Annotated in this window: 105 protein-coding genes and 1 pseudogene (2 of these 106 only partly in view); 72 read left to right on the forward strand and 34 right to left on the reverse strand. The window is 73.7% G+C overall.

The window, feature by feature from the left end; genetic code table 11:
• The 5 genes from ACZ6S5_RS06445 to ACZ6S5_RS06465 all read left to right on the forward strand — a co-directional run.
• Positions 1–602 carry the 3' portion of a lysophospholipid acyltransferase family protein gene (locus ACZ6S5_RS06445; RefSeq protein ID WP_465998675.1) on the forward strand. The gene continues 124 nt to the left of window position 1, outside the view, so the window shows 602 of its 726 coding nt (coding positions 125–726); its start codon lies beyond the left edge, outside the window; the stop codon is at positions 600–602.
• A complete protein-coding gene (locus ACZ6S5_RS06450) occupies positions 599–1,606 on the forward strand; it encodes an NAD(P)H-dependent glycerol-3-phosphate dehydrogenase (RefSeq protein ID WP_465998375.1) in 1,008 nt (335 codons plus the stop codon). The genes ACZ6S5_RS06445 and ACZ6S5_RS06450 overlap by 4 nt, the downstream gene beginning before the upstream one ends.
• 7 nt (positions 1,607–1,613) lie before the next feature.
• Positions 1,614–2,729 (forward strand): cystathionine gamma-lyase, encoded by a 1,116-nt coding sequence (locus ACZ6S5_RS06455; RefSeq protein ID WP_465998377.1) that lies wholly within the window; start codon positions 1,614–1,616, stop codon positions 2,727–2,729.
• Positions 2,730–2,924: 195 nt separating this feature from the next.
• On the forward strand, positions 2,925–3,710 hold the full coding sequence (locus tag ACZ6S5_RS06460) for a putative protein N(5)-glutamine methyltransferase (RefSeq protein ID WP_465998379.1): 786 nt from the start codon (positions 2,925–2,927) through the stop codon (positions 3,708–3,710).
• A 79-nt stretch (positions 3,711–3,789) separates the two neighbouring features.
• Positions 3,790–4,842: an ROK family protein gene (locus tag ACZ6S5_RS06465; protein ID WP_465998381.1), complete on the forward strand. Its 1,053-nt coding sequence runs from the start codon at positions 3,790–3,792 to the stop codon at positions 4,840–4,842.
• Between the two features lie 37 nt (positions 4,843–4,879).
• Here ACZ6S5_RS06465 and ACZ6S5_RS06470 read toward each other — a convergent pair whose 3' ends face one another.
• Positions 4,880–6,124 carry an ATP-binding protein gene (locus ACZ6S5_RS06470; RefSeq protein WP_465998383.1) on the reverse strand — a complete coding sequence of 415 codons (1,245 nt, stop codon included), beginning with the start codon at positions 6,122–6,124 and terminating at the stop codon, positions 4,880–4,882.
• Between the two features lie 37 nt (positions 6,125–6,161).
• Positions 6,162–7,349: a tetratricopeptide repeat protein gene (locus tag ACZ6S5_RS06475; RefSeq protein WP_465998385.1), complete on the reverse strand. Its 1,188-nt coding sequence runs from the start codon at positions 7,347–7,349 to the stop codon at positions 6,162–6,164.
• Between the two features lie 188 nt (positions 7,350–7,537).
• Between ACZ6S5_RS06475 and ACZ6S5_RS06480 the strand changes: the two genes are divergently transcribed.
• The gene (locus ACZ6S5_RS06480; protein ID WP_465998387.1) at positions 7,538–8,632 is read left to right on the forward strand and encodes a D-alanine--D-alanine ligase family protein; all 1,095 of its coding nucleotides are present in this window, start codon (positions 7,538–7,540) and stop codon (positions 8,630–8,632) included.
• Between the two features lie 121 nt (positions 8,633–8,753).
• Here the strand turns inward: ACZ6S5_RS06480 and ACZ6S5_RS06485 are convergent, their stop codons facing one another.
• Positions 8,754–9,422 (reverse strand): DUF3515 family protein, encoded by a 669-nt coding sequence (locus tag ACZ6S5_RS06485; RefSeq protein ID WP_465998389.1) that lies wholly within the window; start codon positions 9,420–9,422, stop codon positions 8,754–8,756.
• The gene (locus tag ACZ6S5_RS06490; protein WP_073832485.1) at positions 9,423–9,656 is read right to left on the reverse strand and encodes an Lrp/AsnC ligand binding domain-containing protein; all 234 of its coding nucleotides are present in this window, start codon (positions 9,654–9,656) and stop codon (positions 9,423–9,425) included.
• A 162-nt stretch (positions 9,657–9,818) separates the two neighbouring features.
• On the opposite strand from ACZ6S5_RS06490, the gene ACZ6S5_RS06495 reads away from it, so the two are divergent.
• Positions 9,819–10,766, forward strand: a complete 948-nt coding sequence (locus ACZ6S5_RS06495) for a thiamine-phosphate kinase (protein WP_465998391.1) — start codon at positions 9,819–9,821, stop codon at positions 10,764–10,766.
• Between the two features lie 63 nt (positions 10,767–10,829).
• Positions 10,830–11,297: a GNAT family N-acetyltransferase gene (locus ACZ6S5_RS06500; RefSeq protein ID WP_465998393.1), complete on the forward strand. Its 468-nt coding sequence runs from the start codon at positions 10,830–10,832 to the stop codon at positions 11,295–11,297.
• Positions 11,298–11,333: 36 nt separating this feature from the next.
• Here ACZ6S5_RS06500 and ACZ6S5_RS06505 read toward each other — a convergent pair whose 3' ends face one another.
• On the reverse strand, positions 11,334–12,593 hold the full coding sequence (locus ACZ6S5_RS06505) for an ATP-grasp domain-containing protein (protein WP_465998395.1): 1,260 nt from the start codon (positions 12,591–12,593) through the stop codon (positions 11,334–11,336).
• Between the two features lie 187 nt (positions 12,594–12,780).
• The gene (gene rpmB / locus ACZ6S5_RS06510) at positions 12,781–12,972 is read right to left on the reverse strand and encodes a 50S ribosomal protein L28 (protein ID WP_073832489.1); all 192 of its coding nucleotides are present in this window, start codon (positions 12,970–12,972) and stop codon (positions 12,781–12,783) included.
• Positions 12,973–13,244: 272 nt separating this feature from the next.
• On the opposite strand from rpmB, the gene ACZ6S5_RS06515 reads away from it, so the two are divergent.
• Positions 13,245–14,861, forward strand: coding sequence for a DAK2 domain-containing protein (locus ACZ6S5_RS06515; protein WP_465998397.1), 1,617 nt, complete (start codon positions 13,245–13,247; stop codon positions 14,859–14,861).
• Positions 14,858–17,059, forward strand: a complete 2,202-nt coding sequence (gene recG / locus ACZ6S5_RS06520; RefSeq protein ID WP_465998399.1) for an ATP-dependent DNA helicase RecG — start codon at positions 14,858–14,860, stop codon at positions 17,057–17,059. Before ACZ6S5_RS06515 ends, recG begins: the two co-directional genes overlap by 4 nt.
• Before the next feature lie 159 nt (positions 17,060–17,218).
• On the opposite strand, the gene ACZ6S5_RS06525 is transcribed toward recG, so the two are convergent.
• Positions 17,219–18,169, reverse strand: a complete 951-nt coding sequence (locus ACZ6S5_RS06525; RefSeq protein ID WP_465998401.1) for a cell wall anchor protein — start codon at positions 18,167–18,169, stop codon at positions 17,219–17,221.
• Positions 18,170–18,828: 659 nt separating this feature from the next.
• On the opposite strand from ACZ6S5_RS06525, the gene ACZ6S5_RS06530 reads away from it, so the two are divergent.
• The 11 genes from ACZ6S5_RS06530 to ACZ6S5_RS06580 all read left to right on the forward strand — a co-directional run bounded on the left by ACZ6S5_RS06530 (position 18,829) and on the right by ACZ6S5_RS06580 (position 29,006).
• Complete coding sequence (locus ACZ6S5_RS06530) at positions 18,829–19,185, forward strand: peptidoglycan-binding domain-containing protein (RefSeq protein WP_465998402.1); 357 nt, start codon at positions 18,829–18,831, stop codon at positions 19,183–19,185.
• Positions 19,186–19,348: 163 nt separating this feature from the next.
• Complete coding sequence (gene rsmD / locus ACZ6S5_RS06535; protein WP_465998677.1) at positions 19,349–19,912, forward strand: 16S rRNA (guanine(966)-N(2))-methyltransferase RsmD; 564 nt, start codon at positions 19,349–19,351, stop codon at positions 19,910–19,912.
• Positions 19,909–20,397, forward strand: a complete 489-nt coding sequence (gene coaD / locus ACZ6S5_RS06540) for a pantetheine-phosphate adenylyltransferase (RefSeq protein WP_465998403.1) — start codon at positions 19,909–19,911, stop codon at positions 20,395–20,397. Before rsmD ends, coaD begins: the two co-directional genes overlap by 4 nt.
• Positions 20,398–20,672: 275 nt before the next feature.
• A complete protein-coding gene (locus ACZ6S5_RS06545) occupies positions 20,673–21,170 on the forward strand; it encodes an SPFH domain-containing protein (RefSeq protein WP_073832495.1) in 498 nt (165 codons plus the stop codon).
• A 125-nt stretch (positions 21,171–21,295) separates the two neighbouring features.
• A complete protein-coding gene (locus ACZ6S5_RS06550; RefSeq protein ID WP_465998405.1) occupies positions 21,296–21,859 on the forward strand; it encodes a YceD family protein in 564 nt (187 codons plus the stop codon).
• A gap of 5 nt (positions 21,860–21,864) precedes the next feature.
• Complete coding sequence (gene rpmF / locus ACZ6S5_RS06555) at positions 21,865–22,038, forward strand: 50S ribosomal protein L32 (RefSeq protein WP_302767768.1); 174 nt, start codon at positions 21,865–21,867, stop codon at positions 22,036–22,038.
• A 111-nt stretch (positions 22,039–22,149) separates the two neighbouring features.
• Positions 22,150–23,130 carry a phosphate acyltransferase PlsX gene (locus tag ACZ6S5_RS06560; protein WP_465998679.1) on the forward strand — a complete coding sequence of 327 codons (981 nt, stop codon included), beginning with the start codon at positions 22,150–22,152 and terminating at the stop codon, positions 23,128–23,130.
• Complete coding sequence (gene rnc, locus ACZ6S5_RS06565) at positions 23,127–23,945, forward strand: ribonuclease III (protein WP_465998408.1); 819 nt, start codon at positions 23,127–23,129, stop codon at positions 23,943–23,945. Before ACZ6S5_RS06560 ends, rnc begins: the two co-directional genes overlap by 4 nt.
• On the forward strand, positions 23,938–24,795 hold the full coding sequence (mutM, locus tag ACZ6S5_RS06570) for a bifunctional DNA-formamidopyrimidine glycosylase/DNA-(apurinic or apyrimidinic site) lyase (RefSeq protein WP_465998410.1): 858 nt from the start codon (positions 23,938–23,940) through the stop codon (positions 24,793–24,795). Before rnc ends, mutM begins: the two co-directional genes overlap by 8 nt.
• Positions 24,796–25,030: 235 nt before the next feature.
• Positions 25,031–27,250 carry an MMPL family transporter gene (locus ACZ6S5_RS06575; protein WP_465998412.1) on the forward strand — a complete coding sequence of 740 codons (2,220 nt, stop codon included), beginning with the start codon at positions 25,031–25,033 and terminating at the stop codon, positions 27,248–27,250.
• Between the two features lie 247 nt (positions 27,251–27,497).
• Positions 27,498–29,006, forward strand: coding sequence for an MFS transporter (locus ACZ6S5_RS06580; protein ID WP_465998414.1), 1,509 nt, complete (start codon positions 27,498–27,500; stop codon positions 29,004–29,006).
• 48 nt (positions 29,007–29,054) lie between these two features.
• On the opposite strand, the gene ACZ6S5_RS06585 is transcribed toward ACZ6S5_RS06580, so the two are convergent.
• Together ACZ6S5_RS06585 and ACZ6S5_RS06590 are read right to left on the reverse strand one after the other, a co-directional pair.
• Positions 29,055–29,945 carry an endo alpha-1,4 polygalactosaminidase gene (locus tag ACZ6S5_RS06585; RefSeq protein WP_465998416.1) on the reverse strand — a complete coding sequence of 297 codons (891 nt, stop codon included), beginning with the start codon at positions 29,943–29,945 and terminating at the stop codon, positions 29,055–29,057.
• A 129-nt stretch (positions 29,946–30,074) separates the two neighbouring features.
• A complete protein-coding gene (locus ACZ6S5_RS06590; protein WP_465998418.1) occupies positions 30,075–31,262 on the reverse strand; it encodes a CAP domain-containing protein in 1,188 nt (395 codons plus the stop codon).
• 371 nt (positions 31,263–31,633) lie between these two features.
• Here ACZ6S5_RS06590 and ACZ6S5_RS06595 point away from each other — a divergent pair, with 371 nt between their 5' ends.
• From ACZ6S5_RS06595 to ACZ6S5_RS06610, 4 genes are all read left to right on the forward strand, one after another.
• Positions 31,634–31,828 (forward strand): hypothetical protein, encoded by a 195-nt coding sequence (locus tag ACZ6S5_RS06595; protein WP_007456482.1) that lies wholly within the window; start codon positions 31,634–31,636, stop codon positions 31,826–31,828.
• A gap of 315 nt (positions 31,829–32,143) precedes the next feature.
• Positions 32,144–35,743, forward strand: coding sequence for a chromosome segregation protein SMC (smc, locus tag ACZ6S5_RS06600; RefSeq protein WP_465998420.1), 3,600 nt, complete (start codon positions 32,144–32,146; stop codon positions 35,741–35,743).
• Positions 35,740–36,360, forward strand: coding sequence for an HAD family hydrolase (locus ACZ6S5_RS06605; protein WP_465998422.1), 621 nt, complete (start codon positions 35,740–35,742; stop codon positions 36,358–36,360). Before smc ends, ACZ6S5_RS06605 begins: the two co-directional genes overlap by 4 nt.
• Before the next feature lie 61 nt (positions 36,361–36,421).
• The gene (locus ACZ6S5_RS06610) at positions 36,422–37,396 is read left to right on the forward strand and encodes a winged helix-turn-helix domain-containing protein (protein WP_465998424.1); all 975 of its coding nucleotides are present in this window, start codon (positions 36,422–36,424) and stop codon (positions 37,394–37,396) included.
• A 9-nt stretch (positions 37,397–37,405) separates the two neighbouring features.
• Here ACZ6S5_RS06610 and ACZ6S5_RS06615 read toward each other — a convergent pair whose 3' ends face one another.
• The 5 genes from ACZ6S5_RS06615 to ACZ6S5_RS06635 form a co-directional block, all read right to left on the reverse strand.
• Positions 37,406–37,936 (reverse strand): DinB family protein, encoded by a 531-nt coding sequence (locus ACZ6S5_RS06615; RefSeq protein ID WP_465998426.1) that lies wholly within the window; start codon positions 37,934–37,936, stop codon positions 37,406–37,408.
• 42 nt (positions 37,937–37,978) lie between these two features.
• Positions 37,979–38,470: a universal stress protein gene (locus ACZ6S5_RS06620; protein WP_465998428.1), complete on the reverse strand. Its 492-nt coding sequence runs from the start codon at positions 38,468–38,470 to the stop codon at positions 37,979–37,981.
• A 4-nt stretch (positions 38,471–38,474) separates the two neighbouring features.
• Positions 38,475–40,094 (reverse strand): MDR family MFS transporter, encoded by a 1,620-nt coding sequence (locus tag ACZ6S5_RS06625; RefSeq protein ID WP_465998430.1) that lies wholly within the window; start codon positions 40,092–40,094, stop codon positions 38,475–38,477.
• A gap of 117 nt (positions 40,095–40,211) precedes the next feature.
• On the reverse strand, positions 40,212–40,649 hold the full coding sequence (locus ACZ6S5_RS06630) for a MarR family winged helix-turn-helix transcriptional regulator (protein WP_465998432.1): 438 nt from the start codon (positions 40,647–40,649) through the stop codon (positions 40,212–40,214).
• Between the two features lie 14 nt (positions 40,650–40,663).
• On the reverse strand, positions 40,664–42,376 hold the full coding sequence (locus ACZ6S5_RS06635) for an alkaline phosphatase D family protein (protein WP_465998434.1): 1,713 nt from the start codon (positions 42,374–42,376) through the stop codon (positions 40,664–40,666).
• A 146-nt stretch (positions 42,377–42,522) separates the two neighbouring features.
• On the opposite strand from ACZ6S5_RS06635, the gene ftsY reads away from it, so the two are divergent.
• From ftsY to ffh, 10 genes are all read left to right on the forward strand, one after another.
• Positions 42,523–43,716 carry a signal recognition particle-docking protein FtsY gene (gene ftsY, locus ACZ6S5_RS06640; protein ID WP_465998436.1) on the forward strand — a complete coding sequence of 398 codons (1,194 nt, stop codon included), beginning with the start codon at positions 42,523–42,525 and terminating at the stop codon, positions 43,714–43,716.
• Positions 43,717–43,723: 7 nt separating this feature from the next.
• Positions 43,724–44,590 carry a phosphotransferase gene (locus tag ACZ6S5_RS06645; protein WP_412819300.1) on the forward strand — a complete coding sequence of 289 codons (867 nt, stop codon included), beginning with the start codon at positions 43,724–43,726 and terminating at the stop codon, positions 44,588–44,590.
• Positions 44,591–44,821: 231 nt separating this feature from the next.
• Positions 44,822–46,180: an ammonium transporter gene (locus tag ACZ6S5_RS06650; RefSeq protein WP_465998439.1), complete on the forward strand. Its 1,359-nt coding sequence runs from the start codon at positions 44,822–44,824 to the stop codon at positions 46,178–46,180.
• 25 nt (positions 46,181–46,205) lie between these two features.
• Positions 46,206–46,544 carry a P-II family nitrogen regulator gene (locus tag ACZ6S5_RS06655; protein WP_013284578.1) on the forward strand — a complete coding sequence of 113 codons (339 nt, stop codon included), beginning with the start codon at positions 46,206–46,208 and terminating at the stop codon, positions 46,542–46,544.
• Positions 46,545–46,569: 25 nt separating this feature from the next.
• Positions 46,570–48,855, forward strand: coding sequence for a [protein-PII] uridylyltransferase (locus tag ACZ6S5_RS06660; protein WP_465998441.1), 2,286 nt, complete (start codon positions 46,570–46,572; stop codon positions 48,853–48,855).
• A gap of 80 nt (positions 48,856–48,935) precedes the next feature.
• Positions 48,936–49,838, forward strand: a complete 903-nt coding sequence (locus ACZ6S5_RS06665) for an ABC transporter ATP-binding protein (protein ID WP_465998443.1) — start codon at positions 48,936–48,938, stop codon at positions 49,836–49,838.
• Positions 49,828–50,649 carry an ABC transporter permease gene (locus ACZ6S5_RS06670; protein WP_465998445.1) on the forward strand — a complete coding sequence of 274 codons (822 nt, stop codon included), beginning with the start codon at positions 49,828–49,830 and terminating at the stop codon, positions 50,647–50,649. Before ACZ6S5_RS06665 ends, ACZ6S5_RS06670 begins: the two co-directional genes overlap by 11 nt.
• A gap of 20 nt (positions 50,650–50,669) precedes the next feature.
• Positions 50,670–51,797 carry a sensor histidine kinase gene (locus ACZ6S5_RS06675; protein WP_465998447.1) on the forward strand — a complete coding sequence of 376 codons (1,128 nt, stop codon included), beginning with the start codon at positions 50,670–50,672 and terminating at the stop codon, positions 51,795–51,797.
• On the forward strand, positions 51,794–52,450 hold the full coding sequence (locus ACZ6S5_RS06680) for a response regulator transcription factor (protein WP_465998449.1): 657 nt from the start codon (positions 51,794–51,796) through the stop codon (positions 52,448–52,450). Before ACZ6S5_RS06675 ends, ACZ6S5_RS06680 begins: the two co-directional genes overlap by 4 nt.
• 232 nt (positions 52,451–52,682) lie before the next feature.
• Positions 52,683–54,236: a signal recognition particle protein gene (gene ffh, locus ACZ6S5_RS06685; RefSeq protein WP_465998451.1), complete on the forward strand. Its 1,554-nt coding sequence runs from the start codon at positions 52,683–52,685 to the stop codon at positions 54,234–54,236.
• A gap of 57 nt (positions 54,237–54,293) precedes the next feature.
• On the opposite strand, the gene ACZ6S5_RS06690 is transcribed toward ffh, so the two are convergent.
• Positions 54,294–57,866, reverse strand: coding sequence for a S8 family serine peptidase (locus ACZ6S5_RS06690; RefSeq protein ID WP_465998453.1), 3,573 nt, complete (start codon positions 57,864–57,866; stop codon positions 54,294–54,296).
• 203 nt (positions 57,867–58,069) lie between these two features.
• Here ACZ6S5_RS06690 and ACZ6S5_RS06695 point away from each other — a divergent pair, with 203 nt between their 5' ends.
• On the forward strand, positions 58,070–59,149 hold the full coding sequence (locus ACZ6S5_RS06695; RefSeq protein ID WP_465998455.1) for an amidohydrolase family protein: 1,080 nt from the start codon (positions 58,070–58,072) through the stop codon (positions 59,147–59,149).
• 130 nt (positions 59,150–59,279) lie between these two features.
• Here ACZ6S5_RS06695 and ACZ6S5_RS06700 read toward each other — a convergent pair whose 3' ends face one another.
• Complete coding sequence (locus ACZ6S5_RS06700) at positions 59,280–59,927, reverse strand: TetR/AcrR family transcriptional regulator (protein ID WP_465998457.1); 648 nt, start codon at positions 59,925–59,927, stop codon at positions 59,280–59,282.
• Positions 59,928–60,018: 91 nt separating this feature from the next.
• Between ACZ6S5_RS06700 and proS the strand changes: the two genes are divergently transcribed.
• The 12 genes from proS to ACZ6S5_RS06760 all read left to right on the forward strand — a co-directional run bounded on the left by proS (position 60,019) and on the right by ACZ6S5_RS06760 (position 68,331).
• Positions 60,019–61,425 carry a proline--tRNA ligase gene (gene proS, locus ACZ6S5_RS06705; RefSeq protein ID WP_465998459.1) on the forward strand — a complete coding sequence of 469 codons (1,407 nt, stop codon included), beginning with the start codon at positions 60,019–60,021 and terminating at the stop codon, positions 61,423–61,425.
• A 49-nt stretch (positions 61,426–61,474) separates the two neighbouring features.
• Positions 61,475–62,095, forward strand: a complete 621-nt coding sequence (locus tag ACZ6S5_RS06710; RefSeq protein ID WP_465998461.1) for a ribonuclease FAU-1 family protein — start codon at positions 61,475–61,477, stop codon at positions 62,093–62,095.
• A gap of 238 nt (positions 62,096–62,333) precedes the next feature.
• Positions 62,334–62,792: a 30S ribosomal protein S16 gene (gene rpsP, locus ACZ6S5_RS06715; protein ID WP_465998463.1), complete on the forward strand. Its 459-nt coding sequence runs from the start codon at positions 62,334–62,336 to the stop codon at positions 62,790–62,792.
• Positions 62,767–63,027 carry an RNA-binding protein gene (locus ACZ6S5_RS06720; protein ID WP_172836435.1) on the forward strand — a complete coding sequence of 87 codons (261 nt, stop codon included), beginning with the start codon at positions 62,767–62,769 and terminating at the stop codon, positions 63,025–63,027. The genes rpsP and ACZ6S5_RS06720 overlap by 26 nt, the downstream gene beginning before the upstream one ends.
• The gene (rimM, locus tag ACZ6S5_RS06725; protein WP_465998465.1) at positions 63,027–63,566 is read left to right on the forward strand and encodes a ribosome maturation factor RimM; all 540 of its coding nucleotides are present in this window, start codon (positions 63,027–63,029) and stop codon (positions 63,564–63,566) included. The genes ACZ6S5_RS06720 and rimM overlap by 1 nt, the downstream gene beginning before the upstream one ends.
• Positions 63,567–63,581: 15 nt before the next feature.
• Positions 63,582–64,370, forward strand: a complete 789-nt coding sequence (trmD, locus tag ACZ6S5_RS06730) for a tRNA (guanosine(37)-N1)-methyltransferase TrmD (protein ID WP_465998467.1) — start codon at positions 63,582–63,584, stop codon at positions 64,368–64,370.
• A gap of 144 nt (positions 64,371–64,514) precedes the next feature.
• Positions 64,515–64,874: a 50S ribosomal protein L19 gene (rplS, locus tag ACZ6S5_RS06735; protein WP_107077631.1), complete on the forward strand. Its 360-nt coding sequence runs from the start codon at positions 64,515–64,517 to the stop codon at positions 64,872–64,874.
• Between the two features lie 169 nt (positions 64,875–65,043).
• Positions 65,044–65,925 (forward strand): signal peptidase I, encoded by an 882-nt coding sequence (gene lepB / locus ACZ6S5_RS06740; protein ID WP_465998469.1) that lies wholly within the window; start codon positions 65,044–65,046, stop codon positions 65,923–65,925.
• Positions 65,922–66,554 carry a signal peptidase I gene (gene lepB, locus ACZ6S5_RS06745; RefSeq protein WP_465998471.1) on the forward strand — a complete coding sequence of 211 codons (633 nt, stop codon included), beginning with the start codon at positions 65,922–65,924 and terminating at the stop codon, positions 66,552–66,554. The genes lepB (ACZ6S5_RS06740) and lepB (ACZ6S5_RS06745) overlap by 4 nt, the downstream gene beginning before the upstream one ends.
• Positions 66,555–66,602: 48 nt before the next feature.
• The gene (locus ACZ6S5_RS06750) at positions 66,603–67,094 is read left to right on the forward strand and encodes an NUDIX hydrolase (RefSeq protein WP_465998473.1); all 492 of its coding nucleotides are present in this window, start codon (positions 66,603–66,605) and stop codon (positions 67,092–67,094) included.
• Positions 67,088–68,011: a ribonuclease HII gene (locus ACZ6S5_RS06755; RefSeq protein WP_465998475.1), complete on the forward strand. Its 924-nt coding sequence runs from the start codon at positions 67,088–67,090 to the stop codon at positions 68,009–68,011. The genes ACZ6S5_RS06750 and ACZ6S5_RS06755 overlap by 7 nt, the downstream gene beginning before the upstream one ends.
• Positions 68,008–68,331: a DUF2469 domain-containing protein gene (locus ACZ6S5_RS06760; protein WP_007075222.1), complete on the forward strand. Its 324-nt coding sequence runs from the start codon at positions 68,008–68,010 to the stop codon at positions 68,329–68,331. The genes ACZ6S5_RS06755 and ACZ6S5_RS06760 overlap by 4 nt, the downstream gene beginning before the upstream one ends.
• Before the next feature lie 49 nt (positions 68,332–68,380).
• Here the strand turns inward: ACZ6S5_RS06760 and ACZ6S5_RS06765 are convergent, their stop codons facing one another.
• Both ACZ6S5_RS06765 and ACZ6S5_RS06770 read right to left on the reverse strand, forming a co-directional pair.
• Positions 68,381–69,487 (reverse strand): sulfite oxidase, encoded by a 1,107-nt coding sequence (locus ACZ6S5_RS06765; RefSeq protein WP_465998477.1) that lies wholly within the window; start codon positions 69,485–69,487, stop codon positions 68,381–68,383.
• Positions 69,488–69,515: 28 nt separating this feature from the next.
• Positions 69,516–70,166, reverse strand: a complete 651-nt coding sequence (locus tag ACZ6S5_RS06770) for a methyltransferase domain-containing protein (protein WP_465998479.1) — start codon at positions 70,164–70,166, stop codon at positions 69,516–69,518.
• 76 nt (positions 70,167–70,242) lie between these two features.
• On the opposite strand from ACZ6S5_RS06770, the gene ACZ6S5_RS06775 reads away from it, so the two are divergent.
• Positions 70,243–71,001 carry a murein hydrolase activator EnvC family protein gene (locus ACZ6S5_RS06775; RefSeq protein WP_465998481.1) on the forward strand — a complete coding sequence of 253 codons (759 nt, stop codon included), beginning with the start codon at positions 70,243–70,245 and terminating at the stop codon, positions 70,999–71,001.
• On the opposite strand, the gene ACZ6S5_RS06780 is transcribed toward ACZ6S5_RS06775, so the two are convergent.
• From ACZ6S5_RS06780 to ACZ6S5_RS06790, 3 genes are all read right to left on the reverse strand, one after another.
• Entirely contained in the window at positions 70,935–72,116 is a 1,182-nt protein-coding gene (locus tag ACZ6S5_RS06780; protein WP_465998483.1) for an aminotransferase class V-fold PLP-dependent enzyme, read from the reverse strand. The two genes, ACZ6S5_RS06775 and ACZ6S5_RS06780, sit on opposite strands and share 67 nt — an antisense overlap.
• 251 nt (positions 72,117–72,367) lie before the next feature.
• On the reverse strand, positions 72,368–73,357 hold the full coding sequence (locus ACZ6S5_RS06785) for a tyrosine recombinase XerC (RefSeq protein WP_465998681.1): 990 nt from the start codon (positions 73,355–73,357) through the stop codon (positions 72,368–72,370).
• A 38-nt stretch (positions 73,358–73,395) separates the two neighbouring features.
• Positions 73,396–73,524: a hypothetical protein gene (locus ACZ6S5_RS06790; RefSeq protein WP_465998485.1), complete on the reverse strand. Its 129-nt coding sequence runs from the start codon at positions 73,522–73,524 to the stop codon at positions 73,396–73,398.
• 514 nt (positions 73,525–74,038) lie between these two features.
• Between ACZ6S5_RS06790 and ACZ6S5_RS06795 the strand changes: the two genes are divergently transcribed.
• A complete protein-coding gene (locus ACZ6S5_RS06795; protein WP_465998487.1) occupies positions 74,039–74,380 on the forward strand; it encodes a hypothetical protein in 342 nt (113 codons plus the stop codon).
• A 294-nt stretch (positions 74,381–74,674) separates the two neighbouring features.
• Here the strand turns inward: ACZ6S5_RS06795 and ACZ6S5_RS06800 are convergent, their stop codons facing one another.
• From ACZ6S5_RS06800 to ACZ6S5_RS06815, 4 genes and pseudogenes are all read right to left on the reverse strand, one after another.
• Complete coding sequence (locus ACZ6S5_RS06800) at positions 74,675–76,126, reverse strand: AAA family ATPase (RefSeq protein ID WP_465998489.1); 1,452 nt, start codon at positions 76,124–76,126, stop codon at positions 74,675–74,677.
• 550 nt (positions 76,127–76,676) lie between these two features.
• The gene (locus ACZ6S5_RS06805) at positions 76,677–78,074 is read right to left on the reverse strand and encodes a recombinase family protein (RefSeq protein ID WP_465998490.1); all 1,398 of its coding nucleotides are present in this window, start codon (positions 78,072–78,074) and stop codon (positions 76,677–76,679) included.
• Positions 78,075–78,102: 28 nt separating this feature from the next.
• Positions 78,103–78,354 (reverse strand): annotated as a pseudogene (locus tag ACZ6S5_RS06810) (magnesium chelatase domain-containing protein); the annotation flags it as partial.
• 2 nt (positions 78,355–78,356) lie between these two features.
• Entirely contained in the window at positions 78,357–78,716 is a 360-nt protein-coding gene (locus tag ACZ6S5_RS06815; protein ID WP_465998492.1) for a YraN family protein, read from the reverse strand.
• A gap of 225 nt (positions 78,717–78,941) precedes the next feature.
• Between ACZ6S5_RS06815 and ACZ6S5_RS06820 the strand changes: the two genes are divergently transcribed.
• From ACZ6S5_RS06820 to ACZ6S5_RS06855, 8 genes are all read left to right on the forward strand, one after another.
• Positions 78,942–79,826, forward strand: a complete 885-nt coding sequence (locus ACZ6S5_RS06820; protein WP_465998494.1) for a hypothetical protein — start codon at positions 78,942–78,944, stop codon at positions 79,824–79,826.
• Positions 79,827–80,269: 443 nt separating this feature from the next.
• Positions 80,270–81,097, forward strand: coding sequence for a 30S ribosomal protein S2 (gene rpsB / locus ACZ6S5_RS06825; protein WP_465998496.1), 828 nt, complete (start codon positions 80,270–80,272; stop codon positions 81,095–81,097).
• Between the two features lie 136 nt (positions 81,098–81,233).
• Positions 81,234–82,061: a translation elongation factor Ts gene (gene tsf, locus ACZ6S5_RS06830; protein WP_465998497.1), complete on the forward strand. Its 828-nt coding sequence runs from the start codon at positions 81,234–81,236 to the stop codon at positions 82,059–82,061.
• Positions 82,062–82,227: 166 nt separating this feature from the next.
• Entirely contained in the window at positions 82,228–82,995 is a 768-nt protein-coding gene (gene pyrH, locus ACZ6S5_RS06835; protein WP_130332947.1) for a UMP kinase, read from the forward strand.
• Between the two features lie 85 nt (positions 82,996–83,080).
• Positions 83,081–83,638 carry a ribosome recycling factor gene (gene frr, locus ACZ6S5_RS06840; RefSeq protein WP_465998500.1) on the forward strand — a complete coding sequence of 186 codons (558 nt, stop codon included), beginning with the start codon at positions 83,081–83,083 and terminating at the stop codon, positions 83,636–83,638.
• Between the two features lie 265 nt (positions 83,639–83,903).
• The gene (locus tag ACZ6S5_RS06845; RefSeq protein WP_465998501.1) at positions 83,904–85,436 is read left to right on the forward strand and encodes a phosphatidate cytidylyltransferase; all 1,533 of its coding nucleotides are present in this window, start codon (positions 83,904–83,906) and stop codon (positions 85,434–85,436) included.
• 104 nt (positions 85,437–85,540) lie between these two features.
• Complete coding sequence (rlmN, locus tag ACZ6S5_RS06850; RefSeq protein WP_465998503.1) at positions 85,541–86,686, forward strand: dual-specificity RNA methyltransferase RlmN; 1,146 nt, start codon at positions 85,541–85,543, stop codon at positions 86,684–86,686.
• A gap of 22 nt (positions 86,687–86,708) precedes the next feature.
• Positions 86,709–87,986 carry a DivIVA domain-containing protein gene (locus ACZ6S5_RS06855; protein WP_465998505.1) on the forward strand — a complete coding sequence of 426 codons (1,278 nt, stop codon included), beginning with the start codon at positions 86,709–86,711 and terminating at the stop codon, positions 87,984–87,986.
• An 80-nt stretch (positions 87,987–88,066) separates the two neighbouring features.
• On the opposite strand, the gene ACZ6S5_RS06860 is transcribed toward ACZ6S5_RS06855, so the two are convergent.
• Complete coding sequence (locus ACZ6S5_RS06860; protein ID WP_465998507.1) at positions 88,067–88,291, reverse strand: DUF2631 domain-containing protein; 225 nt, start codon at positions 88,289–88,291, stop codon at positions 88,067–88,069.
• A gap of 235 nt (positions 88,292–88,526) precedes the next feature.
• Here ACZ6S5_RS06860 and ACZ6S5_RS06865 point away from each other — a divergent pair, with 235 nt between their 5' ends.
• Both ACZ6S5_RS06865 and ACZ6S5_RS06870 read left to right on the forward strand, forming a co-directional pair.
• The gene (locus ACZ6S5_RS06865) at positions 88,527–90,116 is read left to right on the forward strand and encodes a Rieske 2Fe-2S domain-containing protein (RefSeq protein ID WP_465998509.1); all 1,590 of its coding nucleotides are present in this window, start codon (positions 88,527–88,529) and stop codon (positions 90,114–90,116) included.
• A 109-nt stretch (positions 90,117–90,225) separates the two neighbouring features.
• Positions 90,226–90,879, forward strand: coding sequence for a TMEM175 family protein (locus ACZ6S5_RS06870; RefSeq protein ID WP_465998683.1), 654 nt, complete (start codon positions 90,226–90,228; stop codon positions 90,877–90,879).
• On the opposite strand, the gene ACZ6S5_RS06875 is transcribed toward ACZ6S5_RS06870, so the two are convergent.
• Positions 90,860–92,461, reverse strand: a complete 1,602-nt coding sequence (locus tag ACZ6S5_RS06875; RefSeq protein ID WP_465998511.1) for a phytoene desaturase family protein — start codon at positions 92,459–92,461, stop codon at positions 90,860–90,862. The two genes, ACZ6S5_RS06870 and ACZ6S5_RS06875, sit on opposite strands and share 20 nt — an antisense overlap.
• A 99-nt stretch (positions 92,462–92,560) precedes the next feature.
• On the opposite strand from ACZ6S5_RS06875, the gene ACZ6S5_RS06880 reads away from it, so the two are divergent.
• Positions 92,561–93,037: a 50S ribosomal protein L7/L12 gene (locus tag ACZ6S5_RS06880; protein ID WP_465998513.1), complete on the forward strand. Its 477-nt coding sequence runs from the start codon at positions 92,561–92,563 to the stop codon at positions 93,035–93,037.
• A 12-nt stretch (positions 93,038–93,049) separates the two neighbouring features.
• Here ACZ6S5_RS06880 and ACZ6S5_RS06885 read toward each other — a convergent pair whose 3' ends face one another.
• Positions 93,050–93,895 (reverse strand): YhjD/YihY/BrkB family envelope integrity protein, encoded by an 846-nt coding sequence (locus ACZ6S5_RS06885; RefSeq protein ID WP_465998515.1) that lies wholly within the window; start codon positions 93,893–93,895, stop codon positions 93,050–93,052.
• 51 nt (positions 93,896–93,946) lie between these two features.
• Here ACZ6S5_RS06885 and ACZ6S5_RS06890 point away from each other — a divergent pair, with 51 nt between their 5' ends.
• The gene (locus ACZ6S5_RS06890) at positions 93,947–94,492 is read left to right on the forward strand and encodes a GNAT family N-acetyltransferase (RefSeq protein ID WP_465998517.1); all 546 of its coding nucleotides are present in this window, start codon (positions 93,947–93,949) and stop codon (positions 94,490–94,492) included.
• 24 nt (positions 94,493–94,516) lie between these two features.
• Here ACZ6S5_RS06890 and ACZ6S5_RS06895 read toward each other — a convergent pair whose 3' ends face one another.
• Positions 94,517–95,128, reverse strand: coding sequence for a tyrosine-protein phosphatase (locus ACZ6S5_RS06895; protein ID WP_465998519.1), 612 nt, complete (start codon positions 95,126–95,128; stop codon positions 94,517–94,519).
• Between the two features lie 206 nt (positions 95,129–95,334).
• On the opposite strand from ACZ6S5_RS06895, the gene dxr reads away from it, so the two are divergent.
• The 3 genes from dxr to ispG are packed head-to-tail and all read left to right on the forward strand — an operon-like array spanning position 95,335 to position 98,975.
• Complete coding sequence (dxr, locus tag ACZ6S5_RS06900; protein ID WP_465998521.1) at positions 95,335–96,546, forward strand: 1-deoxy-D-xylulose-5-phosphate reductoisomerase; 1,212 nt, start codon at positions 95,335–95,337, stop codon at positions 96,544–96,546.
• Positions 96,546–97,793 (forward strand): M50 family metallopeptidase, encoded by a 1,248-nt coding sequence (locus ACZ6S5_RS06905; protein ID WP_465998523.1) that lies wholly within the window; start codon positions 96,546–96,548, stop codon positions 97,791–97,793. The genes dxr and ACZ6S5_RS06905 overlap by 1 nt, the downstream gene beginning before the upstream one ends.
• Positions 97,794–97,802: 9 nt before the next feature.
• Positions 97,803–98,975: a flavodoxin-dependent (E)-4-hydroxy-3-methylbut-2-enyl-diphosphate synthase gene (gene ispG, locus ACZ6S5_RS06910; protein WP_465998525.1), complete on the forward strand. Its 1,173-nt coding sequence runs from the start codon at positions 97,803–97,805 to the stop codon at positions 98,973–98,975.
• Positions 98,976–99,042: 67 nt separating this feature from the next.
• Here ispG and ACZ6S5_RS06915 read toward each other — a convergent pair whose 3' ends face one another.
• Positions 99,043–99,729, reverse strand: a complete 687-nt coding sequence (locus ACZ6S5_RS06915; protein WP_465998527.1) for a winged helix-turn-helix transcriptional regulator — start codon at positions 99,727–99,729, stop codon at positions 99,043–99,045.
• 127 nt (positions 99,730–99,856) lie between these two features.
• Between ACZ6S5_RS06915 and ACZ6S5_RS06920 the strand changes: the two genes are divergently transcribed.
• Positions 99,857–100,678 (forward strand): class I SAM-dependent methyltransferase, encoded by an 822-nt coding sequence (locus ACZ6S5_RS06920; protein WP_465998529.1) that lies wholly within the window; start codon positions 99,857–99,859, stop codon positions 100,676–100,678.
• Between the two features lie 60 nt (positions 100,679–100,738).
• Here ACZ6S5_RS06920 and ACZ6S5_RS06925 read toward each other — a convergent pair whose 3' ends face one another.
• Positions 100,739–101,326: a PadR family transcriptional regulator gene (locus tag ACZ6S5_RS06925; RefSeq protein WP_465998531.1), complete on the reverse strand. Its 588-nt coding sequence runs from the start codon at positions 101,324–101,326 to the stop codon at positions 100,739–100,741.
• 119 nt (positions 101,327–101,445) lie between these two features.
• On the opposite strand from ACZ6S5_RS06925, the gene ACZ6S5_RS06930 reads away from it, so the two are divergent.
• The 6 genes from ACZ6S5_RS06930 to ACZ6S5_RS06955 all read left to right on the forward strand — a co-directional run bounded on the left by ACZ6S5_RS06930 (position 101,446) and on the right by ACZ6S5_RS06955 (position 110,746).
• Positions 101,446–102,672 carry an MFS transporter gene (locus tag ACZ6S5_RS06930; RefSeq protein ID WP_465998533.1) on the forward strand — a complete coding sequence of 409 codons (1,227 nt, stop codon included), beginning with the start codon at positions 101,446–101,448 and terminating at the stop codon, positions 102,670–102,672.
• Positions 102,673–102,738: 66 nt separating this feature from the next.
• Positions 102,739–103,578, forward strand: coding sequence for a GNAT family N-acetyltransferase (locus tag ACZ6S5_RS06935; RefSeq protein ID WP_465998535.1), 840 nt, complete (start codon positions 102,739–102,741; stop codon positions 103,576–103,578).
• A gap of 122 nt (positions 103,579–103,700) precedes the next feature.
• Complete coding sequence (locus tag ACZ6S5_RS06940) at positions 103,701–104,420, forward strand: ATP-binding cassette domain-containing protein (RefSeq protein ID WP_465998537.1); 720 nt, start codon at positions 103,701–103,703, stop codon at positions 104,418–104,420.
• Positions 104,417–106,567: a YhgE/Pip family protein gene (locus ACZ6S5_RS06945; protein WP_465998538.1), complete on the forward strand. Its 2,151-nt coding sequence runs from the start codon at positions 104,417–104,419 to the stop codon at positions 106,565–106,567. The genes ACZ6S5_RS06940 and ACZ6S5_RS06945 overlap by 4 nt, the downstream gene beginning before the upstream one ends.
• A gap of 10 nt (positions 106,568–106,577) precedes the next feature.
• On the forward strand, positions 106,578–107,171 hold the full coding sequence (locus ACZ6S5_RS06950; protein ID WP_462754424.1) for a TetR/AcrR family transcriptional regulator: 594 nt from the start codon (positions 106,578–106,580) through the stop codon (positions 107,169–107,171).
• A gap of 77 nt (positions 107,172–107,248) precedes the next feature.
• The gene (locus ACZ6S5_RS06955) at positions 107,249–110,746 is read left to right on the forward strand and encodes an ATP-binding cassette domain-containing protein (RefSeq protein WP_465998540.1); all 3,498 of its coding nucleotides are present in this window, start codon (positions 107,249–107,251) and stop codon (positions 110,744–110,746) included.
• A gap of 70 nt (positions 110,747–110,816) precedes the next feature.
• On the opposite strand, the gene ACZ6S5_RS06960 is transcribed toward ACZ6S5_RS06955, so the two are convergent.
• From ACZ6S5_RS06960 to ACZ6S5_RS06970, 3 genes are all read right to left on the reverse strand, one after another.
• On the reverse strand, positions 110,817–111,884 hold the full coding sequence (locus ACZ6S5_RS06960; protein WP_465998542.1) for an NADH:flavin oxidoreductase/NADH oxidase: 1,068 nt from the start codon (positions 111,882–111,884) through the stop codon (positions 110,817–110,819).
• A gap of 118 nt (positions 111,885–112,002) precedes the next feature.
• Entirely contained in the window at positions 112,003–113,298 is a 1,296-nt protein-coding gene (locus ACZ6S5_RS06965; RefSeq protein WP_465998684.1) for a dicarboxylate/amino acid:cation symporter, read from the reverse strand.
• Positions 113,299–113,504: 206 nt separating this feature from the next.
• Positions 113,505–113,743, reverse strand: the 3' end of a protein-coding gene (locus tag ACZ6S5_RS06970; protein ID WP_465998544.1) for an FAD-binding oxidoreductase. The gene runs 1,189 nt beyond the window's last position; 239 of the gene's 1,428 nt are visible here — the last part of the coding sequence; the start codon falls outside the window, past its right edge — the gene reads right to left on this strand; it ends in the stop codon at positions 113,505–113,507.

Consider the following 113,743-nt stretch of genomic DNA (forward strand, 5'->3'; position numbering starts at 1 on the left):
TCATCGTGCCCAACCACATCTCGCACGCGGACCCGCTGGTCTCCGCGCACTTCATCTACGACTCCGGACGCTGGCCGCAGTTCCTCGGCAAGGTCAGCGTGTTCCGGGTGCCGGTGATCGGCTCGATCCTCTACCGGTGCCGGCAGATCCCGGTGGAGCGCGGCACGGTCGACGCGGTCAAGTCGCTGGACAAGCTGGTCGAGGCGGTGAACGCGGGCGGCGCGGTGGTGATCTACCCGGAGGGGACGATCACCCGGGAACCGGACCTCTGGCCGATGAAGGGCAAGACGGGTGCGGCCCGGCTGGCGCTGGCCACCGGCGCCCCGGTGATCCCGGTCGCGATGGTGGGGCCGGAGCGGATGTTCGACCCGAAGACCTCACGGCTGCGGCTGCGCCCCCGGACCCCGGTCACGGTGGTCGCCGGGCCGCCGGTGGACCTGACCCGCTGGGCCGGCGCCACCCCGTCCCGGGCCGTCCTCGAGGAGATGACCGACACCATCATGCTGCGGATCCGTGACCTGGTCGCCGAGATCCGCGGCGGCACCCCACCGCCGCTCTGGGCGCGTCCCGCCCGCACCCGTACGCCCGAGGTGAGCGAATGACCGGCCACGTCGCCGTGCTCGGCGCCGGTTCCTGGGGTACGGCGTTCGCCAAGATCCTCGCCGATGCCGGCCGGGACGTGACCATCCTGGCCCGGCGGCGGGCGCTGGCCGACGCGATCCGGACCAGCCGTCGCAACCCGGACTACCTCTCGGACGTGCGCCTGCCCGACCGGGTCACCGCGACCGGGGACGCCGAGGAGGCGATCGCCGGGGCCGAGGTGGTGGTGCTCTCCGTGCCCTCCCAGACGTTGCGGGGCAACCTCGCCGACTGGACCCCGTACCTGGACCCCGACGCCACGCTGGTGTCGCTGATGAAGGGCATCGAGCTCGGCACCACCAAGCGGATGAGCCAGGTGATCATGGAGACCGCCGGGGTGCCCGCCGACCGGGTGGTCGTCGTCTCCGGCCCCAACCTGGCCCCGGAGATCGCCGCCGAGCAGCCCGCCGCGACCGTGGTCGCCGGCACCGACAGCCGGCGCACCGCCCTGGTCCAGTCGTCGATCCGGACGCCGTACTTCCGCCCGTACACGAACGACGACGTGATCGGCTGCGAGCTCGGCGGGGCGGTCAAGAACGTGATCGCCCTGGCGTACGGGATCGCCACCGCGATGGGGTTCGGCGACAACACCCGGGCCATGCTGATGACCCGAGGCCTCGCCGAGACCGCCCGGCTGGGCGTGGCGCTCGGCGCCGACCCGATCACCTTCGCCGGGCTGGCCGGCATGGGCGACCTGGTCGCCTCCTGCTCCTCGCCACTGGCCCGCAACCGCACCTTCGGCGAGCACCTGGGCCGGGGGGAAACCCTGGAACAGGCGCAGGCGGCCACCCGGCAGACCGCCGAGGGCGTGAAGAGCTGCCTGTCCATCCGGGACCTGGCTCGGGCGAACGGCGTGGAGATGCCGATCACCGAGCAGATCGAGCGCATCTGCCACGAGGGGATGGACCCGCGGCTCGCCGTGGACGCACTGATGAGCCGGACCGCCAAGCCCGAGTCGTACGAGTGAGGCGACGATGACCGAGTGGGGCGACGGCACCCGCAGCGTCCACGCCGGGCTCCCGGCGCCGGAGCCGGGACAGCCGTTCCTGCCCGGCCCGGTCTTCGCCGCGCCCTACCACCTCGACCCGTGGCAGGGGCCGGCGGCGACGCCCAACGGGTACGGCCGGCCGGACAACCCGACCCGGCGGCTGCTGGAGGCCGCCATCGGCGAGCTGGAGGGCGGGGACTGCCGGGTCTTCGCCAGCGGCCAGGCGGCCATCACCGGCCTGCTGCTGGCGCTGCTGCGCCCCGGCGACACCGTGCTGCTCCCCGCCGACGGCTACTTCCCGGTCCGCGCCTTCGCCACCGCCACCCTGGCGGGCATCGGGGTACGCGTCGGTTTCGTGCCCACCGCCGGGCCGTACCCGTCGTTCGACGACGTACGGCTGGTGCTGCTGGAGACCCCAGCGAACCCGGGCCTGGACGTGGCCGACCTGCCGGCGCTCACCGCCGCCGCGCACGCCGCCGGGGCCCTCGTCGCGGTGGACAACACCACCGCCACCCCGCTCGGGCAGCGCCCGCTGGAGCTGGGCGCCGACGTGGTGGTCGCCTCCGGCACCAAGGCGCTCACCGGCCACTCCGACCTGCTGCTCGGGTACGTGGCGACCCGCTCGCCCGAGCTGCTCGACCCGGTGACCGCCTGGCGGACCACCACCGGCGGCGTGCCCGGGGCGTTCGACTGCTGGCTGGCGCACCGCTCGTTGGCGACCGTGGACCTGCGGCTGGCCCGGCAGACCGCCAACGCCGAGGCGCTCGCCCGGCTGCTCGCCGACCGTCCGGACGTGACCGGGCTGCGCTGGCCCGGCCTGCCGGCCGACCCGGCGTACCCGGTCGCCTCGGCGCAGATGCGCCGGATGCCCGGGGTGCTCTCCTTCGACCTGGGCGACGCCGCCCGGGTGGCCCGCTTCCTCGACGCGTCCCGGCTGGTCGCGGCCGCCACCTCGTTCGGTGGGCTGCACACCACCGCGGACCGGCGGGCCCAGTGGGGCGACGACACCGCCCCCGGCTTCGTCCGCCTCTCCTGCGGCATCGAGGACGGCGCGGACCTGGTGGCCGACGTGGTCGCCGCGCTGGACGCCAGCGCCGACTGACGCCGGGCCCGACACCGGGGCGGCCGGACGGCGGCGGCTCCGTTAGGGTGACCGTCAGCAACGGCCCGTACGGGCCCCGACCGGAGGAGGTGAGACCGATCCACCAGCAAAGGACCGGCGCTCCCTCCGAGTCCGCGTCGCCCGAGGCTTAGGCGACGCCGGGAGCGCCGACGAGCGTTCCCGAAAGGCATCCCCATGGCACTGTTGCACGCCGACCGTTCCGCCCTCGTCCAGCGGCTGCGCGCCGCCGGTTGCGTCTACGCCGAGGACGAGGCGGACCTGCTGATCGCCGCCGCCGACTCGGCCGCGACCCTCACCGACCTGGTCGACCGGCGGGTGGCCGGCCGACCGCTGGAACACCTGCTCGGCTGGGCCGAGTTCTGCGGCCTCCGGGTCGCCGTCGACCCCGGGGTGTTCGTGCCCCGCGGGCGTACCGCCCTGCTGGTCGCCGCCGCCGCGGCGGTCGTCGGTCCGACGCCGGCCGTGCTGGACCTCTGCTGCGGTTCCGGCGCCGCCGCGCTGGTGCTGCACGATCGGCTCGCGCCGCGCTGGCTGGCCGCGGCCGACGTCGACCCGGCCGCCGTGGCCTGCGCCCGGCGCAACCTGGCCCCGCTCGGCGTACCGGTCTACCAGGGCGACCTGTTCGCGCCGGTGCCCACGCAGTGGCGGGGCCGGCTGGATCTGGTGGTGGCGAACGCCCCCTACGTGCCGAGCGACGCGGTGGCGCTGCTGCCGCCGGAGGCGCGGCTGTACGAGGCCCCGGTGGCCCTGGACGGCGGGCTGGACGGGCTGGCCGTGCTGCGCCGGGTGGCGGCCGGCGCGGCCGAGTGGCTGGCCCCGGGCGGGCACCTCGCGGTGGAGGTCAGCGTCGGCCAGGCCGAGACGCTCTGTGCCGTGCTGGAACGTGCCGGCCTGGTGCCGACGCTGGCGCACGACGACGACCTGGACGCCACCGCGGTGACCGCCCGCAAGCCGGCCTGACCGTGGGCAGCCGTCCGGCGCATGGCGGGCCGGTGAACACCGAACTAGCCTCAGGTCAGGCTCGGTGGGAGGGGTGGCCGTGGGCAGCACGGGTGTGCCGGTGGTGGTGGGGCTGGACAACGGTGGGAACAGCAACAACGCCACTGTCCTGACGGTGGACGGCCGGTTCCTGGTGGACGGGCTGGTGGAGATTCCGAGCGAGGTGCGGGCCGGCCCGGAGGCGGCGATCGAGGCCCTGGCCCGGGCGTTCGACGGGGTGCTGGCGCTGACCGGGGTGCCCCGGGAGTTGGTCCGCGCGGTCGGGCTGGACACCCCCGGTCCGGCCAGCGCCACCGGAGTCATCTCCTCGCGCGGCTCCACCAACTTCTCCCAGCCCGCCTGGCACGGGTACGACGTCCGGGGCGCGCTGGAACGGCGGCTGGGACTGCCGGTGGTCTACGCCAACGACGGCAACGCCGCCGCCCTCTACGCGCACCACGTCCACTTCGGAGCCGACGCCATGCGCCGGTCCTCGGTCGCCGCCATCGTCGGCACCGGGCTCGGCGGGGGCGTGGTGGAGGCCGGCCGGGTGGTCGGCGGCGCGGCCGGGATGGCCGGGGAGTTCGGGCACGTGCACATCCCGCTGGACGGGCTGCTCGGGCCGGACCAGCCGGTACCCACCTGCGCCTGCGGCTTCAGCGGGGACGCGGAGAGCGTCGCCTCGCTGACCGGGATCGAGCGGAACCTGCTGCCGTACTGGCTGGCCCGGTTCCCGGGGCACCCGCTGGCGGCGGAGCAGCCGCGCCGGGCGGCCAAGCTGGTCCGCGGCTACGGCGAGCGGGGCGACACACTGGCCCGGCAGGTCTTCGCCCAGCAGGCGGCGGCCCTGGGACGGCTCTTCACGATCGCGGCGAACTTCACCGACCCGCACGCGTACTTCGTCGGGGGTGGGGTGGTGGAGGCGGCGCCCGAGTTCCGCGACTGGTTCCTGGCCACCGTGCGGGAGCACACCGTGCTCCGGGCCGAGCAGGCCGCGGTGGCCACCTTCGCCCTCGTGCCCGACCGGGACATGGCCGGCGCGCGCGGGGTGGCCATCGCGGCGTTGGAGGCCGTGCAGGCGGGCTCGGCCACCGGTCCGCTGGTCGCCGGCTGAACCCGGCCGGGCAGGTCCCGCCACCGGCCGCCCGGCCTCACAGCAGCCGGCGCCGCTTCAGGTACCCGACCAGGTCGTCGTAGACGCCGCCCTCGTTGGCGAACATGGCCACGTTGCGGGCGGTCGACAGCCACGGCCGGGTCGACGGGCGGACCTCCTTCAGCGCCCGCTCCAGGTCCCGCTGCTCGATCATCCGGACCTCGCCGGTGCGTACCGAGTCGGCCATCGCGAACTCGGCCGCGGTCTCGCAGAGGTGGGCCAGGTCGGCGCCGGAGAAGTCCTCGGTCGCGGCGACCACCCGGCGCAGGTCGATGTTGGCGATCGGGCGCTCGCGCAGGTGGTACGCCAGGATCGCGGCCCTGGCCTCGGCGTCCGGCGGCAGCACCAGCACCATCCGGTCCAGCCGTCCCGGCCGGCGCAGTGCCGGGTCGACGTCCCACGGGGTGTTCGTCGCGGCCAGCACGAAGACGCCCTCGTTGTCGCCCTCCATGCCGTCCAGCTCGGCCAGCAGCTGGTTGCCCACGGTCCGCATCGAACTCGACGAGACCTGCGAGCGCTTGTGGCCCAGGGCGTCGATCTCGTCGAGGAAGAGCACGCAGGGGGCGTTCCGCCGGGCCGCCTGGAACAGCTCGTGCAGGTTCCGCTCGGAGTTGCCCAGCCACATGTCCAGCACATCCACGATGGACAGCGAGAGGAACTTCGCCCCCATCTCGCCGGCCACCGCCCGGGCCAGGAAGGTCTTGCCGCAGCCGGGCGGGCCGTAGAGCATCAGCCCGCCGCGCAGGCTCTTGCCGTACATCCGGCGCAGCTCCGGGTTGCGCAGCGGACCCAGGAAGGCCAGCTCCAGGCGCTCCTTCACCGCCGACATGCCGCCCACGTCGGTCAGCCGGACCGAGGAGGACTCCACGTCGTACACCCGGTCGGCCTCGCCGCGGACCGGTTCCGGCTCGTCGCCGGCCGGGGCGAAGCGCGGCGGCACCACGTCCGCCAGCTCCTGGGCGTACGCGGCGAGCGGGTCGTCGCCGGGCGGCCCGTGCGGCGCCGGCCGCTGCGCCGGGGGCGGGGACGGCTCCGGTACAGGGCCGCCGAGGGCCCGCTGCATCAGGGCCTGGGCCTGCGCGTTGCCCGGGTCCCGGGCGAGCGCCTGCCCGACGTGCGCGATGGCCTCCGCACCTCGGCCGCCGTCGAGCAGCAGCCCGGCCAGGTGCAGCCGCAGCGGCAGGTCGTCCGGGCGGGCGTCGAGGGCGGCGCTCAGGCTGTCGATGAGGGGATCGGCGCTCATAGCACGAGCAGCGTAGTGCGCCGCCGCTGCGCTCGGCTCACCCTCCGCCCGCCGGCGCCGCGCGGCCACCTCCCGTACGGAGCCGGGCCCAGCCCCGGTGCAGGCCGAGCGCGGCCCGGTACCCGGACCGCACCAGCACGATCCGTGCCCGCCGGAGCAGCAGGTGCACCAGCCGCACGACGAGGGTGACGCCGACGACCAGCAGCCCGAGCAGCCGCAGCTCGTCGGCGAGGGTGTCCGGCGCCGGCCGGTACGCGTCCATGGCCATCGCCACCACGGCGGCCACCACCGCCACCGGCCACAGGGCCACCCCGGACCGTTGCCATTCGGCGCGCAACCGCCACCGGACCGCCCGTGGCTGGCTGCGCCAGGCCCGTCGGCACAGCAGGCCGAAGCCGGCCAGGACGGCCACCGCCGAGGCGAGGGCGACCGGTCGCCACCGCGATCCGAGCAGACCCGTGGCGGCCGAGAAGAACGCGAAGTGGAGCAGGGTGGCGACGGCGAGCGCGTCGAAGAGACGCCACAGCACCGCCCGGGCGCCGCCGCCGTGCGCCGTCCCGGTCAGCCGGTCGTCCGGGGCGACGGCGAGCGCGGCGCTGAATCCCCGGGCGGCGTTGCCCACCCGCTCCAGGCTCAGGTCGGTCAGGGCCAGGTTGTGCAGGGCCGCCCGGTTCTCCGGGTCCCGCTCCAGCGCGCGCCGGCAGGCGCGCCGGGCGGCGGCGAGCTCTCCGGTCCGCAGGCACACCTGGGCGTCCACCACGTGCGCGTCCGCCTCCTCGGGGGCCAGCCGCAGCACCGCGTCGGTAGCGAGCCGCGCCGCCACCGCCCACCACACACCCGGGCGCTGCACCAGCGCCTCGGCCAGCGTCGCGTGGGTCCGCCACTCGCCGGGCGCGGCGGCGACGGCGGCCCGTGCGGCGCGTACGGCCGCCCGGGGGCGTCCGAGCCCGCTCAACGCCCGGCTGCGCAGGCGCAGCGCCCACTCGTGGTCCGGGGCGACGGCCAGCGCCCGCTCGGTGGCCGCCAGCGTCCCGGCCGGATCTCCGGCCAGCTGATGGCATCTCGCCAGCAGGCAGAGCGCCTCGACGTCGTGCGGGTGGGCCCGCAGCACGCCGGTCAGCGTGGCGAAGGCGTCCTGCCAACGCCCGACGTCCAGCAGTGCCTGCGCCCGCTCGACGCCCCGGTCCCTGGTGTCCGTGCTCCACCTCCCGCTCTGCGGGGCCACCCTAGTCAGGGCCGACGACCACCGCTGGGCAGTTACTCCCCGTATATGGCTCGTTGACCGGTTGCGCGTCGATGCCCATGTCCCCGGGTATCGGCTGCCGGTGCTCGCCACGCACAGTAAGGTCAACCGGGTGAGCGCCACGGGCGAGCACGGCCGGCCGCAGTCGCGAACGAAGAGGTGACCTACCAGTGACCACCCCAGGCAAGACCCGTGTGGCGATCGTCTTCGGTGGCCGCAGCCCCGAGCACGGCATCTCCTGCGTCAGCGCCGGCAGTGTGCTGGGCGCCCTGGACCCGGACGAGTTCGAGGTGGTGCCGGTCGGGATCACCCGGCAGGGCCAGTGGGTGCTGGCCAGCGGCGACCCCGGCCTGCTCGCCATCCAGGACCGCAAGCTCCCGGAGATCACCTCCGGTTCCGGCGCCGAGCTGGTGCTGCGCGCCGACCCGGCGGCGGGCGGCCTCATGGTGCTCGACCCGGCGCAGGGTCCCCGGGCCCTCGCCGACGTGGACGTGGTCTTCCCCGTGCTGCACGGCGCGTACGGCGAGGACGGCACCATCCAGGGGATGCTGGAGATGGCCGACATCCCGTACGTCGGGGCGAACGTCTTCGCCTCCGCGGCGGCCATGGACAAGGAGTTCACCAAGAAGCTCTGCGCCGCCGAGGGCATCCCGGTCGGCCCGTATGTGGTGCTGCGCAACGGGATGACGATGACCGAGGAGGACAAGGAGCGCCTCGGCCTGCCGGTCTTCGTGAAGCCGTCCCGGGCCGGTTCCTCCTTCGGCATCACCAAGGTCGACGACTGGTCCCAGCTCGACGCGGCGGTGGCCACCGCCCGCGAGATCGACACCAAGGTGCTCGTCGAGGGCGCGATCGTCGGCCGCGAGATCGAGTGCGGTGTGCTGGAGGGCGAGGCCGGCGGCGCGCCCGAGGCGTCCGTGCTGGCCGAGGTGCGGGTGATCTCCGGCCACGACTGGTACGACTTCGAGGCCAAGTACATCGACGACGCGTGCGAGTACGACATCCCGGCGAACCTGCCGGAGCGGGTGACCCGACAGGTGCAGGAGTACGCCGACCGCGCGTTCACCGCGCTGGACTGCTCCGGCCTGGCCCGGGTCGACTTCTTCGTCACCCCGGAGCTGGACGTCTACCTCAACGAGATCAACACCATGCCCGGTATGACGCCCACGTCGATGTTTCCCCGGATGTGGACCGCCAGCGGCCTGGAGTATCCGAAGCTGGTCAACCGCCTCATCCGCACCGCCCTCCGGCGCGCCGGCCGCTGACCGCCTCGCCCCGCGCCCGCCCGCGCCGCACAAGATTCGCCCTGATTCACGGAAAGAGTGGCCTCCCGAGCGGGAATGGCCACTCTTTCCGTGAATCAGTGCCCGGCGGGGGCGACGGAGGTCAGACGGAGCAGCCCGCGGGGGCGGTCTTGGCCGACGGGACGGCCGAGACGATGGCGTCGGAGATCGGGGTGACCCACTGGAGGGGCTGCGCGTACTCCTTGGGCACCCGGACCTGGATCGGGATCTCCCGATCGACGGCGGTCAGCACGGTCGCGTCGGCCTCCTGCGTCGGGTGCCAGCAGACCTTGTTGACCGACCACACCTCGTCGGTGTCGGGGAAGCAGCCCTCGGGCAGACGGCCGCCGGCGGTGGGCGATGGGCACGGCTTGACCGGCGCCTTCGCCCCGCAGGTCACGGTCAGCGCCGGATCGCCGTACGCGGCGTTCTGCTCGGCGCCGGCGGTGACCGCTCGCTGCTTCAGGTCCCGCACGCTGTCGGGGAGCTGGGAGACCAGGGCGCGGCACACCACGGCGGGCCGTTCCGCCAGGGCCGGCGCGGGCATCTCGACCGGGGTGGTCGACTGCGGTCGGGACGCGCTGGCCGAGGCGCTGGGCGCGGCGGCCGGCTCCTGCGGGGCGAGCTTGACGAAGGTGAAACCGGCGACCGCCACGGTGACCGGCACCGCGATCAGGGTCGCCCAGAGCGCGGCGCCGCGGGTCGACCGGTCGCGCCGCGGCCCGGCAGGGCGCGACTCGTCGGGAGCGGGGGAGGGAGTGATCTCGTCCACTTACAGCCGTACCACCGAACACGTGAGGGTGCGGGTGATGCCGGGCACCATCTGCACCTTGCTGACGATGAGTTTGCCGAGCTCGTCGACGGTGTTCGCCTCGGTGAGGACGACCACGTCGTACGGCCCGGTGACGGCGTCGACCCGTACCACGCCGGCAAGGTCCGAGATCTGCCCGGCCACGTCACGCGCCCGGCCGACCTCGGTCTGGATGAGGATGTACGCCTGTACCACGACTCGACCTCCGTCCGTCGCCGCCTCGGCGGCCCGATGGGTGAAACTACCTTACGGAGCTGGCCTGATCCCTATCGGTGGTCGGCTGGACGCGGTGAGCGAGCGCACGCCGGGTCGTGGTGGCGAAACCGCGGTGACGAACGAGCGCGACGAGGGGACGGGATGACGGTCGCGGGTGTGGGGGAGTTCGGGCTGATCGACCGGGTGACCGCCCGGTTGACGTACGGGGAGAGCGTCCTGCTCGGCCCCGGTGACGACGCGGCGGTGGTCGCCGCGCCGGACCGGCGGGTGGTCGCCTCCACCGACGTGCTGGTCGAGGGGCGGCACTTCCGACGGGACTGGTCCGGGGCGCGGGACGTGGGCCACCGGGCGGCGGCGGCCAACCTGGCCGACATCGCGGCCATGGGCGCCACCCCCACCGCCCTGCTGGTCGCCCTCTGTATGCCGGCGGAGTTGGACACCGCCTGGGCCGAGGAGCTGGCCGACGGGCTCGGTGCCGAGGCGGCCCTGGTCGGCGCGAGTGTGGTCGGCGGCGACATGTCGGCCAGCCCGACGCTGACCATCGCGGTGACCGCCCTGGGCGACCTGGATGGCCGGCCGCCGGTGGTCCGCTCCGGGGCCCGCCCCGGGGACGTGGTGGCGCTCGCCGGGCGGACCGGCTGGGCGGCGGCCGGCTACACCGTGCTGTCCCGGGGCTTCCGGACGCCCCGGCTGCTGGTCGAGGCGTTCCGCCGCCCCGAGGTGCCGTATCCGGCCGGCCCCGAGGCGGCCCGGGCCGGCGCCACCGCCATGATCGACGTGTCCGACGGCCTGCTGGCCGACCTGGGGCACGTGGCGAGGGCCAGCGGGGTGGCGATCGACGTGACCCGGGACGCGTTCGAGGTGCCCCGGCAGATGCGCGACGCGGCGCAGGCGCTCGGCGTCGACCCGTACTCCTGGATCCTGGGTGGGGGCGACGACCACGCCCTGGCGGCGACCTTCCCGGCGGCCGCGACGCTGCCGTCCGGGTGGCGGCCGGTCGGGCGGGTGACCGAGGGCGCCGGGGTGACCGTGGACGGCGCGAAGTACACGGGTCCCGCCGGCTGGGACCACTTCCGCCGGGCGGAGTGATCTGGGCCCGACCCGGGCGGGAGGCACCCGGGCGGGCCCGGAACCGGTCGTACCCTTCATGCCGTGAGTGAGATCGAGATCCAGGCGCGGCACTTCGCCGCGCCCGAGTCGCAGGCGTTGGTCCGGGCGGCCCTGGCCGATCTGGGCGAGCGGTACGGCGGCAGCGGCGACGACACCCCGGTCGACCCGGCGCAGTTCGAGCTTCCCGACGGCGCGTTCCTGGTCGCCTACCTCGACGGCCAGCCCGTGGGCTGCGGCGGCTGGCGCAGCCACGGCGACGACGGCGAGACCGCCGAGCTGAAGCGGATGTACACCGCGCCGGTCGCCCGCGGGCGGGGCGTCGCCCGCACGGTGCTGGCGGCGGTGGAGGAGTCGGCGCGCGAGCAGGGCCGCAAGCGGATCATCCTGGAGTGCGGCGACCGGCAGCCTGAGGCGATCAAGATGTACACCTCGGCCGGCTACGAGCGGATCCCGAACTTCGGCTTCTACAAGGACGCCCCGGGCTGCCTCTCGTTCGGCCGCACCCTCTGACGTCCGACCCGCCGGCGGCCGTCCGGCCGGGGCGGATCAGGCGACGGTGAACCGGATCTGGTCGGCGGCCTTGCGGGCCACGCTCTCCGCCTCGGCCGGATCGCCGCCCCAGGCCAGCACGTGGCCGCTGCGGTGCGCCGAGGAGATCACCGCCGGCGTGGTGGCACCGACCGCCACGTCGACCCGTACGTCGAGCACACCCGGCACCCGCAGCGCGGCCCGTCGCCCGTCCACCGCGGTCACCCGGCCGGGCGGGGCGACCAGGAACTCGACCGCCGCGGCACCGGTTGGCCGGGCCGGCGGCGCCGGCGGGCGCTCGCCGCGCAGCACCATCAGGTACGCCGTGATGACGTCCCACTCGTAGGCGATCGAGATCAGCGCGGTGATCATGTCGCCGGGCATCCGGCCGGCGCACTCCACCAGCGTCGGCACCCCGTCGGCGAGGATCCACTCGCTGTGCAGCATCCCGCTGCGGAAGCCGGCCGCCGCCGCGAGCCGTACGGCCGCCTCGCGCAGCGCCCGGCGCGTCGGCTCCGGCAGCGCGGACGGCACGGTGTGCCCGGACTCGACGGGATACCGGCCACCGACGATCCGCTTGTCCGTGACGTTGGCGAAGATCGTCTCGCCGTCGGCGACCAGCAGCTCGACGCTGTGCTCCGAGCCGGCCAGCAGCTGCTCGACGAGCACCTCGGTGGGCAGGCCGCGCTCGGTGGCCTCGTCCGGCTCGGGCGGGGCGGCGCTGGCCGCCCACCCCGAGGCGATCTCCGCCGGGTCGCCGACCAGCTGCACGCCGAGGCTGCCGGAGCGGCGGGTGGGCTTGAGCACACATCGGCCGCCGTTCCGGCGGGCGAACTCCTCGGCCCGGGCCGGGTCGTCGACCAGCTCGTACGCCGGGTTGGCCAGCCCGGCGTCGTCGGCCAGCAGCCGCATCCGGTGCTTGTCGGCGAAGATGTCCGCCGCCGCCACCCCGGCGCCGGGCAGGCCGAGCCGCTCGGCCAGCCGGGCGGTGGCGCCCACCGCGTACTCCAGGCCGGGCATGACCAGCCGGGCGGTGGACAGTCCGGGCTCCCGGGCGAGGAGGGCGTCGACGTCGAGGCCGGTCTGGTATCGGGCCGGGACCAGCCGGGAGACCAGCGGCAGCCTGGCGCAGAACCGCTCCAGGCCGCGGCGGCGGATCACGTCGGGCTCCTCGACGAGGACGACGCTGCCTGCCGGAAGACGGTCGTTGAACCAGCGCAGCGAGCCGAACGACGCGCCGACCACCACCATCTCGTCGCGACCCAGGTCCAGGTCCACCGGTCGTTCTCCCCACGCGCCGTCGGCGCCGAACCGGACGGCCGGCGCAGCACGACCCTAACCGCGCCGCGCACCACCGGTCGTCGGGCGGTCGGCCACCCGACGGCTCCGGCTTTCGGACACGACAGAAGCCGGCGGACCGATCGGGTCCGCCGGCAACCGACGAATGCTGAGTGGCGTTACCGCGTCAGGCGCGGGTGACCTTGCCGGCCTTGATGCACGAGGTGCAGACCTGCATCTTCTTGGTGGTGCCGCCACCGGCCGGGGTACGCACCGACTGGATGTTCGGGTTCCAGCGGCGGTTGGTCCGCCGGTGCGAGTGGGACACGTTGTGGCCGAAGCCCGGCCCCTTGCCACAGACGTCGCACACGCTAGCCACGGGATACTCCTGGGTTTGAAACGTTCATGAGGTCGCCGCCAGGCGCTGCCCGGGCAACCTGGCCAGGTTACCCGATGACATGCCGGTACGCCCAACCGGCCCCGGACGGCGGCTCCAAGCCGCCGCGCGGCGTCGGACGGGCCGAGCGGATGGGAACCCGGCCAGCGTACCGGCCGGAGAGGGCGCGCCGCCGCCCACCCGGGACCTCGGACACGCCGACGCGGGCCGGGCGACCCCGGCGTGTGTCGGTGCGCGCCAGTAGGCTTCCGGACGTGCTGGACACCCTCGACGCCGCCGCGGTGCGCCGCTGGTGCGCGAGCGGGCTGGCCGTCCTGCAACGGCACCAGGGCGAGATCGACGACCTCAACGTCTACCCGGTCCCGGACGGGGACACCGGCACCAACCTGGTGCTCACCCTCACCTCCGCCCACCAGGCCCTCGCCATGGACCTGGGCACCCTCCCCGACGACGGGCACACCCCGCACGGGCACGCGCTGCGGCTGATGGCGCGGGGCGCCCTGCTCGGGGCGCGGGGCAACTCCGGGGTGATCCTGTCGCAGATCCTGCGCGGCTTCGCCGACGCGCTCGCCGGTGCCCCGGCCGTCCGGGGCCGGCAGCTCGCCACCGCGCTGGCCGGCGCGGCCACCGCCGCGTACGCCGCGGTCGCCCACCCGGTCGAGGGCACCCTGCTCACCGTGGCCGCCGCCGCGGCCCGCGCCGCCGAGCAGGCGGACAGCGACGACCTGCGGGCGGTGGCCCGGGCCGCCGCGGGCGGGGCGGCGCGCGCCCTGGCGCGTACCCCCGAGCAGTTGCCGGCGCTGGCCCGGGCCGGCGTGGTCGACGCCGGCGGGCGCGGCCTCTGCCTGCTGCTGGACGCGCTGGTCGAGGTGGTCACCGGGGAGAGCCCCCGGCCGGCGGCCGAGCCGGCGCCCGCCACCCGGCCACCCGCCACCGCGGTCCGGGAGACCGGCTCCGCCGCGTACGCCTACGAGGTGCAGTACCTGCTCGACGCCACCGACGCGGCGGTGGCCCGGCTGCGCGGCGAGCTGGACGCGCTCGGCGACTCGCTGGTGATCGTCGGCGACGGCAGCACCGGCCAGGCCACCTGGAACGTGCACGTGCACGTGAACGACGTCGGCGCGGCGATCGAGGCCGGCGTGGCGGCCGGTCGGCCGCACCGGATCACGGTGACCCGGTTCGCCGACCAGGCGGCCGCGCCCGCAGCCGCCCCGCTCCCGGACGGCCGGGCCGCCGTGGTGGTGGCCACCGGCGCCGGCATCGCCGAGCTGTTCGCCGCCGAGGGCGCCACCGTGGTGCCGGCCAACCCGTCCACCGGCGAGCTGCTCGACGCGATCCGCGCCACCGGGGCGGCCCGGGTGGTGGTGCTGCCCAACGACCCCAACACCCAGTCGGTGGCCAGCGCCGCCGCCAGGGAGGCACACGGGCTCGGCGTCAAGGTGAGCGTGGTGCCCACCCGGTCACCCGTGCAGGCCCTCGCCGCCCTGGCCGTCCGCGACCCGAAACGGCGCTTCGAGGACGACGTCATCGCGATGGCGGAGGCGGCCGGCGCCTGCCGGTACGCCGAGGTCTGCCACGCCAGCAGGGAGGCGCTCACCGTGGCCGGGCCGTGCCGGCCGGGCGACGTGCTGGCCCTGGTCGAGGGGGAGGTGCACCTGATCGGCGCCGACCTGCTCGACACCTGCACCGCCGTCGTCGACCGGATGCTCGGCGGTGGCGGCGAGCTGGTCACCCTGCTCTGCGGGGCGGACGCCCCGGAGGGGCTGGCCGACCGGGTGCGCGAGCACGTCGAACGCTCCTGGCCGTTCGTCGAGGTGCAGGCGTACGAGGGCGGCCAGCCGCACTATCCGCTCCTGCTGGGGGTCGAATGACGAGCGAGCCGACCACGGTGGACACGCCGCTGAAGAAGCTGGTCGGGGAGCGCACCGCCAAGGCGCTGGCGAGCCACCTCGACCTGCACACCGCCGGCGACCTGATCTACCACTTCCCGCGCCGCTACGACGAGCGCGGCGAGCACACCGACATCCGCTCGCTGGACGTGGGGGAGCAGGTCACCGTGCTGGCCCAGGTGCAGCGCACCGCGGTCCGGCCGATGCGCCAGCGGCGCGGCAACCTGCTGGAGGTGACCGTCGGCGACGGCTCCGGCGGCCTGCTCACCCTCACCTTCTTCGGCAACCAGACCTGGCGGGAGCGCGACCTGCGGCCCGGCCGGTGGGGGCTGTTCGCCGGCAAGGTCACCGAGTTCCGGGGCAAGCGGCAGCTCAACGGCCCGGAATATGTGCTGCTCGGCGAGGGCGGCGACGGCGAGGCGGCGGCCAACGAGGAGGTCGAGGAGTTCGCCGGGGCGCTGATCCCGGTCTACCCGGCCGCGGCGGCGGTGCCGACCTGGGTGATCGCCCGCTGCGTCCGGGTGGTGCTGGACACCTTCACCCCGCCGGAGGACCCGCTGCCGGCCACCGTCCGGGCCAGCCGCAACCTGGCCGACATCGGCGCCGCGCTGCACGAGATCCACCGACCGTCCAGCAAGGAGGCGCTCTACCGGGCCCGGCGCCGGCTCAAGTGGGACGAGGCGTTCGCCGTGCAGCTCACCCTGGTGCAGCGCAAGCACCGGGCCGCCGACTGGCCGGCGAAGGCCCGGCCGCCGCGCGAGGGGGCAATGCTCGCCGCGTTCGACGCCCGGCTGCCGTACGAGCTGACCCCCGGCCAGCAGACCGTGGGCCGGGAGATCGCCGCCGACCTGGCCACCGCGCACCCGATGCACCGGCTGCTCCAGGGCGAGGTGGGTTCCGGAAAGACGGTGGTGGCGTTGCGCGCCATGCTCCAGGTGGTCGACGCCGGTGGGCAGGCGGCCCTGCTCGCCCCCACCGAGGTGCTCGCCGCCCAGCACTACCGGGGCATCCTCGAACTGCTCGGCCCCCTCGCCCAGGCCGGCGAGCTGGGCGCGGCCGACGACGCCACCCGGGTGGAGCTGGTCACCGGCTCGCTCGGCGCGGCGGCCCGGCGGCGGGCCCTCGCGGAGGTCGCCGAGGGCCGGGCGGGCATCGTGCTCGGCACCCACGCCCTGCTCTACGAGGGGGTCGACTTCCGCGACCTGGGCCTGGTGGTCGTCGACGAGCAGCACCGCTTCGGCGTGGAGCAGCGGGACGCGCTGCGTGCCAAGGCCGAGCAGCCGCCGCATGTGCTGGTGATGACCGCCACCCCGATCCCCCGCACGGTCGCCATGACCGTCTACGGCGACCTGGAGATCTCCACCCTGTCCCAGCTGCCGCAGGGCCGGTCGCCGATCGCCTCGCACGTGGTGCCGGCCGCCGAGAAGCCGGCCTTTCTCGACCGGGCCTGGCGCCGGCTGCGCGAGGAGGTCGCCGCCGGCCACCAGGCGTACGTGGTGTGCCCGCGCATCGGCGAAGGCCCAGCTTCGGAGGAGGAACCGCCCCGCGAGGACGACACCGGCCGGCGGCCGCCGCTCGCGGTGACCGAGGTGGCGCCGCTGCTCGCCGAGGGGCCGCTGCACGGGCTGCGGATCGGGGTGCTGCACGGGCGGTTGCCGGCCGACGAGAAGGACGCGGTGATGCGCTCCTTCGCCGCCGGTGACCTGGACGTGCTGGTGGCCACCACGGTGGTCGAGGTGGGCGTCAACGTGCCCAACGCCACCGTGATGATCGTGCTGGACGCCGACCGGTTCGGCGTCTCCCAGCTGCACCAGCTGCGTGGGCGCGTGGGCCGGGGCTCGGCCGCCGGCCTCTGCCTGCTGGTCAGCGAGGCGGCGGAGGGCTCGTCCGCCCGGGAGCGCCTCGACGCGGTGGCCTCCACCACGGACGGCTTCAAGCTCGCCGAGCTCGACCTGGAGCAGCGCCGGGAGGGTGACGTGCTGGGCGCGACCCAGTCCGGGCGCCGCTCGCACCTGCGGCTGCTGTCGCTGCTGCGGGACACCGACCTGATCCGGGACGCCCGGGCCGAGGCGATCACCCTGGTCGAGGAGGACCCGGAGCTGACCCGGCACCCGGCCCTGGCCGCCTCGGTCGCCGCCCTGGTCGACGAGGAACGCGCGGAGTACCTCGAAAAGGGCTGACGCCCTTGCCGGCGCGATGATCGACCCGGTCTGCCGCAGGTCGTGCCGTCACGCCGCTTCGAGGACACGACCTGCCGCAAAGCGGAGTCGATCAGCGCGGGACGCGCCGAGGGCGCGCCGACCGGGTGGTCGACGCGCCCTCGGGCGATCGATGCGGGATCAGGCGGTGAAGCGGATCCGACGACGGCGGGCCACCACGAAGAGCACCGCACCGGCGGCGAGCAGCGCGGCCGCGCCACCCACGATCGCGCCGGCGGCCGGACCGGTGACCGGCAGGCCGCCACCCTCGCCCGCGCAGTCCTTCGGCTGGGTGTACGGGATGGTCTCGGAGCCCTCGACCACGTCGTACTTGACCGTGACCTTCAGGCCCTTGTACGCGTCGAAGCTGACCGAGACGGTCTTGCCCGGCTCGGAGACGAGCTTCTTGGTGACGCCCTTCTCGGTGGTCAGCGTGGCGGTGAAGGGGACGCCCTTCGCCGGGTTCTCCACGATGAAGGTCATCTTGTCGCAGGTCTGCTCCAGCCGGAACACCGGCTCCTCCGGCTCGGCCGGGACCGACGGCGTCGCCGACGGGCTCGCCGGGCTGGAGGCCGGGGCGGACGGCGACGGGGTGGTCTCCGGCGACTTGCTCGGCTCCGGCGTGGCGCTCGGCGACGGCGAGGTGGGCGACGGCGACGGGGATTCGCCCGGGCCGCAGTCCTGAGTGGGCTGCGCGACGACGCTGCGCTCCTCGGTGATGATCCGGTCCCCGCGCTCCCAGCGCGCCTCGACGGTGAGCTTCAGCTCCGGCAGGGCACCCTCGAAGGTGTGGGTCTGGGTGCCGGTCAGCGGACCGTCGCCCTGCTTCGGCAGGGTCGCGTTCAGCGCCAGCCCACCGGTGATGTCACCGGGCACGGTGGACCCGAGCTTCGTGATGGTGCCGGTGATGTCGGTCTCGCTGTTGAGGACCGACCAGTTGACGGTGACCTTGCCGTCCTTGGCCGCGCAGTACGTGCCCGACGGGATGGGGTGGTGGGCCAGGGCCGGGCTGGCGACGGTGGCGACGCCGGCGAGGCCGATCAGCGCGCCGGCGGTGAGGGCCGCGGCACGCCGGAGGTGGAGACGGTTCACGTCTACTCCTGATGAGGGGAAGATCGGGAGAGTGCGGCGGACGGACCGAAGCCTCACGTCCGCTCACAACCGGGCAGACCCTAGCGAGATCGACGCCGAATGCGTTACTCCGATCAGCGCCTGGCAACAGCTCTGTTATGAATTCGAGATCATTGATGTACGGTCGGTGATCACCCGGAGGGGATCGGCGTACGCACGGTGTCGCCGGGGTGGCTCCGGTGATCGCGCAGCGTCCGGGGGCACGTGCAGGGGTGGACGGTGACCCGGATCGTGGCCGGGACCCTTGGCTGGCGCGGGCCCGCCGGGTCGGCCCCGCGTCCGGCGCCGGCGGCCCCGGCCGTGGTCGACGGGGACCTCGCCGGGCGTCCCGAGCAAGGCTGAGGGCCTCTCCTCCTACCACAGGAATACGGTGGACGCTGTCGGCTGTCGGACAACGCCCGCATCCTGATTGACCGCATCAGCTGTCATTTGTCCTCCCCCATAGATTTCAATTCTTCGATTACCGTTGCCTCAATCAAATGACCTTGAGAAGGGATGAATGCGATATGAAATTGAGGCTGCTTGCGGCAATCGTCACCGCGTTTTTCGGGGGCGCCCTGTTTGTGACATCGCCAGCCAGTGCATCCGTTTCCCAGGGCTACATGTACGGGGTCGACACGGTGACCGACGACTGGGGCGACGAGGGCGTGCTCAGCACCACCTCCCACAGCAACAGTGCGGCGACTCTCGCCTGGCAGTGGGTGCTCTGGGCGGAAGGGCTCTACACGGGGGCCAGGGACTGCATCTACGGGTCCGGCACCAAGGCGGCCACCGCGGCGTTCCAGGACCGCTACAACCTTCAGGTCGACGGCATCGCCGGTTCGCAGACCCTCGGCAAGGCGGACAACTACTTCACCATCTCCGGCCCGTACGTCTATTACAAGGGGACGTACGTTCTCCAACGGATCAACGGAAAGTACTACGCCAGTGACCACGGCGCGATGATTCTCGCCTCGTACACGAGCGGCTGCGCCTGACCACTGCTCCTTTCAATTTCTCCGGTGCGTGCGGTCCTCCCCGTTGAACGGGCAGGACCGCACGGCCGCGTCCCGGTCACGCGATGCCCACGGTGGCGCGAACCGCGTCGCCCGGGGCGCGCCGTCGGTCGCGTAGCGTCAGGGGCGTGTGCAGGAGCAGACGGTGACCCGGATCGTGGCCGGGACGTACGGCGGGCGGCGGATCACCGCGCCCCCCGGCGCCGGCACCCGCCCCACCTCCGACCGGGTCCGGGAGGCGCTGTTCAGCGCCGTGCAGGCCGAGCTGGACCTGAAGGGGGCCCGCTTCGCCGACCTCTTCGCCGGTTCCGGGGCGGTCGGGCTGGAGGCGCTGTCCCGGGGCGCGGAGCACGTACTGCTCGTCGAGTCCGACGCCCGGGCGGCCCGGGTGATCCGGGAGAACATCGCCGCGCTGCGGGCCGCCCCGGCCGCCCGCCTGGTCACCGGCAAGGTGGCCACCGTGCTCGCGGCCGGCCCGGACGGCGGCCCGTACGACGTGGTCTTCGCCGACCCGCCGTACGCGGTGCCCGACGAGGAGGTGACCGCCCTGCTGGCCGCGCTGGTCGACGGCGACTGGCTGGCCCCCGACGCGCTGGTGGTCATCGAGCGGTCCAGCCGTACCGGGCCGGTCGGTTGGGTGGAAGGCGTCACGCCCGAGCGCAGCCGCCGCTACGGCGAGACCACCCTTTGGTACGGTCGCCGATCATGAGACGTGCGGTCTGTCCGGGCTCCTTCGACCCGGTCACCAACGGACACCTCGACATCATCGGCCGGGCCAGCCGCCTGTTCGACGAGGTGATCGTCGGTGTGCTGGTCAACCAGTCGAAGCAGGGGCTGTTCACCGTCGAGGAGCGGATCAAGATGCTCCGCGAGGTGACCGCCTCGTACGACAACGTGCGGGTCGAGTCGTTCCGCGGGCTGCTGGTGGACTTCTGCCGAGCCCAGCAGGCGAGCGTGCTGATCAAGGGCCTGCGGGCGGTCAGCGACTTCGACTACGAGCTGCAGATGGCCCAGATGAACATCGGCCTGGCCGGCGTCGAGACGCTCTTCATGCCGACCAACCCGCTCTACTCCTTCCTCTCCTCCAGCCTGGTCAAGGACGTGGCCAAGTGGGGCGGCGACATCTCCGCGCACGTCCCCGACGTGGTCCGCGAGCAGCTCGACGCCCGCCTCCACCCCGATCCCCGCCCCTGACCGCCCCCGCCCCCTCCCGCCCACTCCCGCCCCCGCCCCCTCCCCGCTCTGGCGATCTTGCAGTTCCGGTTGGTGATTCGTCCGCTCGTGGACGGAATGTCGGCGCCAGAAGTGCAAGATCGGCGAGACGGGAGGCGGGGCCGGGACGGGGCGACGCGCCGGGTAGGGGTGCAGGGGTGCGGATGGAGTGGGCGCGACATGATGTGTGCAGCGCCGAACCCGGGCGCAGGCCGCATCATGAAGGTCGGCCGACTGAGGACAGGAGTGAGGTACCGGTGGACCCGCTCGATCGCATCGACGAACTGATCGCCATGGTGGAGCAGGCCCGCTCCGTCCCGATGTCGCGCAACAACTGCATGGTCGACCGGGGCGAGATGATCGCGGCCCTCGACGAGCTGCGCGCGGAACTTCCGGCCGACCTGCGCCGGGCCGCCGCGCTGCTGGAGGAGCGCGACAAGATCATGGAGGCCGGCAAGCGCGAGGCCGACCGGATCATCAGCGAGGGTGAGGCGGAACACGCCCGCCTGGTCTCGGTGAACGAGATCACGGTATCCGCCGAGCACGAGGGCGCCCGGATCATCGCCGAGGCCCGCGCCGAGGCGCAGCGCCTGCGCGACGAGGTGGACGACTACGTCGACACCGCCCTGGCCAACTTCGAGCAGTTCCTGACCCGGGCGCTGGCCTCGATAGAGCGCGGCCGGGACAAGATGCACGCGCTGCGCGAGATCGGCACCTTCGCTGGGGACGAGGCGGATCGCCCGCTACCCTTCTGAGCGGCACGCGGGCCGGCAGCCGACAGCCGGCAGCCGCCGGGCCAGGGGCGACGCCCCCGGTTCGACGGTCCGCCGGTCACCCAGGTAACCTTTTTTGTCGGCCTCTCACCGGCCGGAGTCTAACTATGCCCAAGCACTCGCCAAGCCAACTCAACCCCAGGTCGCCGCTGGTCCTCGACACGAGGGACCTGCCGCGTCGGCCTGGCGCGTTGCGTACGGTCAAGCGGGTCGTGCCGGCACCGGCGGACCTCGGCGTGGAGTTGATCGGCGTGCCGGAGGGCGCGGACCTCGACCTCGACCTGAGGTTGGAGTCGGTGTCCGAGGGCGTGCTCGTCTCCGGGACCGTCTCCGGTCCCGTCAAGGGCGAGTGCGGCCGCTGCCTGCGCGCGATCGACGACTCGGTGGTCGTGAACATCCAGGAGCTGTACGCGTACGAGAACAGCACCACGGACACCACGACCGACGAGGACGAGGTGGGCCGGATGCAGGACGATCTGATCGACCTGGAGCCGGCGCTGCGGGACGCGGTGGTGCTCACACTGCCGACCAACCCGCTCTGCCGGGAGGACTGCCCAGGCTTGTGCCCCGAGTGTGGGGTGCACTGGGACGATCTGCCGGCCGACCACAGTCACCAGCAGATCGACCCGCGTTGGGCGGGCCTGTCGCAACTGACCCGTACAGAGGAGTAAGAACCGTGGCCGTCCCCAAGCGCAAGATGTCGCGCAGCAACACCCGCGCCCGCCGGGCGAACTGGAAGGCCGCGGCGGTGGCGACCGTGGCCTGCCCGCAGTGCAAGTCGGCCAAGCTGCCGCACGCCGCCTGCTCCGTCTGCGGCACCTACAACGGCCGCCAGGTCCTCGAGGTCTGACCTGGACGCCGAGTGACGCCCCCGACCACGGGTCGGGTGGCGCGCGCACCATGGCTCTCGCCCGGTGCCCCGGCTCCCTCCGCCGCCGGCCGGCCCTCGGCCGGCGTACCGGTGGAGCCGGGCACCGCGCGGATCGCCGTCGACCTCCTCGGCGGGGACAATGCTCCCGCCGTCGTGGTTGACGGCGCTCTGCTAGCCGTGCGCACCGACCCTGACCTGCACCTGCTGCTCGTCGGACCGACCGAGGTCGCCGACGGGCTGATCGATGCGCTCGACCCGGCGCAGCGTGCCCGGGTCACGGTCCGCCCGGTGCGGACCGCCGTCGGCATGGCCGACCATCCCACCGCCGCGCGCGGGGAGAGCACCGTCCGCGCGGCGGTCAGCGCCATCCGCGACGGGTTCGCCGACGCGCTCGTCTCCGCCGGTTCGACCGGAGCCACCGTCACCGCCGCCGCCCTCGGCCTCGGTCGCTGGACCGGCGTACGCCGCCCGGCGCTGGTGGCCACCCTGCCCGCCGTCGCCGGCCCGGTGGTGCTGCTGGACGTCGGCGGCACCCTGGAACCCGGCCCGGCCACCCTCGCCCGGTACGCCGTGCTCGGCGCCGCGTACGCCGCCGTGGCCCACGCCGTCGTCGCGCCCCGGGTGGGGCTGCTCTCCGTCGGCACCGAGGCGGGCAAGGGCGACCGACTGCGCCGCTCCGCCGATCCCGCGCTCGCCGCCGTCCCGCTGCCCTGCGACGCCCGCTACGTCGGCCTGGTCGAGGGGTACGACGTCTCCCTCGGCACCCGCGCCGACGTCGTGGTCACCGACGGCTTCACCGGCAACGTGCTGCTCAAGGCGATCGAGGGCGCGTACGCGATGGCCGGCGGACCGCCGGCGAGCGGCGGCGCCCCCCGCGCGGCGGCCCTGCTCGGCGTGGCCGGCACGGTGGTGGTCTGCCACGGCGCGGCCCAGCCCGACGACGTCGCCTCCGGCATCGCCCTCGCCGCCCACCTGTGGCGCTGCGGTGCCACCGACGGCGTCTCGACCCTGCTCGACGGCTTCCCGCACGATTCCGCACCTGACCGAAACGACACCGAGGTAGCACCATGACCAACGACAAGCGGCGGCGTGCTCCCGTCGGCCACCTGGAGGCGGCCTTCGGGGTGTCGCTCGACCCGGAGCTGCTGGAGCGCGCGCTGACCCACCGGTCCTACGCGTACGAGAACGGCGGCCTGCCCACCAACGAGCGGCTGGAGTTCCTGGGCGACTCCGTCCTCGGCGTGGTGATCACCACTGCGCTCTTCCACAACCACCCGGACCTGCCCGAGGGGCAGCTCGCCAAGCTGCGCGCCAGCGTGGTGAACATGCGCGCGCTGGCCGACGTGGCACGCGGCCTCGGCCCGGCGGGGCTGGGCGCGTACCTGCTGCTGGGCAAGGGCGAGGAGGCCACCGGCGGCCGGGACAAGGCGAGCATCCTGGCCGACACGCTGGAGGCGCTGCTCGGCGCGATCTACCTCCAGTACGGCCTGGACACCGCCGCCATCGTGATCCACCGGCTCTTCGACCCGCTGATGGCCGAGTCGGCCGGCCGGGGCGCCGCGCTGGACTGGAAGACCAGCCTGCAGGAGCTGACCGCGGCGCTCGGGCTGGGTGTCCCGGAGTACCGGATCGAGGGCACCGGCCCGGACCACCTGAAGACCTTCACCGCCTGGGTGGTGGTGGCCGGCAACCGGTACGGCGGCGCAGAGGGGCGCAGCAAGAAGGAGGCCGAGCAGCGGGCCGCCGAGTCCGCCTGGCGGATGCTGACCGAGCAGGCCGAGGCGGAGGCGGCCGCGAAGGCCGCGGCCGAGGGCGCCGAGGATCCGGCGGGCGTCGAGGGGGCCGGGACGGCCGACGCGGCCGGAGCGGGCGCCGGCCGTGCCTGAGCTGCCCGAGGTCGAGACGGTCCGGCAGGGCCTGGCCCAGTGGATCACCGGCCGCACGGTCACCTCGGTGGAGGTGCGCCACCCCCGGGCGATCCGCCGGCACGAGCCCGGCGCCGCGCACTTCGCCGACGTGCTGACCGGCCGGACGATCACCGACGTCCGGCGCCGGGGCAAGTACCTCTGGCTGCCGCTGGACAGCGGGGACGCCCTGATCGGGCACCTGGGCATGTCCGGCCAGCTGCTGCTCCAGCCGGTCGGGGCGGCCGACGAGCTGCACCTGCGGGTGCGGTTCCGGTTCGCGGACGACGGTCCGGAGCTGCGCTTCGTCGATCAGCGGACGTTCGGCGGGCTGTCGGTGTCGGAGGGTGGCGCGGAGCTGCCGGCCGAGATCGCGCACATCGCCCGGGACCCGATGGACCCGCAGTTCTCCGATGCCGACTTCGTGGCCGCGCTGCGTCGGAAGCGGACGGAGATCAAGCGGGCGCTGCTCGACCAGACCCTGGTCTCCGGGGTCGGCAACATCTACGCCGACGAGGCACTGTGGCGGGCCCGGCTGCACGGCGCCCGCCCGACCGACGCGCTGACCGGCCCGGCTGCCGGCCGGCTGCTCGGGCACGTCCGGGACGTGCTCGGCGAGGCGATCAAGCAGGGCGGCACCAGCTTCGACGAGCTGTACGTCAACGTCAACGGCGAGAGCGGCTACTTCGACCGGTCGCTGAACGCGTACGGCCGGGAGGGGGAGCCCTGCCCGCGCTGCGGCGCCCCGATCCGGCGCGAGGCGTTCATGAACCGGTCCTCGTACAGTTGCCCGCGCTGCCAGCCCCGCCCCCGGGGTGCCCTCCGGGGATGACCCGGAGTCGACTCGGGGTTGCACCGGTGTGCCTCGCCGGGCGGTTCCCGGCGCGTCCCCCCGTCGTACCCGGAAAATCCCGTTCTGTCCGGTTGGTGGAGCCGGCGCGGTCCGCCCGGCCGGGGCCGGGCGGATCGGGGACGAGCCGGGGCCGTTCCCCGATGTCCGGGCGTCGCCCGCTGCCTAGCGTCAGCACCGTCGGCAGGGGGCCGACGTGTGGAGGGGGAACCCAGGTATGGGCAGGCGACCGGTGACCGTGCGGTTGGCACGGTGGAGTGCGGAGCACCCATGGCGGGCCATCGCGCTGTGGATCGTGTTCGTGGCGGTGTGCTTCGTCGGCGGCAACGCCGCGGGCCTGAACGAGGCGACCGACGAGGACCAGGCGATCGGCGAGGTGGGCCGGGCCGAGGTGATCGTCGACAGTGGCGGCTTCCACGAGCCGGCCACCGAGAACGTGCTGATCACGCCCCGCACCGGGGCGCTCGACCCGGCCGCGGCGAAGGCCGCCGCCGACGACGCCGCCGCGCGGCTGCGCCAGGTCGAGGGGGTCGCCTCGGTGGGTACGCCGTTGCCGTCCCGGGACGGCAACGCGCTGCTGCTGCCGATCACCATGTCCGGCGACCCGGAGACGGCCGAGGACCGGGTGCAGCCGCTGCGGGACACCACCGCCAAGGTGCAGGAGGCGCACCCGGCGCTGCGGGTCGAGGAGGTCGGCGGCCCCTCGGTCAGCAAGGCGCTGAACGACACCCTGGGCAAGGACTTCAAGCGGGCCGAGCTGCTCAGCCTGCCGGTGACCCTGGCCATCCTGGTCATCGCGTTCGGCGCGCTGATCGCGGCCGGCGTGCCGGTGCTGCTCGCGCTCTCCTCGGTGGCCGCCGCGATGGGGCTCTCCACCCTCGCCTCGCACCTGGTGCCGGCCACCGACACCACCGCCAGCGTGATCCTGCTGATCGGCATGGCGGTCGGCATCGACTACTCGCTCTTCTACGTCCGGCGGGAACGCGAGGAGCGGGCCAAGGGACGGTCCGGGCTGGACGCCGTGGAGATCGCGGCGGAGACCTCCGGGCACGCCGTCGTGGTCTCCGGCACCGCCGTGATCATCTCGATGGCCGGGCTGCTGCTGGCCCAGGACGCCATCTTCTCGTCGCTGGCGGTCGGCTCGATCCTGGTGGTGGCCGTCGCGGTGACCGGCTCGCTGACCGTGCTGCCGGCGCTGCTGGCCAAGCTCGGCCGCTGGGTCGACCGGCCCCGGGTGCCGTTCCTGTGGCGGCTCACCGCGCCGCGTACGGGGCGGCACGGCGAGCCGGCCCGGCCGCGGTTCTGGCCGGCCGTGCTCAAGCCCGCGCTGCGCGCCCCGCTGGCCACCCTGGTCGTCTCGGTCGGGTTGCTGCTCGCCCTGGCCGCCCCGGCGCTCGGCATGAAGCTGAAGTTCCCCGGCATGGAGGACGTGCCGCGCACCACGCCGGCGATGCAGGCGTACGACCGGCTGACCGCCGCCTTCCCGAGCAACGGCACCAGCCACACGGTGGCCGTGCGGGCGCCGGCCGAGCAGGCCGACCGGGTGCACGCCGCGCTGACCGACCTGGCCGGCCGGGCCGCCGCCGACCCGCTCTTCGCGCCGGCCGAGGGGGACGGCCCGAAGATCAAGGTGTCGGCCGACCGCCGGGTGTCGGTGCTGGAGGTGGCCACCCCGTACGCCAGCCGGACCGACGAGGCCGCCCGGTCGCTGCACGAGCTGCGCGACGACTACGTCCCGGCCGCCCTGCGCGGCATCCCCGGCATCGAGTACGCGGTCGGCGGCGGCGTCGCCGCCAGCGAGGACTACGCGCAGCACATCCGGGAGAAGCTGCCGCTCGTGGTGGCGTTCGTGCTGGCGCTGACCTTCCTGGTGATGGCGTGGACGTTCCGCTCGGTGGTGGTCGCGCTCACCTCGATCGTGCTCAACCTGCTCTCCGCCGGGGCCGCGTACGGCCTGCTGGTCCTGGTCTTCCAGGGCGACTGGGCGGCGGGACCGCTCGGCTTCACCTCGATCGGCGCGATCGTCACCTGGCTGCCGCTGTTCCTGTTCGTGGTGCTCTTCGGGCTCTCCATGGACTACCACGTCTTCGTGGTCAGCCGGATCCGGGAGGGCATCCGCTCCGGCCTGTCGAACCGGGAGGCCGTGGCGTACGGGATCACCTCGTCGGCGGGCGTGGTGAGCAGCGCGGCGATCGTCATGGTGGGGGTCTTCTCGATCTTCGCGACGCTGAGCACCATCGACATGAAGCAGCTCGGCATCGGCCTGGCGGCGGCGATCCTGCTGGACGCCACGATCATCCGGGCCGTGGTGCTGCCCTCGCTGATGACGCTGCTGGGCGACGCGAACTGGTGGGCCCCGCGCTTCCTGCGCGGTCGCACCGCCACCCCGCCGGCCGAGCCGCCCGCCCCGACGCCGGAGCTGGTCGGCGTCCGCTGACCCGTCCATCACACCGGAGGGCCGGACCGCACGCGCGGTCCGGCCCTCCGCCCGCCCCGCCCGACCGGGCGCGCCGGCGGCTCACGCCACCGAGCCCGCCCCACCGCCGCCCAGGCCGTCGGGTGACGGGGAAGTCACCGGAGGATTGACGCGCGCGGCGCCGGGGCATGTGGGCCGCCATGGACGAACAGCTCACATCGGCGGCCCGTCGTCGCGCCCCGGCCTCCGCATCCCCCGGGAGTACGTCATGAGCACCGACGTGCGGACCGGCACCGTACGGACCAACGTCCCGGCCCGCCTGGACCGGCTGCCGTGGTCCCGCTGGCACTGGATGATCGTGATCGGCCTCGGCACGGTGTGGATCCTCGACGGCCTCGAGGTGACCATCGTCGGCAACCTCTCCGGCAAGCTCGCCGAGCCGGGCAGCGGCCTGAGCATCACCCAGAGCCAGGTCACCGGCCTGGCCGCCGCGCTCTACGTGGCCGGCGCCTGTACCGGCGCACTCTTCTTCGGTTGGCTCACCGACCGGTTCGGGCGTAAGAAGCTGTTCCTGCTGACCCTCGGGCTCTATTTGGTGGCCACCGCGCTGACCGCGCTCTCCTTCGACACCTGGTGGTTCTTCCTGTTCCGGTTCCTGACCGGCATGGGCATCGGCGGCGAGTACGCGGCCATCAACTCGGCGATCGACGAGCTGATCCCGGCGCGGCACCGCGGCCGGATCGACATCATCATCAACGGCACCTTCTGGCTCGGCGCGGCGCTCGGCGCGCTGCTGACCGTGCCGCTGCTCCACGGCCTGCCGACCAACCTCGGCTGGCGGGTGGCCTTCGGCCTGGGCGCGGTGCTCGGCGTGGTGATCCTGCTGGTCCGCCGGCACGTCCCGGAGAGCCCCCGGTGGCTGTTCATCCACGGCCGGGCCGACGAGGCGAACCATCTGGTCGACTCGGTCGAGGCGGAGGTCAAGCGGGAGACCGGCAGGGAGCTCACCGAGGCCGACGACCACATCGAGATCCGGCAGCGGAAGAGCACCAACTTCCTGGAGATCGCCCGGACCCTGTTCGGCCGCTATCCGAAGCGCGCCACGCTGGGCTTCTCGCTCTTCATCGGGCAGGCGTTCCTCTACAACGCGATCACCTTCGGCTTCGCCCAGATCCTGCAGACCTTCTTCAAGGTGCCGACCGGCAACACCGGCTACTACTTCGCGGTGATCGCGGTCGGCAACCTGCTCGGCCCGCTGCTGCTGGGCCGGCTCTTCGACTCGGTCGGCCGGGTGCCGATGATCGCCGGGTCGTACATCGGCTCGGGCGTGCTGCTGCTCGGCACCGCCTGGCTGTTCCACGCCGGCGTGCTGAACGCGGTGACCATGACCGCGTGCTGGTGCGTGGTGCTCTTCTTCGCCTCGGCCGGCGCCAGCGCCGCGTACCTGACGGTCAGCGAGATCTTCCCGATGGAGACCCGGGCCATGGCCATCGCGTTCTTCTACGCGATCGGCACCGCCGCCGGCGGCATCACCGGTCCGCTGCTCTTCGCCAAGCTGGTCGGCACCGGCAACGTCGGCGACACCGTGCTCGCCTTCATCATCGGCGCGGCCGTGATGATCATCGGTGGTCTGGTGGAGCTGGTCCTCGGCGTCAAGGCCGAGGGGAAGTCGTTGGAGGATCTGGCGACCCCGCTGAGCGCCGAGCACGCCGGCATCCCGTCGCAGCCCACCACCACCGGCACCCCGGCCCCGCTCACCGGGGGCGCCGCCGGCTGATTCCGTCGCGACAGCAGGGCCCCTTCCCGGGTGGGGAAGGGGCCTCTGTCAACCCCGGGGCCGCGCGCTCAGCGGAAGGGGGCAGGGGTCGCGCCAGGCGTCGAGGGCGCGGTCCTTGCGGATGGAGGCGAAGCCGTAGCCGACGGTGGTGACGCAGAACGCGGCCGGGTCGCCGGTGTACTCGACGTGGAAGACGGGCTTGTGCGCGTCGGCGAAGGGCAGCAGCTTGGCGCACTCCCGGCGGCGGACGCACTCCTGGTTGACCGCGAAGTCGAAGTCGGGCGCCAGCGCGGCCACCTGCGGCACGTCGTCGATCAGCCCGGGGGAGAGGTCCAGCGACCGGGCGAGCGTGGCCAGCCGCCGGTTGAACAGCAGTTGGTCGTCGAAGTCCAGCGGGAAGCCGGAGCGGTGCAGGTAGCCGTCGGCGTCGTCGAGCGCCACGGCGCCGAAGCCCTTGCCCCGGCAGAGCCGGAACCGGTCGGCGAGCACCGGCGCCAGCACGTCCCAGCGGCGTACGTCGAGCCAGCGGCTGCCCGGCCGGCCGCTCACCGGCACGCCGTGCACGTCCGCCGGGAACCGGTCGATGTCCGGGTCGTCGGCCGCGTACGTCCCGACGCGGACCTGGCAGACCAGCCGGCGGTCCCGGGCCCGCAGCGCGGTCGTCTCGGTGGAGGTGGTGCGTACCGGGTCGAGCAGGAAGACGTCCGCGTCGGCCGTGACGTCCAGCGGGCCGGTGAGCTGCCACTGCCACTGCCACTGCCGGGCCAGCGTCGTCGGCCAGGGTGTGGGCGCCCCGGGCGGGACGAGCTGCTCCCGGCAACCGGGCACCGGGGCGAGCAGCAGCACGGCCAGCACCGCCGCCACGCCCCGGCCCGGTCCACGTCGGCGGACGTGGGCCGGCCGGGGGAGCGGCACAGCCCACGTCGGCCGGATCCGCATCGACAGCTCCCGGGTCGCGGGCGGCTCTCCGCCGCCCCCTACCGGTACGCCGAGCGGTCCGTCCCGCGCCGACCGGGCCGGCGTACCTCACCCGGTTGAACGAGCGCGGGCCCGGTCACGACGCGCGACTCAGCGCGGGGTGGCGAAGTCCTGGGTCCAGTACGGCCCGTTGCTCCGTGCGACGCCCACGCCGATCTCGGTGAACGAGCAGTTCAGGATGTTCGCCCGGTGGCCCGGGCTGTTCATCCAGGCGTCCATGACGGCGGCCGGCGTCTGCTGGTTCCAGGCGACGTTCTCGCCGTACGCCCGCCAGGCGTAGCCGACCCGGTCGAGGCGCTCGCCGACGTCGCTGCCGTCGCTGCCGTCGTGCGACATGGTCTTGTGGTCGGCCTGGTCCTGGCTGTGCCGCTGGGCGGCCAGCATCAGCTTGTCGTCGATGGCCAGCGCCTTGCACCCGGCCTTCGCTCGCTCCTTGTTGACCAGGTCGACGACCTCCTGGAGCTCGGCCGTGATGCCCGTCGACGTGGCGGACCGGGTTCCGGTGCTGCTCGGCGCGGTGCTCCGCTGCAGTTGGCGGGACGGGGCGGTGGTCCGGCTCGGCTTCGGGGTGGCGGTCCGGGTCGGGCTCGGCCGGAGGCTGCTCGGCGAGGTGCTGGGGGAGGGAGCGGCCAGGGCGCCCCCGGGACCGCCGGCGGTACCCGGCGCGGCCGGGGCGGCGGCGATCGCGCCGTCGGCCGAGGTCGGCTCGGTCTGCTCGTCACTGCGCGGCAGCATCAGCGCACCCACTCCGAGGCTCACCATGAGGGTTGCCGCGGCGGCGGCCCCACCGATCACCAGGGGGCGCGGGAAGCGGCGCTGCTGCCGGTGCCGGCCCGCCTCCCCGGCCGGCTCGTCGGCGGCCGGACGCCAGGCGGCGGCCGGTCGCTCCCCGCCGCCGCGCTCGTCCGAGTGGAACGGCGGGTACGCGGCGGTGTGGTCGGCGGCCGGGGCGTACCCGGTCCGGTCGTCCATCGGGGTGAGGTACGCGGTCCGGTCGCCCGGCGGGGGGTATCCGGTCCGGTCGTCCGGCGGGAGTTGGCCGGTCCGGTCGGAGCCGGGGGTCGGCGTGCTGCGCCACGGGGCATCGGCGGGGTCGGTGCGCCAGACGCCGGTCGGAGCGTCGGCCCAGTCCGGGGCGGCCTGCTCCGGCTCGTCGCCGAAGAGGTAGGACGACCGCGGCTCGGGCCGGTCGGTGAGCCAGGCCGGACCCTCGTCGGTCGGCGGCTCGGGGCGTCGGGGAACGCCATCCGGTTCGATCGGGTCGGTCCAGCGGTACACGCCTGTCCCCTCCACGGGTCGGTTGCGGGCCGCGCTGACGCTACGGGTGCGCCGTGAACTGCGGCAACCTGGCTAAGAGAGAGTTAAGGGGAACCCGACACCGAGGGTGACGCGTTCACACATTTCCGGGCGTACAGTTAAGTCGTCCGGACAGAGCGTGTCCGCGCCTCACGGCAGCCCCCCGGCGAGTGGACAGGCCGACGCAAAGATGATCTACGGCCTGCGGGAACTTGACGAAAGGGGGGTGTGCGGCTCAATATATAGGTGTCGCCAGTCGCGCCCAGTCATGCCCGGATTTCGCGGGATGACAGCCGCGAACCAATGGGCGCGCGTTGGCCGGCCTTTCCGGCAGCGCATATCAAGGAGTCAGCATGGCGAAGGCCCTCTACGGCCACGTAGGTGCAGCGCCCGACCGGCGTCTGCTCGACGAGGTCACCCGACTGCGTGCCAGGGTTCAGGCACTGGAGTTCGAGATCACGCGTCTGCGCGCCGACAATGATCGGCTGGCGGCGGCTGCGGCGGAGGCTGACGACCTCCTCCGGCTGGCCGAGCCCGCACTGACCTGATCTCCGGTCCTCGGGAAAAACTGAATAGCACCACACGAAAAAGCGCGCCGACACCGCAGTGCCGGCGCGCAGCTTTGTGTGCGGGCTTTTTGTTTTCAGATCACCCGGGCGATCTTGGCGGGCGCCCCCGAATTGCCGGGACGCAATTATGATCTTGCAGTTTCCGGCCCTGGTCATCACAGCAGGGAAATCCGGACAACCCCGGCGCGGGGTGGGTCGCGTACCAGGGTGTTCCCGACCACGGGTTAGTCTGCGGGTTCACCAGGTCCGCGTAGCCGGCGACGGTACGGCGGCCACCGGACGAGGATCGAGAAGGTGCATCTCAAGAGCCTGACGGTGAAGGGCTTCAAGTCTTTCGCCTCCGCGACGACGCTGAAGCTGGAGCCCGGGATCACCTGCGTGGTCGGCCCGAACGGCTCCGGCAAGTCCAATGTCGTCGACGCCATCGCCTGGGTGCTCGGCGAGCAGGGCGCCAAGGCGCTGCGCGGCGGCAAGATGGAGGACGTCATCTTCGCCGGCACCGCTGGGCGGGCGCCGCTCGGCCGGGCCGAGGTCACCCTCACCATCGACAACACCGACGGTGCGCTGCCGATCGAGTACACCGAGGTCTCCATCACCCGCCGGATGTTCCGCTCCGGCGAGAGCGAGTACGAGATCAACGGCGACTCCTGCCGCCTGCTCGACATCCAGGAGCTGCTGTCGGACTCCGGCATCGGCCGGGAGATGCACATCATCGTCGGGCAGGGCCGGCTCGACGGGATGCTGCACGCCAAGCCGGAGGACCGGCGGGCGTTCATCGAGGAGGCGGCCGGCGTCCTCAAGCACCGCAAGCGCAAGGAAAAGGCGCTGCGGAAGCTCGACGCGATGCAGACCAACCTCAACCGGCTCACCGACCTCACCGCCGAACTGCGTCGGCAGCTCAAGCCGCTGGGCCGGCAGGCCGAGGTGGCCCGGCGGGCCGCCGCCATCCAGGCCAACCTGCGCGACGCCCGGCTGCGGCTGCTCGCCGACGACCTGCACACCCTGCGGACCACGCTGGACAAGGAGATCGCCGACGAGACCGCGGTGCGTGAGCGCCGCGAGCAGATCGAGGCGGAACACACCGAGGTGCAGGCCCGCCTCGGCGAGCTGGAGGCCGCCCTCGCCGACGACGCCCCGCTGCTCGCCGCCGCCCAGGACACCTGGTACAAGCTCTCCGCGCTCCAGGAGCGGTTCCGCTCCATCGAGCAGCTCGCCCGGGAGCGGCTGCGCCACCTCAGCGCCACCCCGGACGACGAGCGTCCCGGCCGCGACCCCGACCAGCTCGAAGCCGAGTCCCGGCGGGTCCGCGAGCAGGAGGAGGAGCTGCGTGCCGCGCTCACCGAGGACCAGATCCGGCTGGCCGAGGCGGTCGAGCACCGGCAGGAGCTGGAACGGCAGCTCGCCGCCGCCGAGCGCGAACTGGTCGCCGCCGCCAAGGCCATCGCCGACCGGCGCGAGGGGCTGGCCCGGCTGACCGGCCAGGTCAACTCGGCCCAGGCGCGGACCACCAGCGCGGGCGAGGAGATCGAACGACTCGCCGCCGCGCACGCCGACGCCCTCACCCGCGCCGAGAAGGCCCAGGCGGACCTCGACGCGGTCGCCGAGCAGTCCACGGAGGCGGACCGGGACAACGCCGACCTGGACGCCCGGCACGCCGAGGCCGTCGCCGTCCACGAGCAGGCGCAGGCGGCCGTGCGCAGCCTCTCCGACGCCGAACGCGCCGCCGAGAAGGACGCGGCCACCTGGAAGGCCCGGGAGGAGGCGCTCGCCCTCGGCCTGCGCCGCAAGGACGGCGCCGGGGCCCTGCTGGCGAAGGCCGACCAGGTCCCCGGCCTGCTCGGCAGCCTCTCCGGGCTGCTCACCGTCGCCCCCGGCCACGAGGCGGCCCTGGCGGCCGCGCTCGGCGGGCTCGCCGACGCGGTCGCGGTCAGCGGCGTGGACGAGGCCGTCGAGGCGATGCGGCTGCTGAAGATCTCCGACGCCGGTCGCGCCGGCCTGCTGGTCGGCAGCCCGGCCGGACCCGGCATGGCCGGCCCGGCCGACGCGCTGCGCCCGAAGCTGCCCGACGGCGCCCGCTGGGCGCCCGACCTGGTGGAGTGCTCCGCCGAGATCCGCCCGGCCGTGCACCGGGCGCTGCGCGACGTGGTCCTGGTCGACGACCTCTCCGCCGCCGCCGAACTCGTCGCCGGCAACCCGGAACTGCGCGCGGTCACCCCCGAAGGCGACGTGGTCGGGGCGTACGCGGCGGCGGGCGGGTCGGCCAAGGCGCCCAGCTACATCGAGGTGCAGGCGGCCGTCGAGGAGGCCCGGACCAACCGGGCCACCGCCGAGCGGACCAGCGCCGAACTGCGCGAGCAGCTGCTCGAGGCGCGCGCCGAGGTGGCCGCCGCGAAGGAGGCCGTGCAGCACGCCGCCGCCGCCAAGCGGGAGGCGGAGAGCCACCGCAACGCCGCCGCCCGTCGGCTGGCCGAGCTGGGCGCCGCCGCCCGGTCGGCCAAGGCGGAGACCGACCGGCTCGGCGAGTCCCGCGCCCGCGCCGAGGGGGCCCGGGAACGCGACCTGCAGGCCCTCGCCGAGCTGGAGGAGCGGCTTCGGCTGGCCGAGGCCACCCCGCTCGACGCCGAGCCGTCCACCGAGGAGCGCGACCAGCTCGCCGCCATGGTGCCGCAGGCCCGGCAGAACGAGATGGAGGTCCGGCTCGCGGTGCGTACCGCCGAGGAGCGGGTCTCCTCGATCGCCGGCCGGGCCGACTCCCTCGCGCGGCAGGCGAACGCCGAGCGGGCTGCGCGGGAGCGCGCCGCCGCCCGGCGCGCGGCCCGCAGCCGTGGCGCGGAGATCGCCCGGGCCGTGGTCGGCGGCGCCCGCGAGGCGCTGACCCGGCTCGGCGTGTCGATCGCCGGGGCCGAGCAGCACCGGGACGAGGTCGCCCGCGAGCGGGCCGCCCGCGAGGCCGAACTGTCCGAGGTACGCGGCGCGGCCAAGCGGCTCGGCGCGGAGCTGGAACGGCTGACCAGCCAGGTGCACCGGGACGAGGTGGCCCGCGCCGAGCAGCGGCTGCGGATCGAGCAGTTGGAGGCCAAGGCCGCCGAGGACTTCGGCCTCGACGTCGAGACGCTGGTCGCCGAGTATGGGCCGGACCAGCTCGTCCCGCCCACCCAGGCGGACGTGGTCGCCGCCGAGAAGGACGGGCTGCCGGTGCCCGAGCCGGTCCGCTACGAGCGCCCGGTGCAGGAGAAGCGGGCCGCCAAGGCGGAACGGGAACTGGCCCTGCTCGGCAAGGTGAACCCCCTCGCCCTGGAGGAGTTCGCCGCGCTGGAGGAGCGTTACAAGTTCCTCTCCGAGCAACTGGAGGATCTCAAGGCCACCCGCCGGGACCTGCTCACCGTGGTCAAGGACGTGGACGACCGGATCCTGGAGGTCTTCGCCAGCGCGTTCGAGGACACCGCCCGGGAGTTCGAGCAGGTCTTCACCGTGCTCTTCCCCGGCGGCGAGGGCCGCCTGGTGCTGACCGACCCCGAGGACCTGCTGACCACCGGCGTCGAGGTGGAGGCCCGGCCGCCGGGCAAGAAGATCAAGCGGCTCTCCCTGCTCTCCGGCGGCGAGCGGTCGCTGACCGCGGTGGCCATGCTGGTGGCGATCTTCCGCGCGCGGCCCAGTCCGTTCTACATCATGGACGAGGTGGAGGCGGCCCTCGACGACGTCAACCTGGGTCGCCTGATCACGCTCCTGGCGCAGCTGCGGGAGAAGAGCCAGCTGATCGTGATCACCCACCAGAAACGGACCATGGAGATCGCCGACGCGCTGTACGGCGTTACCATGCGCAGCGGCGTCACCCAGGTGATCAGCCAACGGCTCAACCGGGCCGACGACGACGGGCAGGAGAGCAACGAGTGAGTCGGGAACGCGCCACGGCGCTCCTGGTGGATTTCGACGGCGTGCTGCGCCGCTGGGACCCGGCGGTGGCCGCCGGCGTGGAGCGCGAGTACGGCCTCACCGAGGGCGTCCTCGGCGAGATCGCCATGTCCTGGGGGCTGCTCCAGCCGGTGCTCACCGGCCAGGTCAGCCACGCCCAGTGGATGACCAGCGTGGCCGACGCCCTCACCCCCACGGTCGGCGATCCCGCCCGGGCCCGCGCCGCGGTGGACGAGTGGCAGCGCTACCGGGGCGAGGTCGACCCGGACGTGCTCGCGTTCGTCCGCGAGGTGCGGGCCGCCGGGGTCCGGGTCGGGCTGGGCACCAACGCCACCGACCTGCTCGACGCCGACCTGGCCGCGCTGGATCTCACCGACGAGCTGGACGTGGTGGTCAACTCCTCCGTCGTCGGGGTGAACAAGCCGGCGAAGGAGTACTTCCAGGCGGCCTGCGAGGCACTGGACACCCCGCCGTCCCGGGTGCTCTTCGTCGACGACGAGGACCGGGCCGTGGCCGGTGCCCGGGTGGCCGGGCTCTCCGCGCACCGCTGGACCGGCTCGGGCGACCTGCGCTACCTGCGCGCCGCGCTGGCGTACTAGACCCCGACCCGGGTCGGGCGGCCTTCCGGCGGCGGGCGGGCGTTGGCTAGCGTCCATGGGCATGATGACGCTGCACCTGACCGCGACGGACCTCAGCCGCACGGTTCTGCGGTCCGCGCCGTCGGTGCTGCTGGAGCTGGCCTCGGCCGGCCAGCGCCTGTTCCGTGGCGACGTCCCGCACCACCTCGCGGCCTGGCGGGCCCGCACGCGGGCCGGTCTGCGCCCGGAGATGCGCCCCTACCTGGAGCTGTGCCGGTCGCCGTACTGGTTCCCCGACTTCCTCACCCCGAGCAGCTTCGGCAGCGAGCTGACCACCGCGCTCGACGAGGTCGCCGACACCCCGGACGAGGTGCTGGCCGCCGAGCTCGGCCCCCAGGTGGAGGCCGGAGAGCTCCCTGCCTGGTACGCCGGCCTGGCCGCGGGTGAGATGGCCGCCCGGGACCGGCTGCGCGCCGCCATGGCCGCGTTCCACGCGGTCGCGGTGGCGCCATACTGGGACACGATCACCTCGGCGGTGCACGCCGACCGGGCGGTACGCGGACACACCATGGTGGACGCCGGCATCGACCGGGTGTTCCGGGACCTCGGCCCGGAACTGCACTGGACGCCGGTGGGGGACGAGTACCAGCTCGCCTACGACTGCGGCCGGGACGTCGCCTACGACCTGACGCCGGAGGGTCGGGGCGTCACCCTGGTCCCCTCGTACCTGGTGCCGCAGCCGTCGGTGCTGCCCGACCCGGCCGGCCCGGTGGTGCTGGCGTACCCGATCCGGCCGAACCGGCGGGAGCTGACCACCGGCCGGCCGCTGGCGGACCTGATCGGCCGGACCCGGGCGGCGGTGCTCGGGGCGATCACCGAAGGGCCGAGCACCTCGCAGGTGGCCCGGACCGTCGGCATCTCGGTCGCCGCGGCCAGCCAGCACACCACCACGCTGCGCTCGGCCGGCCTGATCACCACGCACCGGACCGGCCCGGCGGTGCGGCACCAGCTCACCCCGCTGGGCGAGCACCTGCTGCGGGCCGGGTACGCCGACTGAACGTGGCGGTCAGTCCCCGGTGACCCCGTCGATCCGCTCCCGGATCAGGTCGGCGTGGCCGTTGTGCCGGGCGTACTCCTCGATCATGTGGACGTAGACCCAGCGCAGGTTCATCTCGTCCGTGCCGCCGTCCCGGCGGCGACGCGGGAACGTGTGGTCCAGCGGAAGGTCGGCGACCGCCCGGTCGGCCGCCTCGACCTCGGTGCGGTAGGTGGCGAGGGCCTTTTCCGGGTCGGCGTCGGCGACGGCGTTCAGGTCGGCGTCGGGGTCCTCGTCGGCGTCGTACAGGCCGGGGAGGTCCTCGCCGGCGGACCGGATCCGGAACCACCAGCGCTCCACGTCGGCCAGGTGCCGGACCAGGCCGAGCAGGGTCAGCCCGGACGGCTCCACGCTGGCGGTCCTGAGCTGCTCCGCGGTCAGGCCGGTGCACTTGTGCAGCAGGGTGTCGCGGTGGTAGTCGAGCCAGCCTTGGAGCATGGTGCGCTCGTCGGCGACGTACGGCTCGTGTCGGCGGTCGATCTCGGGTGCTCTCCAGGTCATCCGGACATCCTGCGGCCCGGGTACGACCGTCGCGACCGGATTTCAGGGCACCACGACGACCGGCCAGCGGCCGGTGCGGACCAGCCGGGTGGCGACCGAGCCGACCAGCTTGTGGCCGGCCTGCTCGGACGAGCCCACCACGACCAGGTCCGCGCGGTGCTCGTCGGCCGCCTTGCAGAGCTCGGCGTACGCGTCGCCGCGCCGGCACAGGAAGGTCACCGGCAGCCCCAGCTCCTCGGCCCCGCGCCGGCACTCGGCGCGCAGCTCGGCGGCCAGCTCGTCGTGGGTCTGCTGGACCGCCCCGGCCACCACCCCGGACATGATCCCCGCGTACGGGGCCGGTGAGCTGACGAAGACCACCACCAGCCCGGACCCCTGCCGGCGGGCCAGCCCGGCCGCGTAGGCGGCGGCCCGCAGCGAGGTGCGGGTGCCGTCCACCCCGACCAGCACCACCCGGGGCCCGTCCGTGCCGCGTTCGAACGGCAGCGGACGGTGCTCCGGACCGTACTCCTCACGCTCGACAGACGCGCTCATCGCCTCAGTCCCGGGCTCCGGTCCGGACCACCGCGGCCCCGCCGCCCGCGGCGACGGCCGACTCGCGCTCGACCTCGGCGGAGATCGCGTCGCCGGTGTGCCGGCGCAGCGGCACCTCCTTGATGAAGACCACCGCGAGCAGGGCGACCAGCCCGAAAGGCGCGGCGGCCAGGAAGATGTCCCCGGCTCCGTGCCCGTACGCGGACTCGACGACCGCGCGGATCGGGGCGGGCAGGGTGTGCACGTCGGGCAGGGTGCCGCCGCTGCCGGAGCTGGACGCCTTGATGCCCAGCCCGGCCAGCCCCTCGGCGAGGTAGTCCTTGACCTTGTGACCGAGCACCGAGCCGAGGGCGCTCACGCCGATCGCGCCGCCGAGGCTGCGGAAGAAGGCGACCACCGAGCTGGCCGCGCCGAGCTCGTGCGTGCCGACGGTGTTCTGCACGGCGAGGACCAGGTTCTGCATGGTCATGCCGAGCCCGAGGCCGATCAGCGCCATGAAGATGGCGATCCGCCAGTACGGGGTGTCCGCGCGCAGCGTGCCCATGGTGGCGAAGCCGACGGTGAGCAGGACCGAGCCGGCGACCAGGTAGCGCTTCCAGCGGCCGGTGTTGGTGATGATCCGGCCGACCACGGTGGAGGCCACCAGCAGGCCGCCGATCATCGGCAGCGTCATCAGGCCGGACATGGTCGGGCTCTCGCCGCGGCTGATCTGGAAGTACTGGCCGAGGAAGACCGAGGCGCCGAACATGCCGACGCCGACCGCGATGCTGGCGATAACGGCGAGGGTGATGGTGCGGCTGCGGAACAGGCGTGGCGGGATCATCGGCTCGGTGGCCCGCTGCTCCACCCGGAGGGCGATCGCGCCGAGCAGCAGCGCCCCGGCGACCATGGCCGCGCTCTGCCAGGAGATCCAGTCGTACTTGTCGCCGGCCAGGGTGATCCAGATCAGCAGCAGCGAGACGGCTGCGGTGATCAGGGTGGCGCCCCACCAGTCGATCTTCACCGAGCGCTTGACCACCGGCAGGTGCAGGGTCTTCTGGAGCACGACCAGGGCGAGGATGGCGAACGGCACGCCAACGTAGAAGCACCAGCGCCAGCCGAGCCAGTCGGTGTCGACGATGACGCCACCGATCAGCGGGCCGCCGATGGTGCCCAGCGCCATCACCGCACCGAGGTAGCCGCTGTACCGGCCGCGCTCGCGCGGGGCGATCATCGTCGCCATGATCACCTGGGCCAGGGCGGTCAGGCCGCCCGCGCCGACGCCCTGGACCACCCGGCAGGCGATGAGCTGCCCGGTCGACTGCGAGAGCCCGGCCAGCACGGAGCCCAGCACGAAGACCCCGAGGGCCAGCTGGACCAGGATCTTCTTGCTGGTCAGGTCGGCGAGCTTGCCCCAGACCGGGGTGGTCGCGGTGGTGGCCAGCAGCGTCGAGGTGACCACCCAGGTGTAGGCGGACTGGCCACCGTGCAGCTCGGTGATGATCCGCGGCAGCGCGTTCGAGACGACCGTGGAGGAGAGGATCGCGACGAACATGCCCAGCAGCAGGCCGGAGAGCGCCTCCAGGATCTGCCGGTGGGTCATGCCGACGGCGGTCGCCCGGGTGGGCGCTGTCGCCTGGGTCATCGTGGTGTGCCTCCGGACATGTCGGGAGAAAGGGTTGCCTCAGGCAACCGTAAGGCTTGGTTGCCTCAAGCAACAACCGCCCGTGGCGCAGGTCTTATTCCCCGGCCGTCCCGGGGCTCAGAAGGTCTCGTTGAACTTGTGCATGAGCCGGGCGAAGTCCTCGACGTCCTGTTTCGGCCAGCTTTCCAGCGTGCGCCGGATCTGCCCGAGCCGGGCGGCCCGGGCGGTGTCGAACCGGCGGGTGCCCTCCTCGGTGAGGCTGAGCTGGGCGGCCCGCCGGTCGGTGGGGTCCGGGTCGCGGCGGACCAGGCCCAGCGACTCCAGGCCGTTGATCTGCCGGCTCAGGGTGCCCTTGCCGATGCCGAGCTTGGCGGCCAGGTCGGTCAGCCGGATCGAGCCCGACCGGCGCAACCAGAGCAGCAGCCCGTACGCGTTCGGCTCGAGGTTGGGATGCACCTCCCGGGCGATCTCCCAGGAGAGCGCGCGCCCGCGACGCAGCAGGGCGGTCAGCTCGTGCTCCACGGCGCGCAGCGTCTCCGGCGGGTGATCGTCCACGGGGGAGAGCGTACTCACGATTCCGCGCTGAGCTGCTGCCGCGCCACGGTACGCAGGTGGCCGTCGCCGGTGGTCCCCTCGATGAGCACCTCCGCCGCCCGGCCCCGGTGGGTCAGTGTGGCGATCGCGTTGCCGAAGTACGGCCCGGCCAGCTTCTTCCACCGCACGAACGGCCGGCGCACCCCGGCCGAGCGCGCGAGGGCCCAGGTGGCGGCGGCCGGCCCCGGGTTCCAGCCGAGCGCCATCAGCGGACGGATCGCAGCCGGCACCTGGTTGTGGATCGGCGAGCAGGTGAGCTGGTGCACCGGGGTGCGGACGCTCCGGTCCGCGAACCGGGCCCGGGCCACGTACGAGTGGTGCACGTCCCCGGAGAGCACGCTGATCGACGCCGGTGCCGGGTACGCCGGACCCGCGCCCACCCGGTCGCCCGGCCGGGTGGCCCGGCCGCTGCCCAGTCGGGCGAAGAGCTCGCCGAGGGCGTCGAACGAGCGCCGGAACGACGCCCAGTGCTCCAGGTCCAGGGCCCGGCGGAGTTGCTCGGACACCTTCGCCGCCCAGGGCCGGGGGGAGTCGGCCAGCTTCTCGTTCCACGCCTCGACATGGTGGATGCCGGGCGGCAGCAGCCAGGGCAGCGAGGCGCCGACCACGAGGTGGTCGTAGACGCCGTGCGCCCGGTCCAGGAACCAGGACCACTCGCCGGGCGGCAGCATCGCCCGGTTGCCGGACTCCAGCACCCGGCTGGACCGGTTGTCCAGCATCACCAGGCGGGTCCGCCCGAGGTCGAGGGCGTAGCTCCACTGGTACTGCACGGCCCGCCAGCGCTCGGTGTCGTGCGCGACGTCGGCCTCCTTGTCAACCCGCTCGCCGAACTCGTACAGCACGGAGGTGGCGTCCTCGGCGGCCATCACCTTGGCGTACACCGGGTCGGCGGCGATCTCGTCCGGAGCGAGGTTGCCCAGGTGCTGGTAGACCCAGTAGGAGGCGAGGCCGCTGCGGATCCGCTCCGCCCACCAGGGCTGCTCGCGCATGTCCGCCCGCCAGGACGCCGACGTGTTCCAGTCGTCGATCACCTCGTGGTCGTCGAAGATCATCACGCTCGGCACGGTGGAGAGCAGCCAGCGGATCTCCGGGTCGCGCCAGGACTCCAGGTAGAGCTTGGTGTACTCGTCGAAGCTGACCACCTGGGTCGCCGGGGCGTCCTTCGGCCGGCGCCGGCGACGCTTGAGCAGCTTGCGCACCGTCGGCGAGGTGACGTCGGCGTAGACCTGGTCGCCGAGGAGCACCAGCAGGTCGGGCCAGGCGGCCGGGTCCGGGTCGGCCATCATCCGCCGGGCGTACGCGTCGAGCGCGTCCGGGGGCAGCTTGCGGGCGGTGGCGTGCTGGGTGGTCTCCCGGCAGGACCCGAAGATCAGGTTCACCGGCTGGTCCCGGTCGTCCGCCGCCCGGGTCCGGATCACGCTGGCCGGGAAACCGGTCTCCGGCACCGGCCAGGCGACCTCGTCGTCGATCAGCACCTCGTACGTGGTGGCGCTCTCCGGCGCCAGCCCCTCCACCACCACCATCGCGTAGTGGTGGTCGTAGGCCGTGAAGGTGGGCGCACTGCCCCGGGCGCCGTCGGCCGTGCGGACGGTGACCACCGCGGGGCCGCTGGTCTCCACCCAGACGGTCGCCCGCGTGCCGACGACCCGCCGCAGCAACGGACCGATCAGCAGGCGGGAGCTGGGCACGACGCACCTCCGACGAAGATCGTTTCAGCCTTTCTTACCCGGCCGGCGATTGCGGCACGCCTACCAGCCGCGAGCGTACCCGCAGGTTGTTCGCGCGCCGAGGCGGTGAGTGGGACGTCGTCGCCGGCATCTGACAGGATTTCGGCATGAAGGAATACCTCCTCGTCGTACTCGCCCTGCTCGGCGTGCTGATCATCGGCGGCCTCAGCCTCGTGGTGCCCCGGCTGCGCCGGCGCCCCGAGCCGCCGCTGCCGGAGACGGAGGTCGAGACCCGGGCCGAGGAGGACCTGGCCGGGCCGCCGGTCGAGGCGGCCGAGGCCGAGGTGTCCACCGGTGTCCTGGTCGAGCCGCCGCCGGTGGTCGAGGCGCCGCCGCTGCCCACCATCGAGGTCCCCGAGCCCACCGCCGGCCGGCTGGTCCGGCTGCGGTCGCGGCTGTCCCGCTCGCAGAACGTCTTCGGCAAGGGCCTGCTCGGCCTGCTCGCCCGGGACCACCTGGACGAGGACACCTGGGAGGAGATCGAGGACAGCCTGATCACCGCCGACGTCGGCATCGACGCCACCCGGGAGATCGTCGACCGGCTCCGCGAGCGGACCCGGGTGCTCGGCACCCGCACCGCCGGCGAGCTGCGCGCGCTGCTCGCCGCCGAGCTGGTCAACGCCCTCGACCCCACCCTCGACCGGTCGCTGAAGACCGCCCCGAAGGTGGACGTGCCGGCCGTGGTGCTGGTCGTCGGGGTGAACGGCGCCGGCAAGACCACCACCTGCGGCAAGATCGCCCGAGTGCTGATCGCCGACGGGCGGACCGTGCTGCTCGGCGCGGCCGACACCTTCCGGGCCGCCGCCGCCGACCAGCTGGAGACCTGGGGCGGCCGGGTCGGCGCGGAGACCGTCCGCGGGCCCGAGGCCGCCGACCCGGCCAGCGTCGCCTTCGACGCGGTCAAGCGGGGCATCGACACCAGGGTCGACACCGTGCTGGTCGACACCGCCGGTCGCCTGCAGAACAAGGTCGGCCTGATGGACGAGCTGGGCAAGGTCAAGCGGGTGGTGGAGAAGCACGGCCCGATCGACGAGACCCTGCTGATCCTGGACGCCACCACCGGCCAGAACGGGCTGGAGCAGGCCCGGGTCTTCACCGAGGTGGTCAACGTGACCGGCGTGGTGCTGACCAAGCTCGACGGGACCGCCAAGGGCGGCATCGTGATCGCCGTGCAGCGCAAGCTCGGCATCCCGGTCAAGCTGGTCGGCCTGGGCGAGGGCCCGGACGACCTGGCCCCGTTCGACCCGGCGCAGTTCGTCGACGCGTTGCTCGGCACCGAGCCGCTCGCCCGGGACGCGTAGCCTCGACGTGACGACTGACGATCGCGCCTACGCGGGGTGGCGCGACCCCAGCCACCACCTGGCGCCGCGCCTCGGGAGACCGTACGTGACCTCACAGGAGATCCCGCTGCACGGCGGGAACGTCAGCACCGTGGTCCGGGTCGGGGACACGGTCCGGCGCAACGCCGGCCCCTGGACCCCCTCGGTGCACGCCCTGCTGCGCCACCTGGAGTACGTCGGCTTCACCGGCGCCCCCCGCGCCCTCGGCATGGACGAGCGCAACCGCGAGGTCCTGTCGTACCTGGAGGGGGAGTGCGGGGAGTACCCGCTGGCCCCGCACTGGGTCACCGACGAGGCTCTGGTCACCGTGGCGACCATGCTGCGGATGTTCCACGACGCCCAGTACGGCTTCACCCCGCCGCCGGGGGCGGTCTGGCGCTCGTTCGGCCCGCCCCCGCCGGACACCGAGGTGATCTGCCACCACGACGCCGCTCCGCACAACGTGATCTGGCGGCCCGACGGCACCCTCGGCCTGATCGACTTCGACCTCGCCTCGCCCGGCGCCCGGATCTACGACGTGGCGTACGCGGCCTGGACCTGGGTACCGATCTTCTCCGACCGGGACTCCATCACCCTCGGCTGGAAGCACCCGGACCGGCCGCGGCGGCTGCGGCTCTTCGCCGACGCGTACGGGCTGATCCCGCGCGACCGACACCGGCTGATCCGGACCATCCGCAAGCGGATCGTCGACCACGTCGAGGGCATCCGCCGGATGGCCGCGGCCGGCGAGCCGGCGTTCGTCCGGATCGTGCACAAGGGCCACCTGCGGCGGCCGATGCGCGACCTGCGGCTGCTCGACTACGAGCGGCACGCCCTGGAGTACGCGCTCCGCTGATCCCCCAATCCCCGGAAGAGTGGCTGGTTCCTCGTCGGAACGGCCACTCTTTCCGTTTCCGCCGACCAAGATCGGCGTACTTCACACGCCGGAAACAACCCGTCACGCGTCGGAAATCGAGCGGTGTCGGTGAAGGAAACAGCCGCCGAGCAAGCTTCCGCGCAACCGGCTGACGGGCGATGCTGCCAGGTCTCAGTCGGAAGGAGGAATACGACACCGAGAGGAGGCAGCGTGGAGATCGATACCGGGAACACTGCCTGGTTGCTTGTTTCGACTGCGCTCGTGCTGCTCATGACGCCCGGTCTCGCGCTGTTCTACGGCGGCCTGAACCGGTCCAAGGGCGTCCTGAACATGATGATGATGAGCTTCTCGTCCATCGGGCTCGTCAGCATCCTGTGGCTTTTCTACGGCTTCACCGTCGCCTTCGGTGAGGGCGGCAAGTTCTGGGGTGACCTCGGGCAGTACCTGGGCACCAAGACGTTCGTCGGCGAGAGCGACCTGTGGGGCGAGACCGGTATCCCGCTCTACGTCTTCATCGCCTTCCAGATGATGTTCGCCGTCATCACCGTGGCGCTGATCAGCGGCGCGCTGTCCGACCGGACGAAGTTCGCCGGCTGGCTGGTGTTCGCCTTCGGCTGGGCCACCCTGGTCTACTTCCCGGTCGCGCACATGGTCTGGGGCGGTGGCCTGATCGGCAAGAACATCGGCGCGCTGGACTTCGCCGGTGGTACCGCGGTGCACATCAACGCTGGTGCGGCGGCCCTCGCGCTGGTGCTGGTCCTCGGCAAGCGGGTCGGCTGGCCCCGGGAGAGCGCCAAGCCGCACAACGTCCCGCTGGTCGCGCTCGGCGCCGGCCTGCTCTGGTTCGGTTGGTTCGGCTTCAACGCCGGCTCCGAGCTGACCGCCGACGGGGTCACCGCGCTGGCCTTCATCAACACCCAGGTGGCCACCGCCGCCGCCCTGCTCGGCTGGATCGTGGTGGAGTGGGTGCGCGACGGCAAGCCGACGCTGGTCGGCGCGTCGTCCGGTGCCGTGGCCGGTCTGGTCGCGATCACCCCGGCGTGCGCGTTCATCACCCCGGCCGCATCGGTGCTGCTGGGTCTGGTCGCCGGCGCGGTCTGCGCCCTCGCGGTCGGCCTGAAGTACCGTTTCGGCTACGACGACTCCCTGGACGTGGTCGGCGTGCACTTCGTCGGCGGGTGGATCGGCTGCCTCTGGATCGGCCTGTTCGGCACCGCCTCGGTGAGCTCGCTGGTGACCAGCGACGGCCTGCTGGTCGGCGGGAACGCCTCGCTGCTCGGCAAGCAGGCGCTGGGCGCGCTGATCGTGACCGTGTACTCCTTCGCGATCGCCTACGCCCTCGGCTTCGTGATCGACAAGACGATCGGGTTCCGGATCCCCGCCGAGGCGGAGATCGAGGGCATCGACGTCGCCGAGCACGCGGAGAGCGCGTACGACCTGTCGCCCACCACGGGCAGCAGCGGCGGGGCGTTCGCGATGGCCGGGATCGGCGCCGCCAAGCCGGCCCCGGAGCCCACCGACGCGGCGGAGGCGCCCGCCGAGCCGGTCAGCGAGAAGGTCGCCGGTTAACGTTCCTGGGATGGAGGGGTTGGACATGAAGCTGGTGACCGCGGTCATCAAGCCGTACCAGCTGGACGCGGTGAAGGAGGCCCTGCACGCCCTCGGCGTGGCCGGCCTGACCGTCAGCGAGGTCCAGGGCTACGGCCGGCAGAAGGGGCACACCGAGGTCTACCGGGGTGCCGAGTACACGGTCGAGTTCCTGCCCAAGATCCGGGTCGAGGTGCTCACCGACGAGATGGACGTCGACAAGATCGTCGACGCCATCGTGGGCGCCGCCCGGACCGGCAAGATCGGCGACGGCAAGGTCTGGGTGACCGGCGTCGAGGAGGTCGTCCGGGTCCGTACCGGCGAGCGCGGCCTCGACGCCCTCTGACCGGGATCCGACCGACGTGACCTCGTTGACCACGACGCCCGGCCCCGCCGGGGACGACGCGCTCGTGGTCAACGAGGCCGTCGGCGTTCCCGGCGGGATCGGCGCCGAGGCCCGCGCCCGCCGGGCCGACGCGCTCGACACCTGGCTCCGGTCGATCTTCCCGCCCCGGGCGGGCACCGCCCTGATCGCCGTCGGCGGGCTCGGCCGGCGGCAGTGCGCGCCGTACGGGGACCTGGACCTGGTGCTGCTGCACGCCGGGGTGCCCGGCACCGACGAACTGGCCACCTCGCTCTGGTACCCGATCTGGGACGCCGGGCTGCGGCTGGACCACTCCGTACGCACCGTCGCCGAGGCGCTCTCCGTGGCCCAGGACGACGTCAAGGTCGCCCTCGGCCTGCTCGACGCCCGGCACGTGGCCGGCGACCCGGCCCTGGCCGACCAGCTCATCCACACCGCCATCGACCACTGGCGGCGGACCGCCGTCCGGCAGCTGCCGAAGCTGCGGGAAATCACCGACGCCCGCTGGGCAGCCCACGGCGAGCTGGCGTTCCTGCTCGAAGGGGACCTCAAGGAGGCCGCCGGCGGGCTGCGGGACGTCGGCATCCTGCGGGCCATCGCCACCGCCGGGGTCACCGACGCGCTGCGCCCGGCCGTGCACGCCGCCCACCGGCGGTTGCTGGACACCCGGGACGCCCTGCACCAGCAGGTCGGCCGCCGGGTCGACCGGCTGGTCGCCCAGGAACGCGACGGCGTCGCCGCGCTGCTCGGGCTGCGTGGGTCCGACGCCGGCGCCGACGGCGGTGACGGGGACGCGCTGCTGCGGCGGGTCGCCGGGGACGCCCGGACGGTCAGCCACGCCCTCGACGACGCCTGGCGGGCCGCCGACCGGCTCCGCTCCGGCCGCCGCCGCGGCGCGGACGGCCGGCCGCTGCGCCGGCCGGTAGCCCGGGACGTCGTCGAACACGACGGCGAGCTGGTGCTGGCCCGCACCGCCATCGGGGCCCGGCCCGACCCGAGCCTGTCGCTGCGGGTCGCCGCCGCCGCGGCCACCACCCGGCTGCCCATCGCCCGGGCCACCTGCGAGTGGCTGGCCGCGTACTGCCCGCCGCTGCCCGCGCCCTGGCCGCCGGCCGCCCGGGCCGCCCTGATCACCCTCCTCGGCGCCGGTCCGGGCCTGGTGCCCGCCTGGGAGACCTGCGACCGGTACGGGCTGATCGACGGCTGGCTGCCCGAGTGGACCCGGCTGCGCAGCCTGCCCCAGCACAACCCGGTGCACCGGTTCACCCTCGACCGGCACCTGGTGCAGACCGCGTACGAGGCCAGCCGGCACACCCGCGAGGTGGACCGGCCGGACCTGCTGCTGCTCGGCGCGTTCCTGCACGACATCGGGAAGGGCCTGCCAGGGGATCACAGCAGCGTCGGCGCACCACTCGCCGAGGCGGTGGCCGCCCGGGTCGGGCTGCCCGAGGCCGAGGCGGCGCTGATCGGCGCGCTGGTCCGGCTGCACCTGCTGCTGCCCGACGTCGCCACCCGCCGCGACCTGTCCGACCCGAAGACCGTCGCCGGGGTGGCCGAGCAGGTCGGCGACACCCTCACCCTGGAGCTGCTGCACGCCCTGGTCCGGGCCGACGCCGCCGCCACCGGGCCGGCCGCCTGGTCCGACTGGAAGGGGCGGCTGGTCGCCGAGCTGGTGGCCCGGGTACGGACCGCGCTGGACACCGGCGAGCTGCCCGCCCCGCCGGCCCCCGACCCGGCGCTGGTCGCCGGGCCGCTGCCGGTCGTACACCTCGGGGAGGACCGGGTGTCGGTGGCCGCGGCCGACCGGCGGGGCCTGCTCGCGACGGTGGCCGGCTGCCTGGCCCTGCACCGCCTGGAAGTTGTCTCCGCGGACGCCTCCACGGTCGACGGCCGGGCCCTGGTCGAGTGCCGGGTGCAGCCCCGCTACGGGCTGGCGCCCGACCCGATCGCGCTCACCGCCGACCTGCGCCGCGCGGTCGCCGGCGACGTCTCGGTCACCCAGCGGCTGCGCGGCCGGGCGCTCGCCGCCCGCAGTCAGGGGGCCGCCGCGCCGCGGGTGGTCTGGCACCGGGAGGCGGCCACCGACGCGGTGCTGCTGGAACTGCGCGCCGCCGACGCGGCCGGGCTGCTGTACCGGGTCTCCTGCGCGCTCGACGAGGCCGGCGCGCAGGTCCGGGCGGCCCGGATCTCCACCCTCGGCGGCGACGTGGTGGACGCCTTCTACCTGGTCGGCGGCTGGCCCCCGGAGGCGGAACGGGACCGCATCGAGTCCGCCGTGCTGGCCGCCGTCTGAGCCGGCTACGTCCGCTGACGTAGGCGCAGAGCCGCCGCCGGGGCGACGTGCCGGCGGCGCAGCGGCGGGACCCTCGGGGCATGAACCTGCCAGTGCAGACCGAAGGGCTCACCAAACGGTACGGCGGCCTGACCGCCGTGCAGGACCTCGACCTGACGGTCCGGGCCGGGGAGGTGTACGGCTTCCTCGGCCCCAACGGCGCCGGGAAGACCACCACCCTGCGCATGCTGCTCGGGCTCGTCCGCCCCACCGCCGGCACGGTACGGCTGCTCGGCCGCTCGCCCGGCGCCGGCCGGCTGACCGGCGTCGGCGCGTTGATCGAGGGGCCGGCCTGCTACCCGTACCTCTCCGGTCGGGACAACCTGCGGGTGCTGGCCCGCTACGCCGGGGTCGGCGCCGACCGGGTGGCGCTGGTGCTGGACCTGGTGGACCTCACCGACCGGGCCGGCGACCGGTACGCCGGCTACTCGTTGGGCATGAAGCAGCGGCTCGGGGTGGCCGCCGCCCTGCTGAAGGACCCGCGCCTGTTGATCCTGGACGAGCCGACCAACGGCCTCGACCCGGCCGGCATGGCGGACATGCGCACCCTGATCCGCCGGCTCGGCGCGGGCGGGTGCACCGTGCTGGTCTCCAGCCACCTGCTCGGCGAGGTCGAGCAGATCTGCGACCGGGTCGGGGTGATCTCCCGGGGGCGGCTGATCGCCGAGGGGACCGTCGCCGAGCTGCGCGGCGCGGCCGGGCTGCGGGTGCTCGCCGACCCGCTGGACGAGGCGGCGGCGCGGACCCGGGCGCTGGTCGGCGCGGACCGGGTCCGGGTGGTCGACGGCGGGCTGGAGCTCGCCGTGGCGCCCGAGCGGGCCGCCTGGCTCAACGCCGAGCTGGTCTCGTCCGGGCTCGCCGTCCGGGAACTGCGCCCCCGGGAGCGGGACCTGGAACAGGTGTTCTTCGACCTCATCGAGAAGGGAACGGCCGATGTCGCGTAGCTTCCGCGCCGAGACGATCAAGCTGGTCCGACGGCCGGCGAGCTGGCTGCTGCTGGCCATCACGCTGGCCCTCGCGCTGATCTTCACCTATCTGTTCCCGTACGCCAGCATCGCCGGCGGCACCGACGGGCCGAACGCCGACCGGACCCTGCCCATGCTCCTGCCCGACCACCTGGTCGGGAACTCGCTCGGCGGGCTGCCGGTCTTCCTCGGGTCGATCGTGCTGATCCTCGGGGTGCTCACCGTGGGCGGCGAGTACGGCTGGGCCACCTGGAAGACCGTGCTCACCCAGGGTCCCTCCCGGCTGGAGGTGTACGCCGGCAAGCTGCTCGCCCTCACCGCCGCCGCGCTGGCCGTGGTGCTCGCGGTCTTCGCGGTCGGGGCGGTGGCCAGCGTGCTCATCGCGGTCGCCGAGGCCCAGCCGGTGCGCTGGCCCGGACCGGGTGATCTGCTCACCGGCATCGGGGCGGGGTGGCTCATCGCGACGATGTGGGCGATGCTCGGTGCCGTGCTCGCCGTCGCCCTGCGCGCGGTGGCCCTGCCCGTCGGGCTGGGCCTGGTGTGGATGCTCGCGGTGCAGAATCTGCTCGCCGCGATCGCCGCGCCCCTGCTCGACTGGGTGGCGCAGGCGCAGAAGGGGCTGCCCGGCCCGAACGCGGGTTCGCTGGCGGCCGCGCTCGGCGCGCCCGGGGACACCCCTGGCGTGGCGGCGACCGTCGGTGGCGCACAGGCGGCGGTGGTCGTGGCGGCGTACCTGGTCACCTTCGCGGTGGTCGGCGCGGTGCTGCTGCGACGGCGGGACATCGGCTGAGCCGGGTGGGGGAGGGACGCGTGGAGCGGGACCGGACCGGATGGAGCGGCGCCGCGCTCGACGCCGGCATCGCCCTGGCGTTGCTCGCCATCGGGCTGGTCGGCACCGGTCCGGCGAGCGTGAACGTCGGCATGTCCACCGGCCGCGCCACCTACCCGCTGGTCGTGGTGGCCGCGCTGGCCCTCGCGGTCCGCCGGCGCTGGCCGCTGGTCACCCTGGCGGTGGTCACCGCGGCGGTCACGGTGTACCTGGTGTTCGGCTACCCGTACGGGCCGATCCTGCTCTCCTTCCTGGTCGCGGTCTACACGGTCGCCGCCCACCGTCCGGTGCGGACCGCGGCGGTGGCCGGCGGCGCTGCCCTGGTGGCGCTGCTGGTGCACGTCTTCCTCGGGACGCGCCCGCCCGGCCTGATCGGTCTGATGCCGGCCGCCGCCTGGGTGGTGGTGCCGTTCGCGGTCGGCACCACCGTGCGGCTGGTCCGGGAGAACGCGGCCCGCGGCCGGGTGGACGAGGCGCGCCGGCTGGCCGATGCGGAACGGCTGCGGGTCGCCCGGGAGGTGCACGACGTGGTCGGGCACGGGCTCGCCGCGATCCACATGCAGGCCGAGATCGCGCTGCACCTGCTCGCCCGCAAGCCTGAGCAGGCCGAGGCGGCGCTGACCGCGATCAGCCGCACCAGCAAGGAGGCGCTGGACGAGCTGCGGGTCACGCTGACCGTGGTACGCCGCGACGAGGCGGTCGACGAGCGGGCCCCCGTCCCCGGGCTGGCCCAGCTCCCGCAGCTGCGCGAGCGGCTCGCCGGCGCCGGCGTCCCGGTCACCGTCGAGGTGGACGGGGAGCCGCGCGCCCTCCCGGTCGCGGTGGACCTGGCCGCGTACCGGGTGGCGCAGGAGGCGCTGACCAACGTGCTGCGCCACGCCGGCCCGGCCACCGCCACCGTCCGGATCCGGTACGCGCCCGCCGAGGTCGCCGTCGAGGTGACCGACACCGGTCGCGGGGCCGCCGCCGCGCCCGCCCGGACCGGCGGTTTCGGCCTCGCCGGCATGCGGGAGCGGGTCACCGCGCTGGGCGGCTCGTTCACCGCCGGCCCTGTCGCGGGCGGCGGCTTCCGGGTGTACGCCACACTGCCGCTGGAGGAATTCGCATGATCAGGGTGCTGCTCGCGGACGACCAGGACCTGGTCCGGATCGGGCTGCGTGCCCTGGTGGAGAGCGAGGACGACCTCGCGGTGGTGGGGGAGGCGGCCGACGGGCTCGCCGCCGTCGAGCTGGCCCGCCGGGAGCGCCCCGACGTGGTGCTGATGGACGTCCGGATGCCCGGCGTGGACGGCATCGAGGCGACCCGGCGGATCGTCGCCGACCCGGACCTGGCCGGCACCCGGGTGGTCGTGCTGACCACCTTCGAGCTGGACGAGTACGTCTTCGACGCGCTCCGGCACGGCGCCAGCGGCTTCCTGACCAAGGACACCCGCCCGGCCGAGCTGCTCCGGGCGATCCGGCTGGTCGCCGAGGGGGAGGCGCTGCTGTCGCCGTCGGTGACCCGGCGAGTGGTCCGGGAGTTCGCCACCCGGCCGGCCCGGGTACCCCGGCCGCATCCCCGGCTCGGCACCCTCACCGACCGGGAACGGGAGGTGGTCGGGCTGGTCGGCGAGGGGCTGAGCAACGCCGAGATCGCCGAGCGGCTGGTGGTCAGCCCGGCCACGGCGCGTACCCACGTCAGCCGGGCCATGGTCAAGCTGGGCGCCCGCGACCGCGCCCAACTGGTCGTCTTCGCGTACCAGTCGGGGCTGGTGGAGGCCTGAGCCGCGCCGTCCCGCCCCGCCGCGCGGTCTCCCATGATCGGCTCCGGCTGCGGCACGTCGGGGGTCCGTCGCTTCGGATGCCGCGACATGCCGCACCTCGAGTGGATCATGACGGGCGCGGGGCACGGGGCCGGCCGGGAGCGGTGGTGCGGGCGGCGGGCTACCCTAGCGGTGGCTGGACAGCCTGCCCGGCCGCTCCGTGCCCGCCGACAACGACAAACGGGATGTTCGTGTGTTTGACACCTTGAGTGACCGCCTCTCCGGGATCTTCACCAAGCTCCGTGGCAAGGGTCGGCTCACCGACGCCGACATCGACGCCACCGCGCGCGAGATCCGGATGGCGCTGCTGGAGGCCGACGTCGCCCTGCCGGTGGTCAAGGGCTTCATCGCGAACGTCAAGGAGCGGGCCCGGAGCGCCGAGGTCTCCCAGGCGCTGAACCCGGCCCAGCAGATCGTCAAGATCGTCAACGAGGAGCTGGTCAACGTCCTCGGTGGCGAGGGGCGGCGGCTCCAGTTCGCCAAGCACCCGCCCACCGTGATCATGCTGGCCGGTCTCCAGGGTTCCGGTAAGACCACCCTCGCCGGCAAGCTGGCCCGCTGGCTCAAGGCCCAGGGGCACCAGCCGCTGCTGGTCGCCGCCGACCTCCAGCGTCCCAACGCCGTCGGGCAGCTCCAGGTGCTCGGCGGCCGGGCCGGCGTCGAGGTGTACGCCCCGGCGCCCGGCAACGGCGTGGGCGACCCGGTTCAGGTGGCCCGCGACTCCATCGAGCACGCCAAGCGGGCGGCCCGGGACATCGTGATCGTCGACACCGCCGGTCGGCTCGGTATCGACGCCGAGATGATGCAGCAGGCCGCGAACATCCGCGACGCGGTCCAGCCCGACGAGGTCATCTTCGTCATCGACGCGATGGTCGGTCAGGACGCCGTCCGCACCGCCGAGGCGTTCCGCGACGGCGTCGGCATCACCGGCGTGGTCCTCTCCAAGCTCGACGGCGACGCCCGCGGCGGTGCCGCGCTGTCGGTCCGCGAGGTCACCGGGCAGCCGATCCTCTTCGCCTCCACCGGCGAGAAGCTGGAGGACTTCGATGTCTTCCACCCCGACCGGATGGCCAGCCGGATCCTCGGCATGGGCGACGTCCTCACTCTGATCGAGCAGGCCGAGGCGGCCTTCGACGCCGATCAGAAGGAGAAGATGACCGCCAAGCTGATGGGCGGCGAGCAGTTCACCCTGGAGGACTTCCTCGACCAGCTCATCGCGGTCCGGCGGATGGGTCCGATCGCCAACGTGCTGGCCATGATGCCCGGCATGGGGCAGATGAAGGACCAGCTCGCCGAGCTGGACGACAAGCACTTCGACCGGGTCACCGCGATCATCCGGTCGATGACCCCGGGTGAGCGCACCAACCCGAAGATCATCAACGGCTCCCGGCGGGCCCGCATCGCCAACGGTTCCGGCGTCACCGTGATGGACGTCAACCAGCTGCTCAACCGCTTCACCGACGCGCAGAAGATGATGAAGCAGATGGGCGGCATGATGGGCCTGCCCGGCGGTGGCCGGCGCAAGGCGACCAAGTCGCCGAAGAACAAGCGCAAGGGCACCAAGGGCGGCGGGCGGCCGCGTACCGGCGCCGGGGTGCCGGGCGGCTTCCCGGGCGGCATGCCGCAGCTGCCGCCGGGCCTGGACCCGGGCGACCTGGCCGGTGGCCAGGGCCTGCCGCCGGGCTTCAAGCTGCCGAAGATCGACTTCAACAAGCTCGGCAAGGGCGGGGACAAGGGCCCCCGCTGACCGCGTACGGGACGGGGCCCGGCCGGATCGGCCGGGCCCCGTCGCGTGTTCAGGCGGTCAGGAGACCACGTCCGGCCGGTCGGTCACCCGCACCGCGCTGAGGATCGGCTTGCCGAACCCGGTGTGCGTGACGAACCGGATGTTGAGCTGCCCGTCGGTCACCCGCACCGGGTACGAGCGGCTCACCGCGGCGAAGCTGCCCGCCTCGGCGGCCACGTCCAGCGAGGGCAGCACCTCCTGCCCCTCGATCAGCACGTCGAAGACCCGCTTGTCCGGGGCCTGCCTGCGCACCTCGGCGAAGTCCAGCTCCACCGTGTACGTGCCGTCGACCAGCCCGTCGACCCGGTACTCGTACATGCCCTCGCGCAGGTCGGCGAAGCGGGCCGGGTCATTCGTACCGGTGATCGGGGTGGTGGTGGACTGCCGGCTGGAGGTGCCCAGCCAGCCCGCGCCGCCCGCGGCCCAGGCCCGGTCCGGTGACCAGCTCTGGCCCTCGACGTCGGCGTGCGCCTGGGTGCCGCCGGCGTCGACCGCCAGCACGTAGCTCGGTACCACCACGGTCACCGGGACGGTGAGCACCGGCCGGCGCCCGCTGGCCGAGGCGATCTGCACCTTCGCCTGGTGCCAGCTGCCCGGCGCCAGCCCGGTGGTGTCGACCGTGACGCCCACGGTGTGCCGGGCGCCCGCCGCGACGGTCGCGGTGGTGCCGGTCAGCGTGAGCCAGCCGATGTCGGCGGGGGAGCCGTCCGCCGCCAGCTCGGTGACCGTGACGTCGGTGCCGAGCGTGCCGGTGTTGGTGAGCCCGAGCTGCCGGGCCCGGGTCTGCGCCGCCGGGGCGACCACCGTCAGGTCCGCCACGGCCGTGGTGATCCGGGCGGTCCGTAGGGCCAGCGACCGGCTCGCCACGCTGCCGGCGGGCAGGTCGAGGGTGGCCGTGCCGGTCTCGTAGTACGGCTTCGCCACGGTCAGTGCCACCGCGCCGGCCGGGGCCTGGACCAGGTACGACCCGTCGGTGTCGGTGGCGTCGGAGACGCTCGCGTCGCCGGCCCGGGCGGTCACCGTGGCCCCGGCCACCGGCAGCCCGTCGTTGGCGTCGGTGACCACGCCCGACACCGTCGCGCTCCGGGTGGGCCGGAACGCGATCGCGGTGCCACTGGCCACCGCCGAGGCGTTGTACGAGTACTCGAAGCCGACCGTGCCGGTGGCGTTCTCCAGCCCGATGGTGGCGGCGTCGCCGGTCTCCACCCCGGTGCCGTCCACGTCGGCGTACCGGTAGGTGACCGTGCCGTCCTCGCCGATCGCCGCGCTGAACGTCACCCGGGCCGACCGGTTGGCGAAGAACGAGACGTTGCGCCACTCGACCACGAACGTGCGGTTCGGCTTGGCTCCGGTGACCGCCGTCCAGACACCGGAGTCGGCCTCCACGTACAGGTCGTCCCAGAGCGGGAAGAGCGCCAGGTTCGGCTCGGCGGAGTTCGGCAGGGCGGTGTTGGCCCGCGCCGAGGAGGCGGTGCCGAAGCCGAGTGCCCCGTTGGTGCTGACCCACGCCTCCCGGTACGACTTCCCGTACAGCGGCACCCGGAACGGCAGGCTGACCGGGAGGGTCTTGTCGTCGCCGGTGAGCGCCAGCAGGTCGGTGCCCTTGACGAAGGAGCCGCCGGCCGCCCCGCAGGCATACCCGAAGCCGTCCACCCGGTCCGGCAACGCGACGTCCAGCGTGACGTCACCGGCCAGCGTGGTGTTCCGGGTGACCGGGTCGGCGCAGCGGTAGCTGTGCGCGAACCGCACCTCGTACGAGCCGTGCGGCACGGTCAGCGAGTAGTGGCCGGCCGCGTCGGCGACGGCGCTCAGCGGGGTGCCCGTCACCGTCACGGTCGCCCCGGCGGCCGGGCCGGCCGAGGTGGTCACCGTGCCGCTGAGCGTGCCGGACGGCGCCTGGGTGACCTCGACGTCCCGGGTCAGGGTCTCGTTCTCGGTGATCGTCACCGGGGCGGTGGCGGTCAGGTAACCGAACTTGCTGACCGTGAGCGTGTAGTCGCCGACCATCAGCCGGTCGAAGGCGTACGAGCCGTCCGCGCCGGTGACGCCGGTGCGGCTCATCGGGCCGGTCACCGCCACGGTCGCCCCGGCCAGCCCCGCGCCGGCCGAGAGCACCCGGCCGCCGAGCGCGCCGAGCGCCCCGCGCGGGCTGGCCGTCACCGCCGCGTACGCGTCGAGCCGGCCCTCGCCGAAGACGTTGTTGTCGTCGGCGGTGCCACCGCAGCTGGTGTTCGCCACGTCGATCGCGGTGTCGTCGAGGATGGTGCGGGTGGCCGCGACGTCCCCCTGGATGGCGGGCGAGGCCGACCACATCAGCGCGACGGTGGCCGCGGTGTGCGGGGAGGCCATCGAGGTGCCGCTGAACGTGTCGTACCCGCCGGGGATGGAGGACCGGACGTTGACGCCCGGGGCCGCGATGTTCGGCTTGATGTCGCCGTTCTCGCCCGCGCCCCGGCTCGAGAAGCTGGCGATCGCGTTGTTGACGTCGAACGCGCCGGAGGCGTAGCTGATCGAGTACGAGCCGGGGCTGCCGGCGGTGTTGCACCCGGGCCCGTTGTTGCCGTTGGAGAACGCCGGGAAGATGCCGGCGGCGACCCAGGCCGACACGGTCGCCGTGTACCAGGGGTCGTACGCGTTGGAGCCCCAGGAGTTGTTCACGATGTCCGGGGCCAGGTCGGGCCGGGGGTTGGCCCCGGTCAGGTCGGTCGGCGCGACCACCCACTGGCCGGCGGCGAGCAGCGAGGCACGCGAGCAGGAACTGGTCTCGCAGCCCTTGGCGGCGATCCACTTCGCGCCCGGGGCGACGCCGACGACGTTGGCGCCGTCCAGGCCGACCATGGTGCCCATGGTGTGGGTGCCGTGGTCGTTGTTGTCGCAGGGCGCCGCGCTCGGGCAGATCCCCGCCGGGTCGAACCAGCTGTAATCGTGGACATAGCTGCCGTCGGGCTGCCGGCCCCGGTAGCTGGCCGCGACCGCGGGGTGGGTGTAGTCGACGCCGCTGTCGATGTTGGCCACCACGATGCCCTCGCCCCGCACGCCCAGCTCGTTCCAGACCCGCGGGGCGTTGATCCGGTCGATGTTCCACTCGATCCCGTTCAGCGCCGGCACCTCCGTGCCGGGCTGCGGCTCGGGGATGTCGACCGGATCGTCGGCGAGGATCTGCTCGACCTCGGGGCGTACCGCGATGTCGGCCAGCAGCGCCGCGTCGCCGGTGACCTGGATGGTGTTGGCGAGCCAGAACGGGGTGAAGTCCGCCCGCTCGGCCCGCAGCATCGCGCGCAGCCCGGCCTGGCTCCGCTCGGCCTGCTCGGTCTTGGCCTTGAGTACGAAGGCGGCCTTGTCCCGCTTGCGGTGCAGCCGGTTGGCGCCGCTGAGGTCGGCCTGGCTGTCGAGGAAGACCCAGAAGGTGCTCTTGCCGTCCTTGGCGATCCGGTCCCGGACCTTCCGCTCGGCCTTGCCGGCGACCGCGGCGGCCCGGGCCGCCGCCGGGTCGGGTTCGGCGCCGGCGGTCGCGGGTCCGGCGGCGCCGATCGGGAGGGCGAGGCCGACCGCGAGGCCGAGCACCGCCGTACGCCATCGTCGTGGGGTCACTGTCACGCTCCTTCGGTGAGGCGACGTGCGAGCTGCCCGTCGTGCGGGCCTGCCGGAATCCTGCGTCCGGCGATTACTTTCATCAAGACATTTCTAAATAAATAAATGTGTCAATCTTTCTTGAGGTGAAGGGTTGAGCACTCTGTGTGGTTTCAGGTAAGGGGCCCGCGCGGCGTCCCCGGCCATCCGGTAGGACTGTGCACATGGCTCTGCATGTGCGCGGTGTGCTCCTGCCGGACGACGAGGTCCGGGACATCTGGCTGGTCGGCGATCGGGTCACCTTCGAACCGGTGCCCGGCGCGGAGACCGTCGCCGACGGCGGCTTCGTGCTGCCCGGCCTGACCGACGCCCACTGCCACCTCGGCATCGCCCGGGGCGGGGCCCCGATCACTTCGCTCGACCAGGCCCGCGAGCTGGCCCGGACCGACCGGGACGCCGGCGTGCTCGCCATCCGCGACGCCGGCTCGCCGTACCCGTACCCCGAACTCGACGACGACCCGGAGCTGCCGCGCCTGGCCCGCGCCGGCCGGCACGTCGCCCCGCCCAAGCGCTACCTGCGCGACATCGGGGTGGAGGTCGGCGCGGCCGAGGTGGCCGCCACGGTCGCCGCGCAGGCCGCGGCCGGCAACGGCTGGGTCAAGCTGGTCGGCGACTGGATCGACCGGGGCGTGGGCGACCTGGCGCCGTCCTGGGACGCCGACACCATGACGGCCGCCGTCACGGCCGCGCACGCCGCCGGGGTACGCGCCGCGGTACACACCTTCAGCGAGGCGGGCGTGGAGATCATGGTGCGCGCCGGGGTGGACTCGGTCGAGCACGGCACCGGTCTCAGCCTCGACCTGATCGACCTGATGGCCCGGCAGGGCACCGCCCTGGTGCCCACGATGATCAACATCCAGACCTTCGGCGGCATCGCCGACCAGGCGCGCGCCAGGTTCCCCGGATACGCCGACCACATGCTGACCCTGCGCGACCGCTTCCCCGAGGTGGTCCGGGCGGCGTACGAGGCCGGGGTGCCGATCTACGTCGGCACCGACGCCGGCGGGGGCATCGACCACGGGCTGGCCGCCGAGGAGATGCTGCTGCTGCACGAGCGGGCCGGCATGTCCACCGAGGACGTGCTCGCCGCAGCCTCCTGGCGGGCCCGGGAGTGGCTCGGCTTTCCCGGCCTGGTCGAGGGCGGCCTCGCCGACCTCGTCGTCTACCCCGAGGACCCCCGCCGCGACCTGCGCGTGGTCCGCACCCCGTCCCGCATCGTCCTCCGCGGCCGCGTCCTCCGCTGACCCCGCCCCGCGCCCCCGCCTCCCCGGGCGCTCCGCGCCCTTCGGAGGCCGCTGATGCACGGAAAGAGTGCCTTCGTCGCCCTGGATGGCCACTCTTTCCCTGAATCAGGGCGGACCCTGGGCGGGTGGGTCAGACGGGGGGTGGGGTGGCGGCGGTGTGGAAGAGGTGTACGGCGAGGTCGGCGAGTTGGTCGGCGGTGTCGTCGACGGGGGCCTGGGGGAGCACGATGTGGCTCACCACCAGGCGGACGATGGTGTCCGCGGCGAAGGCCAGGGCCGCCGGGTCGGCCGCGGGCAGCTGCCGGTTCGCCCATTCCAGCAGCGCGGCCGTGGACTCGGCCAGCACCAGCCCGGCCCGGGTGGTCAGGTAGGGCAGCAGTTCGTCCGAGCCGCCCCGGGCGCTGGTCAGGATCGCCTTGATCAGCGGGTTGTCCGCCGCCGAGGCCAGGGTGTGCCGGATCGCCGCGTACGCCCCGGCGCGGACGTCGGCGCCGTGCGCGTCGAGCGCCGCGCGGACCTCCCCGACGAACCGGTCCACCTCGCGCCGGGCGAGCGCCTCGGCCAGGCCGGCCTTGCTGCCGAACTCGTTGTAGACGGTCTGCCGGCTGACCCCGGCCGCGGTCGCCACCCCGCCCATCCGTACGCCGTCCCAGCCGGACGCCACGGTCTGCGCGCGGGCCGCGTCCACGATCGCGTCCCGCAGCCGCTTCGACGACTCCGGCTCGGCGGGTCTCACGCCGCGCGGGGATCCGGACCCCTCGGCCGAAAGCTCACCCATGGTGGTCGAAGTCTACGGTCGCCGGTACGACACGGCCCGGGTCGCCGCCCGAGCGCAGCGCGGGCGTGGACGGCGCATAGGATGTGCGGTCATGGCACGCGTGCTCACTCCCCGTGCGGAGGACTTCCCCCGCTGGTACCAGGACCTGATCGCCAAGGCGAAGCTGGCCGACAACGGCCCGGTGCGGGGCACCATGGTCATCCGACCGGCCGGCTACGCCATCTGGGAGCGGATGCAGGCCGAGATGGACGCCCGGATCAAGGCGGCCGGCGCGGAGAACGCGTACTTCCCGCTCTTCATCCCGGAGAGCTACCTCAAGCGCGAGGCCGAGCACGTCGAGGGCTTCTCGCCGGAGCTGGCCGTGGTCACCCACGGCGGTGGCAAGCAGCTCGCCGAGCCGGTGGTGGTCCGCCCCACCAGCGAGACGGTGATCGGCGAGTTCATGGCCAAGTGGATCGACTCGTACCGGGACCTGCCGCTGCTGCTCAACCAGTGGGCGAACGTGGTCCGCTGGGAGCTGCGTCCCCGGATCTTCCTGCGTACCAGCGAGTTCCTCTGGCAGGAGGGGCACACCGCGCACGCCACCCGCGAGGACGCCCGCGCCTACGCCCGCCGCATCCTGCACGAGGCGTACGAGGACCTGATGGTCAACGTGCTCGGCATCCCGGTGGTGGTCGGCCTGAAGACCGCCCGGGAGCGCTTCGCCGGGGCCACCGCCACGTATACCTGCGAAGGCATGATGGGCGACGGCAAGGCGCTGCAGATGGGCACCAGCCACGAGCTGGGCCAGAACTTCGCCAAGGCGTTCGACATCAGCTTCTCCTCGGCCGAGGGCGGCCGGGAGCACGCCTGGACCACCTCCTGGGGCACCTCGACCCGGATGCTCGGCGGTCTGATCATGTGCCACGGCGACGACAACGGCCTGCGGGTGCCGCCGAAGCTGGCGCCGGTCCAGGCGTACGTGATGATCGTCAAGGACGGCGAGGGGGTCGGCGAGGCGGCGGCCAAGCTGCGCGACGCGCTGCGCGACGCCGGGGTCCGGGTCGCGCTGGACGACCGGACCGACACCGCCTTCGGCCGCCGTGCGGTCGACGCCGAGCTGCGCGGCTACCCGGTCCGCGTCGAGGTCGGCCCCCGTGACCTGGCCGCCGGCAACGCGGTCGTGGTCCGGCGTACGGACGGCTCCAAGGCCCCGACCCCGGTGGCCGACGTGGTCGGCGCGGTCCTCGCCGCGCTGGAGGCGGACCAGCAGGCGCTGCACGACCAGGCGCTCGCCCACCGCGAGTCCCGCACCACCGAGGTCTCGAACCTGGCCGAGGCGATCGAGGCGACGGCCACCGGCTGGGCCCGGGTGCCGTGGTCGGCGGTCGGCGTGCCGGGCGAGGCGGAGGCGAACGCCCAGGGCGTCACCGTCCGGTGCCTGCTCCGGGCCGACGGCTCGGTGCCCGACTCCGAGGACGAGCCAGACCTCGTCGCCATCCTCGCCCGCGCCTACTGAGGTGCGCCCGGGCGGTTCCGTCGACCGGTTCGCGCCGGGTCGGCTGATCATGCACCGCAACGTGCGGCACGGCCGGATCGGTTGGGTCCGGTCGGCCCGCGTGGTGCACGACGACGACCGGGGGCTGCTGCTCTGGATCGCCCGGGGCGCGCCGGTGGCGAACGAGGTGACCGAGGCGGGGCTGGGCATGCGGGCCATGCCGTTCGCCGAGTGGATCACCTCGTCCTACCGGCTCCTCCGGGGCCGCTGGAACGGGCCGCCGGTGCTGAAGTTCCTGCCCACCGGCGCCGCCCACTCGGTCTGGTGGTTCCGCGACGACCGGGGCCGGTTCAAGAACTGGTACGTCAACCTGGAGGAGCCCGGCGTCCGCTGGGACGACGGCGCGGTGGCCGGGGTCGACATGACGGACCAGGACCTCGACGTGGTGGTCCACCCGGACCTCAGCTGGGAGTGGAAGGACGAGGGGGAGTTCGCCGAGCGCCTCGCCTTCCCGGACCACTACTGGGTGCCCGACGAGGAGGCGGTCCGCGTCGAGGGGGAGCGGGTGATCCGGATCGCCGAGGCCGGGGAGTTCCCCTTCGACGGCACCTGGCGCGACTTCACCCCGCCGGCCAACTGGGACGTACCGGACGAACTGCCGGCCGGCTGGGACCGTCCGCCCGCCCGTTGAGCGTGTCGTCCGTCACCCTGTGCGCGGCCCGGGTGACGTGTCCGGGTCCGGTGTGAGAGATCGGGGTCGAATCTGGCACAATGGGTCGCTGGTATCCGGCGCGCGTCCGGCGCCCTCTAACCCGGGCGCGTCGCCAGTCCACCGAGCAGTCTCCGGCCCAACCCCACTGTGCCGGTCGGCGCTCACCCGCACACCGCCCGTACCGGGCCGGTGAGATCGCAACAGGAGCGAAACAACTGTGGCCGTAAAGATCCGGCTCCTGCGGATGGGCAAGATCCGCAACCCGCAGTACCGCATCGTCGTCGCCGACTCGCGCACCAAGCGTGACGGTCGCGCGATCGAGTTCGTCGGTGTGTACCAGCCGAAGGAGGACCCTTCGGTGATCGAGGTCAAGTCGGAGCGGGTGCAGTACTGGCTGTCCGTCGGCGCCCAGCCGAGCGAGGCCGTGCAGCGTCTGCTGGAGCTGACCGGTGACTGGCAGAAGTTCAAGGGCCTGCCGGCCCCGGCGCCGCTGAAGGTCGCCGCGGAGCGGGCCGACCGCAAGGCGGCCTACGAGGCCGAGGCGAAGGCCGCCGCCGGCCTGGCGGAGACCCCGGCCAAGCCGGCCAAGAAGGCCGCCAAGGCCGAGGCCCCGGCCGCCGAGGCCCCGGCGCAGGCCGAGGAGCAGACCGGTGCCGAGTCCGGCGAGCAGGCCTGACATGGCGCTGCGTCCCGCCCTGGAGCACCTGGTCAAGGGCATCGTCGACCACCCGGACGACGTCCGGGTGCGGCTGGTCGATTCCCGTCGGGGCAAGCGGCTCGAGGTCCGCGTGCACCCGGAGGACCTCGGCACGGTGATCGGGCGGTCCGGTCGGACCGCCAAGGCGCTGCGCCAGGTGATCGGCTCCATCGGTGGGCGCGGGGTGCGCGTCGACATCGTCGACTCGTACTGATGCTTCTCATCGTCGGCCGGATCGGCAAGCCGCACGGCGTCCGCGGTGAGGTCACCGTGGAGGTGCGGACCGATGAACCCGAAGCACGGTTCGCCCCGGGCATGGTGTTGCACACCGAGCCCGGGGCGGTCCCGTCCGAGCCCGGTGCCTGGCGTGTGCCGGACAAGCTGACCATCGAGTCGGCCCGCTGGCATCAGGGGCGGCTGCTGGTCGTCTTCGAGGGCGTGCTGGACCGCGACGTGGCCGAGGCGCTGCGCAACACCCTGGTCGGCGTGGACAGCGCCGACGTCGCCCCGCCGGAGGACCCGGAGGAGTGGAATGACCACCAGTTGGTCGGCCTCGCCGTGGTCACCCCGACCGGCGAGCACCTGGGCGAGGTGGCCCGGATCGATCACGCGCCCGCGTCGGACCTGCTGGTGCTGCGCCGCCCCGAGGGGCGGACCGCGCTGATCCCGTTCGTGAAGGCGATCGTGCTCGACGTCGACGTCGCGGGCGGGTGCGTGGTGGTGGAGCTGCCCAGCGGGCTGCTCGACCTCTGACTGGAGCAGCCCCTGATGCGCGTCGACATCGTGTCGATCTTCCCCGAGTACTTCGCCCCGCTGGACCTGTCGCTGATCGGCAAGGCCCGGACCAACGGCACGCTGCGGCTGGCCGTGCACGATCTGCGGACCTGGACCCACGACGTGCACCGCACCGTCGACGACACGCCCTACGGCGGCGGTCCCGGCATGGTGATGCGGCCCGAGCCGTGGGGTGAGGCGCTGGACGCGCTGGCCCCCGACGAGCTCAGCCCGGACGGGCACACCCTGCCCCGGCTGCTCGTCCCGTCGCCCGCCGGCGTCCCGTTCACCCAGGCCATGGCCCACGAGCTGGCCGCCGAATCACACCTGCTCTTCGCGTGCGGCCGGTACGAGGGCATCGACCAGCGGGTGCTCGACCACGCCGCGACCCGGACGCGGGTGACCGAGGTCTCCCTCGGCGACTACGTGCTCTTCGGCGGCGAGGTGGCGGTGCTGGTGATCCTGGAGGCGGTCACCCGACTGCTGCCCGGGGTGCTCGGCAACGCCGGCTCGCTGGACGAGGAGTCGCACGCCCACGGGCTGCTGGAGGCGCCGATGTACACCAAGCCGGCGAGCTGGCGCGGGCACGAGGTGCCGGAGGTGCTCCGCTCCGGCGACCACGGCAGGATCGCCCGCTGGCGGCGCGACGAGTCGCTGCTGCGTACGGCGGCCCGCCGGCCCGACCTGATCGCCGCGCTGCCCTCGGAGAGCCTGGACAAGCGCGACCGGGCGGCGCTGGACCGGGGTCGATTTCAGCCGTCGGCGGGGGATGTGGCAAAGTAGAGGGGTTGCCGCATCCGTCCACGCCGTGGGCGGCTGCGAGGGCCCTCGACCGGGGCCGGTTCCGGCCGGCCACCACCCGGGGGTCAGAATCACCCATCCGCGCATCGACTGACGGTGCGCCGTGAGCCTCACGAGGACGCAGCGATGAACATCCTGGACGCCCTTGACGCCCAGTCGAAGCGGGTCGACCTCCCCGACTTCCGTGCCGGTGACACCGTCAAGGTGCACGCGCGGGTCGTCGAGGGCAACCGGTCCCGGGTCCAGATCTTCCAGGGCGTCGTCATCCGCCGCCAGGGTGACGGCCTGCGCGAGACCTTCTCGGTCCGCAAGGTCAGCTTCGGCGTGGGCGTGGAGCGGACCTACCCGCTCAACAGCCCGGCGCTCGACCGGATCGAGGTCGTGACCCGCGGTGACGTGCGTCGCGCCAAGCTCTACTACCTGCGCGAGCTGCGCGGCAAGAAGGCCAAGATCAAGGAGCTGCGCGAGAAGCAGCCGGCGAGCTGAATTTCCGTTCGCCACGCCGCCTGAACTGCGCGGATGTCGTATCGACCAGATCGCATTACCCTGGTCGATACGGGCGCAGGCGGACGGCGCGAAGCGGTCCACTGCCGCCCGTGGGGTCTCCGAGGGGACTCCCGGGCGGTAGTGTCGTTTCTGCGGACCGGAGAGTGGCATGGTGCAGATGCTTGACGAGGACGGCACCGTCGACCCGTGGCGCCGGCGGGCCCGGCGTACCCGCCGGCAGATGCCGCTCTGGCAGGAGTTGCCGCTGCTGCTGATCGTCGCCTTCTGCCTGGCGGTGCTGATCCGCACCTTCCTGCTCCAGGCCTTCTTCATCCCGTCCGGGTCGATGGAGAACACCCTCCTCATCGGCGACCGGGTGCTGGTCAACAAGGTCGTCTACGACGTCCGCGACCCGGTCCGTGGCGAGGTGGTGGTCTTCCGGGGCACCGACAGGTGGGTCGCCCAGGAGGCGCCGGCGCCGCCGACCAACGTCGCCGGCAAGGTCGCACGCACCTTCGGTGACCTGGTCGGGGTCAGCCGGCCCGGCGAGAAGGACTTCATCAAGCGGGTGATCGGCCTCCCCGGCGACCACGTGTGGTGCTGCGACAAGGGCCGGGTCGTGGTCAACGGCGTGCCGCTGGACGAGCAGGCGTACGTCTCCGACGACTCGCCGGTCGAGCTGCCCCCGAACCCGAAGGAGTGCCGCTCCCGGCAGTTCACCGAGGTGGTCGTACCGCCGGGGCAGATCTTCGTGATGGGCGACCACCGGCTGGTCTCCCAGGACGCCCGCTGCCAGGGCCCGGTGCCGATCGACAACGTGGTCGGCCGGGCCTTCATGATCGTGTGGCCGCAGCAGCGGTGGACGACCCTGCCCGTGCCGGAGACCTTCGCGAGCCTGCCGCAGCCCAACGCGGCGCCGGCCGGGCCGGTGCCGGTCGATTCGGACCCGGTGGGTGGTGTCGTGCTGATCCTCCCGGTGGCGGCCGCGACTTCCGTTCTCGCGCGTTCGGGGCGACCGCGCCACGGTCGGGGACGTAGGCTCCTCCCGTGATCGACGAGCAGACCGAAAAGCCGACTAGCTCCTTCTGGAAGGAGCTGCCCATTCTCCTGGGCGTGGCGATCCTGGTCGCAGTGCTGGTGCGTGCCTTCGTGCTGCAGACCTTCTTCATCCCGTCCCCGTCCATGGAGAACACCCTCAAGATCGACGATCGGGTGCTGGTCAACAAGCTGGTCTACGACTTCCGCTCGCCGCACCGCGGCGAGGTGATCGTCTTCAAGGCGCCCACTGAGTGGAGCGGCAACCCGGAGGGTGAGGACTTCATCAAGCGGGTGATCGGTGTCGGGGGCGACCATGTGGTCTGCTGCGACCGCAGCGGCCCCCAGGAGCGGTTGGTCATCAACGGCAAGCCGATCGACGAGCCGTTCATCTTCCCCGGCAACAAGCCGGCGGACCAGGACTTCGACATCACCGTGCCGAAGGGCCGGCTCTGGGTGATGGGTGACCACCGGGAGGCCTCCGGCGACTCGCTGGAGCACTGGCAGCAGTCCGGCGAGGACATCAACGAGGCCACCATCCCCGAGGACCAGGTGGTCGGCCGGGCCTTCACGATCTTCTGGCCGGTCGACCGGGCGACCTGGCTCACCGTGCCGAAGCAGTTCGACGGGATCCCCAATCCCTGACCCGGGAGGCCGTGGGCGTTCGTCGGACGCGTCTGGCAGTCTTGGGCGGTGACCGTCTACACCCCTCGTCGCGCGGCCCGGGTGCTGCTCGTTGACGCGTCCGACCGGGTGCTCCTCTTCGCCGGCACCGATCCGGGCCGCCCCGGCCACGCCTACTGGTTCACCCCGGGCGGCGGGCTCGACGCCGGGGAGACCCCGGCCGAGGGCGCGGCCCGGGAGCTGGCCGAGGAGACCGGGCTGCGGCTCGCCCCGGCGGAGCTGGGCGCACCGGTCTGGTCCGAGACGGTCGAGTTCCCGTTCGACGGCGTCTGGTACCGCCAGGATCAGGAGTTCTTCCTGGTCCGGGTGGCGTCCTGGGAGGTCGACACGGCGGGGTTCGACGAGGTCGAGCGGGCCAGCGTGCACGGCCACCGCTGGTGGTCGGTCGACGAGCTGACCGCGACCGTCGAGCGGTACTACCCGCCCGACCTGCCGGAGCGGCTCGCCCAGGTCCTCGACGCCGGTCCGGCGACGCCGGGGGACGGCGGTGCCGCGTGCTGACGCCCCCGCGCACGGTGGTGCGCCGCGACGGCGGGCTCTACGCGCTGGAACGGGCCCTGCAACGGCGGGGCTTCCGGCACGTGGCCGGGGCCGACGAGGCCGGCCGGGGTGCCTGCGCCGGCCCGCTCGTGGCCGCCGCGGCGGTGCTGCCCGAGGGGCGGCGCGGCGAGATCGAGGGGCTGGCGGACTCGAAGTTGCTCACCCCGGCCAGCCGGGAGCGGATCTACGACGAGGTGGTGGCCCGGGCCCTGGCGTACGCGGTGGTGGTCATCCCCGCCGACGAGGTCGACGCGCGCGGGCTGCACGTGTGCAACCTGGCCGCGATGCGCCGGGCGCTCGCCTCGCTGACCACCCGCCCGGAGTACGTGCTGACCGACGGCTTCGGCGTGGACGGGCTGGACGTGCCGGGGCTGGCGGTCTGGAAGGGCGACCGGGTGGCCGCCTGCGTGGCGGCGGCCAGCGTGCTGGCCAAGGTCACCCGGGACCGGATCATGGTGGAACTGGACGAGCGGTACCCGGGCTACGGCTTCGCCGAGCACAAGGGCTACATCACCCCGGAGCACACCGCCGCGCTGCGGGCGCTCGGGCCGTGCCAGGAGCACCGCTTCTCGTACGTGAACGTGGCGGCCATCTCCGGTCGGGACGGCGCGCCTCCGCGCTCCCGCCGGCCGGTCATCGGGGGCCCGGCCGGGCCGGACACCGGCGGGCGCGCGCCCGCCGGCGCGGAGGAGCTTCCGCTCGGTCTTCCGGACGGGCTTGCGTCCGGCGGCGCGGACGAGCTTCCGCTCGGCGGCCCGGACGAGCCGATGGAGCGCTCGGGCGCGTCAGGGGGTACCGTCGGCGTGGCGTTGGGCGAGCAGCCGCGACCCCTGGCGCCAGTGGGGGAAGATGTGGTCATGGAAGGCGGAGTGCGATGAGCGCGGAAGATCTCGAGAAGTACGAGACCGAGATGGAGCTGCAGCTCTACCGGGAGTACCGCGACATTGTCCGCCAGTTCTCCTACGTGGTGGAGACCGAGCGCCGGTTCTACCTCGCGAACCAGGTCGACCTGCACGTACGCAACTCGGACGGCGAGGTCTACTTCGAGGTCGAGATGCATGACGCCTGGGTGTGGGACATGTACCGCCCCGCGCGCTTCGTGAAGAACGTCCGGGTCATGACGTTCAAGGACGTCAACGTGGAAGAGCTCGAAAAGCCCGACATCTCCCTTCCCGCAGATTCCGGATTCGGCGGCTGAGCCGATCCCGGCGCCGGGGCGGCTCCGCGCCCCGGCCGCCGGTGGCGGATCACTCCGCCAGCACCACCACCTCGACCCGCTGCACCAGGTTGTTGGCGAATCCGCCTCGGTTCCACGGCTGCTCGACCGGCTGCGTCCGCCCCGAGGCGTCGGTCGCCCGCGCCCCCAGCACGTACCGCCCCGGCGTCGGGTGCCACTCGACGTGCCAGCGCCGCCACGCCCACGCGCCCCCGGTCGGCTCCGCCAGCTCGGCGGGCGCCCAGGTCGTACCGCCGTCGAAGGTCACCTCCACGGCCGTCACCGGCGCGTGACCGGACCAGGCCCGCCCGTCCACCGTGCAGGCCCCGGGCCGCAGCACCCGGGTACGCGACATGAAGTCCGGGAACCCCGGCGGGCGCACGAGTGCCCGCGGCTCGATCCGGGTCACCGGCACGCCCGGGTCGTCGGCGTCCCGCCGCAGCCGGTACGCCACCGCGTTCTGGTAGCCGTCGAACGGCTCGGTGAGCACCCGGATGTTCCGCAGCCACTTCACGTGCGCCATGCCGTACCAGCCGGGCACGATCAGCCGCAGCGGGGCCCCGTGCTGCGGCAGCAGCGGAGCGTCGTTCATCTCGTACGCGAGCAGCACCTCCTCGCGCAGCGCGTCCGCGACCGGCAGCGCCCGCTGGTAGTCCTGTTCGATCCCGCGCTCCACCCCGTGGTCGGCGCCGGTGAAGACCACGTCCACCGCGTCGGCGGACAGCCCCGCGGCGCGCAGCAGCGGCGCCAGCGGAGTACCCGTCCACTCGGCGTTGCCCACCGCCTCCACCAGCCACGGCTGGCTGACCGGGCGGGGGTGCAGCAGCGCCCGCCCGTTGCCGGCGCATTCGAGGGTCACCCGGTGGGTGACCCGGGGCAGCTCCCGGAGCGCCGCCAGGTCCAGGCGTAGCGGCCGTTCCACCGCCCCGTCGACCGTCAGCACGTGGGTGGCCGGGTCGGCGTCCGGGATGTCGTAGTGGATGAGCAGGTAGTGCAGGCCGGCGGGGGTCACGTCGTAGCGCAGGGCCTCCAGCGGGATGCCGTGGTTGCGCGCGGCGAGCTGGAGTTCCTCGGCGCTGATCGCCTCGTCCGGCCCGGCGACCCGGGAGGGCCGGCTGACATCGTCCACCGTGGTCATCGCGTTGGCTCTCCCTCGGATCGTGGGCTCACGGGTGGGTGAGGCGGTCGTAGCCGACGAACTCGAACATGGTCGCGCCGGTCTCCAGCGGGCGGGGCGGGCCGGTGAAGCGGTGCACGCCGACCCCGACCCCGTCAGCGGGGCTGCCCACCGCGACCGGCACGAAGCCCTCCTCGGCGAACCACTCGCAGATGGTGGGCACCAGGTCCGGCTCGCGGCGGTGCCGGGTCCAGAAGACAGTGCCGCCGGTGGCGCAGAGCGCGGCGCAGTGCCGGACGGTGTTCCTGATGTCCGCGTCGACGATGTTGCCGAAGATGCCGCAAGCCAGCACGAGGTCCGCCGGCGCCAGGTCCGCGTACCGGTCGACGCGTGCGGCGTCTCCGACCACCACCTCGACCCGGCTCAGGCCGGCCTCGGCGGCGGCCCGGCGGGCCACCTCGGCGTTGCGCGGGTCCAGCTCGACCAGGCGGGCGGTCACGTCGTCACGCCGGGGGTGGGCGGCGAGCGCCGGGATCAGGTCGTGCCCCTGCCCGGCGCAGAGACTGATCGCCCGCAGCGGACCGGCCGGCGCCTGGTCCAGCGCCTCCCCGATCCGGATCCGCACCTCGGCCACCCGCCGGGACAGGGCCGAGTCCGGCTGGTCGTAGTCGGCATGCCAGGCGTACCAGTCCTTGGTCACGCGGCCAGCATAGGCGGGGCGCATATCAGATCAGCGTCCCGCGCGGCGGCCGTCCACAGTCGGTGCGCCGTCCACAATGGGCGTGCCTGGCGCTGGTCGGGCCGGGTGGACCCGGGGCACCGTGTCGGGCGTGCCGAACCTGCCGCGCCGGGTCGTCCCGGCTCTCGGCGTCCTGCTCCTCGGTCCCGCGGCCGCCGCCGGCCCCGCGTCGGCCGGCGCGTCGCGTCCGGTTGCCGGCCTGTCCGTTGCCGGTCGGGCTGGTGACCGCGCCGCGAGCGGGCCGTCGGGCGCGCCCGCCGTCGGCGGCCCGGTCGGCCGCTTCGGCTGGCCGCTGGCCGGCACGCCCCGGCCGGTGCGCCGCTTCGATCCACCGGCGCAGCCGTGGCTGCCCGGTCACCGCGGCGTCGACCTCGCCGCCACGTCGGGGGTCGCGGTCCGCGCCGCCGGCCCCGGCGTCGTCCTCTTCGCCGGCCCGGTCGCCGGGCGTCCGGTGGTCACCGTCGGCCACGCCGGTGGGCTGCGGACCACCTACGAGCCGGTACGCCCCGGGCTGTCGGCGGGTGCCCGGGTGGCGCTCGGCACGCCGATCGGCACCCTGCTCGCCGGCCATTCCGGCTGCCCGGCGGAGGCGTGCCTGCACTGGGGGCTGCGCCGGGGCGACGAATACCTGGACCCGCTCGCCCTGCTCGGACTCGGCCCGGTCCGGCTGCTCCCGGTCGACCTGGACGCCCGCGACCCGTCCGCCGCGGCACCGGGTGCCGCGCCGGGTCAGCCCTGGGCGAGCAGCGCGGGAAGGCGGACGGCCAGCCGGTCGTACTCGTCCGGGGTGTTGTAGACCTGGCCGCACAGGCGCAACCAGCCCCGGCCGTTCCAGCCGGCCACGGACACCTCGGCGGCGAGCTGTTCGGCGATCCGGGCGCGCAACGCCTGCGCCGCGTCGATCGTGGTGGCGACCCCGGACGGCAGCGGAATCAGCCGCATGGCGGCCGTCGGCCCGCCGGGCTCCGGCAGGTCGGTCGGCGCCACCCCGAGGGCGTCCCCGACCACCCGCTGCCCGTACGCGGCCAGCGCGGCGTTGTGCGCGCGTACCCGGTCCAGGCCGAGGCTGCGCAGGGTGAACAACCCCACCGGTGCGGCCAGCCAGGGGGTGTAGTCCAGCGTGGCCTGCCACTCGACCCGGGTGGGGAAGCCGGTGTCCTGCTCCCAGGAGACCACGAGCGGCTGGATCCGCTCCCGCCACGGCTCGGCCACCACCAGCGCTGCGGTGCCCCGGGGCGCGTACGCCCACTTGTGCAGGTTGCCGACCCAGAAGTCGGCGCCGATCGAGGCGACGGTGATCGGCAGCATGCCCGGGGCGTGCGCGGCGTCGACCAGCACCGGCACCCCCTGCTCCCGGGCCACGCCGACGAGCGCGGCGGCCGGGAAGAGCCGGGCCGTGGGCGAGGTGAGCTGGTCGACGATCAGCAGCTTGGTACGCCCCGGCCGCAGCCCGGCCCGGACGATCTCGACCACCTCCTCGTCGGTGGCGGCCAGCGGCACTGGCAGAGTCCGGGACACGGCCCCGGTCCGCCGGCACTCCCGCGCCACGGAGAAGGCGACCGCGCCGTACCCGTGGTCGGTGGTGAGCACCTCGTCGCCGGGGCGCAGGCCGAGGGACTGGAGCACCACGGCCACGCCCGTCGTGGCGTTGCCCACCAGCGCGGTACCGTCCGGGTCCGCGCCCAGGAAGTTGGCCAGGTGCCGCCGGGTATGGGTGATCCGGTCGACGAGGCCCTGGGTGAAGAAGCGGAGCGGGTTCGACTCCATCTCGTCCCGCAGCCGCTGCTGGGCGCGCTGCACCCCGATCGGGACGGCGCCGAACGATCCGTGGTTGAGGTGGCTGACCGACGGGTCGAGAGAGAAGAGCAGCCGAGCCCCGGGGATCGGCTCGGGCGGCTGCGGGACCGTCATTCGCCGATCGTAGCCCGCCGTGGATCATCAACCAGCGGTTCGTCCGCCCCGCCCACCGGGCGGTGACCGTACGGTGCACGGCGCGGCTCGCGTCCGCACGGTTCCGCCCGGCATGCCCGGCGCCGGCCGCCGGAACGCCCGGGCCCGGCTCACGTCCGCGCAGGTCCCGCCGGTATGCCGGGGCACCGGCGGCCGGACACCCGCTCCACCGAACCGGCGGCCCCCGGTCCCACGGTTCGTCGGCGTGGCGGTCAGGCCCGCGGATGTGCCTGCCGGTACGCGGCGCGCAGCCGTTCCACCGACACGTGCGTGTAGATCTGGGTGCTGGCCAGCGAGGAGTGGCCGAGCAGCTCCTGCACGGCTCGTAGGTCCGCGCCGCCCTCCAGCAGGTGGGTGGCGGCGGAGTGCCGCAGCCCGTGTGGCGTCGTCCGGGGCAGTCCGGCGGCCGCGGCGTACCCGGCGACGACCCGGCGGGCCGTGGTCGGGTTGAGCCGCCCGCCCCGCGCCCCGAGCAGAAGCGCCGAGCCCGAGCCGGGACCGGTCAGGGCCGGCCTGCCCCGGTCGAGCCACGCGTCCAGCGCGCGCTGGGCCGGCACCCCGTACGGCACGGCGCGCTCCCGGCCGCCCTTGCCGAGCACGCGCACCACCCGGCGGGCCTGGTCGACGTCCGTGAGGTCCAGACCGCACGCCTCGCTGATCCGTACCCCGGTCCCGTAGAGCAGTTCGAGCAGCAGCCGGTCGCGCAGCAGCACCGCCTCGTCGCCCTCTGCGGGGACCGGCGCGGCGTCCGACCAGTGGTTCGCGTTCGGCCGGTGGTCCGCGTCCGGCGCGGCGTCGGGGTCTCCGGGCGACGGCCGGACCTCGGCCAGGCGCGGGGCCTCCATCAGCGCGGCGGCCTGGTCGGCTCGCAGGACGGTGGGCAGCTCCCGCCGGGCCCGGGGACTGGCCAGGGTGGCGGCCACGTCGGTGGGGAGCAGGCCGGTGCGATGCGCCCAGGCGGTGAACGTCCGGGCCGAGGCGGCCCGACGGGCCAGGGACGTCCGGGCCGCACCCGCGGTCCGCTGCTTCGCCAACCAGCTCCGCAGCACCGTCAGGTCCAGCTCCGCCAGGTCGGCGCAGCCCATTCGCACGGCGTGGTCGAGCAGGGAGACCAGATCGGTGACGTATGCCCGCACGGTGTGCGCCGACCGGTTGCGTACCCGGGCCAGGTGGTCGGCGAAGTCGTCCACCGCCTCCCGCATCGCCGGCGGCAGCCCCTCGTGGACGGCCCGGGTGCCGCTCACCGGCACCTCCGGTCGCGGATCACCGGCAGCGGGCCGCTGGACCGGCGGGCCCGTGCCTCCGAGCCGGCGCCGGGGCACCGGCCGTACCGGCCCGTGCCGGGGCGGGCGCTGCTGTCGGCGGCCATCGGCCCAGCTTACGGCGCGGCCACCGATTCGGCCGATCGCCGACGCCGGGATCCGCGGGAAGCCGGCGAGGATGCCGTACCGCACGGTGTCCCGGGCGATCGCCGGCGCCCACCGACGGGATGAACTACTGAGACGGAACGCCTTCCGGCGTAGCCCCGCGTGGCGACTCGGCGGCGGAACACGTCCCGGCATACGGGCCGCGTGGCGACTCAGCCACCGCCGCCGGACCGCCCGCGGCGCGGTCCGCGTCAGCGGCATGCCGTGCGGGGTGGCCGAACCGGGGCTGGACAGGGGAAACTGTTCCTACGAAAAGGACGGTGGTGGTCGCCCCGGGGTTGACGACGCCCCGGTCGCCGGCGCTGCCGGGACAGGCGCCTCCCGCACCGTGGGAGCGGTGGGGGCGGTGAGCGAGGACGCGCGCCCCGGGCGGCGTCGCGGAAGGGTGATTGGCGAGTCGGATGTGACGGGCGTCGGCCCCGGGGAAGCGGCGCTCACGGGAGGAGGGGATCGGACGTGGGTGTGGATGCCGTCCTCTACCGGCTGGTGCGCGCCGGACCTGCCCGTCGCCGGCCGTCGCACGTCGCGTCGGAGGTGGTGGCGGATCCCGACGACGTGCTGCTGGACCTGCTCAAGCGGGTGCGGGGCGGGGGACGTACGCCGCTGCTGGACCGCGTCGACCCGCTCGGTGAGCTGGTGGTGGGCGCCGATTCCGCCCCGCAGTTGCTCGCCGAGTTGCGCTGCCTCGCCGAGGTGGCCCGGGCACCGGCGGAGGTCGAGCAGGTCCGGCGACTCGCGTTGCTGGCCCGACGCTGCCTGAACAGCCGGGACGTCGAGATCCGCTTCGAGGGCGACTGACTCAGCCACGCCGGCCCGACTCGACGGGCGCGGACGGCACCAGGACGGGCGCGGTCCTCTCGTGGTCCTGGTCCTGTTCGGTCGCTCGGTCGGGTGGGACAGATGCCGTTGCGGACGGCTCCACGCTGGTCTGCTGTCCCGTGTGTCCCACCGCGGCCGCAGGTGCTCTGGCCTGCGGTTGTCCCACCTGTCCCACCTGTCCCACTGTCCGGCCCACCTGTCCCGTCCCGTCCCACACCCCTTTAGGGGTGGGACGGGTGGGACACCCCGGGAAGTGAGATCGATCCGGCCCGGTCACGACGCGCCCACCGGCGGGCCGGTCAGCCGATACCGCGGGTACTTGGGCTTGGTGTCCATCTCGACCATGCCGGCCTTGCGCAGCTCGGCGGCGTGCCGGTAGAACGTGCTCTTCGGCGCGATGACGTCGACCAGGTCCGTCTTGCCGACCCACATGTCCGCGTGGTTCTCCCACCACGCGCGCGCCGTCCGCATGGCCGCGCTGGTCACCTCGTGGCCGATCCCGCTTGCGTGCTCGGCGGTGTCGGGCATCAGGACGATGGACCGGTCCCGGCCCTCACCGGTCGGCACGGCACGTAGCAGGATGTCGTCCCAATCCGCGTCGTCCTTGTTCTTGGTGCACTCCAGCTTGACCCGGTGCTCATCCTTGCTGACCTTGATGATCGTCGACAGCGCGCCGTCGAGCACGGTCGCGCCTCGGCCCGTCTCACCGTTGCGGCCGATGTGGTGCACGATCACCACGCACGCGGCAGACGCGGCGCGCAGCTTCTCCGCCTGGTCGACGAAGTGGCCCATCTCGGTGTTGGAGTTCTCCTCCACCCCGACCGTCACCCGGGCCTGGGTGTCGATGACGACCATGACGGCGCCGATCTCGCGGCACAGCTCGACCAGCGCGTCCCACTCGGCCCGGTTCGTCGACTGCACGGGCAGCGGCAGGAAGTAGACGTTCTCCATCGGCCGGCCCATGGCCCGTTCCCACGCCCGTACGCGCTTCTTCGTGCCCCGGGCGCCCTCCGCGACCAGGAACACCACCGGCCCCTGTTGGACCGGGTACGTCTGCCACGGCTCGCCGCAGCCCACCGCCGCCGCCATGTCGAGCACCACGAACGACTTGCCGTGGCCCGGCTTGCCGACGACCCAGACCAGCGAGTCACGGAACAGGATGTCCTCCCCGATCAGCGGCTCAGGGTCGGGGATGGTGTCGAGGCCGGCGGAGTCGAGCAGCGCGGCGCGCAGCCGATCGAGGTGGCTCGCCGGTCCGGCGGTGCCGCGGGCCGCGTCCAGCTGCCCAGTGACCTCCGCGACGAGCTGGCGACGCCGGTCCGCGTCGGCGATCCCCGCCGCGTAGCGGAGCCGCTCGGCCTGCTCGTCCACGTGCCGACGCTCGGCCCCGTCGAGGACGATGCCGATGTAGTGGTCGACGTGGGCGGCGACGGGCACTGCGGCGACCAGGTCGCGCAGGTATGGTGCGCCGCCGAGCCGGGCGAGGTCGCCAGCCGCGTCCATGCGATGGGCCAGCGCGACCGCGTCGGCCGGTTCACCGGCGTCGTGCGCGGCGAGTAGGTGCCGGTAGATGGCGGCGTGTCGTGGCCGGTAGAACTGGTCGCTGCCGAGCCGCTCGGCGACCTTGTCCATGGCGGCCGGGTTGAGCATCAGCGAGCCCAGGACGATCTGTTCGGCTTCCACCACCGAATCGGCCGGGGCCCGTTCGAGTACCGTCTCGGTCACCGCGCCGCCCGCTCTCCGGCGATGACGTCGACGACCTGGCCGAGCAGCTGCCCGACGCGCGGCGGGTCGACGTCGGGGCGGTGCTCGGCGCACCGCTGGCCGGGTCGGCACCCGCCGTACTCGCGGCATCCACGCTGGTCGGTGGCCGGCGGTATGATGCAGAGGACTGCTTCGCTGGCCGTCGTGAGGGCCGTCCCGTTCCGTCCGGGGCGGCCTTTCTCATGCCGCTGCACTGGCCTGCCCTCCGGTCGTCAGGAGGGCGGACAGCCGGGCGCGCTGCTCTTCGGTCAGCGGCGGGGCCTGGTCGACCAGGCGAGTGATGTGCTGAGCGAGCACGGCTTCCCGCAGGTCGCGGGACGCGGCTTCAGTGGCGGGGTGGTCGGTGCCGTGGCAGCGCTTCAGCGCTGCGTACCTGGCACGCCTCGATACGAGGGAAGCAGACATCGTGTCGGGGCCCTCCGCGGCCCCTGCGTCGACGTCAGCTAAAAGCTTAGCAGGGAAGATCGTTTCGGTGGCGCCAGGATGATCACCGGCGCCGGCCGGTTGCCCGTCAGCCCTTCCACGCGATGTCGACCGTGGACGGATCGAAGTACGAACTGCCCGGCGTCCAGCCGCGCGGCCGGCCCTTCCGCGTCCGGTGGATCGTCACCGTCATCAGCGTGTCGACCACCGCCCGGCGCCGGTGAAGGTCCAACGCCTCCCACGCCTTGCCCGGGTCCGCCACCCCGACCAGGCCGGCCAGCGCGTCACCCCGGCCGGCGGTGGCCAACTGGTCCTCCACCTCGGCGAGCCGGCGGCGCAGCCGCTCCGACCCCTCGCGCAGCTGCCGGACGTCGATCGCGCCATCGGCGTACGCGGCGGCCAGGCCGTCGAGCCGCTCGCGCAGCCCGGTCGCGTCCAGATGCAGCGCGCCGGAGTCGGGCCGGCCTGGGCCGGTGAGCAGCTCGGCGACGTCCGGGCGGGACAGCCGCTCGACGATGATTGCGCCGACGTACGCGTCCAGCTCTTCGGCGTTGCGGCTGACGCACTTGCCGGCCTTGCAGGCGTACGACGTGACGGACCGGCTGCTGCTCGCGGCCAGGCTGGCGCGCACCGGGGTGCCGCACACGCCGCACAGCGCCAGCCCGGACAGCAGCCACCGGCGGGCCGACGACCACTGCGTCCGCCGACCAGGGTGGTTCAGGACCGATACCAGCGCCCGCCACCGGTCCTCGTCGACGAGCGGCGGCCACGCTGCCTGGCCGACCACCTCCCCGCGGTGCTCCCGCAGGCCGGCGTTCCGGGCGCGCGTCAGCACCTTCCGTAGCTCGTTCGCCGTCCAGGGCCGACCCGTCGACGTGATCAGGCCGCGCGCGTTCATCTCGGCGGCCTGACCGCGCAGGCTGCCGCCGGACAGGATCGCGTCGGTAGCCTCGGCGACTGCCCGGGCCTCGTCCGGCCGCAGGGTGACGCCGTCCGGCTCATACCCGTACGGGCGCCGCCCGCCGCCCCACCGGCCGTCAGCGGCGGCTTGGAGCTTCGCGCGCTGCTGCCGCTCGACTTGGTGCTCAACCTCGTACCGGGCCACCGCACCGAGCTGCCGCGCCACCATCCGGCCGCTCGGCGTACTCAGGTCGAGCGGGCCAGCCTTGACCGTGTACGTCGGCACGCCGCGCGGCTCGCACGCCGAGATGTACTCCTCCAGCTCGATCGGGGAGCGGTGCAGCCGGTCAGTGTGCCAGGCCAGCACCGCGTCGATGCGGGCCGCGGCGATGTCGTCGAGCATCCGCCGATACGACGGACGCGGCTTGCCGCTGTACGCGGATAGGTCGTTGTCGCTGTACACCTGCGCTACCGTCAGGCCGTGGCGCACCGCCAGCTCGCGGCAGTCGTGCTCCTGGCGGGCCACACCGAGGCCGCCCCCCTCACGGTCCCGGCTGATCCGGACATAGATCGCAGCGCGCGTCATGGCGCTGAGTATGGCATAACTTGACGTTCGCTAGGTCGAACGCGGATCCGTACTTGGGCAGCGTGGCCGGGAGCAGGTTGAGGGTGATCCGCCGGTTCGGCCATTTCTGGCCGGAGTTCACGACGGCGGCCCGGACCCGGTCCCGGGCCTTGTGCAGGGCCGTGTCGGGCAGCCCGGAGATGACCACGCCCGGCAGCCCGGGGGCGAGGTCCGCCTCCACCTCCACCACGTGGCCGGCCACCCCGACCAGGCCGACGCAGAGCACCTTCGCGTAACTCATGATCAGAACGCGCCCTTCAGGTGTTCCACCCGGGCCGGACCGGCGGCGGGCAGCCGGACGGAGAGCACGTCGAAGCGGACCTCCTCGGCGGTGGTCCCGGTCTCGGCCAGCCAGCGCGCGGCGAGGCCGCGCAGGCGCCGGGCCTTCGCCGGCACGACCGCCTCCGCCGGGGTGCCGAATGCCTCCGTACGGCGGGTCTTCACCTCGCAGAAGGCGAGCACCCCGCCCTCCCAGGCGATGATGTCGATCTCCCCCTCGGGGCAGCGCCAGTTGCGCGCGACCGGACGCAGCCCCGCCTCGATCAGGTGCCGGACCGCGCACCGTTCGCCGTACGCACCGACGGCCTGGTTTCGCTTCGTCATGCCGGTCACGGTGCGCCCGGTCGGGCCGATGCCACCGTCCCGGATCCGCGTCCTGTGGACAACAGGGCCGCCTGTGGACGGGCGGACGATCATGGGTCCGCTGTGCTAGCCGGTGCGGACGTCCCTGTCCGTGCTCTGCCGGGTACCGCAGGCCGGCACCGACCAGCACCGACCAGCACCGACGCGGCCAGGGTCGGATGGCGCCGGTGGGTCCGGTGACATACCGTGCCGGTCGTGGACGGACGACGGAGCTTTCCCGAGGATCAGCAGGGGTCGCGCTGGGGCGACCACGGGTACGCCGAACCGGACTGGCGCGCGGCCGGCGAGCCGCGCTACCGCGACGACGACTTCCGCGTCCCCGAGCAGCGCCCCGATGAGGGCCGGTACGGCGACACCGGGCGGTTCGGCGCGGCCGAGCCGCTGGGCGAGGACGGTGAGGGCTGGCGGTCGCGCCGGGCGGACGACCCCTCGGAGACCTCCGGCGAACTGCCGGGCGAGCGCGTCGGCCGCCGGGCGGCCCGCGAGGCCGGCGACGCGCACGGCGGTGCGCCACGGGACGGTGGAGTGGATCCGCTGCGCGGCTACCCGGTCGTCGAGCCGCCCCGCCCCGCCGAACCGACCTTCGTCGCCCCGGCGCCGATCGCCGTGGGTGACCGTCCGGTGCACGGGGCGGCCACCCCGCTGGCCGTGGGGGAGCGGCCCGGCCCGCAGCCGGGCGAGCCGGGGCTCGCGCCGCACCCGTTGGAGATGCCGACCGGCCCGATGCCGTCGGTGGCGCCCCGGCTGGACGCGCCGCCGCCGGGGGACGGGGTCTACCGGACCCGCCGGCCCGCTCTCGCGGTGCTGCTGGCGGTGATGGTGCTGATCCTGGAGATCCCGGCGTTGCGGGTGCTCGGGCACGGCCTGACCGGAGACCCGGTCTCCACCTCGCACGTCGTGGTGGGCACGTTCCTGGTGGTCGGGCTGCCGATCTTCGGCACCGGTCTGTACGGGTTGCGTACCGGCGGGCTGGCGCTCGCCGACGGCAGCCGGGGCTGGCTCCGGCCGCCGACGGCGTACCTGACCGTCGGCCTGGTGCTCTTCGTCGCCGCCGCGCTCGCCGCCCGCTGACCCCCGGCGCCCGGCCGCGGCCGGCTCGGACAGCGGGCAGGGTGATGATCCACTCGACCTGCGGCAGGTAGCGGTGTCGCCGGGCCGGGACGGCGCGAGCTGCGGCATCCGGAGTCGATCACGAGGCCGGCCCGATGCACGGGCCGACGCGCGGCCCGAGCGGCCGGCACCGGCGCGGCCCGGGCGGCGGCCCGAGGAGGGCCCGTAGTGCCCGGAATGGGGGGTTCCCGCACCCCGGGGCCGGGGCGTGGGGAAGGGGCGTACACTGGTCGACTGGCGACCGCCTCGTGCGGTCGACCTCGCGTGCCCTCTCCACGGACCTCTCGTGGGGCGACGGCCTCCCTGGTCCCGATCTTGATCGGGCCCACCATGGCCGGCGATCGGGCGCCAGGCGTCCGGCCGCCGGCCGGACGGACAACCAGGGACGACTAGGAGTACCCACCATGGCCGTCGTGACCATGCGCCAGCTGCTCGAGAGCGGTGTCCACTTCGGGCACCAGACCCGGCGCTGGAACCCGAAGATGAAGCGCTTCATCTTCACCGAGCGCAACGGTATCTACATCATCGACCTGCGCCAGACCCTCGACTACATCGAGAAGGCGTACGACTTCGTGCGCACCACGGTGGCCGGGGGCGGCAGCATCCTCTTCGTCGGCACCAAGAAGCAGGCCCAGGAGGCCATCGCCGAGCAGGCGACCCGGGTCGGCCAGCCGTACGTGAACCACCGCTGGCTGGGCGGCATGCTGACCAACTTCCAGACGGTGTACAAGCGGCTCCAGCGAATGAAGGAGCTGGAGGCCCTGGGTGACCTGAGCGGCACCGCCGCCGGTTACACCAAGAAGGAGACCCTGCAGCTCTCCCGCGAGAAGGACAAGCTCAGCAAGACCCTCGGCGGTCTGCGGGACATGCAGAAGCTCCCGGCCGCGGTCTGGGTGGTCGACACCAAGAAGGAGCACATCGCCGTCGACGAGGCCCGCAAGCTGGGCATCCCGGTGATCGCCGTGCTCGACACCAACTGCGACCCGGACGAGGTCGACTTCCCGATCCCGGGCAACGACGACGCCATCCGCTCGGCCGAGCTGCTGACCAAGGTCGTCGCCGCCGCCGTCGCCGACGGTCTGATCGCGCGCTCCGGCCGGGGCCGCGGCACCGACGAGAAGCCCGAGCCGGGTCAGGTCGGCGCCGACGAGCCGCTGGCCGAGTGGGAGCGCGAGCTGCTCGAGGAGCCGAAGAAGGGTGACGAGCAGCCGGCGACCGCCGCCGCGGAGTGATCGCGCCGTCGCGTCCCCACCGTCCGATTTCCCGGCCGGTGGGGATGCGACGGGTACGCCGGGCACAACCGGCCCGGATCCGGGTAACCGGCAGCCAGACCATCCCACCGCAGTCTCAAACACCGAAGAGAGAGTCATGTCCAACTTCACCGCCGCGGACGTCAAGAAGCTCCGCGACCTCACCGGCGCCGGCATGATGGACTCCAAGAAGGCGCTGACCGAGGCCGAGGGCGACTTCGACAAGGCCATCGAGATCCTGCGCGTCAAGGGCGCCAAGGACGTCGGCAAGCGAGCCGGCCGCACCGCCGCCAACGGTCTGATCGCGCACTCCGGCACGTCGCTGCTGGAGCTCAACTGCGAGACCGACTTCGTCGCCAAGAACGACGCCTTCATCGCCCTCGCCCAGCAGCTGGTCGAGCACGGTGAGAACAGCGGCGCGACCAACGCCGAGGAGCTGCTCGCCAGCACCATCGACGGCAAGCCGGTGGCCGACCTGATCCAGGAGCAGTCCGCCAAGATCGGCGAGAAGCTGGTGCTCAACCGCTTCGCCAAGCTCGACGGCCCCACCGCGGTCTACCTGCACCGCAAGAGCCAGGACCTGCCGCCGGCCGTCGGCGTGCTGGTGCAGTACGCCGGCAAGGCCGACGAGGCCGGGGATGCCGACGCCCGCGGTGTCGCCATGCAGATCGCCGCCATGCGGCCGAAGTACCTGACCCGCGACGAGGTCCCGGCCGACGTCGTCGAGTCGGAGCGGCGCATCGCCGAGCAGACCGCCCGCGAGGAGAACAAGCCCGAGGCGGCGCTGCCGAAGATCGTCGAGGGTCGCGTCAACGCCTTCTTCAAGGACTTCGTCCTGGTCGAGCAGTCCTCGGTCGCCGACAACAAGAAGACGGTGAAGCAGATGCTGGCCGAGGCCGGCATCGAGGTCACCCGCTTCCTGCGGTTCGAGGTCGGCCAGGCCTGAGCCGCCGCACCGGGCGCTTGACGCGCCCGGAGGCAGGGAAATACGTGGACGAGGAGGCCGCCGGTGTACGTGACAGGCACCGCGGCCTCCTCGTCACATAGGGTCGGCAACGGCAGTTACGCGGTACGCGGCGCCCTCGGGGTGCGCGACGGAAGGGGCGGGGCGGATGACGCAGGTTGTGAGTGACCGGAGCCTGGCGGCGGATGATCCCACCGCTCCTCCGCCCGGCCGGGCCCGCCGGGTGGTGCTGAAGCTCTCCGGCGAGGTCTTCGGGGGTGGCGCGATCGGCGTCGACCCGGACGTCGTACAGGCCATCGCCCGCCAGATCGCCACCGTGGTCCGCCGGGGCGTGCAGGTCTCCGTGGTGGTCGGCGGCGGCAACTTCTTCCGCGGCGCCGAGCTGCAGAAGCGTGGCATGGACCGGGCCCGGGCCGACTACATGGGCATGCTCGGCACGGTGATGAACTGCCTGGCCCTCCAGGACTTCCTGGAGAAGGAGGGCATCGAGACCCGGGTGCAGAGCGCGATCACCATGGCCCAGGTCGCCGAGCCGTACATCCCGCTGCGGGCGATCCGGCACCTGGAGAAGGGCCGCGTGGTCATCTTCGGCGCGGGCGCCGGCATGCCGTACTTCTCCACCGACACCGTCGCCGCGCAGCGGGCGCTGGAGATCCGCGCCGACGTGGTGCTGATGAGCAAGAACGGCGTGGACGCGGTCTACACCGCCGACCCCCGCGTCGACCCGACGGCGAGCAAGCTCGACTCGATCACCTTCTCCGAGGTGCTGCGCCGCAACCTGCGGGTGGCCGACGCCGCCGCGTTCAGCCTCTGCATGGAGAACGGCCTGCCGATGCTGGTCTTCGGCGCCCAGGGCGACGACACCATCGTCCGTGCCGTCGGCGGTGAGAAGATCGGCACGCTGATCACCGCCTGAACGGCCCGGTCCGAAGCCGCAGCGGTCCTCCGACACACCAGCACCAGCACAGCCACGACGAGCGAAGAAGGAGGCGAGGAGACCGGTGATCGACGACACCCTCCTCGAGGCAGAGGAGAAGATGGAGCGTGCCATCGAGCACGCCAAGGAGGAGTTCGGCGGGATCCGCACCGGTCGGGCCAACGCCGCGATGTTCTCCCGGATCGTCATCGACTACTACGGCAGCCCGACCCCGCTGCCCCAGATGGCGTCCATCGCGGTTCCCGAGCCGCGCATGGTGATCATCAAGCCGTACGACAACTCGCAGCTCGGCGCCATGGAGAAGGCGATCCGCGACTCCGACCTCGGCGTGAACCCGAACAACGAGGGCAACCAGCTGCGCATCCTGCTCCCGCAGATGACCGAGGAGCGGCGCCGCGAGATGATCAAGGTCGCCCGGCACAAGGGCGAGGAGGCCAAGGTCGCCGTCCGGAACATCCGCCGCAAGGGCAAGGAAGAGCTGGACCGCCTGGTCAAGGACGGCGAGGTCGGCGAGGACGAGGGGCGCCGCGCCGAGAAGGAGCTGGACGACCTGACCCAGCGTTTCGTCGGCACCGTTGACGAGCTGGTCAAGCACAAGGAGAACGAGCTGCTCGAGGTCTGAGCGGCCGGTCGTACCCGCGTCACGGCACCGGCGTTCCGCAGCCCACCCCCCGGGGCGGCGGACCCGGTGCCGTCGTCGATCCGGGGCCATCGTCCGCCGTGCCGGGTTCCCCGGTGCAGTAGGCTCGGCACGATTCCCGACCACCACCGGGTGAACGACGGGGATCGGCCGGCCGTCAGGTCGGTCAACCGGAGCAGTCGCGCCTGTAGGGGATGGTCTTGGTCTTGCGTCATGTGGTGGCACTCGTACCGTCTCTCGGTGCGTGATGTCCCACCCCGACCCCTACGGCACCACCGAGCCGCGCGGCTGGGACCGTCCGGAGCGCCCGCTGCCCTGGCCGGAGGCCGACCTCGAGCCTGGGCCCCGGCGGCGGCCGCCCGGCCCGGAGGCGTACGCCGGACCGTACGGCCAGCCCGCCGCCGACCCGTACGGGCGGCCGGGCGACGGGCACGACGGACCGCGGGACCGCCGCCGGTACGACGAGACCCCGGCCCCCGGCCGGGGCTGGCGGGACGAGCCGCAGCAGCACGACGAGCGGAGCCGCCGCGAGCGCGGCCACCGGGATGCGGACCGGGCCTACGCCGGCCACGGCGGACCGCGCGACCGGGGCTACGACGACCCCCGCGACCGGGGGTACGACGCCGATCCGCGCGACCGGGGCTACGACCCCGACCGGGGCTACGACGCGGGTCCCCGCGACCGGGGTTACGACGCGGACCCGCGGGAGCGGGGCTACGGCCCGGACCCGTACGGCCGGGGTCACGACGACCCGCACGACCGCGGCCCCCGGTCCGATCCGCGCAGCGGGCGCCCCGGGGACGACGAATACCCTACGGCGCAGATCGCCCCGATCCGGGACGAACCGACCACTCAGCTCGCGGCGGTCCGCGACGAACTCGAGCCGGAGCCCGCGGCCGGGCGTCGGACGCGAGGCCGGCGTCGGGCCAGCGTCGACCGGCCGCCGACCGCCCAGCCGGCGACCGGGCGGGCCGGCCGCAACCTGCCCGCCGCGATCGGCGTCGGGCTGGCCCTCGGCGCGGCGATCGTCGTGCCGCTCTTCTTCTACCTGCCGGCGTTCCTGGCCGTGATCTCCGCCGCGGTCGCGATCGGGGTCTGGGAGATGTCCCGCGCGGTCCGCCGCAGCGGCGCCCACCCGCCGCTGGTGCCGCTGATCGCCGGCGGCGTGATCACCGTGGGGCTGGGCTGGTTCGCCGGGCCCGACGCGCTGAGTCTCGGCCTGCTGGTCACCGTGCTCGGCACGATGATCTGGCGGCTCGGCGACGGCCCCCGCAACTACCAGCGCGACCTGACCGCGGCCACCCTGATCGCGGTCTACGTGCCCTTCCTCGGCGGCTTCGCGGCGATGCTGGCCGCCGCGCCCGGCGACGGGCACCTGCGGGTGCTGGTCACCCTGGTCGGCGTGGTGCTCTCCGACACCGGCGGATACGCGGCCGGCGTCGCCTTCGGCAAACATCCGATGGCCCCCACGATCAGCCCGAAGAAGTCCTGGGAGGGCTTCGCCGGGTCGGTGACCGCCGCCGCGGCCGGCAGCGCCCTGCTGCTCTGGTTGCTCCTCGACGTGGCCCCCTGGTGGGGCGCGCTGTTCGGGGTGGCGATCTCCTGCGCGGCCGTCCTCGGCGACCTCGCCGAGTCGATGATCAAGCGGGACCTCGGGGTGAAGGACATGAGCAACCTGCTGCCCGGGCACGGCGGCCTGATGGACCGGCTCGACTCGATCCTCTTCGCGGTGCCGACCGCGTATCTGCTGCTCGCGGTCTTCGTCCCGCTGGCGGGATGAGGGATGAATCACGTGCGAGGGCGCGCATCCGCCGGCCGGTCGGGGCCGATTCGGCACCTACGGACGGGTGCGTCCCGCTCAGGGCGTGTCAGACTGGACGCGCCATGACGAGCCTCCCCCTGACCCCCGTGGACCCCGACGCCCGCGGCCGCCGACCCGCGATGCCGCCCCGTCACCTCGCCGACCTGGACCTGCCGGGCCGGCAGGCGCTCGTCAGCGAGCTGGGCGAGCCGGCGTTCCGCGCCAAGCAGGTCTCCAACCACTACTTCGGTCGCCTGGTGCGCGATCCGGGGCAGATGACCGACCTGCCGGTGGCCACCCGGGAGCGGCTGGCCGGGACGCTCCTGCCCACCCTGCTCACCCCGGTACGCGAGCTGTCCTGCGACGACGGCGCCACCCGCAAGGCGCTCTGGCGGCTGCACGACGGCTCGCTGGTGGAGAGCGTGCTGATGGGCTACCCGGACCGGGTCACCGTCTGCATCTCCAGCCAGGCCGGCTGCGGCATGGCCTGCCCGTTCTGCGCCACCGGCCAGGCCGGGCTGACCCGTAACCTCTCCACCGCGGAGATCGTCGACCAGGCGGTCTACCTCGCCGGCGTGGCCGCCTCGGGCGCGGTCGTCGGCTCACCGCCGCGCCTGTCGCACGTCGTCTTCATGGGCATGGGCGAGCCGCTGGCCAACTACTCCCGGGTGGTGGCGGCGATCCGCCGGCTGGTCGCGCCGGCCCCGGAGGGCCTCGGCCTGTCCCAGCGGCACATCACCGTTTCCACGGTCGGCCTGGTCCCGGCCATCCGCCGACTGGCCAGCGAAGACCTCTCGGTGACCCTTGCGTTGTCGCTGCACGCCCCCGATGATGAGCTGCGCGACGAACTCGTCCCGGTCAACCAGCGCTGGAAGGTGTCCGAGGTGCTGGACGCGGCATGGGACTACGCGGACACGACGGGCCGTCGCGTGTCGATCGAGTACGCGATGATCAAGGACGTGAACGACCAGCCGTGGAGAGCCGATCTGCTCGGGCGGCTGCTGGCCGGCAAGCTGGCCCACGTGAACCTCATCCCGCTCAACCCGACTCCGGGCAGCCGCTGGGACGCCAGCCCGAAGCCGGTCGAGCGGGAGTTCGTCCGGCGCTTGCGCGACGCCGGGGTGTCGACCACGGTGCGGGACACCCGGGGGCGCGAGATCGACGGCGCGTGTGGGCAGCTGGCCGCCGCCGAGGACAGGGACACCGACCCGCGCACCGCGACGGCGTAGCGGTACGAGACCAGGAGACATAGTGGCGAGTCAGGGTCAGCGTTTCCGGCGTAAGGCGCTCCGCCGGGGATACAAGGTCGACGAGGTCGACGCCTTCCTGGACCGGGTCGAGGCGACACTCGCCGGTCAGCCGGTCGGCGCGCCCGTGGCCTCCCAGGAGGTCCACGACGTCGTCTTCCGGGTCCGGTTCAACGGCTACGACGAGTGGCAGGTCGACCTGCACCTCGATCGGGTCGAGCGGCAGCTGGCCGAGCTCGAGGAGCGCGGCGGACTGCCCGGCGGGCGCGGCGGCGACCCGCGCATGGCGGATCGGCTCGGCCCGCCGATGCGCGACGACCGTGGGCTCTCGCCCGTGCCCCAGCCCCCGATGCCGCCCCGGCAGATGCCCGCGCAGGCCGGCCCGCCCGCCGACCGCTACGGCGGCCGTTATGACGAGCCCACCGGCGCCTTCGCCGCGGGCGGGTACGAGGGCCGCCGGGTGAACTATGAGCCGCCGCGTGGTCCGGGCGGTCCCGGCCCGATGGGTCCGGGTGGTCCCGGCCCGATGGGTCCGGGTGGTCCCGGCCCGATGGGTCCGGGTGGTCCCGGTCCGATGGGTCCGGGCGGTCCCGGTCCGATGGGGCACGGCGGCCCGCCGTCGCGTGGCCTCCCGCCCGGCCCGGGCGGCTACGGTCAGGACGACCGCCCCGGTGGCTACGGTCAGGACGACCGCCCCGGTGGCTACGGTCAGGACGACCGCCCCGGTGGCTACGGTCAGGACGACCGTCCGGGTGGTTACGGCCAGGATGACCGGTTCGACGGGTTCGACGCCGGCCGGCGCGGTGGTCGTCCCGACATGACGGCCGAGATCCGGATGCCCGAGCGGGACCTGCGTGACCTGCGCCGTGGGCCGGCCGGCCCGCCGCCGCTGCCGCAGCAGGGCTTCGGGGGCCCCGACCAGGGCTACGGTCCCGGCCCTGACCAGGGCTACGGCCCGGGCCCCGGCATGGCCGGCCCGCCGCCGATGGCCGGTCCGCCGATGGTGGGTCCGCCGATGGCCGGCCCCCCCGGCAGCGACCTCTACCGGGTCGACCAGATCCGCCGCAGCTTCCAGGTGCGCCGCTTCGGCAGCGGGTACGACCCGGACCAGGTCGACCGGTTCTTCGAGAGCCTGCTCGGCGGCATGCAGGGTCGCAACCCGATGCCGGTGAACCCGAAGGACCTGGACACGCTGCGCTTCGGGCTGGTGCCCGGCGGCTACTTCGAGGCCGAGGTCGACGCCGCGCTCAAGGACGTGCAGGACGTTCTGCTGGGCCGCTGACCGACCCGGAACGACGATGAGGGCCTGCCCCCGGCCGGGGGCAGGCCCTCATCGTCGTTCCGGTCGAGCGCGACCGGGGGTCAGGATCGCAGGCCGTTGCGCCGCAGCACGGTGTCGCCGACCACGATGGCCAGCAGCAGCGCGGCGAGCCCGATCAGCCAGATGTCCTCGACCTTGCCCTCGTGGTTGCCGCAGAGCGCCATGACCACCAACACCACCGCCGACAGCACCGCCCCGATCCGTCCGGACTTGCGGTGCCCGGGCTTGTGCTGATCTGGCGCGGTTACCGGCTCGCTTCCTGCCACTGTCGGTCCTTCCCTCGCGATCGGATCTCCGGTTAGTCTGGCACGCCCCGTGGCGGCCCCGGTGCGGGGTCCGCCCTGATCGGGCCGTCGGGACCCGGCGAAGGCCGCGGTGCCCGGGTCCTTGGTCCCGTCTTCGGTGGGGCGGAAGGGCACTACCGGCGTCGCGGACCGGCGACCACACTGCCTCCGGTAGCGTCTTGACGTACGCCTGATTGCCTTTTTGAGGGGGACTACGGTGCGAGTGACCGGTACGGGCCATGCCAGCATGCGGATCGACACGGCCGCGGGCAGCATCCTGTGCGACCCGTGGGTCAACCCCGCCTACTTCGCCTCCTGGTTCCCCTTCCCGGACAACTCCCAGCTCGACTGGGAGACCCTGGGCCAGGTCGACTACCTCTACGTCTCGCACCTGCACCGGGACCACTTCGACGCGAAGCACCTGCGGGACTTCGTGTCCAAGGACGCCACCGTCCTGCTGCCCGAGTTCCCCACCTCGGAGATGGAGGACGAGCTGCGGGCGCTGGGCTTCACCAATTTCCTCAAGGCGCCGAACGAGCAGGTCGTGGAGCTGCCCGGCGGTCTGAAGATCATGATCCAGGCGCTCACCAGCCCCACCGACGGCCCGATCGGCGACTCCTCGCTCTGGGTCGAGTACGACGGGGTGCGGCTGCTCAACCAGAACGACGCCCGCCCGACCGACCTGAGCGTCTTCGCCGAGCTGGGCCACGTGCACGCGCACATGCTGCAGTTCTCCGGCGCGATCTGGTACCCGATGGTCTACGAGCTGCCGCAGGCGGCAAAGACAGCGTTCGGCAAGCAGAAGCGGGACCGGCAGTTCGACCGCACCTGGCGGTACATCGACGACCTGAAGGCGGACAACGTCTTCCCGATCGCCGGGCCGCCGTGCTTCCTCGACGACACGCTGTGGCAGTTCAACGACATCTTCGGCGACGAGGGCAACATCTTCCCCGACCAGTCGGTCTTCCTGGCGGAGTACGCGAAGGTCGGTGGCACCAACGGCATCGTGCTCCTGCCCGGCAGCGTCGCGGAGATCACCACCGAGGGCACGACCACCACCCACCCGGTGCCGGTCGAGGAGTTCTTCGCCGACAAGGTCGCCCACCTGGAGGAGATGCGGGAGCGCAAGCGCCCGGTCATCGAGGCCGAGAAGGCGTCCTGGCGGCACCCCGAGGTCGACGTGCTCGGCGAGATGAAGCGCCGGATCGAGCCGCTGTTGGACGAGTCGATCTATCTGGCCAAGGGCGTCGGCGGCCCGGTCCGCTTCGACCTGGTCGGAACTGACGACTCAGGCGGCGAGACGATTGAATCCATCGTGGTGGACTTCCCGGGCAAGGAGGTGCGGCCGTACGCGGACGAGAAGGTCCGCTACCGATTCCGTACCGAGCGGGCGCTGGTGGAACACCTGCTGCACATCGGCGAGGTGGACTGGGTCAACTCGCTCTTCCTCTCCTGCCGGTTCTCCGCGGCCCGGATCGGCCAGTACAACGAGTTCGTCTACGCCTTCTTCAAGTGCCTCTCAGAGGAGCGCCTCCAGTACGCCGAGGGCTGGTACGACGAGCACGAGCGGGCGGTCGACGCCGAGGACATCACGCTGGACGGCTGGGTGGTGCAGCGCCGCTGCCCGCACCTGAAGGCGGACCTGAGCCGGTTCGGCATCGTCGACGGCGACCAGCTCACCTGCCAGCTGCACGGCTGGAAGTTCGACCTGGCCAGCGGCCGCTGCCTGACCAGCGTCGGCCACAAGATCCGGGCCCACCGCGCGGACGCCGACACCCCGGCCCCCGCCGGGGAGGCGGTCATCTGAGTTTCGCTCCGCCCGCCGCCCCCGCCGGGTGACCATCAGGTCAGGAGGGGGCGGCGTGACGGAGTCGGGCGCGGGGGACAGGCAGTACCGGTACCGGCGCGGCCGGGAGATGGTCCGGGACGCCTCCCGGGTGGAGGCGTTCAGCGACGGCGTCTTCGCGGTCGTGCTGACGGTGATGGCCGTCGAACTGCTCCAGAACGGCCCGGCCCGGGATCCCGGGAGGCAGCTTCCCGACGCCCTCACCCACGCCTGGCCGTCCTACCTGGCGTACGTGATCACCTTCGGGATCGCCGGCCAGATCTGGCTCGGCCACCACAACATGTGGCGGTACGTGGTCCGGGTCGACCAGCTGCTGGTGGTGTTCAACCTGCTCGTGCTGCTCTTCGTGGCCACCATTCCGTTCACCGCCGACCTGCTGTCGGACAACCTGCGCGGCTCCCCGACCGAGCAGCGGCTGACCGCCGCCCTCTACGTCGGCACCGTGCTCGGTGAATCGTTCTTCTTCAACCTGAGTTGGTGGTGGGCGCGCCGGCGGGGCCTGCTCCACCCCGACCTGGATCCCCGGCTGGCCCGGGCGGTCGCGTGGCGACTGCGGCTGCGCCCACTGCTCTACCTGACCGCCTTCGCCTTCGTCTTCGTCGACCCGATCCTCAGCCTCCTGCTCTACCTGCTGCTCGTCGGCCTTTCCCTCATCCGCCGCCCCGGCGACCTGCCCCGTTTCGCCGCCGAGGCCGGCGGGGAGGTCAGCGGCCGAGGTCGCTGAGGATGCGCTGGGCGGCGTTGTGGCCGGCGGCGCCGATCACGCTGCCCGCCGGGTGGCAGCCGGCGCTGCCCGCGTACACGCCGTCGACCCCGGTCGCGTAGGGCATCCGGTCGGTGAACGAGACGGTGTTGTCGACGTGGTGGATGTGCCCCCCCGTGATGCCGAAGTGCGCCTCGATGCCGGGCGGGGGCAGCGGCACCGCGTCGGCGATCAGGTCGCCGGTGCCCGGGGCGTACCGCTCGCAGATCGCGATCAGCTTCTCCACGTAGCCGGGCAGGGCCGCGTCCCAGGTGGTGCCGGCCAGCTCGTAGGGGACCGACTGGACGAACAGCGCCGAGGAGTGGTGCCCCGCGTTGTCGGAGAGCGACGGGTCGACCGTGGTGTGCAGGTACCACTCGATGGTCGGCTCGTCGGGCAGCCGCCCGGCCTGCACGTCGGCCCACATCGCGCGCAGCGCGGCCATCGGCGACTCGTTGCCCGCGCCGACCAGCGACGCCGAGCCGGGGAGCAGGTGGATGGTCGAGCCGAACGGGCTCGGCGCGTCCACCGGCAGGCAGGAGAAGCGGGGCAGCCCGGTCAGCGCCAGGTTGAGCTTGAGCGTGGTGCCGGGGCGGCGGACCGCCGCCATCCGGTCGGCGAGGCCCGCCGGGAGCGCATCGTCGGGCAACAGCCCCATCAGCCGGTACGGGTCGCAGGCGCCGAGCACCACTGAGGCGGCCACCTCCCGGCCGTCGGCGAGCACCACGCCGCTGGCCGCGCCGCGGTCCAGGGTGATCGCGGTGACCGGCGTACCGGCCAGGATGCGGGCCCCGGCGGCGCGGGCGGCCTCGGCGAAGGTCCGGGAGACCGTGCCCATCCCGCCCTGGGCGATCATCCAGGTGCCGCCCGATCCGGGCAGCCGGCACATGTTGTGCACCAGGAAGTTGTGCCCGGTTCCGGGGTCGTCCGGGCCGGCGTTGAGACCGGAGAGGCCGTCGGTGACCGCGTACATGCTGACCAGCAGCTCGGAGTGGAAGTCGAAGCGGGCCAGGTAGTCGGCGACCGAGCCGCGGACCAGGTCGACGAAGACCTGGCGCAGGGCCGGGCGGACGTACCGCTCGGCGGTCTCCTCCACCGGCAGCGGCTCGGCCAGCCAGGCCGGGGCCAGGTCCGCCCGGAGGTGGGCCAGCTCGGCCTGGAGGGCGTCGTCGGCGGCCGCGTCGGCGGGGGAGAACATCTCCGCGACCTGCCGCCGGCTGGCCGCGGCGTCGCTGCCGAAGAGCAGGTACGGCGAGCCGAGCCCACCGGGGGTGGGCAGGAAGTAGTGCGGGTCGCGGCGCAGCACCGGGATCTTCACGTCCAGCGTCGCCAGCAGCTCCGGCGGCATCAGCCCGAGCAGGTACGAGCCGGTGGAGTGCCGCAGCCCCGGCACCTTGGGGAACGGGTTCTCCGTCCGGGTGGCCCCGCCGATCACGTCGGCCGCCTCCAGCACCAGCACGTCCAGCCCGGCGCGGGCCAGCAGGATCGCGGACACCAGCCCGTTGTGCCCGGAACCGACCACGACGACGTCGGCGCGGCCCGGCAGCTCACTCGCTTCGCTCATGCCCGCGCAGCCTACTGCCGCGCCCCGCCATGCGGGAGGGTTCCGGGCCGACCGCTCAGGTGCCGGCTGGGGGTGCGCCGGGCCGCTACCGTCACCCGCATGTCCCCCGCTCTCCAGTTCGCCCTCGCGGCGGCGCTGCTGCTCGTGGTCATCGTCCTGGTGGCGCTCGGACGCGCCGTCGGTCGCCCTCGCGACCTGGTCGCGGTCCCACCCCCCGCAGACCGGTCGGACGGCGGCGCGACCACCGGCGGGGAACCGCCACCGGCGCAGGTCCTGCGGTTGATCCGGCAGCGGCGGAAGATCGACGCGATCAAGGTGCTGCGCCGGCACACCGGCCTGCCGTTGCCCGAGGCGAAGCGGGTGGTCGACCACCTGTCCGCGGGCGGTTCACCGCCGCCCTGGTTCGCCACCATGGGGCCGGTCGAGCCCCCCGCGAAGCTCCCGGTCGACGACGGCGTACGGGCCGACGTGGCGGCGCTCGCCCGGCAGGGGAGGAAGATCCAGGCCATCAAGCTGCTCCGGGACCGCACCGGCTGGAAGCTGGCTGAGGCGAAGCGGTACGTGGAGAGCCTCTGACGGCGATCGGCGTCAACCCGCACGGGCGGCCCGGCGCAGCGCCCGCCAGCGGCTCAGGGCCAGGGTGGCGGAGTAGCCGGCCAGCACGATCACGTGGAACAGGTAGAGCCAGAGGAGCACCGCCACGCCGGCGCCGACCTCGGTGAACCCGCCGAACGGCAGGCCCAGGTTCAGCGGCAGGGAGCAGAACAGCACGAAGCCGTGCAGGAACCCGGAGAGGTTCGCCGCGGTGAACGAGCCCATGCCGAGCGTGGCCAGCCAGTCCGGGGAGGCCGGGCCGACCACCCGGAACACCCACATCAGCACCGGGGTCAGCACCAACCACACCGCCAGGAACGACAGCACCACGCCGAGCGCCCCGACCCAGCCGCCCTGCCGGACCAGCCGGGTGGTCAGCGGCAGCGCCACCAGGATCGACAGCAGCAGCGCGGGGGCCGGGGCGAGCAGCGGCAGCAGCAGCAGGCGGCCCCGCCAGCCGACCAGCGCGCCGGACTCGCCGCGCGGCTCGGCCACCGAGACGAAGGCGCGGCGTAGCCCCTCCCCGTACAGGGAGGCCGGCAGCAGCGAGGAGAGCGCGAGCAGCGGGGTGAGCCGCAGACCGGCCTCGACCAGCGCGGCCACCGCGTGATTGGCGCCGATGTCGGCGGGCAGCGTGTCGATCGCGTACGCGGTGAGCCGGCGGACGTGGTCGTCTCCGGCGACCAGCCCGGTGAGCCAGATCGCCAGCAGCGCCACCGGCACCACCGCGATCGCCCCGTAGAAGGTGATCGCGGCGGCGTGCAGCGAGAGGTCCCGCCCGCGCACCGGCCGGAACGCCGCGCCGGTGATCCGCTTCGTCCGCTGCCATCCCGCACCCATCGGGACCTCCTTCCCCGGGCGGCACGACGGCACGCATTACGATCCGGCGGCATGATGATCGCCTCGACCGACCGCCTGCTGGTGCGGGACTGGACCGAGACGCCGGGGGACCTGGCCCGCGTCTACGACATCTACTCCCGGGACGAGGTGATGCGCTGGCTGGGCGGGGGCAAGGGCCGGATGACCGACCCGGCCGAGGCGCGGGAGCGGGTCCGCGCCTGGCGGGACCGCTACGAGCCGTACGCGGGCCGCTGGGGGATCTGGGCGATCGAGCCGCGCGAGGCCGGCCGGGCGGCGGGCAGTGTGCTGCTGAAGCCGCTCCCCGGGCGGGACGGGGTGACCGCCACCGACGACATCGAGGTCGGCTGGCACCTGCACCCCGACTCGCAGGGCCACGGCTACGCCACCGAGGCGGCCCGGGCGGTGCTGGACCGGGAGTTCGCCGCCGGCACCCGGCAGGTCTACGCGGTGGTAATGGCCGGCAACGAGGCGTCGATGGCGGTGGCCCGGCGGCTCGGCATGACCCACCTCGGCATCCGCACCGACTGGTACGGCGGCGTCGACCTGGAGACCTTCGTGCTGAAGGTGGGCGACTGATCGCCGGGTGGAGGAGGCCTCGGCTCAGCCCACCAGCCGGGTCCGTGCCGCCCGCACCAGTCCCGGCTCGACGCCTGCCTCGTCCAGGTAGCTCGCCGCCCCGCCGTACCGCTGATCGAGATGGGTGAGGGTGTTGAGCATCGTCTCGCGCGCGCAGCCGTCCGTGGCCGCGTAGTCGTCCGCGATTCCATCCGGACCGACCCCCGCCACCGCGAGCAGGAGCGCGACGAGTACGCCCGTCCTGTCCTTGCCGGCGTGGCAGTGCACGGCGACACCACCTACTGGTGCTTCGGCCGCCGCACGGAAGGCCGCTCCGATCCGCTGCCGGTTGTGATCAAGCATCGGGCCGTAGGAGTCGGGTGGGGGAACGTAGTCCAACACGTCGTTCAGCATCGGCGCGTGACGGTAGACGGGCGTGCCCGCAAAGGGACTGGGTCGCTGCTCGCATTCCCTCGCCCAGCGCAGGTCGACGACCCGGCTCACGCCGGCGGCCCGTATCGCTTGAACGGCAGCCACGGTCAGCAGCTCGTGCCCGTCCGACCGCAGCAGGGCGCCAAGGCGGACTCGGCGGCCGTCCACGGTGAGGGTGCCGCCCAGGTCGCGGGCGTTGCGGCAGTGCGGCCAGTCGAGTATCACGTGGGCTCCCGGAGGTAGGCGACGAGGTGGTCGGTGGGATCGCCATTCTGTCGGCCGGTGGCCGGCCCGCGCTGACCCCGCCGAGCCGTTCGAGTTCTCGCTCGACCCGGCCGAGCTGCTCGCTGAGGAGGCCCCGGCCGAGGAACCGGACACCGGGGAGTGAGGCTCCCAGCGGGCGCTCAGGAGCGCTGGGGAAGAATGGGTGGGTGACGTCTCCCCGCGACCTCGTCCTGCTCGGCTCGACCGGCTCGATCGGTACCCAGGCCATCGACATCATCAAGCGCAACCCGGACTGGTTCCGGGTGGTGGCCCTCGGCGCGGGCGGCGGCAACGTCGAGCTGCTCGCCGCGCAGGCCCTGGGGCTGGGCGTCGAGGTGGTCGGCGTGGCGAAGGCGTCCGCCGCCCAGGATCTCCAGCTCGCGTTCTACGCCGAGGCGAGCCGGCGCGGCTGGGCCACCGGCGACTTCAAGCTTCCCAAGATCGTGGCCGGGCCGGACGCGATGACCGAGCTGGCGCAGTGGCCGTGCGACATCGTGCTCAATGGCGTGGTCGGCTCCCTGGGCCTGCCACCGACCCTGGCCGCGCTGCGCGCCGGGCGTACCCTCGCGCTGGCCAACAAGGAGTCCCTCGTGGCCGGCGGCCCGCTGGTCAAGGCCGCGGTGACGCGGCCGGGGCAGATCGTCCCGGTCGACAGCGAGCACTCGGCGTTGGCGCAGTGCCTGCGCGGCGGCACCCGGGGCGAGGTCCGCCGGCTTGTGGTCACCGCCAGCGGCGGCCCGTTCCGGGGCCGGCGCCGCGACGAGTTGACCGAGGTCACGCCCGACCAGGCCCTCGCGCACCCCACCTGGAACATGGGCCCCGTCGTCACCATCAACTCGGCCACGATGGTCAACAAGGCCCTCGAGGTGATCGAGGCGCACGAGCTGTTCGACGTGCCGTACGCCGACATCGAGGTGATGGTCCACCCGCAGTCGGTGATCCACTCGATGGTCGAGTTCGCCGACGGGTCCACCCTCGCCCAGGCCAGCCCGCCGGACATGCGGCTGCCCATCGCGCTCGGCCTCGGCTGGCCGGACCGGGTGCCGGCGGCGGCCGCCGCCGTCGACTGGACGAAGGCGCACACCTGGGAGTTCTTCCCGCTCGACGACGCCGCGTTCCCGGCCGTCGCCCTCGCCAAGGCGGCCGGCGAGGCCGGGCGGTGCCGGCCGGCGATCTACAACGCGGCGAACGAGGAGTGCGTGGCGGCGTTCGTCGCCGGGCGGCTGCCCTTCCTCGGCATCGTCGACACCCTCCAGCGGGTGCTGGAGGACGCTCCCGACTTCGACGAACCAGGTACCGTCGAGGACGTGCTCGCCGCCGAGTCGTGGGCACGGGCGCACGCCCAGGAGATCATCGTCGGGTCGGTGGAAGGAGCCTGATGGTTTACCTGCTCGGGGTGGTGCTCTTCGCCCTGGCGATCCTCATCTCGGTGAGCCTGCACGAGGCGGGGCACATGCTCACCGCCAAGGGCTTCGGGATGAAGGTGACCCGCTACTTCGTCGGGTTCGGCCCGACGCTCTGGTCGTTCAAGCGGGGCGAGACCGAGTACGGCGTGAAGGGCATCCCGCTCGGCGGCTTCTGCAAGATCGTCGGGATGACCCCGCAGGACGACGACGTCGACCCCGCCGACGAGCCGCGCGCGATGTGGCGCTACCCGGTGTGGAAGCGGACGATCGTGATGTCCGCAGGCTCCATCACCCACTTCGCCCTGGCCCTGGTGACGCTCTGGATCATCGCGGTCACCGCCGGCCTGCCCAACCCGAAGTTCCCGAACACGGAGGAGGCCTTCAAGGCCGAGCCGGCCGTGATCGCCCTGGCCCCGTGCGTCGTCGTGGAGAACGTCAGCCGGGGCTGCCAGGTCGGCGACCCGGCCAGCCCGGCCGCCCAGGCCCAGCTCAAGGACGGCGACCGGATCACCGCCGTCAACGGCCGGCCGGTCTCCACCTGGGGCGACATGCTCGACGTGGTCCGCGCCACCACGCCGGGCTCGGCCACCGTCCAGTACGTCCGCGACGGGCGGACCGCCACCGCCACCGTCGACCTGGCCGCCGTGCAGCGGCCGCCGCTGGGCGACCCGAAGGGCGCCACCTCGGCGGTCTCCGCCCTCGGCGTCGCGCTCCGGCCGAGCACACCGACCCTGGTCCAGTACGGTCCGGTCGGCGCCTTCGGCGCCACCGCCGACTTCACCGGCAACATGGCGGTGCAGACGCTGCACGCCATGCAGCGGATCCCGCAGAAGGTGCCCGCGCTGTGGACGGCGGTCACCGGCGGCGAGCGGGACGCGGACACCCCGATCAGCGTGGTCGGGGCCAGCCGGCTCGGCGGCGAGGCGGTGGCGAACAACGCCTGGCTGGTGTTCTTCATGCTCTTCGTGTCGCTGAACTTCTTCATCGGCGTGTTCAACCTGCTGCCGCTGCTGCCGCTGGACGGCGGCCACATCGCCATCGCCTGGTTCGAGCGGACCCGCTCCTGGGTCTACGCCCGGATCGGCCGCCCCGACCCCGGGCGCGTCGACTACCTCAAGCTCATGCCCATCACGTACGCGGTGATCCTGATCGGTGGCGCGTTCACGCTGCTGACCGTCACCGCGGACGTCGTCAACCCGATCACGCTCTTCTCAAGGTGAGTGCCTGAAGTGACCGCTGTCAGTCTCGGTATGCCCCCCGTACCGCCGCCGCCGCTCGCCCCGCGCCGGGCCAGCCGCCAGATCATGGTCGGCTCGGTGCCGGTCGGTGGGGGCGCGCCGGTCTCCGTGCAGTCCATGACCACCACCCTGACCGCCGACGTGAACGCCACGCTCCAGCAGATCGCCGAGCTCACCGCCGCCGGCTGCCAGATCGTCCGGGTGGCCGTGCCGTCCCAGGACGACGTCGAGGCGCTGCCGGCGATCGCCAAGAAGTCGCAGATTCCGGTGATCGCCGACATCCACTTCCAGCCGAAGTACGTCTTCGCCGCGATCGACGCCGGCTGCGCGGCGGTCCGGGTGAACCCGGGCAACATCCGCCAGTTCGACGACAAGGTCAAGGAGATCGCCAAGGCCGCCGGCGACGCGGGCGTGCCGATCCGGATCGGCGTGAACGCCGGCTCGCTGGACAAGCGGCTCCTCGCCAAGTACGGCAAGGCCACCGCCGAGGCGCTGGTCGAGTCGGCGCTCTGGGAGTGCTCGCTGTTCGAGGAGCACGGCTTCCGGGACATCAAGATCTCGGTCAAGCACAACGACCCGGTGGTGATGATCCGGGCCTACCGGCTGCTCGCCGAGAAGTGCGACTACCCGCTGCACCTCGGCGTCACCGAGGCCGGCCCGGCGTTCCAGGGCACCATCAAGTCGGCGGTTGCGTTCGGCGCGCTGCTGGCCGAGGGGATCGGCGACACCATCCGGGTCTCGCTCTCCGCCCCGCCGGTCGAGGAGATCAAGGTCGGCGCCGCGATCCTGGAGTCGCTGGGCCTGCGCGAGCGGGGCCTGGAGATCGTCTCCTGCCCGTCCTGCGGCCGGGCCCAGGTGGACGTCTACAAGCTGGCCGAGGAGGTCACCGCCGGCCTGGAGGGGTTGCCGGTGCCGCTGCGCGTCGCCGTCATGGGCTGCGTGGTGAACGGTCCGGGCGAGGCCCGCGAGGCCGACCTGGGCGTCGCCTCCGGCAACGGCAAGGGTCAGATCTTCGTGAAGGGCCAGGTCATCAAGACCGTGCCCGAGGGCCAGATCGTGGAGACGCTGATCGAGGAGGCGCTCCGGCTCGCCGACGAGATGGGTGCCGAGATCCCCGAGGAGCTGCGCGACCTGGTGCCCGGCGCCACGGTGACCGTGCACTGACCCCGGATCCGCCACGACGTGCGGCCGTCCCCGACCGGGGCGGCCGCACGCGTCGTTTCCGGCCCGGTCAGGCCTTCACCGTCGGCCTCGGTACGGCGGCGAAGTCGGAGAGGGTGAACCAGCGGGGCAGTGCCCGGCGCAGCGCCTCCGGGCCGGTCACCGCCACCGCGCCGCCGCGCAGCGCGTGCGGCCAACTCAGGTCGCCCAGCCAGACCCGCACCAGGGCGCGCAGGTCCGCGTCCACCGTCACCGTGACGTTGTGGCCGGGATCGACGTCGCAGACGTCGGCCTCGCCGGTGTGGATCACGAGCCACCAGTCGCGCAGGTCGGCCGGCACGTCGCGGAAGCGGAACTGGACCACCGTCCGGCCGGCCGGGACGGCGCTGTGGTCGACGTGGCGGTGCATGTCCCACAGCAGCAGCTTCGGGTCCAGGTCCGCGTCGCCCAGCTCACCGATCCAGCGGATCCCCCACGCGCCGAGCGCCTCGAGCACCGGGCGCAGCTCCCGGCCGGCCCGGGTCGGCACGTACCGGACGTCGGCACCGTCCACCTGCCGCTCCACCAGGCCGGCCCGGACGAGCTGGTGCAATCGTCGGGACAGCAGGGTGGGCGACATCCGCGGCAGGCCCCGACGCAGGTCGTTGAAGCGCTCGGAGCCGCTCACCAGCTCCCGGACGACCAGCAGCGTCCAGCGCTCGTCGAGCAGCTCCATGGCCTTCGCGACGGGGCAGAACTGGTGGTAGGTGGCCCCCATGGGCGGCACGCTACGCCGCCGGTTCAGGCCCGAACAGGAGCTTGTCGGGTCCGGTACAGATCTCGTACTAGGTTGCCGCCGCCCCGCTGCCTAGCGTCCGGACCAGGCACGAGGCAGAGGAGTAGTCATGATCGACTCGATGGAACTGGACCGGGCGGTGAAGGCCCGGCACCGGCAGATGTGGGCCCTCGGCAGCTACGCCGCGGTCGCCGCGGAGGTCATCCCGGAGCTGGGGGCGACCCTGGTCCGGGCGGCCGGTGTCGGCCCGGGCGAGCGGGTGCTGGACGTGGCCGCCGGCACCGGCAACGCGGCCATTCCGGCAGCCCTGGCCGGGGCGGACGTGGTGGCCAGCGACCTGACCCCGGAGCTGCTGGAGATCGGGCGGGCGCTCGCCGCCGAGCGCGGCGCCCGGCTGGACTGGCAGGAGGCCGACGCCGAGGCGCTCCCGTACGCCGACGACGAGTTCGACCGGGTGCTGTCCTGTGTGGGGGTGATGTTCGCGCCCCGGCATCAGGCCGCCGCCGACGAACTGGTCCGGGTCTGCCGGCCCGGCGGCACGATCGGCCTGGTCAGCTGGACGCCCGAGGGGTTCGTCGGGCAGCTGTTCGCGACGATGAAGCCGTATTCGCCGGCGCCGCCGCCCGGCGCGCAGCCGCCCCCGCTCTGGGGCCGCGAGGAGCACGTCCGCGCCCTGCTCGGCGACCGGGTGACCGACGTCGTCACGCACCGCCGGGCCGTCACCGTGGACCGGTTCGCCACGCCGGAGGAGTTCCGCGACTACTTCAAGGCGCACTACGGGCCGACGGTCGCGGTGTACCGGGCGCTCGCCGGCGAGCCCGAGCGGGTCGCCGCCCTGGATCGGGACCTCGCCGACCTGGCCCGCCGGTACACCGAGGGCGGCGTGATGCGCTGGGAGTACCTGCTGCTCACCGCGCGCCGGCGGCGCTGACCGCGCGCCGGCGGGGGTGGCGGTCCCGAGGCCACCCCCACCGGCGTACGGCCCGCCGGCTCACTCGGACTCGGCGAGGATGGCGTACAGCTTGCGCCGGGTCTCGTCGAGCACCTGGGCGGCCCGCTCCCGCTGGTCGTCGGTGCCGGTCATCATCACCTGGCGCAGCGCGTGCATGGCCTGCTGGCCGGCATCCCGGATGTCGTGCCAGCTGTTGACGGTCTTCTCGGCGAACTCCGCCCAGGGCGGGGTCTGCGCCGCCTCCGCCGCCTCGGCCTGCCCCTGTTCGGTGAGGGCGAACCGCTTGCGCCCGCCGTCGGAGTCGGCGGCGGCGGTGATGACGCCCTCGTCCTCGAGCAGTTGCAGGGTCGGGTAGATCGATCCGGGGCTGGGCCGCCAGGCCCCGCCGGTCCGCGAGTCGATCTCCTGGATCATCTCGTAGCCGTGCATCGGCCGCTCGGTGAGCAGGGCCAGCACGGCGCCGCGCACGTTCGGCCGGCGCCCCCGGCCGCGTCCCCGGCCGCCCCGGCCGTGCCCGTGGCCCCCGGGGCCGGGCGGGAACGGCGGCGGGCCGGGCGGGACGGGCGGGAAGCCGAAGCCGCGCATCCGCATCTCGTGCATCTGGTGCACGCGTCGGTGGAAACCCATCGGGCTCTCCTTCTGTCGTCGTATCACTGATGCATCAACGATATATCGGTAATGCATCGCCGACAAGACAAATCCGGGGGGGCTGCAAACCGTACGTACGTCTTGCTAAGCTCCTCGGCGTGCGCCTGCTTCCCGAACCGGGCCCGGCCCGGACCCTTGCCCTGTCGACCCTGGTCAACACCGTCGGACGCGGCACCTGGCTGACCGTCAGCGCCCTCTTTCTGACCCGCTCGGTCGGGCTGAGCGTGGCCCAGGTCGGCCTGGGGCTCACCGTCACCGCGCTGGTCAGCCTGCTGGCCAGCACGCCGATGGGCTACCTCGCCGACCGGTACGGCCCGCGCGGGATGCAGCTCGCCGCCCTGCTCGCCTCGGCGGGCTGCACCGCGGCGCTGGTCGCCGTCCGGTCGTTCCCGATGTTCCTCGCGGTCGGCGTGCTGATGGCGGTCGCCGACTCGGCCAGCCGCGGCGCCCGGGGCGCCCTGATCGCCGGGGCGGTCCCCGCCGACCAGCGGGTCCGGACCCGGGCCTGGCTGCGCGCGGTCACCAACGTGGGGATCGCCGTCGGGACGGTCGCCGCCGGCTTCGGCATCGCCGCCGACACCCGCACCGCGTACGTGGCGCTGATCCTGCTCGACGCGGTGACCTACCTGGGGGCGGCGGCGATTCTGCTGCGGCTGCCGGTGGTGCCGCCGGTGCCGGCGCCAGCGCACGGCCCCCGCCTGATCGCGCTGCGGGACCGCCCGTTCCTCGCCTTCACCGTGCTGGACGGGCTGATGTCCATGCACTTCGGGCTGATCAACATCGCCCTGCCGCTCTGGATCGCTGATCACACCAGCGCGCCGGACTGGCTCGTCTCCGGCTGCCTGCTGCTCAACACCGTGGTGGTCGTGCTCTTCCAGGTGCGCGCCTCGCGGGGCACCGAGGACCTGGCCGGCGCGGGCCGGGCCGCCCGCCGGGCCGGCGTCGTCATCGCGGCGGCCTGCGGGCTCTTCGCGCTCAGCGGCGGAGTGCCCGCCGCGGTGGCCGTGCCGCTGCTGCTCGGCGGGGCGCTGGTGCACGTGGTCGGGGAGCTGTGGCACGCCGCCGCCGGTTGGGGTATCTCGTTCGGCCTCGCCCCGGCCCGCGCCCAGGGCCAGTATCAGGGCGCGTACGGGATGGGCATGCAGCTCGGCTCGATGGTGGCCCCGGTGGTGGTGACCACCCTCGCGGTCGGCTGGGGCGAACCGGGCTGGCTGCTGCTCGGCGGGTTCTTCCTCCTGCTCGGGCTGCTGGTACCGCCGGTGGTGCGGTGGGCCGCCCGGACCCGCCCGGTCGAGCCGGCCGACACCCCGGTGCCGGTCGGCTGAGTCGCCGCTCACCGGGTCCTCAGGTCGGCCCGCGCGCGCCCGGGTGGATCTGGCAGGCTGGTATCCGTGCTCACGGTGCCGGTACGCCAACTCGGGGAGTCGGAGCGCCGTGCCGTCGAACGGCTGCTCGACCTCGACCCGTACGCCGGCGCGCAGGTCGCCGAGCGGGTCGCCGCCCGGGGCCTCGCCTGGTGGCGGGCCGAGGGGCGGATACTGGGCTACGGCGCCCGGCGCAACGTGGAGTCGATCTGCTGGCTGGGTGGCAACCTCACCCCGGTGCTCGCCTCCGAGCCGGCGGTGGCCGCCTTCGCCGAGCAGTTGAGCACGGAGGAGCGGCTCTGCTCCTCGATCGTGGGCCGCGCCGACGCGGTGCTCGGGCTCTGGGACCGCCTCTCCACGCACTGGGGGCCGGCCCGGGACGTACGCCCCAACCAGCCGCTGCTGGCCACGGACGCGCTGCCCGCCGTGGCGGCCGACCCCGAGGTCCGCCGGGTGCGCGGCCACGAGATCGACCAGCTCTTCCCGGCGGCGGTGGCGATGTACACCGAGGAGGTCGGGGTGTCGCCGCTGGCCGAGGACGGCGGGCGCGGCTACCGGCGGCGGGTGGCCGACCTGGTCCGTGCCGGTCGGGCCTATGCCCGGTTCGTCGACGGCAGGGTGATCTTCAAGGCCGAGCTGGCCGTGGTGACCCGGCGCACCGCGCAGGTCCAGGGGGTCTGGGTGGCGCCGGAGTGGCGGGGGAGGGGGATCGCCACCGCGGCGATGGCGGCGGTGGTGTGCGACGCCCTGGCCCGCTTCGCGCCGACGGTCAGCCTCTACGTCAACGACTTCAACCTGCCCGCCCGGCGGGTCTACGAGCGCTGCGGCTTCCGGCCGGTGGGCACGCTCGCCACCGTGCTGTTCTGAACCCGCCCCGGCGGCATGGCCGGGATCACGTCGCCGCGAATTGCGCCGAACCGGACAGTCGGCGCTATGCTGGCCATGTTTTTGTACTGACCGGTCAGTCTAGAAGTTGAGGGTGCGGGATCGTGAAGATCGTCGAGGCCAGCGGGCTGGGTCTGCGGACCCGCCGCGGCTGGGTCTACCGGGACGTCGACCTCACCGCCGAGGCCGGGGAGCTGCACGCCGTCACCGGGCCACCCGGCAGCGGCCGTACCTCCCTGCTGCTCGCCCTGGCCGGACGCTTCCCGCACACCGACGGCGAGCTGCGCCGCCGCGGCCCCGCCGCACTCGGCCAGGTCGCCGGGGTGCACGAGCCCGACCCGACATTGACCGTCGCCGAACACATCCAGGAGCGGCTGCTGCTGCTCGGGCCGGTGCCGCGCCGCCGCCGCCAGCTCGTCCCGGTCGCCGCCGTGCGGGCCCGCCGGGCCTACCGCCGGGACGCCTTCGCGGCCGCCATCGCCGGCACCGGCCTCACCGACGCCCCGCTCGACCCCGACCGGTACGGCCGCGACCTCACCCCCGTCGAACGCCAGGTGCTCGGCCTGGTGCTGGCCAGCCTGAGCGGCCCGAGCCTGATCGTCGCCGACGACGTGGACGCCGGCTCCGACGCTCCCGAACGGGAGCAGATCTGGGCCGCCCTGGCCCGCCTCGCCGACCAGGGGTACGCGGTGATCGCCAGCGCCCGCGCCGTCGAGCCGGGCGTCACAGCGGTCGTGCACCGGATCGGCGACCCGACCCTGCCCACCCCCGCCCTCGTCGCGCCGCGTACGGCGCAGGACCAGACCCTCGAGGTGTCCGCATGAGCGTCCTTCGACTCGCGCTGTTCGAGCTGCGCCGGATGACCCGGGGCCGGCTGCCGCGCGCCGCGCTCGCCGTCCTCACCGTCATCCCGCTGCTCTACGGAGCCCTCTACCTCTACGCCTTCTGGGACCCGTACGGGAACCTCGACCGCATCCCGGTCGCCCTGGTCAACGCCGACCGGCCGGCGAAGGCCGCCGACGGCACCGAGGTGCACGCCGGCAAGGACCTCACCGACGAGCTGCTCCACCGCAAGGTCTTCGGCTGGACCGTGACCGACCAGGCCGACGCCACCGACGGGCTGCGCGACGGCCGCTACCACCTGGTCTTCTCCATCCCGGCCGACTTCTCCGCCACCCTGGCCGCCAGCCCCGAGCCGGACCAGCCGGCCCGCCGGGGCGAACTGAAGGTGGTCAACGACGACGCCACCAACTACCTCTCCGGGCTGCTCGCCCGCTCCGCGTTCAGCGAGATCCGGGCCGCCGCCGCGGAGAGCACCGCCGCCTCCTACTTCGACAAGATGCTGATCGGCTTCACCGACGCCAAGGCCGAGACCGGCCGGGCCGCCGACGGGGCCGGGCAGATCCACGACGGGCTCGGCGCGTCCGAGGAGGGCGCCGGCAGGATCGCCGACGGGCTGGACGGCGCCGAGGACGGCGCCGGGCAGCTCGCCGCCGGCCTCGACCGGTCCGCGCAGGGCGCCGACAAGCTGGCCGGCGGCCTCGACCAGCTCTACACCGGCGCGGCGCAGCTCGCCGACGGCGCCAACCAGGCCGCCACCGAGACGAAGGCCGCCGCCGCCAAGGTGGACGCCGCCGCCGACCGGTACGAGCCGCTGCTGCGCAGGAACGCCGACGACATCCAGCGGGCCGCCACCCTGGTCGCCGAGGGCGCGCAGGCGCTGGCTGACGGTATCGACACACTGCCGGCCAGGGCCGACGCGGTGGTCAGCCAGGCGGAGGAGGTCGGCGACCGCCTCGACGCGCTGGCCAAGGCCCACCCCGAGTTGGCCGACGACCCGAACTTCGTGGCCGCCCGGCAGGCCGCCGACAAGGCGGTGAGCACCGCCCGGGCGATGTCCGCCGCCCTGGACCGGACCGACCTGGCCGCGCTGAAGAAGCAGATGACCGAGGTCGCGCAGACCGCCCGCGAGGTGGCCGCCGCCGCGCCGCACCTGGCCGACGACGTCGCCTCCGCCCGGGCCAAGGTCGACCAGCTCGCCAGCGGGCTCGGCACCCTCGCGCAGGGCAGCGCCAAGCTCCGCGACGGCCTCGGCGACGCCGCGAACGGCGCCGACCAACTCCGGGGCGGGCTCTACCGGCTCGCCACCGGCGCCCGGCAGCTCGACGGCGGGCTGGCCCAGCTCGGCAGCGGCAGCGACCGGCTGGTCAGCGGGCTGACCAAGCTCGAGGGCGGGGCGGGCGACCTCGCCGACGGGCTCGCCGCCGGGGCCGAGAAGCTGCCCGGGTACCACGACGCGGACAGCCGCTCCGACATCCTCGGCGACCCGGTCGGCCTGATCCGCAACTCGCACCACCCGGCCGGCTCGTACGGGGTGGGCTTCGCCCCGTATTTCCTGGCCCTCGCCCTCTGGGTCGGCGCGATGATCACGTACATGCTGCTGCGGCCGGTGAACCGCCGGCACGTCATGTCCGGCGCGCCCGGCTGGCGGGTCGTGCTCGCCGGCTGGCTGCCCGCCGCCGCGATCGGCCTGGCCCAGGTCGCGGTCCTGTTCACCGTGGTCACCCTGGCACTCGGCCTCGACCCGACGCACCCGGTGGCGACCTTCGGGCTGCTCGCGCTCGCCTCGCTGGCCTTCACCGCGATCATGCAGCTGCTCGGGGTGGCGCTCGGCCCGGCCGGCCGGCTCGCCGCGCTGGCCCTGCTGATGCTCCAGCTCACCTCCTCCGGCGGCACCTACCCGGTGCAGACCTCGCCCGGTTTCTTCCAGGCGATCCACCCGTGGCTGCCGATGACGTACGTGGTGGCCGGGCTGCGGCACACGATCAACGGCGGCCCGGCCGCCCCGGTGGTCACCGGCGCCCTGGTGCTGCTCGCCTTCGCGGCCGGCGCCATGGTGCTCACCGTCGGCGCGGCACGCCGGTCCCGCCGGCTCACCCCGGCCAGGCTGCACCCCGAACTGACCATGTGAGGATGGGCGGGTGACGGACGGACGGTCGCGCCGACGGGAGGACACCCGCCAGCGCCTCTTCGTGGCGGCGGTGGAACTCATCGCCGAGCAGGGTTTCTCCGCCACCACGGTGGACGACATCGCGGCCCGGGCCGGGGTGGCCAAGGGCACGGTCTACTACAACTTCGAGTCCAAGACGGTCCTCTTCGAGGAGCTGCTGCGGCACGGCATCGGCCTGCTCACCGCCGACTTCCGGGCCGCCGTCGACGGGCTGCCGCCCCGCGAGGCGCTCGCCGCGCTGGTCCGCGCCGAGCTGGAGTACATCCGCCGCTACCGCGCCTTCGCCCAGCTGCTGCTCTCCGAGATGTGGCGCACCAACCGGGAGTGGCAGCAGACCCTGCGGCTGCTGCGCGGCGAGGCGATCGAGGTGATCGCCGAGACCGTCCGGGCCGGCGTGGCCAGCGGCGACCTCCCCGCCGACCTGGACGTGCGGACGGCCAGCTCGGCGCTGTTCGGCGTGGGCCTGGTGGTGGCCGTGGACTGGCTGGTGTTCCAGCCGGACCGGCCGATCGAGGACGTGCAGGAGGCGCTGCTCGGCATCGTCCGCCGGGTCGCCCAGACGTAAATCGTTTGAATTGTTCCGCCCGGAACGGCGAGGCTGGGAGCACCGCCCCCACCAACCCGAGTCCGGAGGACTGTCCTATGCGCCTGCTCCGAGACCTCTGGGCCACCGCACCTCGCCGCTTGGCACTGGTGGGGCTCCTCATCGTCGTGGGCGCCGCCGGCCAGGCCGCCGCCTCCGCGCTGGCCGGACCGGTCCTCGTGCACCGGTCCGCCGGCTGGTTCGCGCTGCTGGCCGTCGCGCTGGTCGCCGCCGTGGTCACCGACCTGCTGATCGGGCTGCTGATGGCCCGGCTGACCGCCGACTGGTCGGCCGACGTGCGCCGCCGGCTGTGCCGGGTGGCGCTCGGGCAGGACCTGCCCACCCTGGAGACCACCCCGGTCGGCGAGCTGCTCGACCGGATCGACAACGACGTCTACCAGGTCGGCTCCGAGCTGCGGAACACCGGCGTACGCCTCGTCCAGGGCCTGGCCGTCTGCCTGCTCGCCACGGTCAGCGCGCTGTTCGTCTGGTGGCCGGCCGGCGTCGGGATGATCCTGCTGACCGCGCTGCTCGGCGTGCTGCTGCGCCGACCCACCGCGCGGATCGCCCCGGCCCGGATGGTCGAGGAGGAGGCGTGGTCCGACCTTGCCGCCGTGATGGAGGAGGCGGTGCACGGCCAGGACGACGTCCGGACCAGCCTGGCCCGGCCGTACGTGCTGCGCCTCTACGCGCGGCGGGCCGCCGCGGTGATCCGCCGGGGCGGCACGGTGTTCCGGCTGTCCGCCCGGGTCACCGCGCTGGCCGCCGGCGGGGTTCGGCTCGGCATCGTCGGGGTGGTGCTGGCCGGGGCCTGGGCGCTGTCCACCGGCCGGGTGGACGCCGCCCGGCTCACCGCCATCTGGCTGCTCGTGCTCGCCTTCGGCGCGACCGTCGAGCACATCGCCCGCTGGGTGCCGCACCTGCAGCAGGCATTCGGCGCGTGGGCGCGGGTGCAGCTGCTCGCCGGCTCCCGCCAGGAACCGGCCGGCGGGGTCACCCCGGTGGACGGCGACGTCACCGTCCGCGGGCTCACCTTCCGCTACCCGTCGAGCGAGGACGAGCGCGGACCGGCGCTGCGCGACGTGCGGCTCAGCTTCGTCCGGGGTCGGTCGTACGCCCTGGTGGGCCGAACCGGCTCGGGGAAGTCGACGCTGGCCAAGGTCCTCACCCGGGCCGTGGACGTGCCGCGCGGCACGGTCTTCCTCGGCGACGCCGACCTGGTCGACCTGGACGTCGAGGCGCTGCGCCGGTGGATCGCCGTGGTGCCGCAGCGTACCGAGATCCTCGCTGGCACCCTCGCCGAGAACGTCGCCCTCTTCGACCCCGCCCTGCTCGACGACGCCACCCGGGCGCTGGCGGAGCTGGGGCTGGCCGGCTGGATCGCCGAGCTGCCCGACGGGGTGCACACCCGGCTGGGCGAGGGCGGGCACGTGCTCTCCGCCGGGCAGGAGCAGCTCGTCGCGTTCGCCCGGATCCTGGTCCGGGACCCGCGCGTGGTGATCCTCGACGAGGCGACCGCGCGGCTCGACCCGGTCACCGAGACCCGGGTGCGCCAGGCCACCGAGCGGCTGCTCACCGACCGGATCGGCATTGTCATCGCGCACCGGCTCTCCTCGGTGCGCCGCTGCGACGACGTGGTGGTGATGGCCGACGGCGCGGTGCTGGAGGCCGCGCCGCTGAGCGAGTCGGTCCGCTTCGCCGAGCTGCTCGCCACCAGCCACGCCGGCGCGTACGCCGGTGCGGGCGCCCGCGGCGGCGGGCTGGACCTGCTCGACGGGCCGCCCGACGCGTGGGACGGGGAACCGGCGGCGGACGCCGCCCCGGCCGGTGTCCCCCGGCAGGTCGCCGTGCCGCGCACCGACCCGCCGCCGGTCCCCGACCCGCCGCCCGCGCGGACGCTGCGGGAGATCCTCCGGCTGGGCACCAACGATCCCCGGTACGGACTGGTCTCGGTCGGGCTGTTCATCGTGATGACCCTGCTCGGGCTGGACGGCTCGGTGCTGCCCTGGCTCTGGGCCGGGGTGGTCGGCGGGGGAGACCCGTGGCTGCCGGCGCTCGGCATCGCCGCCGCGCTGCTGGTGGTGCTGCCGCTGCCGTACCTGACCAACCTCTGGTTCCCGCAGTGGTGGATCCGGCAGATGCTGCGGATCAGCGCCCGCCTGGTGCACGGGCAGACCGGGGCGCGCCGGGTCAGCGGGCACACCCCGGCCGAGGTGGTGGCGCAGGGCGGCGACACGGACCGGGTGGTGCAGCTGGCCGACAACCTGATGGACCAGTTCATCTCGGCGGCCATCCTGGTCACCATGACCGTGGTGACCGGCAGCTTCGTGCCGGGGCTGTTCTTCCTCGGCACCATGGTGGTCTCCGGGCTGGCCGCCACGCTGTTCGCGCCGCGGCTGGAACGGACCGCCCGGGGCACGGTGAAAGCCCGCGCCGCGTTCGCCACCGCCCTGGTCTCCTCGCTCTCCGCCGCCCGTACGGTGAAGCTCGCCGGTGCCACCCGGCCGGTGCTGGACCACCTCGCGGCGCTGGACACCGTGCGCAGCGACCGGCAGCGCCGGGAGATCGCCATGCAGGTGTGGGCCCGGTCCACGCCGTCGCTGGCCAGCGGGTTGCTGCCGATCGGGGCCTGGGCGCTCTACCTGGCCGGCGGGCTCTCCGCCGGGGCCACCCTGGTGGCCGTCTCCACGCTGGGCGCGGCCCGCTGGTTCGCCTGGACCACCGCCTCGCTGGTCTCCAACTACCCGTCGGCCCGGGTGTGGACCCGGCGGACGGTGGCGATGAGCGGGGTGGGGGTGTACTCGGCGACGGTGCCCGGGGTGGACCTGGCCGCCGGCACCGCGCCCGCGCCGGAGCCGCCGGCGCGGCACCCGCTGCGCCGGCTGGAACTCGCCGGGTTCGGCGCGCTGCACACCGACGGCACCCTCGCGGTGCGGGACGTGGACCTGACCGTCGAGCGGGGGCAGCTGGTGCTGGTCGTCGGGCCGGTCGGATCCGGCAAGTCGTCGCTGCTGCGGGCGCTCGCCGGGATCGTCCACCACACCGGGGCGCTCCGCTGGAACGGCGAGCCGGTCACCGAGCCGGAGCTGTTCCTGCGCCCGAGCCAGGTCGGCTACGTCGGGCAGCTGCCCCGGGTGCTCTCCGGGACGGTGGCCGACAACATCGCGCTCGGGCACCAGGTGGACGCCGCGGACGCCGTCACCACCGCCCAGCTCGATCACGACCTGGCGGCGGCGGGCGGCGGGCTCGGGTTGCTCATCGGGCACAAGGGCACCCGGCTCTCCGGCGGGCAGCTCCAGCGGCTGGCGCTGGCCCGGGCCCTCGCACCGCGTACCGAGCTGCTGGTCGCCGACGACGTGTCGTCGGCGCTGGACGTCACCACCGAGCTGGCGCTCTGGGCCGCGCTGCGGGAGCACGGCGTGACCGTGGTCGGGTCGACCGCCAAGCGGGCCGCCCTGGTTCGCGCGGACCACGTGGTGGTGCTGGTCGACGGCGTGGTGGCCGCCCAGGGCCCCTGGCACGACCTGGAGCCCCGCTGGTCCCACCTGGCGGGGTGACCGACTCCGGCTGCGCGATGTGGCGGTATCCCCGAGCGGGGACACCGCCACATCGCCGGAACGGAGTGGGTCAGAAGGCGCGGGTGTACTGGTCGGGCCAGTGGGGGGTGGCGCCGAGCTTGGCGGCGGCGCGGCGCGGCCAGTACGGGTCGCGGAGCAGCTCCCGGCCGAGCAGCACCACGTCCGCCTCGCCACCGGCGACGATCTGCTCGGCCTGCTCGGGCTCGACGATCAGGCCGACCGCGCCGGTCGGCACGCCCGCGTCGCGGCGGATCCGGGCGGCCAGAGGCACCTGGTAGCCGGGGCCGACCGGGATGCTCGCCCCGGCCGAGGCGCCGCCGGAGGAGGTGTCCACCAGGTCCACCCCGGCGGCGGCCAACTCGGCGGCGAGCGCCACGCTGTCCTCGACGGTCCAGCCGCCGTCCACCCAGTCGGTGGCGGAAATCCGGGTCAGCACCGGCACCGCCTTACCGACCGCGGCGCGGACCGCGCGGGCCACCTCCAGGGTGAGCCGCATCCGGCCGGCCCGGTCGCCGCCGTAGCCGTCGGTGCGGCGGTTGGTCAGTGGGGACAGGAACTCGTGCAGCAGGTAGCCGTGCGCGGCGTGGATCTCCACCGCGGCGAAGCCGGCATCGAGGGCCCGGCCGGCGGCGGCGGCGAACGCCTCGACCACCGCGGCGATCCCGGCCTCGTCCAGCGCGGTCGGCCGGCGGTGGTCGGGCAGGAACGGGTCGCTGCCGGGGCCGACCGGGGTCCAGCCGCCCTCGGCGTCCGGCACGCCGCCCCGGTGCCCGGCCCACGGCCGGTACGTCGAGGCCTTGAACCCGGCGTGCGCGAGCTGCACGGCCGGCACCGCGCCCTGCGCGGCGACGAACGCGGTGACCGGCCGCCAGGCGTCGACGTGGGCGCCGGACCAGAGCCCGGTGTCCTGCGGGCTGATCCGCCCCTCGGGCACCACGGCGGTGGCCTCGGTGAGGATCAGGCCGGCGCCGCCGACCGCGCGGGAGCCGAGGTGGATCCGGTGCCAGTCGGTGGGCAGGCCGTCCGGCCCGGCGCTGTACTGGCACATCGGGGCGAGCGCGACCCGGTTGGGCAGGGTGACGCCGCGCAGGGTGAGCGGGGTGAACAGGGCACTCATGCGGTGATCCTCCGGGAGGGGCGACGGACCGGATCCTCCGGGGAGGGAAGGGCCCGGGTCACGTGGTTCGGGTGCGTTCCCTGTCGCCGGAGCGGCAGGAAACGCACCCGTTGCGAGGTCAGGCGGGGACCGGCGCCAGCTCGTCGGAGCGGGTCGGCCGCGGCTCGTCGGCATCGGCCGGGTCGCGCCGGCCGGCCGACTCGTACGCCGCCCGGTCGAGGGTGCCCTCCCGGGCCGCCACGATGGTCGGCACGAGCGCCTGACCGGCCACGTTGGTGGCGGTGCGCATCATGTCCAGGATCGGGTCGATCGCCAGCAGCAGGCCGGCGCCGGCCAGCGGCAGGCCCAGCGTGCTCAGGGTCAGGGTGAGCATCACGATCGCGCCGGTCAGGCCGGCGGTGGCCGCCGAGCCGACCACCGAGACGAACGCGATCAGCAGGTAGTCGGTGACGCCGAGGTGGATGCCGAAGACCTGGGCGACGAAGATCGCCGCGAGGGCCGGGTAGACGGCCGCGCAGCCGTCCATCTTGGTGGTGGCGCCGAACGGGACCGCGAAGGAGGCGTACTCGCGGGGGACGCCGAGCCGCTCGACCGAGCGCTGGGTCACCGGCATGGTGCCCACCGAGGAGCGAGAGACGAAGGCCAGCTCGATGGCGGGCCAGGCGCCGGCGAAGAAGCGCAGCGGGTTGAGCCGGCCGGCGGCGACCAGCAGCACCGGGTAGACCACGAAGAGCACGATCGCGCAGCCGACGTAGACGGCGGTGGTGAACTTGGCGAGCGGGGCCAGCAGGTCCCAGCCGTACGAGGCGACGGCGTTGCCGATCAGACCGAGGGTGCCGATCGGGGCGAGCCGGATGACCCACCAGAGCGCCTTCTGCACGATGGCGAGCACCGAGCGGTTGAGCGTGACGAACGGCTCGGCGGCCTCGCCGATCAGCAGCGCCGCGGCGCCGACGACCAGGGCGAGGAAGACGATCTGCAGGACGTTGCCCTCGACGAACGCGCCGACCGGGTTGGTCGGGACGATGCCGGTGAGGAAGTCGGTCCAGGAGCCGGTCTTCTTCGGCGCGGCGGCGCCGGCCAGGTCGAGCGTGACGCCCTTGCCCGGGTCGGTGAGCAGGCCGAGGCCGATGCCGATGCTCACCGCGATCAGCGCGGTGATGCCGAACCAGAGCAGCGTCTTGAGGGCCAGCCGGGCGGCGTTGGCCACGCCGCGCAGGCTGACCACGCTGACCACGATGGCGGTGAAGACCAGCGGCGGCACGGCCAGCTTGAGCAGCTGGATGAAGAGGTGGCCGACGGTGTCGAGGGTGCTGGTCAGCCAGGCGAGGTCGTTGGCGCGGGCGAGGAAGCCGAGCGCCACGCCGAGCACGAGGCCGAGCAGGATCTGCACGGAAAAGGGGATCTTGCGCAGGGCGGAAGCCATGAGGATGCGTCCAAGGTCTGGGAGAGGGTGAACGGGGCAGCGGTCAGGAGCGCGGCTGCGCCGGACAGATGCCGCTGGCCTGCCGTCGGAGGTCGACGTACAGGCGCACGGTGAGGTGCCAGACGTTGGTCATCGCCTGCCGACGCTACTCCCAGCCGGTTCCCAGGTGGAAGGATCGACCGGCGTGACGCTCCTTACAGCGGCGCTCGGTCCGGAAGCAGCTTCCCGGGGTTCAGCACGCCGTGCGGGTCGAACAGGCGCTTGAGCATCCGCATCAGGTGCAGTTCGTCGCCGTCCTTGTAGTCGGCGATGATCTCCCGCTTCGACTGTCCGAGGCCGTGCTCGGCACTGATGCTGCCGTCCGCCGCGGCCACCGAGTCGTAGATGACCCGGGCGAGGGCGTCGGCGCGGGCGCGGAACTCCTCGTCGGCGC

It is taken from the genome of Micromonospora sp. NPDC051924, assembly GCF_055586005.1.

What these genes read in the sequence shown, in the direction of transcription:
- ACZ6S5_RS06775 (WP_465998481.1), top strand. Translation starts at nt 70,243, where the DNA reads ATGGGCGTGCCTGGCGCTGGTCGGGCCGGGTGGACCCGGGGCACCGTG.
- ACZ6S5_RS06615 (WP_465998426.1), bottom strand. Translation starts at nt 37,936, where the DNA reads ATGACCTGGAGAGCACCCGAGATCGACCGCCGACACGAGCCGTACGTC.
- ACZ6S5_RS06710 (WP_465998461.1), top strand. Translation starts at nt 61,475, where the DNA reads ATGCACCGCAACGTGCGGCACGGCCGGATCGGTTGGGTCCGGTCGGCC.
- rplS (WP_107077631.1), top strand. Translation starts at nt 64,515, where the DNA reads ATGAACATCCTGGACGCCCTTGACGCCCAGTCGAAGCGGGTCGACCTC.
- ACZ6S5_RS06695 (WP_465998455.1), top strand. Translation starts at nt 58,070, where the DNA reads ATGGCTCTGCATGTGCGCGGTGTGCTCCTGCCGGACGACGAGGTCCGG.
- proS (WP_465998459.1), top strand. Translation starts at nt 60,019, where the DNA reads ATGGCACGCGTGCTCACTCCCCGTGCGGAGGACTTCCCCCGCTGGTAC.
- coaD (WP_465998403.1), top strand. Translation starts at nt 19,909, where the DNA reads ATGAGACGTGCGGTCTGTCCGGGCTCCTTCGACCCGGTCACCAACGGA.
- ACZ6S5_RS06885 (WP_465998515.1), bottom strand. Translation starts at nt 93,895, where the DNA reads ATGGGTGCGGGATGGCAGCGGACGAAGCGGATCACCGGCGCGGCGTTC.
- rimM (WP_465998465.1), top strand. Translation starts at nt 63,027, where the DNA reads ATGCTTCTCATCGTCGGCCGGATCGGCAAGCCGCACGGCGTCCGCGGT.
- ACZ6S5_RS06785 (WP_465998681.1), bottom strand. Translation starts at nt 73,357, where the DNA reads ATGCGGGAGGCGGTGGACGACTTCGCCGACCACCTGGCCCGGGTACGC.
- ACZ6S5_RS06925 (WP_465998531.1), bottom strand. Translation starts at nt 101,326, where the DNA reads ATGGGTTTCCACCGACGCGTGCACCAGATGCACGAGATGCGGATGCGC.
- ACZ6S5_RS06780 (WP_465998483.1), bottom strand. Translation starts at nt 72,116, where the DNA reads ATGACGGTCCCGCAGCCGCCCGAGCCGATCCCCGGGGCTCGGCTGCTC.
- ACZ6S5_RS06815 (WP_465998492.1), bottom strand. Translation starts at nt 78,716, where the DNA reads ATGACGAAGCGAAACCAGGCCGTCGGTGCGTACGGCGAACGGTGCGCG.
- ACZ6S5_RS06890 (WP_465998517.1), top strand. Translation starts at nt 93,947, where the DNA reads ATGATGATCGCCTCGACCGACCGCCTGCTGGTGCGGGACTGGACCGAG.
- ACZ6S5_RS06880 (WP_465998513.1), top strand. Translation starts at nt 92,561, where the DNA reads ATGTCCCCCGCTCTCCAGTTCGCCCTCGCGGCGGCGCTGCTGCTCGTG.
- recG (WP_465998399.1), top strand. Translation starts at nt 14,858, where the DNA reads ATGACGAGCGAGCCGACCACGGTGGACACGCCGCTGAAGAAGCTGGTC.
- ACZ6S5_RS06915 (WP_465998527.1), bottom strand. Translation starts at nt 99,729, where the DNA reads ATGGGGGCCACCTACCACCAGTTCTGCCCCGTCGCGAAGGCCATGGAG.
- rlmN (WP_465998503.1), top strand. Translation starts at nt 85,541, where the DNA reads ATGACGAGCCTCCCCCTGACCCCCGTGGACCCCGACGCCCGCGGCCGC.
- ACZ6S5_RS06680 (WP_465998449.1), top strand. Translation starts at nt 51,794, where the DNA reads ATGATCAGGGTGCTGCTCGCGGACGACCAGGACCTGGTCCGGATCGGG.
- ACZ6S5_RS06625 (WP_465998430.1), bottom strand. Translation starts at nt 40,094, where the DNA reads ATGACCCAGGCGACAGCGCCCACCCGGGCGACCGCCGTCGGCATGACC.
- ACZ6S5_RS06920 (WP_465998529.1), top strand. Translation starts at nt 99,857, where the DNA reads ATGATCGACTCGATGGAACTGGACCGGGCGGTGAAGGCCCGGCACCGG.
- ACZ6S5_RS06620 (WP_465998428.1), bottom strand. Translation starts at nt 38,470, where the DNA reads ATGAGCGCGTCTGTCGAGCGTGAGGAGTACGGTCCGGAGCACCGTCCG.
- ACZ6S5_RS06470 (WP_465998383.1), bottom strand. Translation starts at nt 6,124, where the DNA reads ATGAGCGCCGATCCCCTCATCGACAGCCTGAGCGCCGCCCTCGACGCC.
- ACZ6S5_RS06845 (WP_465998501.1), top strand. Translation starts at nt 83,904, where the DNA reads ATGTCCCACCCCGACCCCTACGGCACCACCGAGCCGCGCGGCTGGGAC.
- ACZ6S5_RS06665 (WP_465998443.1), top strand. Translation starts at nt 48,936, where the DNA reads ATGAACCTGCCAGTGCAGACCGAAGGGCTCACCAAACGGTACGGCGGC.
- trmD (WP_465998467.1), top strand. Translation starts at nt 63,582, where the DNA reads ATGCGCGTCGACATCGTGTCGATCTTCCCCGAGTACTTCGCCCCGCTG.
- ACZ6S5_RS06455 (WP_465998377.1), top strand. Translation starts at nt 1,614, where the DNA reads ATGACCGAGTGGGGCGACGGCACCCGCAGCGTCCACGCCGGGCTCCCG.
- rpsB (WP_465998496.1), top strand. Translation starts at nt 80,270, where the DNA reads ATGGCCGTCGTGACCATGCGCCAGCTGCTCGAGAGCGGTGTCCACTTC.
- ACZ6S5_RS06495 (WP_465998391.1), top strand. Translation starts at nt 9,819, where the DNA reads ATGACGGTCGCGGGTGTGGGGGAGTTCGGGCTGATCGACCGGGTGACC.
- ACZ6S5_RS06905 (WP_465998523.1), top strand. Translation starts at nt 96,546, where the DNA reads ATGGTTTACCTGCTCGGGGTGGTGCTCTTCGCCCTGGCGATCCTCATC.
- lepB (WP_465998469.1), top strand. Translation starts at nt 65,044, where the DNA reads ATGGTGCAGATGCTTGACGAGGACGGCACCGTCGACCCGTGGCGCCGG.
- ACZ6S5_RS06575 (WP_465998412.1), top strand. Translation starts at nt 25,031, where the DNA reads ATGGGCAGGCGACCGGTGACCGTGCGGTTGGCACGGTGGAGTGCGGAG.
- ACZ6S5_RS06945 (WP_465998538.1), top strand. Translation starts at nt 104,417, where the DNA reads ATGAGCGTCCTTCGACTCGCGCTGTTCGAGCTGCGCCGGATGACCCGG.
- pyrH (WP_130332947.1), top strand. Translation starts at nt 82,228, where the DNA reads ATGACGCAGGTTGTGAGTGACCGGAGCCTGGCGGCGGATGATCCCACC.
- ACZ6S5_RS06790 (WP_465998485.1), bottom strand. Translation starts at nt 73,524, where the DNA reads ATGGCCGCCGACAGCAGCGCCCGCCCCGGCACGGGCCGGTACGGCCGG.
- ACZ6S5_RS06955 (WP_465998540.1), top strand. Translation starts at nt 107,249, where the DNA reads ATGCGCCTGCTCCGAGACCTCTGGGCCACCGCACCTCGCCGCTTGGCA.
- ACZ6S5_RS06875 (WP_465998511.1), bottom strand. Translation starts at nt 92,461, where the DNA reads ATGAGCGAAGCGAGTGAGCTGCCGGGCCGCGCCGACGTCGTCGTGGTC.
- ACZ6S5_RS06595 (WP_007456482.1), top strand. Translation starts at nt 31,634, where the DNA reads ATGGCGAAGGCCCTCTACGGCCACGTAGGTGCAGCGCCCGACCGGCGT.
- ACZ6S5_RS06610 (WP_465998424.1), top strand. Translation starts at nt 36,422, where the DNA reads ATGATGACGCTGCACCTGACCGCGACGGACCTCAGCCGCACGGTTCTG.
- ACZ6S5_RS06670 (WP_465998445.1), top strand. Translation starts at nt 49,828, where the DNA reads ATGTCGCGTAGCTTCCGCGCCGAGACGATCAAGCTGGTCCGACGGCCG.
- ACZ6S5_RS06460 (WP_465998379.1), top strand. Translation starts at nt 2,925, where the DNA reads ATGGCACTGTTGCACGCCGACCGTTCCGCCCTCGTCCAGCGGCTGCGC.
- tsf (WP_465998497.1), top strand. Translation starts at nt 81,234, where the DNA reads ATGTCCAACTTCACCGCCGCGGACGTCAAGAAGCTCCGCGACCTCACC.
- ACZ6S5_RS06550 (WP_465998405.1), top strand. Translation starts at nt 21,296, where the DNA reads ATGCCCAAGCACTCGCCAAGCCAACTCAACCCCAGGTCGCCGCTGGTC.
- ACZ6S5_RS06960 (WP_465998542.1), bottom strand. Translation starts at nt 111,884, where the DNA reads ATGAGTGCCCTGTTCACCCCGCTCACCCTGCGCGGCGTCACCCTGCCC.
- ACZ6S5_RS06760 (WP_007075222.1), top strand. Translation starts at nt 68,008, where the DNA reads ATGAGCGCGGAAGATCTCGAGAAGTACGAGACCGAGATGGAGCTGCAG.
- ACZ6S5_RS06580 (WP_465998414.1), top strand. Translation starts at nt 27,498, where the DNA reads ATGAGCACCGACGTGCGGACCGGCACCGTACGGACCAACGTCCCGGCC.
- ACZ6S5_RS06700 (WP_465998457.1), bottom strand. Translation starts at nt 59,927, where the DNA reads ATGGGTGAGCTTTCGGCCGAGGGGTCCGGATCCCCGCGCGGCGTGAGA.
- ACZ6S5_RS06655 (WP_013284578.1), top strand. Translation starts at nt 46,206, where the DNA reads ATGAAGCTGGTGACCGCGGTCATCAAGCCGTACCAGCTGGACGCGGTG.
- ftsY (WP_465998436.1), top strand. Translation starts at nt 42,523, where the DNA reads ATGAAGGAATACCTCCTCGTCGTACTCGCCCTGCTCGGCGTGCTGATC.
- ACZ6S5_RS06450 (WP_465998375.1), top strand. Translation starts at nt 599, where the DNA reads ATGACCGGCCACGTCGCCGTGCTCGGCGCCGGTTCCTGGGGTACGGCG.
- ACZ6S5_RS06585 (WP_465998416.1), bottom strand. Translation starts at nt 29,945, where the DNA reads ATGCGGATCCGGCCGACGTGGGCTGTGCCGCTCCCCCGGCCGGCCCAC.
- ACZ6S5_RS06870 (WP_465998683.1), top strand. Translation starts at nt 90,226, where the DNA reads ATGGTCCGGGACGCCTCCCGGGTGGAGGCGTTCAGCGACGGCGTCTTC.
- ACZ6S5_RS06805 (WP_465998490.1), bottom strand. Translation starts at nt 78,074, where the DNA reads ATGACGCGCGCTGCGATCTATGTCCGGATCAGCCGGGACCGTGAGGGG.
- ACZ6S5_RS06765 (WP_465998477.1), bottom strand. Translation starts at nt 69,487, where the DNA reads ATGACCACGGTGGACGATGTCAGCCGGCCCTCCCGGGTCGCCGGGCCG.
- rnc (WP_465998408.1), top strand. Translation starts at nt 23,127, where the DNA reads ATGACCAACGACAAGCGGCGGCGTGCTCCCGTCGGCCACCTGGAGGCG.